Origin of the sequence: uncultured Halopseudomonas sp. (assembly GCF_963977355.1) — a bacterium.
GTDB lineage: Bacteria > Pseudomonadota > Gammaproteobacteria > Pseudomonadales > Pseudomonadaceae > Halopseudomonas.
In genome coordinates, this window is the sequence record NZ_CAXBOV010000001.1 from 1 (window position 1) to 112809 (window position 112809).

General features: G+C 57.3%; 104 protein-coding genes, 1 tRNA gene, 3 pseudogenes and 1 riboswitch (1 of these 109 only partly in view). Of the genes and pseudogenes, 48 read left to right on the forward strand and 60 right to left on the reverse strand.

Features of this window, described 5'->3' with window-relative positions; all coding sequences use genetic code 11:
* Positions 1–67 precede the first annotated feature (67 nt).
* The gene (locus AAC076_RS00005; protein WP_339842287.1) at positions 68–418 is read left to right on the forward strand and encodes a hypothetical protein; all 351 of its coding nucleotides are present in this window, start codon (positions 68–70) and stop codon (positions 416–418) included.
* Between the two features lie 312 nt (positions 419–730).
* On the opposite strand, the gene AAC076_RS00010 is transcribed toward AAC076_RS00005, so the two are convergent.
* Positions 731–1033 (reverse strand): hypothetical protein, encoded by a 303-nt coding sequence (locus AAC076_RS00010; protein ID WP_339842288.1) that lies wholly within the window; start codon positions 1031–1033, stop codon positions 731–733.
* A 153-nt stretch (positions 1034–1186) separates the two neighbouring features.
* Positions 1187–1516, reverse strand: coding sequence for an MFS transporter (locus AAC076_RS00015; RefSeq protein WP_339842480.1), 330 nt, complete (start codon positions 1514–1516; stop codon positions 1187–1189).
* A 105-nt stretch (positions 1517–1621) separates the two neighbouring features.
* Here AAC076_RS00015 and AAC076_RS00020 point away from each other — a divergent pair, with 105 nt between their 5' ends.
* Positions 1622–1786: a hypothetical protein gene (locus AAC076_RS00020; RefSeq protein ID WP_339842289.1), complete on the forward strand. Its 165-nt coding sequence runs from the start codon at positions 1622–1624 to the stop codon at positions 1784–1786.
* Between the two features lie 66 nt (positions 1787–1852).
* Here AAC076_RS00020 and AAC076_RS00025 read toward each other — a convergent pair whose 3' ends face one another.
* Positions 1853–2941, reverse strand: coding sequence for an NADH:flavin oxidoreductase/NADH oxidase (locus AAC076_RS00025; protein ID WP_339842290.1), 1089 nt, complete (start codon positions 2939–2941; stop codon positions 1853–1855).
* 97 nt (positions 2942–3038) lie between these two features.
* On the opposite strand from AAC076_RS00025, the gene AAC076_RS00030 reads away from it, so the two are divergent.
* Together AAC076_RS00030 and AAC076_RS00035 are read left to right on the forward strand one after the other, a co-directional pair.
* A complete protein-coding gene (locus tag AAC076_RS00030) occupies positions 3039–3347 on the forward strand; it encodes a helix-turn-helix domain-containing protein (protein ID WP_339842291.1) in 309 nt (102 codons plus the stop codon).
* A 128-nt stretch (positions 3348–3475) separates the two neighbouring features.
* A complete protein-coding gene (locus AAC076_RS00035) occupies positions 3476–3865 on the forward strand; it encodes a septal ring lytic transglycosylase RlpA family protein (protein WP_339842292.1) in 390 nt (129 codons plus the stop codon).
* Here AAC076_RS00035 and AAC076_RS00040 read toward each other — a convergent pair.
* The 6 genes from AAC076_RS00040 to AAC076_RS00065 all read right to left on the reverse strand — a co-directional run bounded on the left by AAC076_RS00040 (position 3862) and on the right by AAC076_RS00065 (position 9827).
* Positions 3862–5958, reverse strand: a complete 2097-nt coding sequence (locus AAC076_RS00040; RefSeq protein WP_339842293.1) for an LTA synthase family protein — start codon at positions 5956–5958, stop codon at positions 3862–3864. The genes AAC076_RS00035 and AAC076_RS00040 overlap by 4 nt on opposite strands.
* 47 nt (positions 5959–6005) lie before the next feature.
* Entirely contained in the window at positions 6006–6398 is a 393-nt protein-coding gene (locus AAC076_RS00045; protein WP_339842294.1) for a diacylglycerol kinase, read from the reverse strand.
* Positions 6388–7035, reverse strand: coding sequence for a lipopolysaccharide kinase InaA family protein (locus tag AAC076_RS00050; protein WP_339842481.1), 648 nt, complete (start codon positions 7033–7035; stop codon positions 6388–6390). Before AAC076_RS00050 ends, AAC076_RS00045 begins: the two co-directional genes overlap by 11 nt.
* A 71-nt stretch (positions 7036–7106) precedes the next feature.
* Complete coding sequence (locus AAC076_RS00055; RefSeq protein ID WP_339842295.1) at positions 7107–7799, reverse strand: methyltransferase domain-containing protein; 693 nt, start codon at positions 7797–7799, stop codon at positions 7107–7109.
* 92 nt (positions 7800–7891) lie between these two features.
* Complete coding sequence (locus AAC076_RS00060; protein WP_339842296.1) at positions 7892–9154, reverse strand: HAMP domain-containing sensor histidine kinase; 1263 nt, start codon at positions 9152–9154, stop codon at positions 7892–7894.
* A complete protein-coding gene (locus AAC076_RS00065; RefSeq protein ID WP_339842297.1) occupies positions 9144–9827 on the reverse strand; it encodes a response regulator transcription factor in 684 nt (227 codons plus the stop codon). Before AAC076_RS00065 ends, AAC076_RS00060 begins: the two co-directional genes overlap by 11 nt.
* Before the next feature lie 115 nt (positions 9828–9942).
* On the opposite strand from AAC076_RS00065, the gene AAC076_RS00070 reads away from it, so the two are divergent.
* Both AAC076_RS00070 and AAC076_RS00075 read left to right on the forward strand, forming a co-directional pair.
* On the forward strand, positions 9943–11901 hold the full coding sequence (locus AAC076_RS00070) for an LTA synthase family protein (protein ID WP_339842298.1): 1959 nt from the start codon (positions 9943–9945) through the stop codon (positions 11899–11901).
* Positions 11902–12036: 135 nt separating this feature from the next.
* Positions 12037–12792 carry a dual specificity protein phosphatase family protein gene (locus AAC076_RS00075; protein WP_339842299.1) on the forward strand — a complete coding sequence of 252 codons (756 nt, stop codon included), beginning with the start codon at positions 12037–12039 and terminating at the stop codon, positions 12790–12792.
* Here AAC076_RS00075 and AAC076_RS00080 read toward each other — a convergent pair.
* From AAC076_RS00080 to AAC076_RS00110, 7 genes are all read right to left on the reverse strand, one after another.
* Complete coding sequence (locus AAC076_RS00080) at positions 12759–13892, reverse strand: thiolase family protein (RefSeq protein WP_339842300.1); 1134 nt, start codon at positions 13890–13892, stop codon at positions 12759–12761. The two genes, AAC076_RS00075 and AAC076_RS00080, sit on opposite strands and share 34 nt — an antisense overlap.
* A gap of 20 nt (positions 13893–13912) precedes the next feature.
* A complete protein-coding gene (locus AAC076_RS00085) occupies positions 13913–14794 on the reverse strand; it encodes an alpha/beta fold hydrolase (protein ID WP_339842301.1) in 882 nt (293 codons plus the stop codon).
* A 33-nt stretch (positions 14795–14827) separates the two neighbouring features.
* Positions 14828–16141 carry a DUF1302 family protein gene (locus tag AAC076_RS00090; RefSeq protein WP_339842302.1) on the reverse strand — a complete coding sequence of 438 codons (1314 nt, stop codon included), beginning with the start codon at positions 16139–16141 and terminating at the stop codon, positions 14828–14830.
* Position 16142: 1 nt separating this feature from the next.
* Positions 16143–19310, reverse strand: a complete 3168-nt coding sequence (locus AAC076_RS00095; protein ID WP_339842303.1) for an outer membrane lipoprotein-sorting protein — start codon at positions 19308–19310, stop codon at positions 16143–16145.
* Positions 19311–19420: 110 nt separating this feature from the next.
* Positions 19421–19801, reverse strand: coding sequence for a MarR family winged helix-turn-helix transcriptional regulator (locus tag AAC076_RS00100; protein ID WP_339842304.1), 381 nt, complete (start codon positions 19799–19801; stop codon positions 19421–19423).
* Positions 19802–20002: 201 nt separating this feature from the next.
* Positions 20003–20428, reverse strand: coding sequence for a GNAT family N-acetyltransferase (locus AAC076_RS00105; protein WP_339842305.1), 426 nt, complete (start codon positions 20426–20428; stop codon positions 20003–20005).
* A gap of 47 nt (positions 20429–20475) precedes the next feature.
* Complete coding sequence (locus AAC076_RS00110) at positions 20476–22539, reverse strand: PAS domain S-box protein (RefSeq protein ID WP_339842306.1); 2064 nt, start codon at positions 22537–22539, stop codon at positions 20476–20478.
* Between the two features lie 185 nt (positions 22540–22724).
* Here AAC076_RS00110 and AAC076_RS00115 point away from each other — a divergent pair, with 185 nt between their 5' ends.
* Positions 22725–23708: an alpha/beta hydrolase gene (locus AAC076_RS00115; RefSeq protein ID WP_339842307.1), complete on the forward strand. Its 984-nt coding sequence runs from the start codon at positions 22725–22727 to the stop codon at positions 23706–23708.
* Here AAC076_RS00115 and AAC076_RS00120 read toward each other — a convergent pair.
* A complete protein-coding gene (locus AAC076_RS00120) occupies positions 23688–25127 on the reverse strand; it encodes a PLP-dependent aminotransferase family protein (RefSeq protein WP_339842308.1) in 1440 nt (479 codons plus the stop codon). The two genes, AAC076_RS00115 and AAC076_RS00120, sit on opposite strands and share 21 nt — an antisense overlap.
* 99 nt (positions 25128–25226) lie before the next feature.
* On the opposite strand from AAC076_RS00120, the gene AAC076_RS00125 reads away from it, so the two are divergent.
* Positions 25227–25823: a pyridoxamine 5'-phosphate oxidase family protein gene (locus AAC076_RS00125; RefSeq protein ID WP_339842310.1), complete on the forward strand. Its 597-nt coding sequence runs from the start codon at positions 25227–25229 to the stop codon at positions 25821–25823.
* A gap of 50 nt (positions 25824–25873) precedes the next feature.
* On the opposite strand, the gene uraH is transcribed toward AAC076_RS00125, so the two are convergent.
* Both uraH and AAC076_RS00135 read right to left on the reverse strand, forming a co-directional pair.
* A complete protein-coding gene (gene uraH / locus AAC076_RS00130) occupies positions 25874–26284 on the reverse strand; it encodes a hydroxyisourate hydrolase (RefSeq protein WP_339842311.1) in 411 nt (136 codons plus the stop codon).
* A 10-nt stretch (positions 26285–26294) separates the two neighbouring features.
* Positions 26295–26774, reverse strand: a complete 480-nt coding sequence (locus AAC076_RS00135) for a heme-binding protein (protein WP_339842482.1) — start codon at positions 26772–26774, stop codon at positions 26295–26297.
* 171 nt (positions 26775–26945) lie between these two features.
* Here AAC076_RS00135 and AAC076_RS00140 point away from each other — a divergent pair, with 171 nt between their 5' ends.
* Together AAC076_RS00140 and AAC076_RS00145 are read left to right on the forward strand one after the other, a co-directional pair.
* Positions 26946–27617, forward strand: a complete 672-nt coding sequence (locus AAC076_RS00140; RefSeq protein WP_339842312.1) for a heavy metal response regulator transcription factor — start codon at positions 26946–26948, stop codon at positions 27615–27617.
* A complete protein-coding gene (locus tag AAC076_RS00145) occupies positions 27614–28993 on the forward strand; it encodes a heavy metal sensor histidine kinase (RefSeq protein ID WP_339842313.1) in 1380 nt (459 codons plus the stop codon). Before AAC076_RS00140 ends, AAC076_RS00145 begins: the two co-directional genes overlap by 4 nt.
* Positions 28994–29224: 231 nt before the next feature.
* Here the strand turns inward: AAC076_RS00145 and fhuB are convergent, their stop codons facing one another.
* Genes fhuB through AAC076_RS00160 form a run of 3 tightly spaced genes read right to left on the reverse strand, consistent with a single transcriptional unit; the run spans position 29225 to position 32926 of the window.
* Positions 29225–31216: a Fe(3+)-hydroxamate ABC transporter permease FhuB gene (fhuB, locus tag AAC076_RS00150; RefSeq protein WP_339842314.1), complete on the reverse strand. Its 1992-nt coding sequence runs from the start codon at positions 31214–31216 to the stop codon at positions 29225–29227.
* Positions 31206–32099, reverse strand: a complete 894-nt coding sequence (locus tag AAC076_RS00155) for an ABC transporter substrate-binding protein (RefSeq protein WP_339842315.1) — start codon at positions 32097–32099, stop codon at positions 31206–31208. Before AAC076_RS00155 ends, fhuB begins: the two co-directional genes overlap by 11 nt.
* A gap of 59 nt (positions 32100–32158) precedes the next feature.
* Positions 32159–32926: an ATP-binding cassette domain-containing protein gene (locus AAC076_RS00160; protein WP_339842316.1), complete on the reverse strand. Its 768-nt coding sequence runs from the start codon at positions 32924–32926 to the stop codon at positions 32159–32161.
* Between the two features lie 100 nt (positions 32927–33026).
* Here AAC076_RS00160 and AAC076_RS00165 point away from each other — a divergent pair, with 100 nt between their 5' ends.
* Entirely contained in the window at positions 33027–34685 is a 1659-nt protein-coding gene (locus tag AAC076_RS00165; RefSeq protein WP_339842317.1) for a multidrug ABC transporter permease/ATP-binding protein, read from the forward strand.
* 108 nt (positions 34686–34793) lie between these two features.
* Positions 34794–36968 (forward strand): TonB-dependent siderophore receptor, encoded by a 2175-nt coding sequence (locus AAC076_RS00170; RefSeq protein ID WP_339842318.1) that lies wholly within the window; start codon positions 34794–34796, stop codon positions 36966–36968.
* 86 nt (positions 36969–37054) lie between these two features.
* Here AAC076_RS00170 and fhuF read toward each other — a convergent pair whose 3' ends face one another.
* Positions 37055–37786: a siderophore-iron reductase FhuF gene (fhuF, locus tag AAC076_RS00175; protein WP_339842319.1), complete on the reverse strand. Its 732-nt coding sequence runs from the start codon at positions 37784–37786 to the stop codon at positions 37055–37057.
* A 150-nt stretch (positions 37787–37936) separates the two neighbouring features.
* Here fhuF and AAC076_RS00180 point away from each other — a divergent pair, with 150 nt between their 5' ends.
* From AAC076_RS00180 to AAC076_RS00200, 5 genes are all read left to right on the forward strand, one after another.
* The gene (locus AAC076_RS00180; RefSeq protein ID WP_339842320.1) at positions 37937–39142 is read left to right on the forward strand and encodes a YbfB/YjiJ family MFS transporter; all 1206 of its coding nucleotides are present in this window, start codon (positions 37937–37939) and stop codon (positions 39140–39142) included.
* A 16-nt stretch (positions 39143–39158) separates the two neighbouring features.
* On the forward strand, positions 39159–39536 hold the full coding sequence (locus AAC076_RS00185) for a hypothetical protein (protein ID WP_339842321.1): 378 nt from the start codon (positions 39159–39161) through the stop codon (positions 39534–39536).
* A gap of 380 nt (positions 39537–39916) precedes the next feature.
* Positions 39917–40600, forward strand: a complete 684-nt coding sequence (locus AAC076_RS00190) for a hypothetical protein (RefSeq protein ID WP_339842322.1) — start codon at positions 39917–39919, stop codon at positions 40598–40600.
* Between the two features lie 231 nt (positions 40601–40831).
* Entirely contained in the window at positions 40832–42166 is a 1335-nt protein-coding gene (locus tag AAC076_RS00195; protein ID WP_339842323.1) for a serine protease, read from the forward strand.
* The gene (locus AAC076_RS00200; RefSeq protein ID WP_339842324.1) at positions 42163–43131 is read left to right on the forward strand and encodes an FHA domain-containing protein; all 969 of its coding nucleotides are present in this window, start codon (positions 42163–42165) and stop codon (positions 43129–43131) included. Before AAC076_RS00195 ends, AAC076_RS00200 begins: the two co-directional genes overlap by 4 nt.
* Here AAC076_RS00200 and AAC076_RS00205 read toward each other — a convergent pair.
* Positions 43128–43691: a Tar ligand binding domain-containing protein gene (locus AAC076_RS00205; RefSeq protein WP_339842325.1), complete on the reverse strand. Its 564-nt coding sequence runs from the start codon at positions 43689–43691 to the stop codon at positions 43128–43130. The two genes, AAC076_RS00200 and AAC076_RS00205, sit on opposite strands and share 4 nt — an antisense overlap.
* A gap of 316 nt (positions 43692–44007) precedes the next feature.
* Between AAC076_RS00205 and AAC076_RS00210 the strand changes: the two genes are divergently transcribed.
* Positions 44008–45630, forward strand: coding sequence for a methyl-accepting chemotaxis protein (locus AAC076_RS00210; RefSeq protein ID WP_339842326.1), 1623 nt, complete (start codon positions 44008–44010; stop codon positions 45628–45630).
* A 44-nt stretch (positions 45631–45674) separates the two neighbouring features.
* Here the strand turns inward: AAC076_RS00210 and AAC076_RS00215 are convergent, their stop codons facing one another.
* From AAC076_RS00215 to AAC076_RS00225, 3 genes are all read right to left on the reverse strand, one after another.
* Positions 45675–46997 (reverse strand): substrate-binding domain-containing protein, encoded by a 1323-nt coding sequence (locus tag AAC076_RS00215; RefSeq protein WP_339842327.1) that lies wholly within the window; start codon positions 46995–46997, stop codon positions 45675–45677.
* 126 nt (positions 46998–47123) lie between these two features.
* Positions 47124–47666, reverse strand: a complete 543-nt coding sequence (locus tag AAC076_RS00220; RefSeq protein WP_339842328.1) for an ATP-dependent zinc protease — start codon at positions 47664–47666, stop codon at positions 47124–47126.
* 276 nt (positions 47667–47942) lie between these two features.
* Positions 47943–48176 carry an ATP-binding protein gene (locus tag AAC076_RS00225; RefSeq protein WP_339842330.1) on the reverse strand — a complete coding sequence of 78 codons (234 nt, stop codon included), beginning with the start codon at positions 48174–48176 and terminating at the stop codon, positions 47943–47945.
* 48 nt (positions 48177–48224) lie between these two features.
* Here AAC076_RS00225 and AAC076_RS00230 point away from each other — a divergent pair, with 48 nt between their 5' ends.
* Positions 48225–48401, forward strand: coding sequence for a hypothetical protein (locus AAC076_RS00230; RefSeq protein ID WP_339842331.1), 177 nt, complete (start codon positions 48225–48227; stop codon positions 48399–48401).
* A 141-nt stretch (positions 48402–48542) separates the two neighbouring features.
* On the forward strand, positions 48543–49154 hold the full coding sequence (locus AAC076_RS00235; RefSeq protein WP_339842332.1) for a hypothetical protein: 612 nt from the start codon (positions 48543–48545) through the stop codon (positions 49152–49154).
* A 50-nt stretch (positions 49155–49204) separates the two neighbouring features.
* Here the strand turns inward: AAC076_RS00235 and AAC076_RS00240 are convergent, their stop codons facing one another.
* Both AAC076_RS00240 and AAC076_RS00245 read right to left on the reverse strand, forming a co-directional pair.
* Entirely contained in the window at positions 49205–49954 is a 750-nt protein-coding gene (locus AAC076_RS00240; protein ID WP_339842333.1) for an MBL fold metallo-hydrolase, read from the reverse strand.
* A 169-nt stretch (positions 49955–50123) separates the two neighbouring features.
* Positions 50124–50504, reverse strand: a complete 381-nt coding sequence (locus tag AAC076_RS00245) for a helix-turn-helix domain-containing protein (RefSeq protein ID WP_339842334.1) — start codon at positions 50502–50504, stop codon at positions 50124–50126.
* A gap of 87 nt (positions 50505–50591) precedes the next feature.
* Between AAC076_RS00245 and AAC076_RS00250 the strand changes: the two genes are divergently transcribed.
* Positions 50592–51653 carry an SDR family oxidoreductase gene (locus AAC076_RS00250; RefSeq protein WP_339842335.1) on the forward strand — a complete coding sequence of 354 codons (1062 nt, stop codon included), beginning with the start codon at positions 50592–50594 and terminating at the stop codon, positions 51651–51653.
* Between the two features lie 135 nt (positions 51654–51788).
* Here the strand turns inward: AAC076_RS00250 and AAC076_RS00255 are convergent, their stop codons facing one another.
* On the reverse strand, positions 51789–52232 hold the full coding sequence (locus AAC076_RS00255) for a DoxX family protein (protein WP_339842336.1): 444 nt from the start codon (positions 52230–52232) through the stop codon (positions 51789–51791).
* A gap of 112 nt (positions 52233–52344) precedes the next feature.
* Between AAC076_RS00255 and AAC076_RS00260 the strand changes: the two genes are divergently transcribed.
* Positions 52345–53262 (forward strand): LysR family transcriptional regulator, encoded by a 918-nt coding sequence (locus AAC076_RS00260; protein WP_339842337.1) that lies wholly within the window; start codon positions 52345–52347, stop codon positions 53260–53262.
* A gap of 258 nt (positions 53263–53520) precedes the next feature.
* Here the strand turns inward: AAC076_RS00260 and AAC076_RS00265 are convergent.
* The 4 genes from AAC076_RS00265 to rpsU all read right to left on the reverse strand — a co-directional run bounded on the left by AAC076_RS00265 (position 53521) and on the right by rpsU (position 58014).
* Positions 53521–53597, reverse strand: a tRNA-Ile gene (locus tag AAC076_RS00265).
* A 114-nt stretch (positions 53598–53711) separates the two neighbouring features.
* On the reverse strand, positions 53712–55568 hold the full coding sequence (rpoD, locus tag AAC076_RS00270; RefSeq protein ID WP_339842338.1) for an RNA polymerase sigma factor RpoD: 1857 nt from the start codon (positions 55566–55568) through the stop codon (positions 53712–53714).
* A gap of 88 nt (positions 55569–55656) precedes the next feature.
* Positions 55657–57555, reverse strand: coding sequence for a DNA primase (dnaG, locus tag AAC076_RS00275; protein ID WP_339842339.1), 1899 nt, complete (start codon positions 57553–57555; stop codon positions 55657–55659).
* A 243-nt stretch (positions 57556–57798) separates the two neighbouring features.
* Positions 57799–58014 (reverse strand): 30S ribosomal protein S21, encoded by a 216-nt coding sequence (gene rpsU / locus AAC076_RS00280; RefSeq protein ID WP_022961595.1) that lies wholly within the window; start codon positions 58012–58014, stop codon positions 57799–57801.
* Between the two features lie 259 nt (positions 58015–58273).
* On the opposite strand from rpsU, the gene tsaD reads away from it, so the two are divergent.
* A complete protein-coding gene (gene tsaD, locus AAC076_RS00285; protein ID WP_339842340.1) occupies positions 58274–59305 on the forward strand; it encodes a tRNA (adenosine(37)-N6)-threonylcarbamoyltransferase complex transferase subunit TsaD in 1032 nt (343 codons plus the stop codon).
* On the opposite strand, the gene plsY is transcribed toward tsaD, so the two are convergent.
* Entirely contained in the window at positions 59295–59879 is a 585-nt protein-coding gene (plsY, locus tag AAC076_RS00290; RefSeq protein WP_339842341.1) for a glycerol-3-phosphate 1-O-acyltransferase PlsY, read from the reverse strand. The genes tsaD and plsY overlap by 11 nt on opposite strands.
* Before the next feature lie 49 nt (positions 59880–59928).
* On the opposite strand from plsY, the gene folB reads away from it, so the two are divergent.
* On the forward strand, positions 59929–60291 hold the full coding sequence (gene folB / locus AAC076_RS00295) for a dihydroneopterin aldolase (RefSeq protein ID WP_339842342.1): 363 nt from the start codon (positions 59929–59931) through the stop codon (positions 60289–60291).
* Positions 60288–60836, forward strand: coding sequence for a 2-amino-4-hydroxy-6-hydroxymethyldihydropteridine diphosphokinase (folK, locus tag AAC076_RS00300; RefSeq protein WP_339842343.1), 549 nt, complete (start codon positions 60288–60290; stop codon positions 60834–60836). Before folB ends, folK begins: the two co-directional genes overlap by 4 nt.
* A 45-nt stretch (positions 60837–60881) precedes the next feature.
* Here folK and AAC076_RS00305 read toward each other — a convergent pair whose 3' ends face one another.
* From AAC076_RS00305 to lptD, 11 genes are all read right to left on the reverse strand, one after another.
* A complete protein-coding gene (locus tag AAC076_RS00305; RefSeq protein WP_339842344.1) occupies positions 60882–62126 on the reverse strand; it encodes a multifunctional CCA addition/repair protein in 1245 nt (414 codons plus the stop codon).
* A gap of 105 nt (positions 62127–62231) precedes the next feature.
* Entirely contained in the window at positions 62232–63785 is a 1554-nt protein-coding gene (locus tag AAC076_RS00310; protein ID WP_339842345.1) for a SpoVR family protein, read from the reverse strand.
* A complete protein-coding gene (locus AAC076_RS00315) occupies positions 63782–65053 on the reverse strand; it encodes a YeaH/YhbH family protein (protein WP_339842346.1) in 1272 nt (423 codons plus the stop codon). The genes AAC076_RS00310 and AAC076_RS00315 overlap by 4 nt, the downstream gene beginning before the upstream one ends.
* A 153-nt stretch (positions 65054–65206) precedes the next feature.
* Complete coding sequence (locus tag AAC076_RS00320) at positions 65207–67129, reverse strand: PrkA family serine protein kinase (RefSeq protein WP_339842347.1); 1923 nt, start codon at positions 67127–67129, stop codon at positions 65207–65209.
* A gap of 307 nt (positions 67130–67436) precedes the next feature.
* Positions 67437–67769 carry a thiosulfate sulfurtransferase GlpE gene (gene glpE, locus AAC076_RS00325; protein WP_339842348.1) on the reverse strand — a complete coding sequence of 111 codons (333 nt, stop codon included), beginning with the start codon at positions 67767–67769 and terminating at the stop codon, positions 67437–67439.
* Positions 67770–67772: 3 nt separating this feature from the next.
* Positions 67773–68585, reverse strand: coding sequence for a symmetrical bis(5'-nucleosyl)-tetraphosphatase (locus AAC076_RS00330; RefSeq protein ID WP_339842349.1), 813 nt, complete (start codon positions 68583–68585; stop codon positions 67773–67775).
* 31 nt (positions 68586–68616) lie between these two features.
* Positions 68617–68976: a Co2+/Mg2+ efflux protein ApaG gene (gene apaG, locus AAC076_RS00335; protein WP_339842483.1), complete on the reverse strand. Its 360-nt coding sequence runs from the start codon at positions 68974–68976 to the stop codon at positions 68617–68619.
* A gap of 20 nt (positions 68977–68996) precedes the next feature.
* Complete coding sequence (rsmA, locus tag AAC076_RS00340) at positions 68997–69812, reverse strand: 16S rRNA (adenine(1518)-N(6)/adenine(1519)-N(6))-dimethyltransferase RsmA (protein WP_339842350.1); 816 nt, start codon at positions 69810–69812, stop codon at positions 68997–68999.
* Positions 69809–70801: a 4-hydroxythreonine-4-phosphate dehydrogenase PdxA gene (gene pdxA, locus AAC076_RS00345; RefSeq protein ID WP_339842351.1), complete on the reverse strand. Its 993-nt coding sequence runs from the start codon at positions 70799–70801 to the stop codon at positions 69809–69811. The genes rsmA and pdxA overlap by 4 nt, the downstream gene beginning before the upstream one ends.
* Positions 70801–72090, reverse strand: coding sequence for a peptidylprolyl isomerase (locus AAC076_RS00350; protein WP_339842352.1), 1290 nt, complete (start codon positions 72088–72090; stop codon positions 70801–70803). Before AAC076_RS00350 ends, pdxA begins: the two co-directional genes overlap by 1 nt.
* On the reverse strand, positions 72080–74731 hold the full coding sequence (gene lptD / locus AAC076_RS00355; RefSeq protein ID WP_339842353.1) for an LPS assembly protein LptD: 2652 nt from the start codon (positions 74729–74731) through the stop codon (positions 72080–72082). The genes AAC076_RS00350 and lptD overlap by 11 nt, the downstream gene beginning before the upstream one ends.
* Positions 74732–74879: 148 nt before the next feature.
* On the opposite strand from lptD, the gene AAC076_RS00360 reads away from it, so the two are divergent.
* From AAC076_RS00360 to djlA, 3 genes are read left to right on the forward strand one after another with little or no spacing between them, the layout of a single operon-like run.
* Positions 74880–75899 carry a phosphotransferase gene (locus AAC076_RS00360; RefSeq protein WP_339842354.1) on the forward strand — a complete coding sequence of 340 codons (1020 nt, stop codon included), beginning with the start codon at positions 74880–74882 and terminating at the stop codon, positions 75897–75899.
* A complete protein-coding gene (gene murU, locus AAC076_RS00365; RefSeq protein WP_339842355.1) occupies positions 75896–76573 on the forward strand; it encodes an N-acetylmuramate alpha-1-phosphate uridylyltransferase MurU in 678 nt (225 codons plus the stop codon). Before AAC076_RS00360 ends, murU begins: the two co-directional genes overlap by 4 nt.
* Before the next feature lie 5 nt (positions 76574–76578).
* Complete coding sequence (gene djlA / locus AAC076_RS00370) at positions 76579–77394, forward strand: co-chaperone DjlA (protein WP_339842356.1); 816 nt, start codon at positions 76579–76581, stop codon at positions 77392–77394.
* Here the strand turns inward: djlA and AAC076_RS00375 are convergent.
* Positions 77369–78301 (reverse strand): DUF3530 family protein, encoded by a 933-nt coding sequence (locus tag AAC076_RS00375; protein ID WP_339842357.1) that lies wholly within the window; start codon positions 78299–78301, stop codon positions 77369–77371. The two genes, djlA and AAC076_RS00375, sit on opposite strands and share 26 nt — an antisense overlap.
* Positions 78302–78397: 96 nt before the next feature.
* Here AAC076_RS00375 and rpe point away from each other — a divergent pair, with 96 nt between their 5' ends.
* The 8 genes and pseudogenes from rpe to AAC076_RS00415 all read left to right on the forward strand — a co-directional run bounded on the left by rpe (position 78398) and on the right by AAC076_RS00415 (position 85139).
* Positions 78398–79072: a ribulose-phosphate 3-epimerase gene (rpe, locus tag AAC076_RS00380; protein ID WP_339842358.1), complete on the forward strand. Its 675-nt coding sequence runs from the start codon at positions 78398–78400 to the stop codon at positions 79070–79072.
* Between the two features lie 2 nt (positions 79073–79074).
* Positions 79075–79865: pseudogene (locus AAC076_RS00385) on the forward strand (phosphoglycolate phosphatase).
* A gap of 70 nt (positions 79866–79935) precedes the next feature.
* Complete coding sequence (gene trpE / locus AAC076_RS00390; protein ID WP_339842359.1) at positions 79936–81414, forward strand: anthranilate synthase component I; 1479 nt, start codon at positions 79936–79938, stop codon at positions 81412–81414.
* 10 nt (positions 81415–81424) lie between these two features.
* Positions 81425–82021, forward strand: a complete 597-nt coding sequence (locus AAC076_RS00395) for an aminodeoxychorismate/anthranilate synthase component II (protein ID WP_339842360.1) — start codon at positions 81425–81427, stop codon at positions 82019–82021.
* 18 nt (positions 82022–82039) lie between these two features.
* Positions 82040–83086 carry an anthranilate phosphoribosyltransferase gene (trpD, locus tag AAC076_RS00400; RefSeq protein ID WP_339842361.1) on the forward strand — a complete coding sequence of 349 codons (1047 nt, stop codon included), beginning with the start codon at positions 82040–82042 and terminating at the stop codon, positions 83084–83086.
* Positions 83083–83877, forward strand: a complete 795-nt coding sequence (gene trpC, locus AAC076_RS00405; RefSeq protein ID WP_339842362.1) for an indole-3-glycerol phosphate synthase TrpC — start codon at positions 83083–83085, stop codon at positions 83875–83877. The genes trpD and trpC overlap by 4 nt, the downstream gene beginning before the upstream one ends.
* A 114-nt stretch (positions 83878–83991) precedes the next feature.
* Positions 83992–84567, forward strand: a complete 576-nt coding sequence (locus AAC076_RS00410; protein ID WP_339842363.1) for a cytochrome b — start codon at positions 83992–83994, stop codon at positions 84565–84567.
* A complete protein-coding gene (locus tag AAC076_RS00415) occupies positions 84564–85139 on the forward strand; it encodes a YceI family protein (RefSeq protein ID WP_339842364.1) in 576 nt (191 codons plus the stop codon). Before AAC076_RS00410 ends, AAC076_RS00415 begins: the two co-directional genes overlap by 4 nt.
* A 51-nt stretch (positions 85140–85190) precedes the next feature.
* Here AAC076_RS00415 and AAC076_RS00420 read toward each other — a convergent pair whose 3' ends face one another.
* Positions 85191–86087 carry a LysR family transcriptional regulator gene (locus tag AAC076_RS00420; RefSeq protein WP_339842365.1) on the reverse strand — a complete coding sequence of 299 codons (897 nt, stop codon included), beginning with the start codon at positions 86085–86087 and terminating at the stop codon, positions 85191–85193.
* Positions 86088–86325: 238 nt separating this feature from the next.
* Here AAC076_RS00420 and AAC076_RS00425 point away from each other — a divergent pair, with 238 nt between their 5' ends.
* Both AAC076_RS00425 and AAC076_RS00430 read left to right on the forward strand, forming a co-directional pair.
* Positions 86326–87510 carry an acyl-CoA dehydrogenase gene (locus AAC076_RS00425; protein WP_339842366.1) on the forward strand — a complete coding sequence of 395 codons (1185 nt, stop codon included), beginning with the start codon at positions 86326–86328 and terminating at the stop codon, positions 87508–87510.
* A 170-nt stretch (positions 87511–87680) separates the two neighbouring features.
* Positions 87681–88868 (forward strand): CaiB/BaiF CoA-transferase family protein, encoded by a 1188-nt coding sequence (locus AAC076_RS00430; protein WP_339842367.1) that lies wholly within the window; start codon positions 87681–87683, stop codon positions 88866–88868.
* A 9-nt stretch (positions 88869–88877) separates the two neighbouring features.
* Here AAC076_RS00430 and AAC076_RS00435 read toward each other — a convergent pair whose 3' ends face one another.
* The gene (locus AAC076_RS00435; protein ID WP_339842368.1) at positions 88878–89651 is read right to left on the reverse strand and encodes a universal stress protein; all 774 of its coding nucleotides are present in this window, start codon (positions 89649–89651) and stop codon (positions 88878–88880) included.
* Positions 89652–89708: 57 nt separating this feature from the next.
* Positions 89709–90320, reverse strand: a complete 612-nt coding sequence (locus AAC076_RS00440) for a DUF3617 family protein (RefSeq protein ID WP_339842369.1) — start codon at positions 90318–90320, stop codon at positions 89709–89711.
* A gap of 179 nt (positions 90321–90499) precedes the next feature.
* Here AAC076_RS00440 and AAC076_RS00445 point away from each other — a divergent pair, with 179 nt between their 5' ends.
* Positions 90500–90739, forward strand: coding sequence for a hypothetical protein (locus AAC076_RS00445; RefSeq protein ID WP_339842370.1), 240 nt, complete (start codon positions 90500–90502; stop codon positions 90737–90739).
* Positions 90740–90985: 246 nt separating this feature from the next.
* Here AAC076_RS00445 and AAC076_RS00450 read toward each other — a convergent pair.
* The 6 genes and pseudogenes from AAC076_RS00450 to AAC076_RS00475 form a co-directional block, all read right to left on the reverse strand.
* Positions 90986–92341: pseudogene (locus AAC076_RS00450) on the reverse strand (DEAD/DEAH box helicase); the annotation flags it as partial.
* Positions 92342–92480: 139 nt separating this feature from the next.
* The gene (locus AAC076_RS00455; protein WP_339842371.1) at positions 92481–93245 is read right to left on the reverse strand and encodes a transporter substrate-binding domain-containing protein; all 765 of its coding nucleotides are present in this window, start codon (positions 93243–93245) and stop codon (positions 92481–92483) included.
* Between the two features lie 36 nt (positions 93246–93281).
* On the reverse strand, positions 93282–94133 hold the full coding sequence (gene metF, locus AAC076_RS00460) for a methylenetetrahydrofolate reductase [NAD(P)H] (protein WP_339842372.1): 852 nt from the start codon (positions 94131–94133) through the stop codon (positions 93282–93284).
* Positions 94134–94309: 176 nt separating this feature from the next.
* Complete coding sequence (gene ahcY / locus AAC076_RS00465) at positions 94310–95719, reverse strand: adenosylhomocysteinase (protein WP_339842373.1); 1410 nt, start codon at positions 95717–95719, stop codon at positions 94310–94312.
* A gap of 21 nt (positions 95720–95740) precedes the next feature.
* Positions 95741–95835, reverse strand: a riboswitch (S-adenosyl-L-homocysteine riboswitch).
* 13 nt (positions 95836–95848) lie between these two features.
* The gene (gene metK, locus AAC076_RS00470; RefSeq protein WP_339842374.1) at positions 95849–97039 is read right to left on the reverse strand and encodes a methionine adenosyltransferase; all 1191 of its coding nucleotides are present in this window, start codon (positions 97037–97039) and stop codon (positions 95849–95851) included.
* Positions 97039–98049 (reverse strand): metalloregulator ArsR/SmtB family transcription factor, encoded by a 1011-nt coding sequence (locus tag AAC076_RS00475; RefSeq protein WP_339842375.1) that lies wholly within the window; start codon positions 98047–98049, stop codon positions 97039–97041. The genes metK and AAC076_RS00475 overlap by 1 nt, the downstream gene beginning before the upstream one ends.
* A gap of 212 nt (positions 98050–98261) precedes the next feature.
* Here AAC076_RS00475 and tkt point away from each other — a divergent pair, with 212 nt between their 5' ends.
* The 7 genes from tkt to AAC076_RS00510 all read left to right on the forward strand — a co-directional run bounded on the left by tkt (position 98262) and on the right by AAC076_RS00510 (position 105671).
* Positions 98262–100259 (forward strand): transketolase, encoded by a 1998-nt coding sequence (gene tkt / locus AAC076_RS00480; RefSeq protein ID WP_339842376.1) that lies wholly within the window; start codon positions 98262–98264, stop codon positions 100257–100259.
* On the forward strand, positions 100259–101287 hold the full coding sequence (gene epd / locus AAC076_RS00485; RefSeq protein ID WP_339842377.1) for an erythrose-4-phosphate dehydrogenase: 1029 nt from the start codon (positions 100259–100261) through the stop codon (positions 101285–101287). Before tkt ends, epd begins: the two co-directional genes overlap by 1 nt.
* Before the next feature lie 80 nt (positions 101288–101367).
* Entirely contained in the window at positions 101368–102543 is a 1176-nt protein-coding gene (locus tag AAC076_RS00490) for a phosphoglycerate kinase (RefSeq protein WP_339842378.1), read from the forward strand.
* 117 nt (positions 102544–102660) lie between these two features.
* A complete protein-coding gene (gene fba, locus AAC076_RS00495; RefSeq protein WP_339842379.1) occupies positions 102661–103725 on the forward strand; it encodes a class II fructose-bisphosphate aldolase in 1065 nt (354 codons plus the stop codon).
* Between the two features lie 38 nt (positions 103726–103763).
* Positions 103764–104069, forward strand: a complete 306-nt coding sequence (locus tag AAC076_RS00500; protein ID WP_339842380.1) for a hypothetical protein — start codon at positions 103764–103766, stop codon at positions 104067–104069.
* Positions 104070–104072: 3 nt separating this feature from the next.
* The gene (locus tag AAC076_RS00505) at positions 104073–104543 is read left to right on the forward strand and encodes a hypothetical protein (RefSeq protein ID WP_339842381.1); all 471 of its coding nucleotides are present in this window, start codon (positions 104073–104075) and stop codon (positions 104541–104543) included.
* A 24-nt stretch (positions 104544–104567) separates the two neighbouring features.
* Complete coding sequence (locus tag AAC076_RS00510) at positions 104568–105671, forward strand: PQQ-dependent sugar dehydrogenase (RefSeq protein WP_339842382.1); 1104 nt, start codon at positions 104568–104570, stop codon at positions 105669–105671.
* 33 nt (positions 105672–105704) lie between these two features.
* Here the strand turns inward: AAC076_RS00510 and AAC076_RS00515 are convergent, their stop codons facing one another.
* The 3 genes and pseudogenes from AAC076_RS00515 to AAC076_RS00525 form a co-directional block, all read right to left on the reverse strand.
* A complete protein-coding gene (locus AAC076_RS00515) occupies positions 105705–107546 on the reverse strand; it encodes a diguanylate cyclase (RefSeq protein ID WP_339842383.1) in 1842 nt (613 codons plus the stop codon).
* Positions 107543–109426: pseudogene (locus AAC076_RS00520) on the reverse strand (diguanylate cyclase). The gene AAC076_RS00515 and the pseudogene AAC076_RS00520 overlap by 4 nt, the downstream one beginning before the upstream one ends.
* A 118-nt stretch (positions 109427–109544) precedes the next feature.
* On the reverse strand, positions 109545–110606 hold the full coding sequence (locus tag AAC076_RS00525; protein ID WP_339842384.1) for an AraC family transcriptional regulator ligand-binding domain-containing protein: 1062 nt from the start codon (positions 110604–110606) through the stop codon (positions 109545–109547).
* A gap of 138 nt (positions 110607–110744) precedes the next feature.
* Between AAC076_RS00525 and AAC076_RS00530 the strand changes: the two genes are divergently transcribed.
* Both AAC076_RS00530 and AAC076_RS00535 read left to right on the forward strand, forming a co-directional pair.
* Positions 110745–111953, forward strand: a complete 1209-nt coding sequence (locus tag AAC076_RS00530; RefSeq protein WP_339842385.1) for an alkane 1-monooxygenase — start codon at positions 110745–110747, stop codon at positions 111951–111953.
* Entirely contained in the window at positions 111950–112126 is a 177-nt protein-coding gene (locus AAC076_RS00535; protein ID WP_339842387.1) for a rubredoxin, read from the forward strand. The genes AAC076_RS00530 and AAC076_RS00535 overlap by 4 nt, the downstream gene beginning before the upstream one ends.
* Here the strand turns inward: AAC076_RS00535 and AAC076_RS00540 are convergent.
* A protein-coding gene (locus AAC076_RS00540) for an SLC13 family permease (RefSeq protein WP_339842388.1) crosses the window boundary here: on the reverse strand, positions 112123–112809 show its 3' end. It continues 1194 nt past the right edge of the window; only the last 687 of its 1881 coding nucleotides appear in the window; its start codon lies beyond the right edge, outside the window — the gene reads right to left on this strand; its stop codon occupies positions 112123–112125. The two genes, AAC076_RS00535 and AAC076_RS00540, sit on opposite strands and share 4 nt — an antisense overlap.

A 112809-nucleotide genomic window follows, 5' to 3' on the forward strand; every position in this document is an offset into this window, starting at 1 on the left:
GGGTGGGTCAAAATTGTTGGCCAGAGGTGGGTCAGATTAATTGGCCATTAACAACTTTTATCGAGCTATGAGTGAGGAGTTGGCGCAAAACCCCGTGGGTGAGGTGCTCGCTGATATTGCCAATGAGCGGGAGGCATTTGTCGCGCCTTTTGAGCAGGTGGTCAAGCAGCTGGACGAGTTGCCAGCAGAGCCGGATGCGGACAGGGAGTGGTTCGAGGAGCTGGGAGGCAAGATCGCCAAATTTCTTTCCGCCGATTCCAAAGCCGCTGTCCTGAACAAGTGTATCGAAAAGGACGAGGCTCTCTTCGAGCTGCTTGACGGCGCTGAGCAAGATGACAAGTCGCCAGAGCTCACGCGCTTGATTGACTCCCTTGAGGAGCATCTTGCTGATACCAGAACGCGTATTAGCAATTGCTAGAAAATCGGAGTTAGATGAAAACTGTGTCTACCAGTAGACATAGCCCCGAAGCAGGATGCTCCCTCCTCATTGCGGACAGTGGTGAGGTTCATTCATTGGCTGTCGTTTGGAATGGGTGACGTACAGCGAGGTAAGGTCGCCTGGCAAGGTAAGTCAAAGGATGGATGGGACTTGTGACGGAATACGCTACGTAGGGACACAGTGAGGCTCGGTCGAGCCCGAGTCGAACAACCATCGCCTGGTTCTCGATGTTTGCCGAACTCGGACCCAGTTTTGGGACGTAGTACTCTATGGCCTGCAAGGAAAAATAATCTAGCGGCCGTTGGGCTTAAAAAGCCCGCCCCCGTTGTGTTTAAAAATCCCGCCCCCGTGGCGCTTTTGAAGACGTCCAAAGTTTGCAGTACTGTCCTCAATCTGGCTGTCATTAATACTTGATAAAGGAGCTTGATCGGCGGTCTGCTCGACATTGCTCACCGGCGCACTGGCCACGTCGTGAAACTTTCTTAGGCGTTCTGCTCCGTCTTGGGCCATCGCGCTGCCTATCGATGCAGTACCAAAGATGGCCACTATTGCTGTGCTAATAACTACTTTTTTGATAAGACTAAAACTATTCATGGTGTGATTCCTTTAAGAAGCAATTCGTAAGTGATGTTGCGTGTTGACGAGATGCATTGTGCAGTAGCGGTTCATATGAATTTATCCAATTCGTCTCGAAAACATGGCATAACGTATTTAATGGTTGGCAGGCTCGCGGCGTTGCTCAGGCGTTTATTGTGGGCGCTCGCACCCGCCACGCGGTCCGTTATCGGGGTCTATACGCTGTTTGAGATAGCGGCTCAGAGCCCGTGTTATCTGTTGAAGAAAGCGCGCGGCCATCAGCCATTCGACACTGGTCGAGATGGCAGCCAGCACCGATCCAGCGACGAATATTTCAACACCCAGAAGGAGCGGCAGGCGTCTCCCATTCCTGTCAAGCACTGGGCCATATAGCCCTTGACCGATAGCGAGACCTATAAGGAAAACAGCGAGGGTCTGTTGGATGCGTCCGTCCGAAACGCCGAAGTCGCCCGCCATGGATGGCATGCCCGGCAGATACAGAGAAAATCGGGGTCAGATCGAATTTTAACGAGCCGGCAGCTGGCATGATCCTTCCGATAGGCTGAGCAAGAGTTATGTTCATCTGACCCCAATTACCAGGTGGAAATGCACCGGCTTGATGGCCATCCCCAGGCAGCAGATGATCTCAGCGGGCAGATGGAACAGCATCGCCAGGCAATGCTTGAGACGGGGCTGTCGATCGATCAGTATCGATTGGACCCTGCATGGCTGGATCGCCTGAAACAGCGCCACCCAGGCTCCTCGGCCTGAGCAGCTAGCGATAACGACCACCAGTTTTATCCTTGCGTGTTAAACGAGGGATGGGTGGCGTCTGGATCAGTAGCGTTCCAGCCAGTGCGCATAGGGTGCTGGCAAGGTCCATGACGGTTTGTCGATCTTCAGGTCCCGCGCGGCCTGATAGGTCCAGTGCGGATTCGCCAGATGTGCCTTGCCGACCATCACCAGATCAAGTTGCCCATCCTGTATCGCTTTTTCAGCTATATGCGGCTCGCCGAAGCCCCAGGCGGATGATACCGGTACACCTGCCTCTTCACGCACGCGCTGTGCAATCGGCCCCATAAAAGCTGGCGCCCAGGGAATCTTCGCGGTGGGGGTGTCGAAGCCCATGCTGACACTCATCATGTCCATGCCGGCTGCCTTGAATTGACGTGTCAGCTCGATAGATTCTTTCAGGGTCTGCTCATCGCGCCCATCAAACTCGATCACGCCGAAACGGATAGTCAGCGGCAGGTTCTGTGGCCAGACCTCGCGCACAGCTTCCAGAGTTTCCAGCAGAAAGCGGCAACGGTTCTCGAAACTGCCGCCATAGGCGTCGGTGCGCTGATTGGCATGCTCGGAGAAAAAGCTCTGGGCCATATAGCCGTGGGCAAAGTGCAGCTCCAGCCATTCAAACCCAACATTCAGAGCACGTTTGGCGGCGGCGACGAAGTCACTCTTTACCCGAGCAATATCGTCGAGGGTCATGGCGTCAGGCACCTTGGGCAGATTGGCGCCAAAGGGTATGGCGGACGGAGCAATGGTCTGCCAGCCGCGCGGATCATTGTTACCGATGTGATCGTCACCTTCCCAGGGGCGATTGGCACTGGCCTTGCGGCCTGCATGGGCAATCTGGATGCCGGCAACTGCGCCGTGGGCCTTGATGCTCTGCACCACAGGGATGAAAGCTTCGGCGAGCTGATCGCTCCATATGCCTGCACAGCCGGGAGTAATACGGCCTTCCGGCGATACCGCGGTGGCTTCGACGATCACTAGACCAGCGCCGCCGCGAGCCATGCCGGTGTAGTTGGCCATATGCCAGTCGTTGATCAGACCGTCGGTGGCCGAGTATTGGCACATTGGTGGAACCGCAATGCGGTTGCGCAATGTGACGTCTTTCAGACTGAAGGGTTGGAATAATGCAGACATTGAAACTTCCGTTGAGTAGTTGGAGATGGCTTGGTTCAGTTGTTCGATAATATTGGAACTATGGATCATAAGTAAAGCCAAGTGTATGATTCAAAGCATGCGACCTTTCAAACATCCCCCGGTGAGCGACTTCAATCTTGAGCGCGTGCTCTACGCCTTGAGTGATCCGGTGCGCCTGGAAGTCGTGCAGCGCCTTGCCGAGGTCGAAGAGGCCAGCTGTGGCGACCTTGACGGTGGTCGGCCTAAATCCAGTATGTCCCATCACTTCCGAGTACTGCGTGACGCTGGCCTGGTTTGTACCAAGAGCGTCGGCACCACGCACATGAACGCCCTGCGCCGCGCTGAACTGGATGAGCGTTTTCCTGGTTTGCTGACGGCCATACTGGCGCAACATGCGCAGGGCTAGTCACGGCTGACCGACTGCGGACCCACGACAGGTGCGACTTTGTTCTGGGTTTTCGCACGGATAACGTATGCTTAACAGCAGTTCTCGAGCGCAGTTTCTGCGTGAGTGACACCTAATGGAGATGGCGGATGCAAAGGGTAACCAGAACATTCTGGCTTTTATTGCTGGTTTTCGTGGTCAACGGCTGCAGTACCAGCCAGGCCAGTGCGAGCGAAAAATGGATCGGCCATACCGAAACCGGGCAGGCGTCCTACTACGCCGACAGGTACGTTGACAGACATACCGCCAGTGGTGAGCTTTACAATGCCGAAGAGAAAACAGCAGCCCACAGGACCTTGCCATTCGGTTCAATGGTAAGGGTAACCAATATCAAGAGCGGCAAGAGCGTTGTGGTGCGGATAAACGACCGCGGCCCCTTTGTCAGAGGCCGGATCATAGATCTGTCCCGGGTAGCTTTCGAGAGCATCGGGCGCGCCTCCGAGGGGCTGCTACAGGTCCAGATGGAAGTTATTCACTAGGGCGCCGATACCTCGGTTGCGCTTCGGTTTTTCGATACCTCAACCCCTGCTTTATCGTCTAAAAGGGCCTGTGTTGCAGCTTGCACATAGGCCTCAAGCTCCTCTTGCAAGCGCTTTGGCTTTGGCACCGCTGGTTGCAGCATGGCCTTTGGCTCGGCGCCCAACTGATACTGGTAAAGCCTGGGTTCTTCGTCGCGCGGTTGAATCAGTACGTTATCTCCGCGGATGATACCCACGGTCTGGCCTCCACCGGATGGCTTTATCACACCCATACCCTGATCATCTGTTGGCAGGGTAAGCAGGTCGCGTCCCCAGCATTGGTGTCGAACCTCGCCACCCAGTCGGCCCATGATGGTCGGTACGATATCCACTTGGGTACCGACGACGTCATTCTGCTCGCCAAAGCGCTCGATCATGCCCGGAGCGATCAGCAGCAAGGGTACATGGAAGCGCAGCAGATCCAGTTCGGTCAGCTGCTGTGGAGTGCCAAAACCGTGGTCGCCGACGATGACGAACAGCGTCTGGTCGTAGTACGGCTCATCCCTGATCTGTTCGAAGAAGCGGCCCAACGCCCAGTCGGAATAGCGCATAGCACTCAGGTGCTCGTTCGCATAGCTTCCCTGATCGGTGACCTCGTCCACGGGCAGAGTATCGGGCAGAGCATAGGGCGTGTGGTTCGACAGGGTCTGCAGCAATGCGTAAAAGGGGCGATCGGGATCGAGCTGGCGCAGCTCTATGACGGCTCTATCAAACATGTCCTGGTCGGAAACACCCCAGGTAGGGTCAGACACCACCGGGTTTACGTAGTCATTGCGGCCGATGAATCGGGTCATGCCCTGATTACCGAAAAAGCCGCGCTGGTTGTCCCAGGCAAAGTCGCCATTGTAGACGTACAGATCGTTGAAGCCGCGTGCGCCAAGCAGCTGGGGCAAACCTGAAAACTGATTGCCGCCCTCCGGCTCCTGCATCAGATATTCGAACGCAGGCAGGTTGGGAAAGCACGCCATGGTGGCGAACATGCCCTGATGAGTGTGGGTGCCGCTGGAGAAGTGACGGGTAAACAACAACCCTTCCTTGCTGAGTTTGTCGAACTCGGGGGTTATCTGCAGCGAGGAGCGGAGCGCGCCAGTGTAGTAGCCCGCAAAGCTTTCCATCAGAATCACGACCACGTTGCGGATCGGCAGGGTAGCGTCCTCGGGCGGTTGATAGTCGCGGCGCACCGGAGCCAGCTCAGGTTCTACCAACTGGTCGTGTCCGCCGAGCAGCATCTGTCGGGTGATTCCAGTCGCCTGCTCCGCAGGCATCAAGTCGACCCAGGCGTTGTCGCGGTGCTCCGAGTACTGGGCTTTGGCTGCGCCATAGAGGGTCAAGGAGGGTTTCAGTCCCAGCTGGTTGGCGAACATCGAGTCGGTAGTAAAGGCATCACCCCATCGCAGCGGCGGACCCTGGCGCAGCGTGCCTCGGGCCAATACGGTAGCGCTGAGCAGCAATAGCACCAGCACGCCCAGCCGGGCCGTCATCGCTCCTCTTTGGGTCATTCTTATTCTGTTGGCATCTGCTGGCTGGCGGGTGTGACGGTCAAGCCAGCGGAAAAGCCGGTACATCAGTAGCGATACAATCGCCAGGGCCAGCATCAGCCGTACTACAGGAAAACCGTACCAGAGCATGCGCAGCACGGTAGTGGGATCTTCCTGCAGGTATTGAAACACCAGTGCGTTCAGACGCTGATGAAATTCTCGGTAGAAGTTCAGCTCTATTACACCCAACAAACTCAGCAACAGGGCTGCCAGTGTTAGCCAGATACACTGCAATGTCCGCAGTTGCATGAGCCTGGAGCTGAGGAAAGTCAGGATCAACGGTGCGCCTGCAATCATTACCACGCGCATGTCAAAGCGCAGGCCGTTGTAGAAGCCCTCGGCCAGATCCCTCCAGGAGGCGTCTGCGACCAGCTCCCAGTTGAAGGCCAGCAATGCCACACGCAGGCATGTTAGCAACAGGGTGAGCGCAAACAGTGTCGAAAGCACAAAGAGTAATTGGCTACGCAGGCCGACGGTCGACCGAGGCAGCTCAGCGGTACCAGGAAAAGTACGCATGACTTTGGGGATTTCCATTCAGGTGGAGACGCAACAGGTGCTGTCGGCTAGATCAATATCACCAGCCAGACGGTAAGAATCATCAGCAGCGAGAGAAGCTGCGCAGCGCTGCCCATATCCTTGGCCTGCTTGGATAGGGGGTGCAGTTCCAATGAAATACGGTCAACTACAGCCTCTATAGCCGAGTTGAGCAGTTCGACGATCAGCGCCGCAAATATCACCAGCAGCAGTATGGCGCGCTCGATCGCGCTGACGTCCAGGACGACTGCCAGCGGAATCAGTACCGCGCTCAGCGCCAGCAAATGGCGGAACGCCGCCTCTCCAGTGAAGGCCGCCTGCAGACCGGCTATGGAGTAACCCGTTGCCTTGAATACCCGGCCGAAACCGCCACGACTTTTAAACGCCAGTGCGTTACTGCTGGGTGTGGGATCAGGCTTCATCTGTATCTACCTGATATTCCAGTTGTGGGTTGTGATAACACTCCAGCAGATAGTTCCAGTCTGCCTCAGGCATGCCCCCACGATGGCGTCGGAGTTGGGAAAGATCATGGTTTATTGCCTTGCTACGCAGAAGCCTGATACGGCTTTTCTCCAGATCCAGAAGCGCCACTTCCGGCACCTCTGCAGTCAGGCGGATGTAAACATGTTTGCTATACAGGCAGCCGTGTTGTCTGCGCCCGCGATGCAGCCTCTGCAGCACCAGCGCGAGGCGGCGGAGCACAGCTTTACGACCGTGTTCGTCCAGCTTGGGCGCATGCTCGGCATACCATTGGTCCAGGCTGACAAAACCGCGCAGCTCTTCGGTAATCAGCAGTGCCTGCCACCGGCCTTGCTGTTTTCGCGCAGCGCAGAAAACTCGCTTGGGCACAGTGACACCCAACTGCTCGCACGCGATCAGAGCCTGCTCTTCACGTAATACTGTCGGCAGGCCAAAGGGATGGCGTAATGAGCGAAACAGATGACCGACCTGGCGCTTGCTGTAGAGCGGTGGTTGACCGGGCTTGAGCGGTGGCAGCAGCTTGACGCCGCTCTCACCACCGCGCCGCTGGTTCTGCTCTTCGACCCACTCACCTTCCATGCTCCACCAACGTTCAAAGCCGGACTGCCTGAAGCCTGAAAACAGCCCGCTGGGCTGCCAGGATGCGCTACTCACGGGCGCACCTTACGCAGCACGTAGACGCGCCACATGGCGTAACCGGGCAAAAAATCATGGTGATTAATGATATTGAAGCCGGCCTGACGAAATTCGCCCTCGATGGTGTCGCGGCTGACCAGAAAGCGGTTCTGGTTCTCTGAACGATTGCTCCGAGCGGTGCGGCGTGCCTCCAGTCGTTTACGCTTCCAGGCCTTGTAGTTGCCATCGACCCAGAGGGAGATGATCACCGTGTCGCGGGTGACTCGACAAAGTTCATGCAGCATGGCCAGACGGTGTTCGGGGTCGGCAACGTGATGGATCAGGCGCATGCAGAAAATGCTGTCCACCGAATTGTCACCTAGATCGATGTCAAAGGCTGAGGTCTGGAATGTTTTGACCCTTTCAACTATTTCAGGTGGCTGGCCGGCTATCGCTGTTGTCAGCATGTCGGCGGAGTTGTCCGCTGCCAGGATTACGCGATTGGGTGCTTCTGCCAGCAGCGGCCAGAACCTGCCTGCGCCGCAGGGCAGATCAAGCACCAGGTTGGGCTCGCCGGCATCTTTAAGTGCATGCCGCGCCAGCTGCATATCGCGCCAGTTTGAAAGGCGACGAGCCAGCCCTGCCTGGTGCTTCTGCAGATATTGATAGGCATGCTGCTGATCATACTTCTCGGAAAATTCCAGCTTGATCGCTTTGGCTTTGGACATTACAGGGCTCTCGGATAGATTTATCCGGGCCAGAATATGCAAAGGTCGGTCAAGCGATTGTCAAAGGAGTGTCAAAATTTCGTGAAAGCGCGCTAGATCAGTGTCACCTCAAAGCAGCTCCCCTCGGTAGGCAGGGAATACATCCGCACCTCCCAGCCCTGGTACGCGCAGATGCGCTTGACCAGTGAAAGCCCCAGTCCCAATCCTTCGCCCCGTGCTTCTGAGCCGCGCACAAAGGGTTTGAAGATATCGTCCTGCTGCGCGCTGGGTACCCCCTGGCCACTATCTTCTACCCGGAAGCCGTTGGCTGACAGCAGCAGGCGTATCTCGCCTTTTGCGGTGTAATGCAGGGCATTGCGGATCAGATTGGACATGACGGTGTTGAGAAACCCTCCATGGAAAAGCACATCGTTGGGCTCTTCTACAATAAGGCGAAAATCGAGGCCCTGGTCAGCAAAGCGTGGTGCCCAGCGCTTTGCTTGCTCGTGCGCCACCTGCTCCAGTGTGGCGTTGCCGCTCAATGGGTTCTGTTTAGTGTTGGCTCGGGCCAGCAACAGAAAGGTTTCGACCAGCTCGCTTATTTCTGCGCTGGCGCGTTTTATGCGGTTTAACTGGCGTTGCTCGCGCTCATCCAGCTCAGCGGTCTCAAGCAATTCTGCAGAAGAAGCGATGACCATCAGCGGAGTACGAAGCTCGTGGCTGACGTCGCTGGTAAAAAAACGCTCGCGCTCCAGCGAGCTGCGCAGTTGTCCCAGGGTGGCATCAAAGGCTGCGGCAAGATGACCTACCTCATCCTTCGGATAATCCGGTGCGAGATGAGGCGCGAGTGTCAGCAGCTGATCGCGGTGGCGAACCTGGTGAGCCAGACGGGCCAGGGGGGCGATGATGGTGCGCGCCATCATCCAGCCGAGCAGCCAGGCAGCCAGACCGCTCAGAATGAAGCCAGCGAAAACGACTGTGAAAAGCGCAGTTTCCCGTGCCTCGAACTCGGCTTGCTCGCGCACCAGCATGAAACGTTGCTGGGGCGTATCGCGGACAAATAGGTAGTAGGCACCCGTGTCATCGACTATCTCGGCGAAGCCATCATCCAGGCCGATAAAGCTCGCTGGGATCTCGTAGCCTGGTATGTGCGAAGCAAACAGTCGGGTTTTGGCGTCCAGTCTGGGGGGCAGGCCCTGTGCCAGATCCTTGTGGAGAATGCTGTCCAGCTCCTCTGCCATACCCTGGGTAACCAGGTGTTCTTCAATAAAGTGCACAATCGCGACAATGCCCAGGGAGAAACCACCACTGACGATCAGTGTCATCAGGGTAAACGCGATGATGATGCGGCGAACCAGCGGATGCTTAGTCTTCATTGTTGCGCTCGGCAAGACAGTAGCCCATGCCATGCAAGTTGTGCAGCAGGGGCCGGGCAAAGGGTTTATCGATCACCTGGCGTAGTTGATGCACGTGGCTGCGCAGGCTGTCGCTATCGGGGAGTTCTTCGCCCCACAGGGCTTCCTCTAATACCGGGCGACGAACTACTGCCGGACTTTTGCGCATCAACACCTCCAGTAGCTTCAGACCTACCGGGTTGAGTTTGAGCGTTTTGCCCTGACGGGTGACTTGCAGGGTATCCAGGTCGTAACTGAGATCGGCTACCTGCAGTTGATGTTTGGCGCCGCCCTGGCTGCGCCGCAGTACGGCTTCTATGCGTGCTACCAGTTCGGACAGTGCGAAGGGCTTGACCAGATAATCATCAGCACCACTTTTCAGGCCTTTGAGACGGTCTTCCAGTTGGTCGCGCGCGGTCAGCATGATGATCGGGGTGTCGCGCTGGGCATCGTCGCGCAGACGCTGACACAACTGATAACCGTCGATGCCTGGCAGCATGATATCCAGCACGATCAGATCGTAATGCTCGCTCACCGCCAGATGCAGACCTGACAAACCATCCTGGGCGCAGTCCACCGTGTAGCCCTTGCCCTGCAGATAATCCAGCACGTTGGCCAGAATGTCACGATTGTCTTCGATTACCAGGATGCGCATCCATCGGCCTCATCAATTGGAACCTGTTAACTAACACTTTTTTCACAGCGCCTTAACGAGCTGCTGACAGCAGTATGCCCACACTTGCGCCAGTCTCATCAATGCGGATCATACAATGCACCTGTTCAAGTTTGCCCAAGCACGTTATCTCGCCATTATTTCCCTGGTCTGGCTGGCAATATTCATCCTGACTCGCACCCTGTTGCTATCGACTCACTTCGATGAGGCGCAGTTAGGCCTGGTCAGCACTTTGGCGCTTTACGGCCAGGGTGGCGTCTATGATCTGGTTTTTCTGCTGTATGCGCTGGTTCCAATGACCCTTTATCTGTTGCTGTGTCCGAGGAAAGTGTGGCAAAGCCGCTGGAATCAGCGACTGCTGCAGCTTTTACTTACCCTGAGCATTTTCATCATGCTGTTCACGGCGATATCCGAGTGGCTGTTCTGGGATGAGTTCAGCGTGCGGTTCAACTTTATCGCGGTCGATTATCTGGTGTACTCCGATGAAGTGCTCAACAACATTCTCGAATCCTATCCGGTTTACCCGCTGCTGGGTGTATTGGCATTGCTTGCTGTCGCTATCACCTTGAGCCTGCGTGGTGCCATGCGCCGTGTTGCATTGGCGCCCCTGCTGTCGTGGCGCCAGCGGGGCATGTTCCTTAGCAGCTGGGTGTTGTTGTTAGCGCTGAGTGTCGGCATGGTGGGACAGGATTTTCCGCGTAACAGCGGTGGTAACGCCTACCAGCACGAATTATCAGCCAATGGGCCCTATCAGTTTTTTGCAGCCTTCCGTAACAATCAGCTGGATTACGAACAGTTCTATCCTGTGTTGCCACTGAAGCAAGTCGCCGAAGACATGCGCGATGAAGTGCGTGAGCCTAATGCGGTGTTTGTGGACAGCAATCCCCTGAGCATTCGCCGGCTTATCGACAACCCTGGCCAACCCGTGCCCATGAACGTGATTCTGGTGACCATCGAAAGCCTGAGCGCTAAATACCTCGGTAGTGAAGGCGATAGCCGTGGGCTAAGTCCGGAGCTGGACGCGCTGCGCCAGCAGAGTCTGTATTTCAGCAATCTGTACGCGACCGGGACCCGCACCACGCGTGGGCTGGAGGCAATTACTCTGTCGATCCCGCCAACCCCAGGTCGCTCGATCGTCAAGCGCGTTGGCCGCGAAAGCGGTTTCGCCAGCCTGGGACAGCAATTTACCGCTAAGGGTTATGACAGCGTCTTCATGTATGGCGGGCGCGGCTACTTCGACAACATGAACGCTTTCTTTGAGGGTAATGGTTATCGCACTGTCGATCAGGTCAGAGTGCCGGACAGTGAAGTGACCTTTACCAATGCCTGGGGCATGAGTGATGAAGACCTGTATACCCAGGCCCTGAAAGTAGCTGATGCCGACTTTGCCAAGGGCAGCCCGTTCCTGTTGCAGTTGATGACGACCTCCAATCACCGACCTTACAGTTACCCGGAAGGCCGCATCGATATTGCGTCAGGCAGCGGTCGCGAAGGCGCTGTAAAGTATACCGACTACGCTATCGGCGAGTTCCTGCGCGCAGCGCGGCAGAAGCCGTGGTTTGATAACACGCTATTTGTGTTTATTGCGGACCATACGGCGGGCAGTGCCGGCCAGGAAGATCTGCCCGTCAGCAGCTACCACGTTCCGTTATTCATCTATGCGCCGCAGTTGGTAAAGCCAGCTGAGGTGACCACTCTGACCAGCCAGATTGACCTGGCTCCTACGCTGCTCGGTTTGTTGAACATGGATTACACCTCGACCTTCTTTGGCCGCAATGTACTGCGCGAGGATGCAGCGCCAGGGCGCGCCTTGATTGGCAATTATCAGCATCTGGGTCTATTTGATGGCCAGAATCTGGCGATTCTCAGCCCGCGTCAATTGATGCGTCTGCACGACGATGCGCTGGGTGACAGTCTTGAAAGTACGACCGACCAGAGCGATCCGTTGATCGCGAGGAGCATTGCCTACTACGAGGGCTCCAGCTATGCCTTCGGGCATGATTTGCTGACCTGGCATGCCCTGATGGAACCCAAAGCGCGGATCAGCCAGAGATGAGGGCGCAAATACAGGTTTCCAGACCATTCAATTTCCGACTTTGGCTGGCACTACCGCTCAGCTTGATGGCTCTGATGCTGCAACGGCAACCGCCGAGCGTTGATGCCTCCAGAAGCCTTTACGGAGATGTTCAGCATGGCGCTGTTTAAACGTCCGCTACGTTATGCGGCTTGGTTGTTGTTACCGCTGTGCATTTTGGCCATCGTGGCGCTATGGCGTCCGGATGTACTACGCAGTAGCCATGTTGATGTCCCGCCGCCTATGCTGGGCGAACAACAGGCGCGACCGACAACCTGGGCTACTCCGCTGGATGCCGGCTTTCGCTTGTATGCGTTGAGCCCTTCACTCTATCGAAGTGCGGTGCCGCAAACTGACGATCTTGTGCAGTTGCACCAACGGGGCATCCGCACCGTGATCAATCTTCATCAGCAAAGTGATGCGATATGGCTCGGCGACGATGCCATGCGCAGTATTCATATCCCTTTGCGGGGAGACCGCGTCACCGACACACAGGTCATTACTGTCTTGCGCGCCATTCGCGCAGGCGAGCAACAGGGTGGGGTATTGGTGCACTGCAAGCACGGCCAGAATCGCACCGGGCTGATCAGCGCCATGTACCGCATCGTTTATGATGGCTGGAGTCGTGAAGAGGCCATGGCAGAAATGCTTGAGGGTGGCTTTGGCACTGCCGGGCGCATGGACGATGCGGTGGGCTATATGAACCGGGTGGATGTGGATGCGGTTAAACAGGCCATCGAGGCGGGCGAGTGCAGTACCAACCCCTTGGCCTGGTGCCGTCTGACAAGCTGGTTTATGAGTCAGGCTGAGCCGCTAGCCGACTATCCGGAGGCCCTGGTTCAAAGCCGTTCGAGGACAGTGGCAACCCCTTGACCGCCGCCAATACACTGCGTGGCGAGGGCATACTGACCATTGGTCCTCTTCAGCAGGGCTGCGGCCTTTCCGGTAATGCGTGCGCCAGTGGCGCCAAGCGGATGCCCGATCGCGAGGCCACCGCCATCCAGGTTGATAGTCTCCTCGTTCAGCCCTAGCTCACGTACACAGGCCAGGGCCTGTGATGCGAATGCCTCGTTGATCTCTACTACATCCAACAGGTCTGCACTTATGCCGGCACGGGCCAGTGCCTTGCGCGTGGCCGGGACGGGGCCGAGGCCCATCAGGGCGGGATCGACACCTGCCGTGGCCATGCCCATCACACGGGCCAACGGCGCCAGACCGTGACGATATGCGTAGGCTTCGGTGGTCACCAGTACAGCGGCTGCGCCATCGGTTAGCGGGGAGGAGGTCCCGGCGGTCACCAGACCATCGGGTCGGAATGCCGGGCTCAAGCCGGCAAGAGCCTCCAGGGAGGTTGCAGGGCGAATGCAGCCGTCTTCTCTGATCAGATCTCCAGAAGCCAGGCGAATGGGAATGATCTCGTCGCTCAGCCGGCCCTCCCGACGAGCCAACGCGGCCTTGCTATGTGATTGCAGGGCCAGCTTTTCCTGATCAGCACGGGAGATCGGGTACAACGAGGCCACATTTTCGGCCGTCTCACCCATGCTGATATAGGCGTCGGTGTGCTCCAACAGTTCTGGATTGGGTGAAAAGGTCAGTCCCCCCTGGGGCACCTGGCTCATGGATTCCACGCCGAAACACAGATATGCTTCCCCCATGCCGGCCTCGATCTGCGCAGCGGCGATGTGCACTGCAGACATGGACGAGCCGCAGAAGCGGTTGACCGTCATGCCGCTGAGGCTGTTTGGAAAACCTGCCAGCAACGAAGCGATTCGCGCCACGTTGTTGCCTTGCGGCCCTTCAGGGTAGGCGCAGCCAGCTATCACATCCTCAAGGGAGGTTGGATCAATATCCAGTTGTTGGGTAAAGGCCCGAATAAGGTGAGCCGCAAGGGTATCCGGACGCATACCCGCCAAAGCGCCCTTGCGGGCAAAGTGAAAGGGTGTGCGCGCGTAGGCTGAAATCAGTGCTTTCATGGTATCTCCAGAATTATCTGTTATTCACGGACGGTAGTTGTACGAGCTGAGCCGGTTGGCGTTGGCACTGGCCAGTTCAACCATTTCAATACGTCGTTGATCATGCGGCTGTCGGCCAGGATCCGGTTGTGTCCGCCGCTGGTTAACCAGAGCGAATGGGCGGATGAGGCGCGCAGGTTTTCCTGCGCATCCGAGAGCGGCACGATGGCGTCATCTGCGGCATGGACCAGGAGGATCGGTGTCGTCATCGATTGCAGTGCGTGATCCACGCGGTAACGTTCCAGTGGCTCACCCAGCGCCCGGGTAATCTGCCTGACCATCTGTTGCAACGCGCGCTGACTCAGCCCCTGGCGCCTGGCTTGCGCGAGCGCGTAATCCTCCGCGCCGCGCGGAGCACAGATCAGCACTGCACAGTCAGGCTTGAGTCCATAGGCTTCTGCCGCCAGCGCTGTCATTGCTGCGCCAATGGAGTGGGCGATCACCGTGCAGGGTTGCTCGAGAGCTGACGCGGTTTCGGCGATAGACCTGGCCAGCAGGGGAAGCGGTGCGCTTTGACCATCGGCCTCGCCGTGTCCCGGCAGATCCAGGGCGGCTACCCGATAGCCAGCGCTGAGCAGCGGTGCCACGAATCCGCCCATGGCAAAGTGATCCCGTTCCCATCCGTGTACCAGCAGGACCAGAGGGCCTGTTCCCTTGACCCAGAATGGCACCTGATGGCCATCGACGGAGATCTCTCTGCGCTCGAAATCGTCGAATGCCTCTGTCCAGTGCCGTGTGCTGTTGTTCGGGCGAGGAGTCAGAAAGGCGCGTGCTCCCAGTGAGCCAAAGTACCCGGGCAAAAGTGCCGATATAAGTCCTGTGACGGATATTGCTGCTTGAGTTCCCATATTGCGGATAGCCATTTTTGCATCCTCTTGTAAGTTGAAGGTCGTAGATCAGAACGCATAGGTGAGGCCGATATGGACCCGGTTGGCGGTCCTGAACTGACCGAACACGCCGCTGCTGTCGCCGTAGAACAGGTCAGCTCCGACCCGCCCCGACAGAGTGCTGCTGAATTGGTAGCGCGCCTCCAGTTGAAGCAAGCCATCGGCCTCGTTGAGGCTGTGTACGACAAAGGCTTCCAGCGCCAATGCCTCGTTCCAAAGGTTGCGCCGGGCAAGCGCCGTTACCTGGGTGGTTGTTCGGTCCCGGATGATGGCGTCAGTCGATTGGGTGAGGTGGCTCTGGAACACCTGCATACTCAGAAAGGTGTTGCTCAAGCCGCTGTAGTCGAGGCCAACCACGTAGGCGAGCTCCGGGCTGTCTGCCACTGCGGAGGTTATCCGTCCCGGGTCTGCAACCCAGTATCGATCGGTCGAATAGCCCAGCTCGCTGCGTAGCGCGAAATCGCCAAACGCATTGGACAGGGTGGCGCCGAGCAGGTGGGAGCGCTCATAGGTTGGCGCAACTACGACACCGCTCTGTTGCTGTGTCAGGTAGAAAACTGCCTGGTCCTGATAGTGGTAGAGGTAGTTCAGGCTCAGATCCCAGCCATCCACAAAGCCCTTCCAGCGCACGCCGGCATCGGCGTCCCGCACGGGTCGGTCCGGGCGGTCGTGGTCAAGCAGGGTCACCGGCACATTAGCCGGTGCGCCGGGTACCAGCAGAGGCGAGCTGAACGCGAAGGCACCATCAGTTGGCGGCAGCTCATCGTAGGTCTGATCGGGAATCAGAATCAGCTGGAGCATACCGGCAGCCAGGGGTGCTTCGACGTTCAGCATCCACAGTGGAATGCGCCGGTCATCGACCTCAGGCAGGATAAATTCGCGATAATCGATAGGGTTGAGTACGTCCAATACGCGCAAGCCGTCCGCCTGTCCCCACACAACCTGCTGCTTGCCCAGCCGGATATAGGTGTCGTCGATGGCTGCGTCGATATAGGCTTCGCGCACTTCCATATCGCCGTTATCGCCCAGGTAGCCACGGCGATTCCAGTGACTGCGCGTGCGCTGGTTCGGCTGGCCGGGGGAGAGCTTGTCAACGCCATCCATGCGCGCCCTCGCGATCAGGGTCGCACGCGCTGAATGGGGAAGGTCCAGATCCCAACGCGGCGTGAGTACCAGTTCCGACTTTTGCACGCTGCCATCATCGGTCTGCAATGCGATGCCCAGATCGGCGGTGCCCTGCAGCGTGAGTGCCGTGGCGCTGCCACTCACTCCCAGTGACAGCATCAGGGCTAACGTGCTCAGCGGGCATATCTTCGAGTCCATGTCATAACCCCCTTACCAGCGTGCGCTGGCTGAACAGGCGCTCGGGTACGTCACTCTGGTAATCCACACTGGAGCTGGTCAACACGGTGGTATGGCCACTCTTGTGATTACTGGCGCGCACCTGCAATACCGTCCATACGGCATCAATCTGTTCGATCTCCAGGTTCTCGATGGTTTTCAGGTGATTGCCATTAACGTCCCAGTAATCGCTTTTGCGCGAGATCCAGATGCTCGGGTCGATACGCCAAACGGCCTTGCTGTAACCCAGCTCGCTGGCGATTTCGGCATTGGCAGCGGTCCCTTCGACCACGTAGCAGGTGGCGCCATTGACCTCTTCCTGACCGGTAACGCGGAACTGGTAATCCTGCAAACCCACCTTGTTGTCGCTCTTGATTTCCTCATAACTGAAATCGGTGCCAAGAAAGGAGTCGCCGCGGTTGGACGCTGGTATGCGGCGCACCTTGCGCAAGGCCGGGAGGTACAACCATTGGTCGTCCTCTTCGGCCGTGTCCGGATAGTCAAAGGTCAGAAAGCCGGTGCCGCGGACATTCGCCGGAGCTGTATAGAACAGAATGGTGCGCTTTTCGTCGGCGAAATAGCGACGATACGCCTTGATCTCCTGAACACGGGTTTGGCCGCGTCGATCGGTCAGCTCAAGCCGCATGTCACGGGTAACCTGATGTCCTTCATCGCGGGCTGCTACGGAGCGCATGATGTCGATGCCCTCGGGTAGCTCATCGGCCGACAGCTCTGGTGCGTTCAGGGTGCCAGTGACGATCAATGCCAGCATGACCACGCTAGCGAAACCCAGTTTAGTGCTCCTCGGAGCTCCGGCAGGCGCGATGATGCTGGCCGGTTTGAGCAGCAATACCAGGGCGGGCAGCAAGGTGACACTGGCGATGAATGCGGTACTCACTGCGAGCGCAACCAGGCCGCCGAAGCGGATGAGCGGTGGCACATCACTAAAGCACAACACGCCGAAACCCAGTGCGACGGCGGCCAGATTGAACAGCAGCGCGCGGCCAGTGGTCGGGAATAGCTCGGCCAGGGCTTCTGCTGTCGGTCGATGGGTCTGGCGGCCAAGCTCGCGCAGACGTTCGAGGGAGTGTATGGAAAAGTCGACACTGAGCCCGATGGCGATGGCTGCAAACATCGAGGTGCCGATACCCAGCCAGATGCCAAAGAAGCCCATGACGGCGTAAATCAGCAGAATGGACATGCCTACCGGAACAATGGTCAGCAGCCCGGCATAGACCGAGCGGAACAGTAGAGAAGCCATCACCAGCACTGCGAGAAGTGACACTATGACGCTGCTGGTATGGCTTTCGGCGATGCCGTTTATCCAGTGATAGTCCACGTGTACCCGCCCGGTGAGTGTGGCGCTTAAACCCGGTTCGTTGAAATGCTCTGCCAGATACGCTTCAACAATGGGAACCAGCTGGCGATTGTTGCTGAAGGCGTTGGTATCCAGATAGGCACGAACCAGTGCCTGGCGATGCGTGCTATCGATTTCGTTTTCGAAATCAGTCGGACTGCCTGAGGTGGAATACAGAAGAAACAGCTGGGCGATCAGCAGGTTGTCGTCGGGTATGACGTACTTGGCTAGCTGATTCTCGTTGACTGCGCGATTCATCTGTTTGATGTAATCGACCACGGATGTGCTGCCGTTGACATGCGGCTGGCTCTCCAGAAAACGCTGCAGTGCCTCTATCTTGCGCAAGCGTGCAGGGTCATGCAGGCCTTCCTCGTCCGGCGTTTCCACCAGAATGTCCAGGTGGTAGGTCCCATCCATGGCACCGTTGATGCGCTTGTCAGCCTGGTAAAGCGGTTCGGATGGCTTGAAGTTCTCGATACGCTGATCCTCGACCTGAACGCGGGCAAGTCCGAAGGCGCCGATGACCGCCACGGCTGCGCCGACGGTGATGACAATACGAGGGGAGGCCAGGACGCTGGAACCAAGCCGCGCCATCAATCGATAGCTGGCGCTCTGAGTATTGCTACCGGGCGCGGGGAAAGCCTTGTTTGGCCGTGGTTTAAGCAAACTTATCGCAGCGGGTAACACCGAGAGGCTGTATAGCCAGGCCACGCAGACTGCCAGCGCACCGAACAGGCCGAAGGCCTTGATAGGAGGCATATCTGATGTGGCGTAAAGGGCCAGAAAACCGGCCATGGTGGTAAGGGTGGTCATGGTGATCGGCCGTGCCATCGCGCGCATGGTGCGCACTACCAGTTCGCGGGATGAGGCGGAAGGGTCCTCGGCCTGCTCCTGGTAGTACTGGCTGAAAACATGGATCGAGTCGGCTACGGCAATACCGATCATGCAGACGATCAGGCCGTTGGTGATCACATAGAAAGGTGTGGCGCTCGCGGCCATCAGTCCCAGGGTGATGCCCACCGTGGCCAGGATGATCAAGTTCGGCAGCAGTGTGGCACCCAGCCTGCGAAAGGCGAGAAACAGAACCAGTGTAATGATCAGGCCAGCAAACGGATTGAGACGCTGTGCGTCCTGATCTATGTAGCTGGAAAGGTATCCCGCGACAGCACCTTCCCCAGCAACCAGCAGCTCATCCTGGGCGCCTTTGGGTGCATAGGAAAGCAACTGCAGAATCTCATCATAGGTCTGCTGGGCCTGGTCTTCGTCGAGTATTTCCACGACCACCAGGGTGGCCGAGCCGTCGCGAGCCACCAGGCTGCCCTGGTAAAGAGGGAAGTCGGCAATGGCCTGACGTATGGCGTTGGCATCTGCCTGCGTCTGGGGAACAGGATCAAGAAATTCGTCTACCTCCATGCCGGTTATGGTGCCGACCACGTTTGACTCGGTTGACAGGCTCATCACCTGATCAGGGTCGACGTTGTCGAGGGACTTTACCTGACTGGTCAGCCAGTCCACGAGCTGCAGGCTTGCGGGGTTGAAGATGCCGTTGTCGCCTTCGTTCACCACGGCCACAACGATCGGGTCCCGCAGACCGAACAACTGCTCAACCTGCTCCCGATAGAGCAGTGCCGGGTTCTCGGGATGAATGAAGGCACCCGCTGAGGTGTCCTTGCTGAGCGAGGGGATGGCTGTCATCGCGGCCCCGACCAGGATCGCTCCCAGCAACAGAACAAGCCAACGCAGGCTCACGATGAGATGAAAATATCGACCTATTCGGTCCGTCTCGTTTCGCATGGGATTTTCCTATTATAAGTGTATATACACGTTAAAGTTTCTAAAAAAAAGCCCGTGAGGGCTCTGTTGCTTTCAGCAAGGTACGGGTGCTGCAGTTGCCTGGTGCAGGTTTAGCGAGCGATGGTGGTCAGACCCGCCAGCGCATCATGGCTTTCGAGCCATTGCTTTTCCCCCAGCCCTTCCCTGTACTTCTTTTGTACCTCTTGCCACAGGGGATAGGCTTCATCCAGTTTGGCTTTGCCGCTAGCCGTTAATCCGGAAGCGCGTGAACGGTGATGCGCGCCGGCTCGAGTTTCGATAAGTCCCTCCTTCTCCAGCAATTTGAGGTTGCGGGTCAGGGTGGTGCGCTCCATTGCCAACCAGTCGGCCAGCTCGCTGATCGAACCTGGTGCGCCATAACCGATGGCGACCAGCAAGGTGAACTGGGTGATCCGCAACCCGCATGGCCGCAATGCCTCGTCGTAGGCGCGGGTTATCATACGGTCTGCCATGCGAGCCTTGCGGCACAGGCAATCGCGGGCAATGATGGGAAATATCTGTGCGTTTTCATCTGTCATAGTGTGTATATACACGTATGATTTTAGCTCGTCAACTTTCAGGCTGTATTTCTATGGCACGCAGCACTGTCGCAAGCGCCTGCTAATGTGCCTGAACGTCGCTATGGGGTGTGGAGTAAAGGCTTTCGAGGGCCTTCAGATCAGGCGCTTCTGAAAAAAGTAACGCTGATGTCCCGGCGGAAAATCATCAAGCTGACCAAACCGGGTGAAACCATGCTTCGGATAGAACTCGGGCGCCTGAAAGTCGAAGGTGTCGAGCCAGATGCCGACGCAGCCTTTTTCCCTCGCCAGTTCTTCGGCCATGTCGAGTAACTTTGAGCCCGTGCCCTGCCCCCTGGTTTGTTCGGGTACGGCCAATAATTCGATAAACAGCCAACAATAGAAAATGCTGCCATACAGGCCGCCAATAACCTCGTCGGTATGTTCGTCGCGGATCAGCAGTGCCAGGTTCTCTGGTTGGGGATCACCTGCCTGCGCGACGTTGTAATCGTTCAGTGGTCTGAGTACTGCTGCGCGCTCAGCCTCTCCCGGATTTGCAGCAACTTCGATACGGGTGTTCATCAGCCAGGCCTCAGCTTATTGCAAATAGTCTAAAAGTCGCTGGCGATTCACGCCCGCAACAGGGTTCGAATACGCGAAGCCAGAGTGGTCACGGCAAAGGGCTTGGTAAGTACGGCCATCCCCGAATTGGTATCTGAAACGTCGAACAGCGCCTGCTCTGCATATCCGGTGATGAACAGCACGGGGAGGTCAGGGCGCTTGACGCGTCCTGCGTCTGCCAGTTGCCGACCGTTCATGCCGCCCGGCAGACCGACGTCCGTCACCAGCAAGTCAATACGGGCATCTGAGCGCAGCACCTCCAGCCCTGCCGGGCCCGTAGCGACTTCGATGGTCCGATAGCCCAGATCCTGGAGCACATCATTTACCAGCATTCGTATTGTCGGCTCATCATCGACGATGAGCACAGTCTCACCTGTGTGCGCGCCTGCCAGTAGCGGGACGTTTGATACACGGCCTTCAATGCGTGCCTCGCCGAAATGACGGGGCAGATATATCGACACTTCTGTTCCAACGCCCAATGTCGACAGAAGTCTCGCCTGCCCGCCGGATTGCTTGGCGAAGCCGTAAATCATGGAGAGGCCGAGCCCGGTGCCCATGCCCAGGGGTTTGGTCGTGAAGAAGGGATCAAATGCCCGCGCCGCAGTCTCCGCCGACATGCCGCTCCCGGTATCCGTTACGCTCAATTTCAGATAATCGCCTGGGGGCAGGTCAAGTCTTTGCGCGGCTTCCTCATCGAGTTGCTGGCTATCAATGGCAATGTGAATACTGCCGCCATTCGGCATCGCGTCGCGGGCGTTGATACACAGATTAAGCAGGGCATTTTCCAGTTGGGACGGATCAACCAGTGCAATCCATGGTTGCTGGTGGCTCGAGCACTCAACGGAGATTCCCGGTCCAGCGGTGCGACGAACCAGATCGAGCATGCTCTCGATCAACTGATTGGCGTCCGTAGGATGAGGTGCCAGAGTCTGTCTGCGCGAAAATGCCAACAAACGGTGGGTTAATGACGCTGCGCGTGTGGCAGCACCTTGGGCAGCGTCGATGTACTTTTCGGTATCCTGCCCGCGGTCCTGATTGATCCGCAGGCGTATCAGATCCAGGCTTGCCGAGATTGCCATCAGCAGATTGTTGAAGTCATGGGCAAGCCCGCCCGTCAACTGGCCCACCGCCTCCATTTTCTGGGATTGTCGCAGTTGCGCCTGGGCCCGCTGCAATTCTGCGTCGCGCTCTTTCTCCGCGGTAATGTCGCGGCCCGTGGCGTAGGTCAGATTCCCCGCTGGCGCTGCAGCCCAGGAAACCCAGATCACCGAGCCGTTCTTGTGGCGGCAGCGGTTGATTACCAAAGGTTGCTCACCAATGGCGGCCTGTTGGTAAGCTGTTACCGTTTCATCGTGGTCTTCGGGTATCACGAACTCATTGACGTGGTAGCCGACCAGCTCCTGTGGGGTATAACCCAGTACCTTGGTACAGGCTGGGTTAACGCGTCTGAGGAGTCCGTCGAAGTCGACAATCAGCATCAGATCCAGTGCTGTGTCCCACATCAGATCGCGTTCTTCGGTGCGGATGGCAACTTCTTCGGCCAGTCGTTCGTTCAGCTCCTTTAGTTGTTTTTCGGCGGCACTGCGCTCACGCTCGGCGATGATTTGTGACGTAATCTCAAAAGCCTGACTTAACAAGCCTGCTACGTTTCCATCTTCCCCTCGGATTGGACTGGCTGTGATGTTCCAGTAGGTGGTCTCGATCTTGCCCCCACGATTCATCACCAGCTCTACCTGTTCCTGGGCGAAGCCCTCACCGGTTGCCATGGCTTGCTGCAATGGCGGCGCTACCGTCTCCCAGGTATCAACCCATACGTCCGCTACCGGTCGTCCTATAGCCTGCGGATGGCGCTCGGGCATGGCGGGTATGTAGGCGTCGTTATACAGCATGATCAGATCTGGGCCCCAGAGCACGGTACCCAGCACCGGTGAGTTCAGGCAGATGGACACGGCGGTGCGCAGGGATTGCGGCCAGGTGTCGGGCGGGCCAAGCGGTGTCGCAGCCCAATCATGGGCACGCATTCGCTCGCCCATCTCGCCGCCACCAGAAAGAAAAGGGAAATCATGGGGCATGGCTGGGGGCTCCTTCTGGCACGCGTAACGCGTTTCCAGATGGCAACGCTGGTGGATCATGCAAAATGGATCGTCTTCGATGAATCTATATGATGCGATAGGGTGCAAAATAACGTGGCGGGGCTGGCCGAGCAAGCGGCGATTTGTTTAGCCTGTAGCGCACCGAGCCCAGTCAAGGAATGCCCATGTACTCACAAAACGATATCAACCTTGAAACCTTTGCCGTTAACGGCCTGCGCACCCGGGTCGCCAGTATCGGTACGGGACCGGTTGCGCTTTTCATTCATGGTTGGCCCGAATGCTGGTTTACCTGGCGTGAGCAGATGGTGGCTATCGCCAATGCCGGGTACCGCGCCATTGCACCGGATATGCCCGGGTTTGGTGAGACCGATGGCCTTCCTGCCATTGCGGATTACAACGTGGCGCGCATCTGCGAGTTCATGGACGAGCTTGTCACACAGGTTAGCGGTGATGAGCCGGTATTGCTTATTGGTCATGACTGGGGGGCAATTAATTGCTGGCAATTCACGCTGCGCCATCCGCACCGGGTATCTCGACTCGCTAACATGAGCGTCCCGCTGCACCCCGTTGCGGCTCGCCCACCCACGACCCTTTTGCGCGAGCATTTCGGTGATGATTTTTTCTATCAGCTGTATTTTCAGAAGCCAGGTGTAGCCGAAGCGGAGTTCGACGCCGATCCGGAAGGCATACTGCGCGCGCTGTATTGCTCGCCGGATACGCCGCGAGATCAGCCTCGGCTTGGTCGGTCGATAACGGAGGGAGGTGGCTGGATAGGTCGTTTGGGTAAGCCTCGCGAACAACCCGCGTGGCTGACGGAAAAAGCGCTGGCCTACTACCTCAATGCCTACCGGGATAGTGGGTTTGCCGGCGGGATCAATTACTACCGCAACCTGGACGAGAACTGGCGCCTGATGCAGCCCTATCGCGATGCTCGGATAACCTGTCCGGTGCTGTTTCTGGTGGGTAGCGCTGACAGCGTTATACGTGGTGCCAGTGAAGAACAGCTTGTTAAGCGAATGGCAGCGCGCATTCCAGAACTGAAAATTGTCATGCTGCCGGGCATCGGGCACTGGGTGCAAAGTGAAGCCTGTACGCAGGTAAATGAGGCACTGGTGGCATTTGCCGCGTCATCCAGTGGTCGTCCCTGATTCAAGTCGTTGTTTGAGCAGGTTTATGCATGCTTCGATTTCCTGCTCGCTGGCGCTGGCGAAGCCCATTATCAGTCCTGTTCTGCTGCCGTTGCCAAAAAAGTGCGAGCTCAGCGGTGTACTGCCAAATCCCCGAGTTCGCAGCCAGGAGCTCAGCTCCACGTCATTGAAATCGCCTTCCAGAACGACATGCATGCCTGCACTCTCCGCCACGGGTGTTACCAGCCCGCCCAGCTCCTCGGCGATCCGCGACTGAAAGTGCTGCCATTTATCACGGTAGAGCTGGCGCATACGACGCAGATGGCGTGTGAAATGGCCGGTTTCAATGAACTCGGCAATGGTGGCCTGAATCAGTAGTGGGCTCTCCCCGCCGCTCGCCTGCTTGGCCAACACAAAATGTTCTACCAGTGGCTCCGGTACAACCAGGTAGCCTACGCGCAGGGCGGGTAGAAGAGTCTTGCTGAAGCTACCGACATACAGTACCGGCGTGTTCTCGAACATGCCCTGGAGCGCAACGAACGGTTTGTTGTAGAAGTGAAACTCGCTGTCGTAATCGTCCTCGATAATCCACGTCTGGTTCCCTTGCGCCCATCGCAGCAAAGCCATGCGCTGGGAAATATCGAGAATGCCGCCCATTGGATATTGGTGTGTGGGGGTGCAGAACAGCAGTTTGGCCGCTCCCAACGCGGGCAGAGCATCCACGTCCAGTACCTGCTCTTTCAAAGGTACCGGCGTTACCGGGTTGCCCCTTGAGGCGAGGGCATATCGTGCACCACGGTAGCCGGGATTCTCACTGAATACCCGGTCGCCCGGCTCCAACAGCACGTCCATGATCAGTGACAGGGCCTGTTGGGCTCCATTGGTAATAATTACCTGATGCTCCTGGCAGCGCACGCCCCGGGCGGAGCACAGGTATTGGGCTATGGCTCTGCGCAGGGGCGGATAACCCTGGGTACTGTCATAGCCGCGCAGTATTTTGCGACTTTCCTGATGGTGCAGGATGCGGTTCCAGCTGCGAATCGGAAAGGCATCCAGGTCCGGTAAGCCGGGTTGAAAGGCCAGGCTGACATCGCCCGCCGCGTCGTACCTGTTGCCTTTCAGTTCCGGAATAGGAGGTAGCGATGCGCTGGCTTCGGGCTGTAGAAGAGGCCGCTTGCCGTGCTGGAGCTCACCCGAATGGATGTTCTGATGCACGAACACACCCCGGCCAGCTCGGCTTTGTAGAAACCCCTCCGCTTTCAACTGATCGTAAACCGCATTTACCGTATTGCGGCTGATGCGCATATCCAACGCAAGTTGTCGGCTGGAGGGCAGGCGGCTACCCGCCGGGTAGCGACGGTCGATAATACGAGCGGCAAGTTGTTGGTAGAGCTGCTGCTGGAGGGGCTCGGAGCCGTCCAGACGAATATCGTCGATCACGTCAACTGGTCCTGTGGATTTTCACAATCTGGATCTTTTGAGAGTATCAGACAATAGCTTTAATGGTGTCCAGGTCATTTACCTTCCAATGGAGCTCCCATGACAAAGACCAATAATGATGCAGCGTCTCCAGATGCCCTGACATGTTGCCCGCGCAGCAAGGTCCAGCGGGCGGCCAAACGTGCGAGCTACGAGCGGGCGCCGGCATACGCTCTGATTGATCGTTTGAAAACCGCCCATGTGGCCTTCGTTGAGGAGGGTGAGCCCCGCATTATTCCCATTACAGCCTGGCGCATGGGTGATGACCTATATGTGCACACGCTAAACGGGGGCAGGTTGGCAAAGCGCCTGGATGCGCGAATACAGCTTTGCTTGTCGTTCGCGGCGACTGACGAGTGGGTCATGAGCAAGTCGGCTTTTAATCACAGCGCCAACTACCAATCTCTGGTGCTCTTTGGCAGAGCCGAACGGGTACTGGAAGATGCGGAGTTTGATGCTGCATTCAAAAGCATCATCAACGATCTGGAACCGGGCCGCTGGGACAAGGTTCGGGCTCCAAGCGCGAAGGAGCGCAAAGCCACCGCACTGTTTCGCATACCCATAGATGAGGGTGCTTTCAAAAGCCGCACGGGTGGACCCGTTGAGGAGCCCGAGGATCTCGATCTGCCGGTCTGGCATGGCAATCTGAAGGCCTGACAGATTGACTGGTCGAACGCACATGCCCCTCGCATGTGCGTTACTGACTTTCAGTTACCGCGGTAGGTGGAGTAGCCGTAGGGGCTGAGTAGCAATGGAATATGGTAATGATCCACTTCGCCATCCACGTCGAAAATGACGGGCACCTCGGGGAAAAAAGTCTGCTCTTGATGCATGGCAAACCAGTCGCCGGTCTTGAATGTCACCCTGTAGGTCCCGCGCTGCAATGATTTGTCTGCCGGGAACAGTGCAGGAATGCGACCCGCCTGGTTGGTAAAGGCCTCGTTCAGCGATTGCCAGCCGGCAGGCTGGAGCTGCTCCAGAGTGACGCGCACTTCGGGCGAAGGCAGTCCACTTTCCAGATTCAGTACGTGAACGCTGAGCGGATTGTCTGCGGCAAGAGCAATGCCGGCCATGCTGCTCAATAGCAACGCCAGTGTGACGCGGGGGATAAAAGTCATGGTTGTTTCCTTACTTGCTTGGCTGAATGAGTTGTTTGATCGCGCTGTGGGCGCAGCCTTCGTCGATGCTGGAGCCGCCGGCGCCGGCTACCCCCAGGGCACCGATAACCTGGCCATCGACCAGCACCGGGACACCGCCGCCAAGCAGCAATAACTCATCGATGGTGTTGAGGTTTGCCGAGCTGGGGTCGCCCTGGGCGCGAGTTGCGAGTTCGCTGGTGGCGATTTTGGTAGACAGCGCGGTGAATGCCTTGCGTTGGGCTGCCAGGGTGTTATGCGGGCCGATTTCGTCATCGCGCTGCAGCGCTATCAAATGCCCCGAACGGTCTACTACCGCAACGACTGCCTTGCGATCCTGTGCATGGCAGGCGCTCAGGGTGGCTTCTACCAACTGGTTGCCCAGTGCCAGGGTCAGGTCCTTGCGCTCAGCTATGCCGGTAGTACTGGCCTGGGCGACTCCCGCAGCCAGACTGCCGATAAACAATGTCATGAGGGAAATGCGGTGCAGCATAAGATATCTCCATAATTGCAGGTGTGCATGTGACGACGGACGCATGTTGCTGTCCTGTAACCGTCAGCGGCATTGCCGTTTCATTACGTATTTGTAATGGGCATGTCTGGTGTTTGGCTCTAATCTGGCGGCATACCCTGGGAGATAGACATGCGCATTCTGGTTGTTGAGGACGAACGCAAGGCCGCCGAGTATTTGCAGAAGGGGCTCGGGGAGTCCGGCTATCAGGTGGCTGTGGCCCTTGACGGGCTGGACGCTCGGCATCTGATCGAGGAGGACGACTTCGACCTGATCATTCTCGACGTCATGCTGCCTGGCATGGATGGTTGGCAACTGATCAAACTGATCCGTACGCGCGGTCAGACCCCGGTGCTGTTCCTGACTGCGCGCGACAGCGTTGAAGACCGGGTCAGGGGTCTGGAGCTGGGGGCGGATGACTATCTCGTCAAGCCGTTTTCCTATTCAGAGCTGCTCGCGCGCGTGCGCAGCCTATTGCGCCGCGCGCCCCTGCGTGAGGTTGAACATTACAGTCTTGAGGATCTGGACGTGGATGTGCTGCGCCGCCAGGTCAGCCGCGGGGGTAAGCGTATTGTGCTGACCAACAAGGAGTTTGCGCTGCTTCAGCTGCTGATCAGTCATCCGGGTGAAGTGATGTCGCGCAGCCGTATCGCATCGCAGGTCTGGAACATCAACTTTGAAAGCGACACCAACGTAGTCGACGTCGCCATCAGACGGTTGCGCGCCAAGGTGGATGATCCATTTCAGCACAAACTGGTACATACGGTGCGGGGCATGGGCTACAAGCTGGACGGTTCGCCGTGAGGTTTCTGATGCGTTCCTTGAGTCTGCGGCTGGGCCTGGCGTTTGCTTTGGTAGGCACCTTGTTACTGGGCAGCATAGGTTTATACCTGTATCAATCACTGCAGCGTGAAATTGCCTGGCGTGACGATCAGGCGTTGCTCGGACGCCTTGAGCGGGTGCAACTGCTACTGGAAAACAGTCCTGATCTGACCGCGCCAACCGATAGGCCGGAGCTTTACGCCAATATGCTCGGCAATACTCAGCATTTTCTCTGGGTACTCGATGTTGATGATCACAGGCTGGTCAGCATAAACCCCACCGACTTGCCAATGCCTGAACTGTCGGCCACAGTCGAACCGGTTTTTCATCAGGATGAAGACCAGACCTATCGCCTTGTTACCCAGCAGATCAGAGTGAACGATAGGGCTCTGACCCTGATCGCCGGGCACCTGTTATCCGAGCGGCAACTGATGCTCGGTGCATACCGTTCAAACCTGATTAGAGTGCTCAGCGCTGGCAGCTTACTGGCGTTTTTGCTGGGATTCTGGATAAGCCAGCGTGGTCTGAGACCGCTCAGGCGCCTTGCGCTCCAGGCGGGGGCGATTGACAGCCAACATCTGCATCTACGTCTGCACACCGACAGCCGTTATAACGAGCTGGATTCCCTGGTAAGCAGTTTCAATCAGGCTCTGGAAAGACTGGAGGAGGGTTTCGAACAACTGTCGCGCTTCTCCGGTGATCTGGCCCACGAGATGCGTACTCCGCTGAATAATCTTATCGGTCAGACCCAGCAGTCGCTTAGCCTGCCGCGTTCATCCGAGCAGTACGAACAATTGCTGGAGTCCAATCTTGAGGAGTTCGAACGCCTGGCGCGGATGATTGACAGTCTGCTGTTTCTGGCCAGGTGCGTGCAGCCCAAGCAGAATCTGCAGCGATACTCGACGGAGCTTGATGCCGCCGTTGCAAGGCTATGTGACTACTTTGAGGGCATGGCCGATGAGCAGCAGTTGATCCTGGTGAATCAGTGCAATGGCACTGTGATGGTGGACCCGGATATGCTGACTCGGGCACTGGCGAACCTGATCGCCAATGCCATCCGCTATGCCGAGGCGGGAACGGCGATCAGCATCGCCAGCCGAGCGGAGGCGACACACACCATCATCAGCGTGCACAACTGTGGCCCCGGGATTGAACCTGAGCACCTGCCAAGATTGTTCGAGCGGTTTTACCGGGCAGATCCTTCGAGAAGCCAACCAGGCGATAGCGGAGGCCTGGGGTTGGCGATCGTGGAGGCGATCATGGGTCAGCATGGTGGATTTGTCCGGGTATCCAATGTTGACGATGGGGTCTGTTTCGAACTGCATTTTCCGGAAACGGCCACCGCCAAAAGCACATGACAATTTTGTAATCAGCGCGTCATGCTGGCGCTGGGAGCACTTTCATATCCTGTACAGGTCAAGCGGCGGCACTCGCCACCGCTATCAACTGAACAAGGATTATCTCCATGAAAATCGTATTCGCTATTCTGCTTTCCATTTCTGCTCTTACCTGCACCCTGGCACAGGCCGAAGACGGCAGCGAGCGCCTGCGCGAGCTGCATCAGATGCATCAGCAAAGCAACTGACAGCCTAGTGGGTCGCCTGTCGCCTTCTCATACTCCAGATGAAGTAGCCTCCACCAATCACGGAGGCGACCAGCCCAGCTGGAATTTCCTGGGGAAACAGCGCCTGGCGGCCCACCCAGTCTGCAAGAACCATCAGTAGAGCACCTATCAGGGCTGCGCCCAGCAGGTGCTCGCGCGCTCTGCCAAAACCGAGCAGGCGGGCCAGGTGTGGGGCCAACAAGCCTACGAAGGCGAGCGGGCCGACTACCAGCGTCGCGCAGGCTGTCAGCAGAGCGACTATCACCAGTAACAACAATCGGGATCGGTTGAGTCCGATACCCAGCGAACCTGCCGTTGCCGGGCCCAGTGGCAGAATGTCCAGCCAACGGGCCAGAGGAAGGGTGGCGAACACCACCACTAGCGCTAGAAGCGCAATCAACAGACCGCTGTGCAGGTCGACGTAATAGGTCGACCCCGATAACCATGCGATCACCTGTTGGCCCCTGGGATCCCCTCCACTCAGTACAATACTTCGCACTGCATCGAACAGGGCCGTGATGGCTACCCCCGTCAGCAGCAGCCGCTCGGGTAGATATCCGCTGCGTCGATTGAGTATCACCAACACAGACAGGGCGCCCAATGCACCCAGCGTTCCAGCTGTGACCAGGGTCAGGTTACCAGGGGAGGGAACGAGGAAGATCGCCGCCATCAGTGCGATTGCACTACCACCGCTGATACCCAGAAGCTCCGGGCTGGCCATCGGATTGCCCGACATACGCTGGATCATGGTGCCGGCTATCGCTAGCAGAACACCGCTGCCTGCCGCGGCCAGAAGTCTGGGTAACCGCCACTCAAGAACACTCCATTGCATTGACCAGGTCCAGCCCTGTGCGGTCTGGCCGACGAAAGCGGCGAGCATCGCTGTGGCAAGCAAGGCTACAAAAAGCACCATGCACAGTCGTCCGGGCTGAGCGTATCGAAGCGCGGGGACTTGGCCCGTGATATCCGGTTTATTGCCTCCCAGTTTGAGCCGGGGTATTAGCCATAACAGCAGAGGCGCGCCCAGGGCTGCTGTCATTGCACCGGTTGGCAACAAGGCTGATCTGCTGCCGGCAAAATACTGGATCAGCTGGTCGGTGGTGGTCAGCAGCAACGCGCCCAGTATCACCGACCAGAACATCCGCTGACCGAGCCGTCTGGCCCCCGCCATGCGAGCAATGTTGGGAGCTGCCAGACCGATAAAGCCAATGATGCCAACCACGCTTACCACGCAGCCGGCGATGAATACGGCGAGTCCCAGACCGGCCGCTCGCAGTTTGATCAGCGAAACTCCCAGGCTACGCGCGTTGCTCTCATCCAGATCCATGACTGCCATGGGTCGCAGCAACAGATACGCCAGCAATGCACTTATGGCGAGCCGGGGCCAGAGATAGGAGACATCGCTCCAGCCGTTCTGGGTCAACGAACCAGCACCCCAGATCAGCACTCCTTTCAGGGTCTCCTGATTGAATAGCAGCAAGGTTATTGCCAGCGCTCCGACAAAAAGATTGACCACCAGACCGGCTAATACAACCACCATTGGGGTGAGGCCCCGACTCCAGGCCAGCATGAACACCAAGCCCATTGTCAGGCCGCCGCCGGCAAGCGCCACCCACTCGCGCCCGACCGCGAACAGTGCAGGAGCAAAAAGGGTAGCGGCAATCAGTGCCAGGTTCGCTCCGCTGGCAACGCCCAGCGTTGTCGGGGCTGCCAGCGGATTGCGCAAAACCTGTTGCATCAGCACCCCGGCAAGTCCGAGTCCGGCACCGGCGAGCAGGGAGATGCTCAGGCGGGGCCACCAGCTGTAATGCAAAACCACCTCAAGGGGGTTGGAGGTAGCAGGCTGAAACAGGGTATGCAGATTAAATACAAGGCCTCGTTCCACAGGAAGCGCCGCCCAGGCCAGACTGATGACCACCGTCGTCAACAGAGCACACAGGAAGAAGGGCGAAGGAGTCAGAAACGCTCTATTCGTCATGCTTGGCAACCAGGGCAGAGGTCAGCGAGTCGGCGAAGCGGATTGCAGAGGGAAGGGCGCCGAAACTCCAGACCGGTGCGAGGGTAATAACCTTACCCTCGCGTACATCGGGTAATGCCTGCCATAAGCCATTCCCGACAAGTCCCTTTTCAACTCCAAGCGGGGAAGGCTCGACGACTATCAATTGCCCCTCAATGCCCAGGAGCTCCTCCAGCCCCACCAGCGAAAATCCCCAGCTATTGGTTTCGCCTGGCCATGCGTTTTTCAGCCCTAGTTGGTCAAGCACTGCATGATAGAGTCCATTGCGACCAAAAACGCGAACGTGCCGTGCATCCATGAATTGAACGATCAAAACCGGCTCTGACTTTAGGGGTAAACGTTCACGAAATTCGGCCATTGCCGCTTCGGATCTGGTGATAAGCGTCTCGCCTGCCTCGGGATTGCGCGCCAGCGCTGCAGTATCCCGGGTGATGTCGATTATCTGCCTCCAGGCGTCGCTACCCGGGGTATACAGGGCCAGGGTTTTTACCTCGGCAATCCGCGACAGACGCGGACCCAGATTGCTGAACATCGGCGAAATCAGAATAAGATCAGGCTGCAGATCTGCAAGCAGCTCGAGATTGGGCTGGGTTCGCAATCCCAGGTCGATCACTGAATCCGGCAGGCTCGGCTCGGCCACCCACTCGCGGTATGCCGCAATCTGGGCAACCGCCTGCGGCGCAATACCGATGCCCATGAGTGTTTCAGCGATAGTCCAGTCCAGGGTGACTATGCGCGGAGGGTTCTTGGCAGGGAGTTGCGCAAGCACGGACGTTGTCATCAGCGCAAGGGACAGACCCATAAGAGCGGTGCTCAGGGTTGCGGACAGGTGCTTGAGGGTCAAGGAGGGGCTCCGTAACGGCACGAACGATTATGGGTGAATCAAATACTGACTGGCGCGTATCACTGAACGATGGCTACCGGGTGCGTGCTGCCGGTGGGTACCATGATTTGCATGGGTAAACCGTAAATGGCCTCCAGGGTGTCACTCTCCATCATCTCGAGAGGGGAGCCCTGTTCCAGTACTCGCCCGCCATGCAGTGCTGTCAGGCGGTCGCAATACCGCGCTGCCATATTGATATCGTGCAGCACGATGATCACGCCCAGTCCGAGGTCGTGACTCAACCTGCGCACAAGCTTCAAAACCTCTACCTGGTGAGCAATATCCAATGCAGCCAACGGCTCGTCCAACAGCAAAAAGCGGCTTTTCTGCGCCAATAGCATGGCTAGCCATACGCGTTGACGCTCTCCTCCGGAAAGGGAGTTGACCATTCTGCTGACCAGTTTGCTGGTGTCGGTCAAGGCAATGGCCCTGGCAATCTCGGTGCGGTCCAACGCATTCTGGCGACCCAGCAGGCCGTGCCAGGGGTAACGTCCGAACTCCACCAACTCCTGGCCGGTGAGGTTATCCGTGGCCGGAAGATGCTGGGGTAAATAGGCTACCTGGCGGGCATATTCCCGGCTTCCCCAATTTGCCACGGGTCGTCCATTGAACAGTACGTCTCCCGCGGTCGCTTGTTGTTGCCTGGCGAGCAGTTTGAGCAGGGTCGATTTGCCCGAACCATTGTGGCCAATGAGACCGTGAACCTTGCCTTCTTCAAAATTCAGATGGGTGGGCTGTAGCAGTGTTTTACCGTTGACTGCGAATGTCGCGCCCTTGAGCTCAAACATGAATGGATCCTCATTATCGTGAGCCGCTGAGGTGCATAAAGTTAAACGTAATGATAAGCTTTATCAATCAGTTTATTAACTTCTCGCTTTCGGAATATGCATGGATCTGCTTCGTCTGGTGTTTCGTTACTATCGTTTGCCTTTTATCGGCGTGATTCTTTTGAGTATCGCCAGTGCTCTGTTGGGCGTCGGGGTGATTGCTTTCATCAATGCCAGGTTGATGACCACAGATGCTCCGCTTTCGGCCCTGCCCGAGTTTCTTGGCTGGCTAACCGCGCTGCTGGTACTGACGCTTGGGGCCCAGTTGTGCCTTACCCGGCTTGGTCACTTTTTCGTTTTCACGCTGCGTGGCCAATTGATCAAGCGGATACTCGATACCGATCTGGAGCGCATCGAAGAGCTGGGGAGCGCCGATCTCCTGGCCAGCCTGTCCAGCGATGTACGCAACATCACCATTGCTTTCGTACGCTTGCCCGAGCTGGTGCAGGGTGTGGTGCTGTCCCTTGCGGCGCTTGTCTACCTCGCCTGGCTGTCGGTACCCCTGCTCGGCGTGATCCTGCTCTGGTTGTGCGGGGTAATGGGCGTTGGCTGGCTGCTGGTTTCCCGGGTCTATGCACATTTCAACCAGCTTCGCGAAGCGGAGGATCGGCTGCAGCGTGACTTCGAATCCATTCTGGAAGGGCGCAAGGAGTTGCGGCTCAATCGTGACCGCGCCAGACGGTTATTCGAGGAGACTTATGAGACTGATGCAGAAGCCTATCGACACCATATCGTCAGGGCGGATACCTATCACCTGAGTGCCAACAATTGGGCGAACATCATGATGCTTGGGGCTATTGGTGTGACTTTCTTCTTGTCCAATGCCTTGGGTTGGGCGTCGGCCGCGGTAGCGACGACTTTTTCTTTAACGTTGCTGTTCCTGCGCACGCCACTGATCCAGGCGGTTGGTGCCTGGCCAACCCTGGTCAGCGCACAGGTTGCCTTTGATAAACTGGATAGGCTTGCCCTGGCTCCACACCGGCCCGGCTTCGCGCTGGAGGACACTCTGAATGGCTGGCAGTGCATCGAATGGCGGGGCGTAAGCTACCAGTACGGTGCCCGTGGCAATGGCGCGGGTTTTACCGTTGGCCCTTTTGATCTCACATTGCGGCGCGGCGAACAGGTCTTTCTTATCGGCGCCAATGGCAGTGGCAAGTCGACCCTGGCCCGCTTGATATCTGGGCTTTATAGCCCCTTGAGCGGACAGATCCTGGTTGACGGTGTGGTGCTTGATGAGCAGCAACTGTCCGGGCTGCAAGCGCGCTTTTCCAGTGTTTTTACTGACTTTCACCTGTTCGACCTATTGATGGGCCCCGGCGGCGGCGATGTTGACCCCGATCTTCTGGAAACCTGGACCTCCCGACTCGGTCTGCGCGGCAAACTGCAGGTTGAAAGTGGTCGCATCAACGACACCCGGTTGTCCCAGGGGCAGCGTAAACGGCTGGCGCTTCTGGTGGCGCTGCTCGAGCAACGCGATATTTTGCTGCTCGATGAGTGGGCAGCAGATCAGGATCCGCAGTTTCGGCGGGAGTTCTATCGGGTGCTGTTGCCGTACATCCGAGAAATGGGCAAGACCGTATTTGCGATCAGCCATGACGACTCCTATTTCCCCCACGCCGACCGTTTGTTGGAGATGCGTCAGGGTCAGCTGGTCGAGCTCACCGGCGAGCAGCGCACGCTGGCTAGCGAGGATGCCGTAGGTAAAGCTCAAGTAATCTGAGCACCCTCCTTCGCCATTGATAATCTAAATGAGATGCAATATCATCCGCATCCGTCGTTCGGACGTGATGCTCCGGACATTCGTCACCCCGAATATTCTGGAGATACCGTGAAATTGCAGCCATCCCACGTTCTGGACGTAAGTCTTCTCACCTCGGCTATCCGCTTCGCCTTTCGTATGACCGCAGCAGGCAGCCTTTGCCTGCTGGCTCCATCTGTTTTTGCCCAAGCCGCTGCCGGGCACGCGCCAGCGGATCTGGGCAGCATGATCGTGGAAGCTGAGGGGCAAAGTGAGCTTCAGTCATCGGACAGTTATCAGGCGGAGCGCGCGAGCACAGCAATGCGCTTCAGCCTGACTCCCCGGGAAACGCCGCAGTCGTTATCGGTTATTACTCGCGCACAGCTGGAAGACTTCAATCTCACCAGCGCACTGGACGCGCTTGAGAGCACGCCTGGCATCAGCGTGGAGCGGGTCGAGACCGACCGCACCTACTTTACGGCCCGGGGCTTTGACATCACCAACTTCCAGTACGACGGCCTGGGCGCCCCCATGATGTACAAGAACCTGCAGGGTGATATAGACACCGCCATCTATGACCGCGTCGAGGTGCTGCGGGGCGCCAATGGATTGCTCTCTGGTACAGGCAACCCGTCCGCAACAGTGAACTTCATCCGCAAAAGACCCACGCGGGAGTATCAGGCATCCGCCTCGGGTACGCTGGGCTCCTGGGACCAACGCCGGCTGGTGGTTGATGTGTCAGGCCCGCTGGGCTCAGCGGACAGGGTGCGAGGCCGACTGGTTGCCGCGGCTGAGAACACGGACTCCTACCTTGATCGTCTGCAGCGCGAAAGCCGAACTGTTTACGGTGTGGTCGAGTTCGACCTGACTGATCGCACGATGCTTACTGCAGGCCACAGCTGGCAGCAAGTCAATACGGATAGTCCTATGTGGGGTGCATTGCCTTTGTATTACACAGATGGCAGCGCTACGGACTATGACGCATCAACTAGCACGTCCGCTGACTGGGCCTACTGGGATAACACCGACAACCGCACCTTCGTGGAGGTTTCTCACCTGTTTGCCAATGGGTGGGAAGGCAAGGCGGCACTGAATTACCTCGACGTATCCTCTGATTCGGCGTTGTTCTACCAGTACGGTACGCCTGATCGGCAGACAGGACTGGGCCTGTTCGCCTACCCCAGTCTGTATGAGTTTGATGTCGAACAATTGATAGCCGATCTGCACGTAAAGGGCCCCTTCGCAATGGCTGGCCGCGAACACGAGTTGGTGGCCGGCTTGCAATGGTCGCGTTCCACGCTGGAAGATCGCTCGGACTATGGAGTGGGCATCGGCACGCCATTACCGCCGCTTGATCAGTGGAACGGCCAATATCCGTTACCAGCCTTCACTGCCAGCCAGGACGGTAGTGACTGGACTGATCGGCAGACCGGTGTCTACAGTGCCGCACGTTTGTCATTGACCGACAGGCTGACAGGTATTCTTGGTGGGCGCCTCAGCCGCTTTGAAGGTGACGGTGTAACTTACGGAACGTCAAAGGATACCTCCCACAGCGATGTGTTCACGCCATATGCCGGCCTCATCTTCGATCTGAATGATCAGATGTCGCTGTATGCCAGCTATGCGGAGATTTTTCAGCCGCAAACCGAGGTGGATGCCAGTCGTGACCGGCTGGAACCCATTGAGGGTGTGCAGTATGAGCTAGGGATAAAGGCCGAACTTTTCACCGGCCGTGCCGATGCCAGCCTGGCGGTGTTTCGCATCGAACAGGACAACGTAGCCCAACCCAGCGGCACCATCCCCGGCACCATCGATACGGCCTACGTTGGCGCCAAAGGCCTTGTCAGCGAAGGCGTCGAGGCGACCCTCGCCGGTGAGTTGCTGCCGAATCTTCAGGCCAGTTTGGGCTACACCTACGTCGACATCGAAAATCCGGATGGGCAACGGGCCCGCACCTTTATCCCGCGCCACATGGTCCGCGCCATGAGCACTTACCGGTTGCCGTTCCATGACGCCATGAAGGTAGGTGCACGCCTTAGCTGGCAGGAGGCAATCTACCGGGACCAGGGAGCAGGTGTGACGACACGCCAGGACGACTATGCCCTGCTGGACCTGATGGCCAGCTATGACATCAGCCAGAATCTGAGCGCGTCCCTTAACCTTAACAACGTGACGGATGAGAAGTACCTGACCAGCCTCTACTGGGCCCAGGGTTACTACGGCGCACCCCGGCACGCGATGCTCACCCTGGGTTGGAAGTACTGAAACTCAATCATTGTAGGTCGCAGTCAGAAAGGGTCATACGCAATGCGTATGGCCCTTTCTGCTTTAGGTTGCGCGGTTGGGTCTGCTTAGCACTGTGGCTCTGTTCTTTTTCGTTTTGGGCAGGTCAGGGGACAGTTTTCACAGTAGTCGAGCGTCTGCAGCAGATAACGCAGGCAACACAGCTGGCGAATTCGTTGGGTGCCATCAGACGTTGATTGGTAGCGGATGGGTCGATATAGGGGGTTACGTTTGCCATTGGCAAAGGCGCGGGTCTCAAGTAGCTCAAGTGCGGGTGCGTTGGTGTTTGCGTCAGCCAGGGGGTGATTTTGCAAAGCCTTTGCGAAGTGCTCGAAGTAGTTTCCTGCATTGCTCCAGAAAACCCGTGGCGCAGCGCCGGACCATTCACTCAGCGCTGCGACAAGCGGTTCGATGTGGCGCTCAATCAGTCGCTCGAAGCGCGCGTAGGCGCTATTTGTATTCAATACGACGCCATCGTTCAACACATACAATCCGACCGTATGGCCCTCGGGAGACAGCTCGATGCGCGTTTCATGCAGTGCCAGCGGCAAGTCGCGATTAAGCAAAAGGGTGGCCGCCAATCCATGCGCAATGACGTTGCTGAAATGCCACTTGGACCATAGAGACGCAATCGCCCGACGATCTCCATCAGGGTAGCTGGCACCGAATCTGTCCATGATTCGGGTTAGCGTGTGCTGATCAAGAAGATCCTCTGCCAATAATGCCTGGCTGTGTGCGGGGACTGACAGTTTGATCGGGATGATTCCTTCCAGCGGACCGGCATAGACACGGCTGAACATACTGATGTTGGCTCCGGAGGCATGGGCGAGCCGCCAATCTAATACAATCGAGAATCATTAACAAATAAGAATTGCTTTATGGCGGTGAAAAGCAATATCACTTCCATCAATGCGCTGGCGAGCGTGAAGCAGTGCATGCATACTTGCTCAATGACTCTTGCTGCCCAACGCCTGCAAGTGCTTTGCGCCGGTATCTTCAGCCTTATGCTGACGCTGGGCGTAGCGCGCTTTGCCTACACTCCCATGTTGCCCCAAATGCAGGCTCAGGCCGGACTTGGTGTGGCGGATGCCGGTTGGCTTGCAGCCATCAACTATGTCGGATACCTGAGTGGTGCCTTGCTGGCCTCCTTTATCAGTGATCTGCGTTACAAGGACCGACTGTACCGGATCGGCATTGTGCTTGCGGTGCTCAGCACAGTGATGATGGCCATCAGCACCAATCTCTGGATCTGGGGTATATCCCGCTATGTTGCCGGCCTCTCCAGTGCTGCTGGCATGTTGTTGGGTAGCGCCCTGATTCTCAACTGGCTTATGCGTCACGGTCAGCGCAGTGAGCTGGGTATCCAGTTTTCCGGTATCGGAATTGGCATTGCGCTCGGTGCTGCGTTGATCGCACTGCTCAATCAGTGGTTGGACTGGCGTGGGGAGTGGTTGGCGTTTAGCGCGCTGGCCGCGCTGCTCGCCATACCCGCGCTTCGGTGGCTGCCTCCCCCTGATACCAGCGGCAAGACCACCAGTGGCGCCGCCATGTCAGACAGCCCGCCGAGCCGTCTTTACCTTCAGGTTTTCATGGCCGCGTATTTCTGCGCGGGTATTGGCTATGTGGTCAGCGCCACCTTTATTGTAGCCATCGTCGAGCAACTGCCGGGCCTAAGTGGCCGGGGTAATCTGGCCTTTCTATTACTGGGCATCGGCGCTGCCCCGGCTTGTATCATCTGGGATCTGGTTGCTCGCCGCTTTGGTGATCTGAACGCGCTGATCGCTGCCGCGTTGCTGCAGGTGCTGGGCATATTGTTGCCGGTATTGCATCACAGCCTCTGGACCGCGCTGATGGGCGCCTGGTTGTTCGGTGCTACCTTCATCGGCATGGTCAGCCTGGTACTGACGATGGCCGGCCGGTATTACCCCACTCGACCTGCCCGCATGATGGGGCGTATGACGTTGGCTTATGGCCTGGCCCAGATTATCGGCCCGGCGCTCACCGGGGTGCTGGCCACGCGTTTTGGTGGTTATGCGGTCGGGCTTTGGTGCGCTGCAGCCGTGATGTTCCTGGGTGGTGGACTGTTGTACGGCTTGAAGTTCATCGAGCGACGCGATCGCCAGGAGAGTATGCGATCGGAGACGAGCGCTTGTTAAAGTCCTGGAGGCAAGAATGAATAAGGTACTGAGCGTTATAGTCGGGCTGCTTGGCGTACTCTTTTTGGTTATCGGCCTGCGCTGGCTGATAGACCCCACTGCAGCAGCCACCAACCTGGGTATGCCTTTGCTTGACGGTTTGGGACGTAGCACTCAGATCGGTGACATGACCGCGTTCTTTCTGACCCTGGGAACATCTATTCTGATCGCTCTGGCTACGTCTCGGCGCACATGGTATTACCCGGCCTGCATGCTGCTGGGCATTGCTGCTATCGGTCGAATGCTCGCCTGGGCTGCCCACGACGCGGCGTTTGCCTTTGACATGATAGCGGTGGAATTGATCGTCGCCGGTTTTCTGCTCTTTGCCTCACGCAAGCTAGCAGTCCGGAGCTAGTCATTTGCTCGCGTCAGACGTGTCGAATCAAATGACATGCGATTTCTCGCTCTTGTGACGGTGCCTGCTGCGCCAGTCGCAGCCTGTCAGTGCGGAGTACTGAAATACCCTCTTTGTCCAGGCTTGACCAGACATAAGCCGCCGGGCCCACCATCCACGATATCAATGTCGTAGGTGATGCTAGTAATCCGGCCATAGGTATGGCGCTGAGTATTGCTTTATCAGTGTGAAGTACGCCACAGCTGCGTGCCAAGGTCCCAGCCAATTCCCTCCAACAATGCCATGATAAGTATCTGGTCTGTTCCGGCCGGGTTTCATAAAAGGATGTTGCACGGATTATCAGGGCCTGTGTTGGCCTGACAGGACAAGGAGAGCAAGTCATGGGAGATGACTGGAACGATCTAACGGACAGATCAAACAAGGATGGCAAATACAACAGGACCATACACCGGTTGGTTATTCCCGGGCTGCTTGCCGGCAGCTTCGGTCTTTACCTGTTTGATGGGCCGGGAGGATTGGGGCCACGCGGGGTCAGCGCCGAAGAGCAGAGCTTGGTAGCGCAGCCGCTGGCCGACCAGGAATCCGGCCCGTCCCAACCGACGGCGGAGATGATTTTCTGGGAGCAGGTTGAACGAGATCGTGAGCGCGCGAATACGACAAGCCCGCAGCAGCAGGAGCTCAAGGAGGCGGATCGACAAACCCGGTTCAACGACCTGAATTATACACCCCCCAAGCAGGTCAATATTATCCAGTCGGTGCCCGTCAGGTCTCCTGGCAGGTCGGCTGATGGAGGTCGGCAGACGTTAGCGGGTTCCAAGTCCGTTACTGTTCGCTGGGTAGACGCCAGGGGTAATCAGTCCAGTTGGAGAACCCGCTTCGAGTACCGCGATGGCCGTATCGATAACAGCAGCTTTTGTCTGAACATTGGCAAGGGTTCGATACCCTATCGTGAATGCCGCAAGGGAGCGCGCCAATGGCTCAAGGTGCAATGTCGCACTGACCGCAGTATCTCTGATGAGTGGCGGAAAATGTATTGCTGGGCCTATGGTAGCTATCGAACCTGAGAGCTGAGACATGCTTGAAAGCGGGGTCTGGCTCCCTGACTGACTGAACGGGCCGCGGCGCAAAAACCGCTTTTGCTGGCGTGAAGCTTAGGGCTATTATTCAGTGATCCGAGGCTGCAGGTCCTGGATGTTGCGTAGATCATGGAAGTACTTCGTCATCCTGGGGCTTGTCGGCCTGGCAGGTACTCCGCGGCAGTCGGTTAACCCAGCCACGTTTTACCAGGGAGCGGTATGAAGTCATTTCTTGCGGTCGGTCTGACCTGTTTTCTCGCCCTTTTTGCCTCTGGCTTGTACGCGAATACCCCCAGCACTGAAATCAGCACGCCTTCTTCGACGGCCCAGCGGTTATATGCTGAGGCGCGTCAGGATCTGCTGCAGATTCGCGTGCTGATCAATAACGGGCGCAGCCAGTCTTCGGTGGGGTCGGGCTTTCTGTTGGGGGAAACCGATCTTGTGGTCACCAACTATCATGTGGTGTCACAGATAGCCCTTGAACCTGAGTTTTATACGGGTGAGTACCTGGATACTCAGGGCCGGCGCGGAACCGTGCAGCTCTTGGCTGTGGATGTGCTGCGCGATCTTGCCATTGTGCGCATCGACCGAAAGGGCAACGGTTTCTTTCAGTTGTCAGATCGCGGCGTGACGCTGGCTCAGGGCGAATATTTGTATGCCCTGGGTAACCCGCTTGACCTGGGGTTTGCCATATCTGAAGGCACCTATAACGGCGTTATTCAGCGGGATTTCTCCGATTTGCTGTTGTTCAGCGGTGCACTCAATCCAGGTATGAGTGGCGGTCCCAGTATCACCGAGTCCGGCCGCGTTGCCGGTGTTAATGTGGCTCATCGAAGAGATGGTGAGCTGGTCAGCTTTCTAGTGCCGGCTCATTACCTGCATGCCCTGTTGAGCACCATTGGCGAGCAGCCACCCGAAGATTTCAATCCGTTGATCGCGGCTCAGTTGCTGGAACATCAGGGCGTCATGCTCGACCGCTTGTTGGAAACGCCTTTGACCCAAAAGCCACTTGGAAACTACCGAGTCCCGGTCCGTGAATCGGAGCAGTTGCGTTGTTGGGGTAGCGCCGAAACCCAGTCGCGTGCCGGCTATACCAGTGATCTTATCCAGTGTGCGATGGAGTCCGGTATTTTTGTTTCCGGGGAGTTGCGCACGGGGCACGTAAGTCTTAGCCATTCTCTGCTTCAGCGTAAGGGACTCGACCGCTGGCGCTTTGCCCGGGTTGCCAGGCAACACTTTTCCGGCCAGATATTCATGTCGTCCTTCAACGAGCAACTCAGTGGACCGGTTTGTACAGAAGATTTCATTGTCAGTAATGGATTGGCCCTACGTGCGGTGCTCTGCTTCAGCGCGTACAACAAGCTCGACGGACTCTATCTCATGGATCTATACAGTGTGACCACCGATGACCCGGATAATGCCTTGTTGAGCCAGATCAGTATGCGAGGAATATCCTGGGAAAACGGGTTACGGCTGGCCGAAACCTTTCTGAGTGGCATGCAGTCTGGTTCCGGTGCCGAGCAACTAGACGCACTGGGGGAGGTTCAGCCATGAAGTCGCCGATCTTTATTGAAGTGCTGTCACGCGACGGAATAGTGCTGAATCGCCAGCGTTTTCAGCAGCTACCGGTGCGCGTCGGTCGCGCCTATGCCAACGATCTGATCCTGGATGATCCCCATGTTGCTCCATTTCATGCGATTCTCGAAGAGCAAGACGGACGCTGGGTGCTGCGTAGCGAGGAAACCCGTAACGGCATTATCGTCAACAAACGCACCCAGGAACATGTGGATATGCACGGGCATACCGAGGTGCGTCTGGGACATACCCGCCTGCGCGTGCGAGGTGTTGACCACCCGGTTGCAGAGGAGCTGCCTGACACTGTCAGGCACGGGTGGGAAGGTACCGTGCCTGCTGTGTCGGGGCTTGTCATCGCCGCACTCGTCGTTCTAGCCAATGAGTGGCTGGATGGTGATAGCGCCAGTGAGCTTTTTACTCTGCTTCTTGGGGCGTTCTTCGGATTGGTTCTGGTAGTTATATGGGCAGCCTTCTGGTCGTTGCTCAACCGATTGCTCACCGGCTGTGCCCGTTTTGGTCGTCATCTATTCATTGCCGGCATCGCCTTACTGGTTTTCAGCGTTTGGTATCAGGCGCCCGGACTTCTAGCCTATCGGCTGTCCTGGCCGGCACTGGATCGTTACAGCAGCTTGTTCCTTCTGGTTCCGTGGGCGCTGGCGATCTATTTTCATCTGGTCACGATCAATGAGCGTTTATCGCAGCGAATGGCAGCTATCAGCGCAGGATTTTACGTGGTTGCTTCCGGCATGTTGATGGTCATCAATTACGAGGATGCCGGTACATTAGCCAACAAAGCCTACATGGAAGCGCCCTATCCGCCGGGCTTGCGACACAGTCAGCTGAGTACGGTCGAAGCCTTTATCGAGCGCGCCAATGCGAGTGAAGAGCGCTTGCAGTCCTTGCGCGAAAACGCTGATTCTGAGGACTTTCCAGACGGGATCTAGTTCTGTGGCGCCACGTCTGAATAACGCTGCTCCAGTGAATCGATACCGCTGCGATACCGGGCAAAAGCCGGTTCCATCTGGCGGTAAAACACTTCTTTGGCTTCATCAAACTGATCTCGTTCAACAGCCTCAAAGACAGGGATCAGACCCTTTTCCACAAATGTCCGATGGTCTGCGGTGACCCTGTTTATCAAATTCTGATCTTGTACTGTCAGGTTGGACGCCAGAAAGGCCTGTGTGATCTGATCAAGCTCCTCCAGATTTTGCTCAACCTGAGGGCGCAGGGAAGAAAGCGGTTGCGATATTAAATCGTATTCAGAGTTTCGCGGATCATATTGCACTGCAATCAAGGCAAGCTTTCGGTTCTGGCTGGCGAGGTCAAACATCCTGGCAATTTGCACCCGAGGTTCTGGACGCTCCTCCATCGCCGTTTCCGGTGAGTTGGCAGTTGCGCTCCTACCGTTCATTACGGTCAGACTGATGCCTGCTATGCAGACAACCAGAATCAGCATGGACAGCAGAATGCGCTGTTTGATGGAGAAGTTGCCGATCAGAGTCATTTCAGATACCCGAGATAGTGGTTTTAGTGCGCCGGGGAATATCCGTGGGCGCTTTATGCTGTGAAATTCTAAAATGCTGGTCTATAAAGAACAATGTTAGCGGGTTACGTATATGGGTTATTGACGGGTGTCAGGAATCATGGCTCGAATTTCCAGCTCGAAATTTTTCCATTGATACGCCCCCTTCGTCTTGCTCAGTTTCGATGGGGTTTATCGTTTTTCTAAAGTAGCTTTTGTTCCAGCCGATAATTCTTATCTATGACGAGCTAGCACCGAGCCACTTCCGGCGTGGCCTGCCTGCCGCAAGGATCCTCTTATGTTCAGCAAATCAATACGTGCACAGACGGTGGCTTTAGTAGCCGGCAGCCTGTTATTGCTTACCCTTATCGCTCTCTCCAGCCAACGATTTCTTGCGTCCAACGTCAGTTCCTACGAAGCGCTTGTTAACGGACCCGTGCAGGCCATGGTTCTTATTGAGCAGGCCAACGGCGAATTCAAGACGCAGGTGCAGGAGTGGAAGAACGTCCTGTTGCGTGGCAGTGATCCTGCCGCGCGCGAGAAATACTGGACTGCTTTTCAGGAGCAGGAAGGGCAGGTACAGACGATGCTCGCCAGCTTGGCCGAGGTGCCTTCCTTGCCAGATGACACTCGGCAAGGCGTTAAAGCCCTTCGCGAGGAGCATTTGGCCCTTGGACAAGCCTATAGACGGGGTTACGCGGCTTTCGTGGCCGCAGGAAACGACTCCGCAGCCGGTGATCTTGCAGTGAAAGGTGTCGACCGGCCCGCTTCAGAGCAGATGAATACCCTGGTAACCCAACTGCATAAAGCTGCTGACCAGCAATCGGCTGATATTGCCGCCAGCGCGAGCCGGGCAACTTTGCTCGGCATGCTGCTCCTGGTCTTTGCCGGCATTGCTCTCACCTTACTCAGTGTCTGGCGTATAGATCGCAGCTTGGTAGCCCCTATCCGCACATTGATCGATCAGGTAACTGGATTGAGTCAGGGCCGTATTGGTAAAAGAGCCACGTTGCAGCGCAAGGACGAGCTGGGGCAGTTGGCGCAGGCAGCCAATACCCTGAATGACTTCCTCGCAGAGACCTTTGCCCAGCTGCAGTCCAGTACCCGTGAACTCGATCAGGCCAGTGGCGAGCTAAATAGTGTAGCCACCACCATCGCTGGCGGTACCCGCGAGCAGTTCACGCGCACTGACCAGGTTGCCACTGCTATGGAGGAAATGTCGGCCACTGCGCAGCAGGTTGCCTCTTCGGCGGGTACCGCCGCCACTTCAGCGGATGCCGCAGATGCTTCTGCGCAGAAGGGTGAAACGGTCATGCGCTCGACGGTCAAGACGATTACCGAGATGCGTGGTGAAATTACGCATACCGCAGATATTATCAAGAAGCTGGCCAGCGACAGCGATCGTATCGGCAAGGTTCTGGATGTAATACGAGGAGTTGCCGAGCAAACCAATTTGCTGGCGCTCAACGCAGCCATTGAAGCCGCACGCGCCGGTGAAGCAGGTCGTGGTTTTGCTGTAGTAGCCGATGAAGTGCGCACGCTTGCCCAGCGTACATCTGCATCCACCTCTGAGATAAACGAGATTATCGAGGCGGTGCAGCGCGGTGCTTCGGAGGCTGCCAAGGCGATTGAGCAAGGGCAGGAGCGCAGTGGCCAAGGTGTGCAGCTGGTAACTGAGGCAGGCGAAATGCTGCATGAAGTCACGCGTGCAATTGAGGCGATTCGGGATATGAATCGCCAGATCGCTACCGCCGCCGAAGAACAGAACGCGGTGGTTGACGATATATCCCGCAATCTGACGGAGATTACGGCCATTGGTACGACCAACCAGGAGAACGTCGAGCGCACAGCCAAGGCCAGCGAACGCTTGCACACCTTGTCAAATGGACTGAGTGATATTACCAAGCGTATCAGTCAATAGAGTCGCAGCCCGGTGCAGGACTTTAGTGTTCGCTGGTGCTTCTATCAGCGTCGTACCCAGAGTTCTACCCGGCCGTTCCGCTGCTCACCTGCGTCCCCGCCCGCAGAGCCCACGGGCATATAGTGTCCATAGCCTGTATGGCCGGCCACAGGGATGTCCAGGTCCCTCAGTGACTTGCTGACCGAGAGAGCCCGTAACTCTGAGATCATTTGAGCGCGTAGCTCATCAGTTTGCTGGTCGGCAAAGCCGATCAGCATCAGGTCTTTTCCGGTTTTGCCGCTTTGCTGAAGATAATGCTGAATCCGCAGCAGGTCGCGTTTGGCTTTGTTGTCCAGTTGGGTGCGGCCCTCGGCGAAGCGGATGTTCACAGACAGGCGGTTATAGCGCTCGGTCAGACGCTTGAAGCTCTCTGGCACGCCAGCGTCATATGCGGGTTCGACGGCGAAAGGGTTCTGGGAAAAGAATCCTGACTGGGCCACGATATCTTGCCCTGGTTGGCTCTGGACGTACTCGATAAAAGCCTGCACCAGTGGACCCCCGGTCACTCCGGGGGTGTAAAGATAAAGCCTACGTGAAAGCGGGTAGTCTTCAGTTGCTACTGACAATTTGCTGGGCTTGAGAGCTGGGGCATTGCCGTCGGCTATTGCCAGTAACTTGCTGCTACGCACAGAGGAGAATCCGGCGAAGCCGATGGCTGCAGGATCGCTACTGACATCATCCGATAGCTTGTCGTTGGATTCATAGCGCCTGGCGCTGCTCGTCAGCGTATATCGACCCGCGAGGACCAGTTCCTTGAAGGTATCCCAGGTTCCTGAACGTTCATCACGGGCATAGATGGCAATGGGTTGATCGGAACCACCCACTAGTGACCAGTTGGTGATCTCACCAGCAAAGATCCTGGCCAGAGTTTCTATACTCAGCTGCTCTAGCGGATTGGATGGATGAACCAGAATCGCCAGCCCGTCTATGGCAATTACGTGCTCGCTCTGCTCATCGGTCATATCTGCCCGGCTGCTCATCGCGGCGACTTCGCCGGGTTTGATACGGCGTGAAGCAGCCCAGATATCCGCTTGGTTGGCGGCCATGGAGGTGAACCCTGTACTGGTGCCGTGGGCCGCTACCAGAACACTCAAGGGCTCCCCGTCCCGCGTGCCGCTGAGCACAACTTCGTTTTGATCGCCGGTTTCCGTTGCAGTAATCGTCTCTGTCGAGCGTTGCTGGAGAAAGCCGGTCATAAGCATGGGCGCCAGGGTAGCGCCGATAGTGTTTGACCCATGAATTTCCAGGTCGTGGGCAGTTGCCAGGGAAGGAGCAACTGCCAAGATGAGGCATATTTGACTGAATAATCGGCGGTAGGCTGTGTACATCGATGGTCTCGTGGAGTCGGACGGGCAGGTATCGGTCAGCCAGAGTGAGACTCAGAGATTTCATCCAGGTTACAGCGGTCAAAACGGCCGGATGCAGCAGCCGTTCAGAGCTATTTGGAACTCGATTCAGCCCTGATTGGTCGGCCCGGGAGCGCTGCAGGCCGGGCTTCCAACGGCATATTCCAGGCTGGGGTCTACCATCGCGTCAAACTGTTCAAGCGCCGTCGAGCCGATCAGAAAAGGGTAAGAAAACGAGGTGCGATCGGTCAGGTTGACTTCGATGTTCTCCTCCTTGTCCCCCATGCATACGGCCATTTCAATCACGGGTCGGGCTGTATAGTCCTTTGTTTCACCCTCGGGAATATCCGCGGCTCGTCGCTTGATCTTGCTGATACGCACTACCGGTTGCTCCAGCTCTTTACCCTCCTGCGCACCTTCAACAGCAAGCTGGAATCGGACCCAGTCTTCACCATCGCGCTTGAAAAGCTGGATGTTCTGCGCGCTGAGTGATGCGGTCACCGCGCCGGTATCCAGCTTGGCTGGAACCTCCAGGTCGAGCTCGGGGAACAGGGTTTTTTCGCTGAGCCCGTACACATTCGGCTGATTGGCCAGCGCGGCGACCGAAGTAATCAGACACGCAGAACATACCGCCAGTACTTTCAGTTTCATACAAAACCCCTTTAAAAACAGTCTGCTATTTGTGACCCGTTTTTTATAGGCTTGGTTCCCAACAGCTAGAAAGGTGCAATCCGACCATCATCAGGGCGGTATTTTTTATCTGCCTGAAAAAGCCCTTTGTATTGGACTACTGAAAGTCCGGCCATAAAAGATGGATTAGGTTTGAAGCCCGTAGAAAGATCAGGATGTCGCTTGGATCCTGTTACCTATCTGGCCAAACAAAAGCATTTCAGGTAGGCCGGATGAATATGAATCGCTGCTTGACCCTCAGTCCGTTATATCGAGTGCGGCTTCAAAGCCATCCTGCCGACCTGTTGCTGGGGATCGCAAATGCAGTGTCATTCCTGCTCCCTTGGCAATGGCGTCTGCTATGGCCAGGCCCAGACCGGAGCCGGTGGTATCCGTTTTCAGGCGTGCGAACCGGTTTCGCAGTAGGCCGAGCTGCGCTGGAGGGACGACTTCACCGCTGTTGCACACGCTTAGCGTTCCATCGTCGCGCATGCTGAATTCTACCGATCGGATGAACACGCCTACGTTCGGGACAAATTGATGGAGGATCAGGTGGCCGTGCGTCAGATGATAGAGAAGGGTGCACAGATACTGGTTTGTGGTGGCCGAGACATGGCCGCGGGGGTCAGGCAGGTCATTGAGGTTATGCTCAAGCCGCTACGCATCGATGTCGAGACCCTCAGAAGTCGCGGTCAGTATCTGGAAGATGTCTATTGAGCTAAATAATGTCGACAGCATTGGGCGGTTTGGCTAAGCTTTCCGCAGGCAAAGGAATGTGTCAGCAGCCCCTTTCCAGGCGTTATGAATCGCTGCTCAGCGATGAGTCTTGTATGCGCTGCTAATGACAGGAGGTCACCGTTGACCCGTATTACATGGAAGTATTTTGCCTTGCTTGCGATGCTGGCCGTTTCAGGATGCGCGACAAAAAACGCTGATCAGGATCTCGATCCCAGCAAGTTGAGCGAAACAGGTTTGGTGTTCGCGAGTCTCAGTACCGGGCCTGAGGGCGGAAACCGGCCCATTGCAACCTTCGGATTCAATCGCGGTGGTTTTGTTAATTCCCGTGAAGAACAGATTTCCGGTCCACAGCTAAAGCCCAGCGAGTTCGAGGATGACTTCGGTCGACTGATCGCATTGGAGTTGCCTGCCGGCCCCAACAGTTTGACCTACTGGTCACTTACCTATGGCGTCACGCAATATTCACCTGCCAAGTCTGTTCCTGAAATCACCTTCACCGTCGAACCTGGCAAGGTTTTGTATCTGGGCAATCTGCACGTGAATGTCGAGATGGTAGAGGACGAACTCAATCAGCAGGTAATCAGCCGCTTGCTCCCGGAGATCCGAGATCGACGTGAGCGTGATGTTGCCCTGTTCAAAAGTCGCTACCCGCTTGTTGTGGATGCCGACATACTCTTGACCCAGCCCTTTCTCGGAGAGTGGTCACAGGGCATTCCGTTACTTTCCCAATAGATATATTCCTTCAGACCGACTTTCAACAGCCCGAGACAGACGGCACGCCGTCAGCCCTGATGTGTCTCGGCTATTTGCTGGCAGTAATGCAGCAGATTGTCGGGTAGGTCCTCGGGGCATACGCCGCATTGCCTGTTGCCGGGCACGGCGTGATCAATGAACTTGGGGTAGGGCAGGTTGAGGTTATCCATAATGGATTTGAACTCATCCAGTGTCTTGTCGATACCGATCCGCGGGTTGCGTTTCTTCTCCTGGGCTATGGTGGTCACCCTCCGGTCGTTGTAGTCGTGTGCCGGATAGACCAGACAGTCATCGGGAAGTACAAAGAGTTTTTCCCTGACGCTTTTGTACAGCGTCTCGGCATCGCCGTTCTGGAAGTCTGTGCGCCCGCAGCCGTCAATCAGCAGTGCGTCACCGGTAAATAGTCTGTCGCCAAGCAGGTAGGCGAAATGCCCATCGGTATGGCCCGGCGTGTGCAGCGGAGCGATGTTCAGACTGCCTACCTTGAAGGGGCGACCCTCTTCGATGCCGATGTCGGCGCAGGGCAGGTGGTCGAATGCTGGCGCAGCAATCTTACTGCCGACACGCTTCTTGAGTTCCATGGCGGCGGTTATGTGATCAGCATGAATGTGGGTGTCCAGGCTGTAGGCCAGTTTCAGGCCTAGGTTGCTTATCTCCTTGAGATCCCGATCCAGGGTTGCGATCACCGGATCGATCAACACGGCTTCGCCGGTGTTTTCGCAGCCCAGCAGGTAGGTGTAGGTGCTGGAAACGGGCTCGAATAACTGTCGGAATATCATTTGCTTGCTCCTGGGGAATCGTGATCCTAGCCTGGAGTGTAGCTGTTGGTTCCATATCAGAATGCCGGGACTTATCTCAAAAGCAGCCAAGCGGTTCAATTGAACCCGTTAATCGGGAGGAGCCAACGTCCTTGACCGCAGGGCTAAGCGTGCAGATTTCAACCAGCGGTCAACGCCTTCTTGACGTTTTGCGTGGCTGTAACTGATCCAGAGCAGTCGAATTATGTCTTGCCCAGTCGTAGATCATCTCGATCGGTTGGACCATGAGTTTGCCGAGTGGCGATAGGGTATAGGTCACGGCGGGCGGAACGCTCTCCTGGACGTGCCGCTCGACTAGTCCGCTGGTTTCCAGCTCGCGGAGTGTCTGGATCAGCATCTTTTTCGAGATGCCGGGCAAGGATCGGTGCAGTGATCCAGTGCGGGCTGCCCCATTATGGCGTGCATGGAGCGTATGAATAATCATGCTGGTCCACTTCGTGGAGAAGAGCTCGAGTACGCGTCGCGGTGCACAATCTTCCAGCCATTGTTCTTCGTCTGATCCGGTCTGCATAGGGGGGTAGTTACCTTTTGGTGCCGACTAGGATCGGCGTTCGAGAGCGTTTAAGGTGGCCGCCTATACCGTTTTGGAGGTTTGCGCATGAAAAATCAAGCGTTGGTTGTCGGCGCCAGTGGCATTATTGGTAGCGCAATGTCGCATCTGCTGGCAAAGGAAAACTGGGCAGTCGCGGGCCTTTCTCGCCGTCCTGCCGTAATGGCGGGTGTTACTCCGGTCAGCGCCGATTTGCTGGACAAGGACGGCCTGGCAACGGCGTTGCAGGGAATTGAGCCGACCCATGTGTACTTGACGACCTGGGCTCGTCAGGCGAGTGAAGCCGAGAATATCAGGGTCAACGCCGAAATGGTTCGCAATCTGCTGGATGCCCTTCGCCCGAAAGGTTCTGTTCGCCATGTTGCCCTGTCTACCGGTCTCAAGCATTACCTGGGACCGTTTGAGGCCTACGGTAAGGGCACCCTGCCGCAAACGCCTTTTCGTGAAGAGCAGGGCCGGCTGGATGTCGCCAACTTCTATTACGCCCAGGAGGATGAACTCTTCTCCGCCGCTGAACGTGATGGCTTCACCTGGAGCGTCCATCGACCGCATACCGTTACCGGGGTCGCTGTGGGTAACGCGATGAACATGGCGACCACTCTGGCGGTCTACGCGGCTATCTGCCGCTTCACGGGACGCCCCTTTCGCTTTCCTGGGTCCGAAGTTCAATGGCAAAGCCTGACGGACATGACCGACGCCGCGCAACTCTCACGGCATATGCTTTGGGCCTCCACCACGCTTGAGGCGTCAAATGAAGCATTCAATGTGGTGAACGGGGACGTGTTTCGCTGGCAGTGGATGTGGATGCGTATCGCGGACTGGTTCGGCATCGAGGCCGCACCCTTCGACGGTACGCTAATGCCCCTTGAACAGCAGATGGCAGACGACGCGCAGATCTGGGAAAAGATGGTTGGGCAATATGATCTTGCCGAGCCGGATATCAATAAGCTGATCTCGCCCTGGCATACCGATGCGGACCTGGGACGCCCGATTGAGGTCGTGACCGACATGTCGAAAAGCCGAAAGTTGGGTTTTCGCGAATATCAGCCGAGCGATGAGGCGTTCTTCAACGTTTTTGAGCGCTTGCGTGCGGGCAAGCTGATTCCCTGAGGGGCAGAGTGCTGGTCTGGCCGGCTTTGTTGATTCCCCTGAATCACCGGTACGGTTATATGCCTGGCATACCGGGCTTATAACCGTACCCTCGTCATACTGGCAGTCCACGGAAGTCCTTCTACAAGACGCGCTTCATACCCTGCTGCTTAGCTGGCGGTCCAGTGAAAATCTACCGCCGCCGCTAATGACTAGTGCAATTGAGATTGCCAGTAGAGCAAGACCGAACTCATAGCCGTTATTGCTCATGAACAATCCGTTTGCGAAGTGAACAGTGAATATCGCAACGAGCATGGTAACCGCCAGCACGAATGCTGCTGGCCGGGTCAGTAGGCCAATCAGCAGCGCGATACCACCAAAGAACTCTGCGCTGCCAGCCGCAAGGGCCATCAAATATCCTGGCTCAAGCCCGATAGATGCCATCCATTGCCCGGTCCCTTCCAGGCCATAGCCACCAAAACTACCAAAAAGTTTTTGCGCCCCGTGGGCCGCGAAAATGACGCCGGCTGGAATACGGATAACCAAGCTTGCAAGTCCGTTGTCGGTTGAAAGTACAGTATTCAAAAATGCATTTTTCATGGTGATTCCTCCAAGTTAAGTCAATAATCCTGTTTGATGTAGATACTATATTTCAGGAATTAATCTAAAAATAGCGGAACAAATTGACCCAAATGATCAGGAAAACTGAACTATGATCTCGCCCATTACCTTCGATGCATTGCGGACACTGGACGCCATAGAGCGCCGCCATAGTTTCGCTGCGGCTGCTGAAGAGCTGTACCGCGTTCCCTCGGCAGTCTCTTACACCATCAATAAACTGGAGGAAGAGCTTGGCGTCGCGTTATTTGACCGCAGTCGACGGAGGGCAAAACTGACCGCAGTTGGACGCATGATATTGGAGCAGGGTAGACATATTCTCAAAGCCACTGACGAGATGACGGTTCTGGCCAGGCAGGCTGCTGATGGCTGGGAAATGGAGCTGCGGATATGCATTGACAGCGTGCTAACTTGTGATCCGGTTTACGACTTAATTGAAGCATTTCAGAAAATACAGCCGAGGACCGAGATACGACTGATTGAGGAGGTGCTCGGTGGCAGTTGGGATGCGCTGAACGATGGTCGCTGTGATTTGGTAATTGGCGCAGAAGGAATGCCACCCAGCCAGGGATTCGGCCTTCATTCACTGGGAAAAGTGGTCTTTGAATTTGCCGTGGCCGCTGACCATCCTTTGACCGAGTTTGCGATGCCTTTGCTGCCGAAAGCTATCCAGGAGTATCCCACGGTGATAGTGGCTGATAGTTCGCGGCATCTATCGCAGCGCTCTTCCGGATTGCTGGATGGTCGCAGTCGCATTATTGTCCCGACGATCGAACGTAAAATTGAGGCCCAGTGCAAGGGCCTGGGTGTCGGGTTCCTGCCGCGTCACCGGATTGCCCGGGAGTTGGCTGAAGGGAGGCTGAAGATCTTGCCGCTGGACGTGCCTCGCCCTCCGACGGAGATCTCTGTGGCTTGGCCTCGTGGTAATACTGGAAAGGGACTCAATTGGTTCGTCGAGCGCCTCAAGGCGATGCGATTTGACCCTGAGCACGGCGGCCTACTGCAGATCTGATGGTTCCGCATAGTCATCCTGCTGGGAAACGAGTGCTGCGACTTTCAGGCAGTTATATGCAAGCAGATCGCTTTGGAGCTATCCCCCATATTTGCCGGCTTTGGACTTTATGCGCGGATACAGGTTTTGTATTGCGCCAGAGAGGGCTGGCCCTGGAGTTATTTACAGGAAAGGGTTAGTCGGTAGGAGCGTTGGCCAAGAGAGTGGCGGCCAATCTATGGGTGCAAGAACACCATCTATAAAACAGAACAGTAGAAATGGTGGGCCCAGTAGGACTTGAACCTACGACCAAGCGATTATGAGTCGCCTGCTCTGACCAACTGAGCTATGGGCCCACTATAATGCGAACGCCGCGAATTATACGTATTGAGGCGGCCGCTGACCATAGTTATGCGCTATGGAAATAAAAACGCCCGGCATGGCCGGGCGTTTTCGTTGCTGCTGCTCGCTTATTCGTCGAGGAAGCTACGCAGGTGATCGCTGCGGGTGGGGTGCCGCAGCTTGCGCAGCGCCTTCGCCTCGATCTGACGGATCCGCTCACGGGTCACGTCGAACTGCTTGCCGACTTCTTCCAGCGTATGGTCGGTATTCATGTCGATACCGAAACGCATGCGCAGGACCTTGGCTTCACGGGCGGTGAGGCCGGACAGCACGTCGCGTGTGGCTTCCTTGAGGCTTTCCACGGTCGCCATGTCGATCGGCGATTCCATGGTCGAGTCCTCGATGAAGTCGCCCAGGTGCGAATCCTCGTCGTCGCCGATCGGCGTCTCCATGGAGATCGGTTCCTTGGCGATCTTGAGTACCTTGCGGATCTTGTCCTCAGGCATCTCCATGCGCTCGCCCAGCTCTTCCGGGGTCGGTTCGCGGCCCATCTCCTGCAACATCTGGCGGGAGATACGGTTGAGCTTGTTGATCGTCTCGATCATGTGCACCGGAATACGGATGGTGCGTGCCTGGTCGGCGATCGAGCGAGTAATGGCCTGCCGGATCCACCAGGTTGCATAGGTCGAGAACTTGTAACCACGACGATATTCGAACTTGTCCACCGCCTTCATCAGGCCGATGTTACCTTCCTGAATCAGATCCAGGAACTGCAGACCACGGTTGGTGTATTTCTTGGCAATAGAGATAACCAGACGCAGGTTGGCCTCGACCATTTCCTTCTTGGCGCGACGGGCACGGGCTTCACCGATCGACATGCGACGGTTGATGTCCTTGACCTCGGAGATGGTCAGTTCAGCTTCCTGAGCCAATGTCGCCAGTTTCTTCTGGGCGCGGATGATATCCGGCTTGCGTTCTTCCAGGGCCTCGGCATAACGCGGCTTGTCAGCCAGCAGTTGATCGACCCAGTCGGTATTGATTTCATTGCCGGGGAAGCCGCGCAGGAAGTCGGCGCGGGGCATACGCACGTCACGCACGCAAAGCTGCATGATGGCGCGTTCCTGGGCACGGATCTGATCCTGGGCACCGCGTACGCGCTGAACCAGCGCTTCGTATTGCTTGGGCACCAGCTTGATCGGCATGAACAGCAGGGCCAGCTCATCGAGCTCAGCCGTTGCCTGCTTGCTGCCACGGCCATGCTTTTTCAGCGCTTTCTTGGCCTTGGCCAGTTGATCGCCAATGGCTGTGAAGCGCTGACGGGCAACTTCTGGATCCGGGCCGCCATCGCCTTCTTCTTCAGAGCTGTCGTCGTCGTCTTCCTCGTCGTCGTCCTTTTCGTCCTTGTCCGTTTTCGCGGCGGGCGCTGCAGCTTGCTCCGCTGCGGGTCCGCCGGTGGCGGACAAGCCGTCATCATCGGGATCGATATAGCCGCTGAAGATTTCGGTCAGGCGGCCGCTTTCTTCAACTACACGATGGTAGTCGGCAAGAATGCCGTCAACGGTGCCGGGGAACATCGAGATTGCCGCCATGACTTCGCGGATGCCTTCCTCGATGCGCTTGGCGATTTCGATTTCGCCTTCGCGGGTCAGCAGTTCCACAGTACCCATTTCACGCATATACATGCGCACGGGGTCCGTGGTTCGGCCAATGTCGCTTTCGACGGCAGCAAGTGCGGCTGCGGCTTCTTCTGCGGCGGCCTCATCTGCGTCGTTGTCTGCCAGAAGCAGAGCATCGGCATCGGGTGCAGTCTCAAAGACGGTGATTCCCATATCGTTGATCATGCGAATGATGTCTTCGACCTGCTCCGGATCGGAAATATCTTCCGGGAGGTGGTCGTTGACTTCCGCATAGGTCAAGAACCCTTGCTCGCGACCGCGGGCGATGAGCTCTTTGAGACGGGATTGCTGTTGCGCTTTTCCGGACATAACAACCCTTGTGGATGCCGTGGTGTACAAAAAACAAGCTGCGGATTATACCCTCATTGCAAGCTGCAAAGCCAGTTGGGGTGCCGGTTTACTTGTCGCTGATGTGCGTGGAGCTTCGTGTCAGGAGCTCGCGCAGTTCCTGCTTTTCCTCGGAAGTCAGCGGCATTTGCGCTGATTGGTCGAGGAGTTTCTGAATGCGTCTGTCGGTTTGCTGCGATACCAGATTGTTAATGGTGTCGAAAAACTGTTGTTCAAGGTTGGCGCTGGGAATATTCAGCAACCATTCCTTTTCAGCCAGTTGGCCGAGTTGCTCGCCCATCTCAGTGCCGTGCCAGCGCGCCAGCAGCTGAACAGTACTTAGTGTAGGCGTTTTCTGCAGGGCATCAATTAACGCGACCAGTAATTGCGCCTGCTCGCTTTCTTCATTGGCGAACTGATGAGCTTCTTCCACCAGGCCCGCAAGCTGTGGATGGTGCAGCAGGGTGCGGGCCGCAGTCAGCAGAGGGCTTTCTACTTCGCTGCGCTCGACTCCGCGTTTGCGCGCGGAGCGGTTTTGCACGGGCCGCTGTCTGGCCGCTGGTTGCCAGGCTTCAGGAGAATAGTATTCCCCGTCATCGTGCTCGCCCATCATTTCGTCAGGCATATTGCTGTAACTGGCCATTTCATGATGAACCGCTGGAGCCGATTGCCGGGGCACCGTATCCAGGTCCATGCCTGTCAGTTTTTCCAGTTGTTGGCGCAAAAGCCGGCGCAGCATGCTGCCCGGCACCTGCTCAATCAGGGGTAGTGCCAGGGTCGCCAGGTGCGCCTTGCCCTCAAGGCTGTCCGGGTTCGCTTCCTCTGCAAGATGACGAAACAGATAGTCTGTAAGCGGTTGAGCCTGCTGCGCCATGCGCGCGCGGAATGCATCCTGACCTTCGCTGCGTATCAGTGAGTCCGGGTCCTGTCCTTCGGGAAGGAACATGAAGCGGACATGTCGTCCGTCTTCCATCACTGGCAGGCAGGCATTCAGCGCGCGCCAGGCCGCTTGCACACCGGCACGGTCGCCGTCAAAGCAGAACACCACCGCGTTAACAATACGGAATAGTCGCTTGAGGTGCTCTTCGCTGGTCGCGGTGCCTAGCGTGGCCACCGCATTGGTAACACCGTGCTGGGCCAAGGCGATTACGTCCATATAGCCCTCGACCACAAGTACATCATCCAGCTGCCTGTTCGCCTGTCGGGCCTCGTAAAGTCCGTATAGCTCCTGACCCTTGTGATACACCGGCGTTTCGGGGCTGTTCAGGTATTTGGGCTTGTCGTCTCCCAGTACCCGGCCGCCGAATCCGAGAGTGCGGCCGCGGCTGTCGCGAATCGGAAAAATGATCCTGTCGCGAAAACGGTCATAGCGCTTACCGCTGTCAGGATTTTCCACCACAAGACCGGCTTCGATCAGCGCCTTGACCTCGGTTGAGTCCTTGGTCAGATGCCCCATCAGGTTGTCCCATCCGGGGGCAGCAAAACCGATGTCGTAAAGTTTGGCAATCTGGCCGGTCAGTCCGCGCTGCTTGAGATAGCTTACAGCGCGGTCGCGTTTGGGGTGATGGCGCAATTGCTGCCGATAGAACGCGGCTGCCTGCTCAAGCAGGGCGTATAGCGGGTTATCCTGGCGAGGTTTGCGCGATTCGCGGGCGCCTGGGCGAGCTTCTTCGCGTGGGACGTCTACCCCGGCCTGACGTGCAAGCTCCTCAACCGCCTGGGGAAAGTCCAGGCGCTCGAAATCCATCACAAAGCTCAGCGCATTGCCGCCTGCGCCGCAGCCGAAGCAGTAGTAGAACTGCTTGTCCGGACTAACGCTGAACGAAGGAGATTTTTCGTTATGAAAAGGGCAGAGGGCGGAAAAATTCTTGCCGGTTTTCTTCAATTTCAGGCGTGAGCCTACCACCTCGAGGATATCGGTCCGGCCGAGGAGGTCATCAATGAAGCCTTGGGGAATCAATCCCGCCATCGAAGCTGCCCTGCGAAGTCGTCGAGTAGGTTGCCGTGGCGTAACCAGGCATCCTGCGCCCGTCCCGGCTCGAAGCACTATAGAAGTGCATTAAAACCGAGAAACGCAAAAATCCAGCCATTTCCCTGTGCTTCGGAAGGCCGGACAAATGCGCAGTGCCAGATTATTCAGTCCGCTTGAATCGGATCGCCGATGCGATGATTCATTGGGCCGTTCAAGGCCCGCAAGCAGACGGTCCGGAACTTAGTACAGGCGTACGTGGCGACGCTGTTCGCGTTGCAACTTCTTGGCGTGGCGCTTTACAGCAGCCGCAGCCTTACGCTTGCGCTCGGTAGTGGGCTTTTCATAAAACTCGCGGCGGCGGACTTCTGCCAGCACACCAGCTTTCTCGCAGGAGCGCTTGAAGCGGCGCAGAGCTACGTCGAATGGTTCGTTCTCTTTCAGTTTGACGGCAGGCATTTCGTACCTTTTCTCAAAGTTTAACTGTGAGTCATGCCCCCGGCCTTGGCCGGAAGCGATTGCATTTCAAGGGGAGCGGATGTTAACCCCAATAAATAGGAAATGCAAAACAAGATTGGATGAAAGCCACTGCCTGTTGGTCGGTTTCCGGACGAGTGGTGCGCTTGGAGTGAGGTGCCGCCCCGGAAAAACTGGCCTGCAGCCTACAGGAATATTATCATGCGCTGCCATTCCAACAGCTGATTGCAGCAAGGACCCTATGCGCGTTCTGGGTATCGAAACCTCCTGTGATGAAACCGGTATTGCCCTGTATGACAGCGAGCGAGGTTTACTGGCTGATGCTCTGTTCAGCCAGATCGACCTGCATCGCGTATACGGCGGGGTTGTGCCCGAACTGGCATCGCGGGACCACGTAAAACGTCTGATTCCTTTGATGCGAGAAGTATTCGCCAGCGCCGGAGTGGTAGAGGGTGATGTGGACGGCGTGGTCTATACCGCCGGCCCCGGCCTGGTGGGTGCTTTGCTGGTTGGGGGTGCGTGCGCTCGTGCATTAGCCTTTGCCTGGGGCGTGCCCGTACTCGGCGTTCACCATATGGAAGGACATTTACTGGCGCCGATGCTTGAGGAAAATCCGCCGGCGTTTCCGTTCGTCGCTCTGCTGGTATCTGGTGGCCATACCCAGTTAGTGCGAGTCGACGGTATTGGACAGTACCAGTTACTGGGTGAATCTCTGGATGACGCGGCTGGCGAGGCTTTTGACAAGACTGCCAAGCTGATGGGCCTGCCCTATCCCGGTGGTCCGGAGATAGCCAGGCTGGCTGCATCCGGTGTGCCGGGACGATTCACCTTTCCGCGGCCGATGACCGACCGGCCCGGGCTGGATTTCAGTTTCAGTGGGCTCAAGACAGCAACGCTCAACGCGTGGCAGAAGTGCGTGGTTGACGGCGATGACAGTGAGCAGACCCGCTGTGATGTGGCCCTGGCCTTCGAGCAGGCCGTGGTCGATACCCTGACCATTAAATGCAAACGTGCTCTCAAGGCTACCGGCTTGAAAACATTGGTGATCGCCGGTGGTGTGAGTGCCAACCGCCAGTTGCGGCACTCCCTGGAGAAAATGGCCAGCGGAATCAAGGGTGAGCTTTTTTATGCGCGGCCGGCGTTCTGTACTGATAACGGGGCGATGATTGCCTATGCAGGCTGTCAGCGTCTGATGGCGGGACAGCATGACCAGGGGGGCATCGAAGCCCGCGCACGCTGGCCGATGGAAGAACTGCCGCCGCTCAACGCTTGAAGTGATTCTCGCTGCCCTCCAGAAGTCGACCTATATTGACCCGGTGGCGCAGTAGAATCAGCGCGACCATGAGGCCGCAGGGCAATAGCAGTTCCGGTCGCTGCCAGGCAAGCCAGGGCACCAGGCCAATGCAAGCCGCCAGGGAGGCGAGCGAGGCGATCCGGCGCCTGGCGAAAACGCCTAGCCAAAGTACGCTGGCAATCAGTGCGGCTGGCCAGGAGAGTACAAGTAATACGCCGGCGGCAGTGGCGACTCCCTTGCCGCCTTGCAGGCGATGGAATACAGGCAATATGTGCCCGACCACGGCAGCCAGACCAACCCACCCAAGGACAGCCGGGTCAGGGTTCATTAGGCTGCCTAGCCAGACCGCCAGCGCTCCCTTGCCCACGTCGCCAAGCAAGGTCGCAAGCGCCAGTGAGCGACCACCCAGGCGCAGCATGTTGCTGGCCCCGGGATTGCCTGAACCGAAGCTGCGCGGGTCGGGTAGTTTGCCAAGCTTGCTGAGTACCACGGCAAAGGATATCGACCCGAGCAGGTATGAAGTGCACAGTAGCAGTATGAGTTCGATGGACATGGCCTTCGCCGTGATCAAAACCCGATTGTAGTCGACAGTGGAGTTGTGTGTGGACCAGGTATTTATCAAGGGGTTGGCGGTAGACGCTGTGATTGGTGTCTACGACTGGGAGCGCGAAATTCTCCAGCCGCTGGTGCTCGACCTTGATCTGGGTTGGGATATTCGAGCGGCCGCCGCCGGGGATGATCTGAGAGCGACTCTGGATTACGCTGCCGTGAGTCGGCGCGTGCTGGATTTTGTTGCCGGCAGCCAGTTTCTCCTGGTGGAGGCTTTGGCCGAGAATGTTGCTGCGTTGATCATGAGCGAGTTCTCGGTACCCTGGCTGCGTCTGCGGGTAACCAAGCCCGGCGCGGTCAGCGAGGCCTCGGGTGGTGTCGGGGTGTTGATCGAGCGGGGGGTGCGTACGTTATGACCGCGATTTTCCTGGGGCTTGGCAGTAACAGTGATCGAGATCAGCACCTTGTCCGGGGGCTCGACGCGCTGCGGCAACTGCTGGGCCCGTTGGACTTGTCACCGGTTTTTGAAAGTGATGCGGTGGGCGTGTTGGGCCGGCGTTTTTACAATATGGTCGTCGGTGCTGAAACACACCTGGCCGTGGCCGATCTTAATGCGGCGTTGAAAGCAATCGAAGCTGCCTGTGGCCGCCGGGACTCGGCATCTCCGGGCCGCATTACGCTGGATATCGATATTCTCAGCTACGGGGATCTGACAGGTGTACATGCGGGTCAGACGCTGCCGCGCCCGGAGGTTGTGCGTAATGCTTTCGTTCTGTGGCCTCTTGCATTGCTGGCGCCCCATGGGATGTTGCCTGGCAGCGACCAGACCTATGCCGCGCTTTGGGCTGCATGGCAGGGCGACCAGCAGTTGTGGCCAGTGCTGTTTCAATGGCGGGGTCAGACACTGACGTCGCAGGCGCTTCTGGAGGCGCAAGCGCTGCGCTCAAGCATCGGAGGCTAGTTTTCTCTCGGCCGAGAGGTCGCTTCCTAGGGCCGGAAGCCTTATTCAGCCCTGGGGAAAGCTGGCCTTGAATTCGGCAATCGCTTTTTCACGCTCGCGTTCCAGGCCCTTGCCCAACTCGGCCCCTTCCAGCCTCTGGGTCAACAGCGATTCGACACTTACGCCGCGTGCCGCCTGAGCGGCTGCGCGCAAATAGTCTGCCTGGGGGTAAGGCTCATTCTCCAGTCCGGTGCGACCTCGAGCGTCGGCTTCGCAGCTTCCAAGAAATTGCTCAAAACGTTCAGGGCGACGGTAGATATCAAAGGCCTTGAACAACTTGAGCAGGGTGCCTGCTTTGAGTTCCAGTGCCCGATGGCTATGGGTGTGATACTCGCAGGTCAACAGAGCCAGCTCCTGGCAGTCGCGTGGTGCCTTGCAGCGTTTGTTGACTGCTTTAACCGCAGCGAGTCCCTTGGTTTCATGGCCATGATGCTTGGGCCAGTGCGCCGGGTCAGTAAGACCTTTACCCAAGTCATGCAGCAGGCACGCCCAGCGGGCAGGCAGAGTCAGTTGCATTTTGGCAGCGGCTTGTAGCACCAGAAGCAGGTGTTCCCCGGTATCCACCTCCGGATGATGGGCTTTGGGCTGAGGTACACCAAACAGGCGGTCTACTTCGGGCAAAAGCTCGGCTAACGCGCCGCAATCACGCAGTACCCTGATGAAAATCTCCGGGTTGGGTTCCATCAGTGCACGACTGATTTCCTTCCAGCTACGCTCGGCCGTCAGCGCCTTGAGCTCGCCGCTGCGGGCCAGTTCACCCATTAGTGCCATGGTGTCCGGCGCGACTGTAAAGCCCATCCGGTCGTACCGCGCGGCATAACGGGCGATACGAAGCACTCGCATCGGGTCCTCCACAAAGGCGGGAGAAACATGCCGAAGAACGCGAGCGGCCAGATCACGCTGGCCGCCGTAGGGGTCAATCACCTTGCAGTCGTCATCCATGGCCATTGCGTTGATGGTCAGGTCGCGGCGGATCAGGTCCTGCTCAAGCGTGACGTTGGGGCTGGCGTGAAAGGTAAAGCCACCATAACCCTGGCCGCTTTTGCGCTCTGTGCGTGCCAGGGCATATTCTTCGCCAGTTTCAGGGTGCAAGAAAACCGGGAAATCCTGCCCGACCGGCCGAAACCCGGCGTCAATCATCAACTGCGGCGTGGCGCCGACAACAACCCAGTCGTAGTCGTTGAACGGATGCCCAAGCAGCTGATCGCGCACAGCTCCGCCGACCAGGTAGGTTTTGTAAGTGGATGACATGAGTCTCGATTCCTCAGCAGCAAGCGGCAAGCTTCAAGCAAAAAAACCCAAGCCGCAAGCTTCAAACCAAACCTCCGACGTCACCCGAACGGCTTACTACCTGTTCTAGAGCGGTGGAATGTTGAGGTCGAAGCGGGGAAGTCGCTCTTCCCGATTTTCCACGCGTACAGGGATATGCAGTTCCTCGGCCACCTCGTCGCCTTCCAGGCTTTGCAGGTGGATATCGAAGCCCCACAGGCGGTGCAGGTGTCGCAGCATTTCGCCGGTGCTTTCTCCCAGGGGTTTGCCTTCATGACGTTGGTGGCGCAGGGTCAATGAGCGATCGCCGCGGCGGTCGACTTCCCAGACCTGTATGTTGGGTTCCCGGTTACCCAGGTTGTATTGCGCGGCCAGATGCTGCCGCACGGCGCGGTAACCGTCGTCGTCATGAATCGCGGCTATTTCCAGATGGTCGTCGATTTCATCATCGGTAATTGCGAAGAGTTTCATATCCCGCATCACCTTGGGCGACAGGAACTGCAAAATGAAGCTCTCGTCCTTGAAATTGCGCATGGCGAACTGGAGGGTTTCCAACCAGTCGCTGCCCGCGATGTCGGGGAACCAACGACGATCTTCCTCAGTAGGGTTTTCGCAGATGCGGCGGATGTCCGTCATCATGGCAAAGCCCAGCGCATAGGGATTGATGCCGCTGTACCACTTGCTGTCGAAGGGTGGCTGGTAGATCACACTGGTATGCGACTGCAGGAATTCGATAATAAAACCGTCGGTAACCTTGCCCTCATCATAGAGATGGTTAAGCAGGGTGTAGTGCCAGAACGTTGCCCAACCTTCATTCATCACCTGGGTCTGTCGCTGCGGATAGAAATACTGGGCGACCTTGCGCACTATGCGCACGACTTCCCTTTGCCAGGGTTCGAGCAGCGGGGCATTTTTCTCAATGAAATACAGCAGGTTTTCCTGGGGCTCGCTTGGGTAGCGTGGCTCTTCGTGGCGACGCTGTTGCGCTTCGGCAGACACGGGGATGGTGCGCCACAGGTCGTTGACCTGTCTCTGCAGGTGTTCCTCGCGTTCCTGCTGACGTTGACGTTCTTCCTCGGCCGAAATTGGGTAGGGCCGCTTGTAGCGGTCTACGCCATAGTTCATCAGCGCGTGACAGGAATCGAGAATGTCCTCGACCGCATCGATTCCGTGACGCTCCTCGCACTCGTTGATGTAGTGACGGGCAAAGACCAGGTAGTCGATGATTGCGCTGGCATCGGTCCAGCTGCGGAACAGATAATTTCCCTTGAAGAATGAATTATGGCCGTAACAGGCATGCGCAATGACCAGTGCCTGCATGGTCATGGTGTTCTCTTCCATCAGATAGGCAATGCACGGATCGGAGTTGATCACGATCTCATAGGCAAGCCCCGTCTGGCCGCGCTTGTAGTTCTTTTCGGTGTGCAGGAAGTGCTTGCCGTAGGACCAGTGATGGTAGCCCAGTGGCATGCCCACCGAGGCATAGGCATCCATCATCTGTTCGGCAGTGATCACCTCTATCTGGTTCGGGTAGGTGTCCAGTTTGTATACATCGTGGGCGATGCGGCGGATTTCACGGTCGTATTCGCGGATCAGGTCGAAGGTCCATTCCGAGCCCGTCGAGATGGGTTTGCGGATCATGTGGCCATCCTTTTCTGGAATAGTTTGCGGAACACCGGATAGATATCATTGGCATCGACTATTTGCTGTTGGGCGAAACTGTCCGAGAAATACTCCGCGATCTGTTCGTACTCATACCAGAGCGCCTGATGTTCACGCGGTGTTATCTCAACATAGCAGTAATACTGCATGGCCGGCATGATCTTGCGGATCAGTAGTTCCCGGCAGATCGGGGAGTCGTCGTTCCAGTTGTCGCCATCGGAAGCCTGAGCGCAGTAAATGTTCCATTCGTTGGGTGAATAGCGCTGCTCCACAATCTCCTGCATCAGACGCAGGGCGCTGGAGACAATGGTGCCACCGGTCTCGCGGGAGTAGAAAAACTCCTCTTCGTCGACTTCCTTGGCACTGGTGTGATGGCGAATGAAGACCACCTCGATGCGCTCGTAGTTACGCTGCAGGAACATGTACAACAGAATATAGAAACGTTTGGCCAGGTCCTTGGTGGCCTGTGTCATTGATCCGGATACGTCCATCAGACAGAACATTACTGCCTTGGAGCTGGGGTTGGGTTGCTGAGAGATCAGGTTGTAGCGCAGGTCGAAGGTGTCCAGGAATGGAATGCGATCGATACGCTTGCGTAGCTGCTCGATTTCCTCCTCGAGCAAGCGCATGTCGGTGAAGTTATCGGGTTGTTCCAGCTTGAGTTGTTCCAGTTCCCGGGTTGCCTCGCGCAATCGTGCCCGGCTACCACCACTCAGGGCAATACGGCGGGCGTGGGCCGAGCGCATGGAGCGCACGATATTAATGCGTGACGGATTTCCCTGGCTGCTGATACCCGCGCGTATTGGCTTGAAAGTGTCAGTGCCCACCAGATGGCGCTTGACCAGGTTGGGTAGCGCCAGATCCTCGAACATGAAGTCGAGGAATTCCTCCTGGGTGATCTGGAAGACGAACTCGTCCATCCCCTCGCCGCTGTCACCGGCCTGATTGCCGGCGCCTCCACCGCCCTGGCCGTCCGGGCGGGGAATACGGTCACCAGTGCTGAAGTCCCGATTACCCGGATGCACTCCGGTATTTCTACCACCACGGCCGTGGTGAAAAATGGGCTCGTCGATATCGCGACCGGGAATACTGATCTGTTCGCCATGCTCGAGATCGGTGATCGACCGCCGCCCGACCGCTTCTTCCACTGCCTTCTTGATGTGGGTCTTGTAGCGACGCAGGAACCGTTGCCGGTTCACCGTGCTCTTGTTCTTGCCGTTCAGGCGTCGGTCAATCACATAGTTCATGGCCCCCTCCGGGGCAGCTTGAAGCTCGAAGTATTAAGCTTGAAGCTGCTCATGCAGTTTTTAAGGCTTTGTACAGAGCCGGAATGTCGACACACTCTTTTCCAGCTTCCAGCTTCCAGCTTCCAGCTTCCAGCTTCCAGCTTCCAGCTGCTTCTACTGAGCCTTGCGCACCCGCAGATACCATTCCGATAGCAGGCGCACCTGCTTCTCGGTATAGCCGCGCTCTACCATGCGACTTACAAAGTCTCCGTGTTTTTTCTGATCTTCCTTGGAGGCCTTGGCGTTGAAGCTGATCACCGGCAACAGATCTTCGGTGTTGGAGAACATTTTCTTCTCGATCACCATGCGCAGTTTTTCATAGGAGAGCCAGCTCGGATTCTTCCCATTGTTCTGAGCGCGGGCGCGAAGCATGAAGTTGACTATCTCGTTACGGAAATCCTTCGGGTTGCTTATGCCCGCTGGCTTCTCGATTTTCTCCAGCTCTTCGTTCAGTGCCACGCGATCGAGAATTTCACCAGTATCTGGGTCGCGATATTCCTGGTCCTGAATCCAGAAGTCGGCGTACATCACATAGCGATCGAAGATGTTCTGTCCGTACTCACTGTAAGACTCCAGATAGGCGGTCTGGATTTCCTTGCCGATGAAGTCTACGTAACGCGGCGCCAGGTATTCCTTGATAAACCGCAGGTAGCGCTCGCTTACCTCATTGGTAAATTGTTCCTGTTCGATCTGCTGCTCAAGGACGTAGAGAAGATGTACTGGGTTTGCAGCAACCTCGCTGTTGTCATAGTTGAATACCCGAGACAGGATCTTGAACGCAAAGCGCGTAGAATGACCGTTCATGCCCTCATCTACACCTGCATTGTCGCGATACTCCTGGATCGACTTGGCCTTGGGGTCGGTGTCCTTCAGGTTCTCACCGTCGTAGACACGCATTTTGGAATACGCGTTCGAGTTTTCAGGTTCCTTGAGTCGCGACAGCACGGTGAACTGGGCGAGCATCTTCAACGTGTCCGGCGCGCAGTGGGCGTGGGCCAGAGAACTGGTAGTCAAGAGCTTCTGGTAGATCTGGATTTCGTCGCTGACGCGCAGGCAATAAGGCACCTTGACGATGTAGATCCGGTCGATAAAGGCCTCGTTATTCTTGTTATTGCGGAATGTGTGCCATTCCGACTCGTTGGAGTGGGCAAGAATCACGCCGTTGAACGGGATCGCGCCGAGGCCCTCGGTACTGTTGTAATTGCCTTCCTGAGTGGCGGTGAGCAGTGGATGTAGCACCTTGATCGGTGCCTTGAACATTTCCACGAACTCCATGAGCCCCTGGTTAGCGCGGCACAGCGCGCCTGAGTAGCTGTATGCGTCAGGGTCGTTCTGGGGGAACTCCTCGAGTTTGCGTATATCCACCTTGCCGACCAGTGCGGAAATGTCCTGGTTGTTATCATCACCTGGCTCGGTCTTGGCGATGCCGACCTGCTGCAGGATCGAGGGATACAGTTTGACTACCCGGAACTGGCTTATGTCACCGTTGAACTCGTGCAGGCGCTTGACCGCCCAGGGTGACATGATGCTGTTCACGTAGCGGCGCGGTATGCCGTAGTCCTCCTCGAGAATGGCCCCGTCCTCCTCGGGACTGAACAGCCCCAGGGGCGACTCGAATACCGGCGAACCCTTGATCGCGTAGAAAGGGACCTGCTGCATCAGCGCCTTGAGTTTTTCTGCCAGCGATGACTTGCCACCACCCACAGGGCCAAGCAGGTAGAGAATCTGTTTGCGTTCTTCCAGACCCTGGGCCGCGTGACGGAAAAAGGACACGATATGTTCGATCGCGTCTTCCATACCGTGAAAATCGGCAAAAGCCGGATAGCGCTTGATGATCTTGTTGGAAAAGATTCGCGACATGCGAGGGTCGAGTGAGGTATCGATGAGTTCAGGCTCACCGATCGACTTGAGCAATCGCTCCGATGCGGTGGCATAGGTCAGGGGGTCTGACTTGCACAGGTCAAGGTACTCCTGCAGGCTGAACTCTTCCTGCCGGGTAGTTTCAAAGCGGTTCTGGAAATGGCTGAATATGCTCATGACTCGACCTCGCAAGTGCTGGAATGAGGTCTGTGGCTTCCGGGCGGTAGCCAGCCTGACGGCCAGTAAAGGGCGACGGTATAAAGCAAAGCATGAATCCCCCCAACACCAACGCAACAGGCATGGTCAGAGAGTCTGTCGAATCCGCAATCTGGCGAGATGGTTGCCAGATGGAATCCGGCAGGCTCCCGTTTTGACGGAAGCCGGCAGACCGGCTTTCAGTTAATGATTGCCTTGATCACAGAATAGTTGGTTTGTTCGGTACTGGCACCGACTTATTGGAAAAAATTGTAATGCCGTCGAAACATCACTTGTGGGGGTCAGGCTGGGCAATCTGCTCGGGGAATTGCTGGCGCCATAGCTCATAGCCGCCGTCCAGGCTGAAAACCCGGGCGAAGCCCTGATCGGCAAGATAGGCAGCCGCCGGCTGGCTGGAGTTGCCGTGATAGCAGCAGACAATCAGCGGCTGGTCGCGATCTGCGCCGGCCACAAAAGCGGTCAAGGTGTTGTTGTCCAGATGCTGGGCGCCGGTTATATGTCCGTTGGCAAAACTATGCGGATCGCGGATATCGACTACCGTAGCGCCCTGTTCCATCAGCAGTCGGGCCGGCTCGGGCCCGATACGTTCAAATTCGCTCATTGCTCAATCCCCGCATTCGCATTGATGGCGCTCGCCGGTGTCCAGGTTCATCAGCGTCATATGGTGGCCCCACACACAGCCGCTATCCAGGGCGTGCACGTCGGCTGTATTGCTTTTGCCTTCAAGCGCTGCCCAGTGGCCAAACACTACCTGGATATCTGGATCCTTGCGCGGATAGCTGAACCAGGGCGCAAAGCCTGTGGGTGCGTCTTCCTGGCCGTCCTTGGATTTCAGGTCAAGGGTGCCGTCAGCCCGGCAGAAGCGCATCCGGGTTAGATAATTGGTGATGCTGCGCAGCCGATCCAGGCCAGTCAGCGTGTCGGACCAGCGGTCGGGCTGATTGCCATACATGTTGGCAAGGAATGTTTCCCGGCGGTCTGGCGCGCGTAACGTTTCCTCAACCTCATTGGCATACATCATGGTCTGGGCCACGGTCCAGATCGGAGGTATGCCAGCGTGGCTCATGAACAGGCCTCGGCTGGCATCGAAGTGTGCCAGGGGGCGCTGAAGCAAATTGTCGAGCAGGCGAGCGCGGTCGTCAGCCTTGAGGATCGAAAGCAGGGTGTCGGACTTGCGCAGTCGGGTGGCATCCTGCGCTGTAGCCAGCAGGTGCAGGTCATGGTTACCCAGAACGGCTATGCAAGATCCACCGAGACTATCCAGGAAGCGCAGAGTGCCGAGGGAGTCGGGCCCGCGATTGACCAGATCTCCCACGGACCAAAGCGTGTCGCGTGACGGATTGAAATCAACTTTTTGTAGCAGGACTTTCAACGGTCCCAGGCAACCCTGTAGATCGCCGACAGCATATGTCGTCATTAACCAGACCTGTTTGAGGCGCCAGTGGATATCAGTTCAGAGCGTTGGGCTTGGCAAGCCGGAACAACTCGATGGGTGCCTGAAAACTGTGATCATCGGCGGCGCGCATCCCGTAGCTGCCCTCCATCGTGCCAACTGGTGTCTCCAGGAGGCAACCGCTTGTGTAGGTATAGGTTACTGCGGGAGCAATCAATGGTTGCTCGCCGATCACGCCGGGCCCTTTGACTTCCTGCACCTTGCCGTTGCCATCGATTATCTTCCAATGCCGATCCAGCAATTGTGCAGGAATGTCGCCACTATTGAGTATGTGGATAGTGTAGGCAAAGGCATAGCGATTGGCTGAGGGGTCCGATTGCTCGCTCAGATAGCGGGTATCGACGGTAATGGTCATGTCGTAGGTAGGTGAGCCGCTCACGCTTGGGTGTCCTCTTTGGCCTGGCGAGCCAGGCGGTTGGCCAGCCGGACGAAACCCGCCAGGTCCACCTGCTCGGGACGCAGTGTCGGATCCAGATCTTCTGCGACGATGTCTGCCTCGCTAAGCAACGGCTTGAGCGTGTTGCGCAGGGTTTTGCGGCGCTGATTGAATGCTTCTCTTACAACCAGTTCCAGCATGGCAGGGTCTTGTGCAGGATGCGGCAGTTGCGCATGGGGCGTAAGGCGCACGATCGCCGAGTCCACCTTGGGCGCTGGCTTGAATGCACCGGGGCCGACGTCAAACAGATGCTCCACCTGGCAGTGGTACTGCACCATGATCCCCAGACGCCCGTAATGGTTCATTCCAGCGCCAGCGGCAAGCCGTTGAACCACTTCCTTTTGCAGCATGAAATGCATGTCGGCTATGCAGTTGGCTTGCTTGAGCAGATGAAACATCAGAGGCGTGGATATGTTGTAGGGCAGATTGCCAACCACCCGGAGCTTTTCGCCCGCAGGCACTAACTGACTGAAATCGAACTTGAGGGCGTCGCCCTTGTGCAGCTGAAAATGCGCGTTGGCGCCGAAGCGGGCAAGCAGAAGAGGATGCAGGTCGTGGTCAAGTTCCACCACATCAAGCCGGGCACCGCTTTCAAGCAACCCTTCGGTAATTGCACCCTGGCCGGGCCCGATCTCTACCAGGTGCTGCCCCTCGCGCGGTGCTACTGCGCGCAGAATATTGTTTATTACACCCGGGTCATGCAGGAAATTCTGACCGAAGCGCTTTCTGGCCCGGTGGGGAGCAAATTCACTCATGCGCCGTCCCTCGCTTCGAACATGCTGATGGCGGTGTCGAGAGCTACGCGGAGGCTGCCTGGATCGGCCTTGCCAGTGCCGGCGAGGTCCAGGGCCGTACCGTGGTCAACCGAGGTGCGTATGATCGGCATGCCGAGGGTGATGTTCACGGCCTGGCCGAAGCCCTTGTGCTTGAGCACGGGCAAACCTTGGTCGTGGTACATGGCCAGAACTGCATCGGCGTGCGCCAGGTGTTTGGGGGTAAAAAGGGTGTCTGCTGGCAAGGGGCCTTCCAGGTGCATGCCCTGGGCGCGCAAACGCTCCAGAACGGGAATGATGATATCTATCTCTTCACGGCCCATATGACCGCTTTCTCCGGCATGGGGATTGAGCCCGCATATCAGAATACGCGGTTCGGCGATGCCGAACTTGTTCATGAGGTCGGCGTGAAGTATCGCCAGAACGCGCTCGAGCAGTGGCTGATCAATGGCATCCGGCACGGCTCGAAGCGGGAGATGCGTGGTAGCAAGTGCTACCCGCAAGCCTGGGCAGGCGAGCATCATGACAACCTGCGAGCTTTTGGTCTGTTCCGCAAAAAACTCGGTGTGACCAGAAAACCTCACGCCTGCGTCGTTGATGACCCCCTTGTGCACCGGTGCAGTGACTATCGCTGCAAAATGCCCGTCCATGCAGCCCTGTCCTGCCAGCTCCAGCGTGTTCAGCACATATTGTGCATTTGCCGGGTTGAGAGTGCCGGGATGGCAGGGTTGGGACATCTTCACCGGCAGGACGCTCAATTGTCCGGCGGCCTGGGGCTGGGGTAGCGAGTGCGGATCAAATGGACTGATCTGCACGTCGAGACCCAGCATCTGCGCCCGCGTCGCGAGCATGTCCGGATCGCCTATAACCACTCGCTCATGTGCACAGGCGTTTGCGGCCAGCATCAGACATAGATCAGGTCCGATGCCGGCAGGCTCGCCAGGCGTGAGAGCAATTGCTCGGCAAGTCACTAGATAAGGATCTCGACATAGGCTTCATCGCGAATTTCCATCAGCCAGGTCTGCAGTTCCGAGTCATATTTGCGTTCCTGCAACAGGCTGGCAGCCTGCTGCTCACGCATTTCGTCGGTCATATCGACGCTACGCTTACCCTCGACCTGTAGAACATGCCAGCCAAACTGGGACTCGAACGGGCGAGATACCTGGCCCTGTTCGATGGAGGTCATTACTTCACGGAACTCGGTAACCATCGTCTCGGGCATGACCCAGTCCAGGGACCCGCCATTGAGGGCCGACCCCGGATCTTCTGAGAAACCGCGAGCCAGTGTGGCGAAGGACTCGCCTGACTGGATACGCTCGTAGAGGCGTTGCGACAGTTTTGCAGTTTCTTCCGGGCTGCGGATTTCGCTCGGTTTGACCAGGATGTGGCGAACGTTATATTCCTCTACCACTTGCTCGCTGGCGCCGCGCTTGTCCTGGACCTGCAGAATGTGAAAACCCACAGGTGAGCGCAGTGGCTGAGTGACTTCGCCGGGTTCCAGCGTGGCTATGGCATTGGCGAAGGGCACGGGTATTTCACTTGTCTTGCGCCAGCCCAGCTCACCCCCTTCAAGGGCGGTGTCGCCATTGGAGCGGCTGACGGCGAGGGCGCTGAAATCGGCACCTTCGCGCAGCTCCTGGTATATCTCGCCGGCTGTTTCGCCAATCGCCTGGACTTCATCCTGGCTGGCGCCCTCGGATATCGGCAGGACGATCATGGCCAGGCGATACTCGGGGGCAGTCTGGATACGGCCGGCTTCGGAATTAAGGAAGTTGCGCACTTCCTGATCGCTCACCTGAATACGCTCTGCTACCCGGCGTTGACGCACACGGTTGATGATCATTTCACGGCGGATTTGCTCGCGAGCCTGCTCGTAACTGATACCGTCACGTTCCAGGGCTGCACGAAACTCCTCGATGGTGACGCCGTTACGCGCTGCCAGTTGTTGCATGGTCTGGTTGAGGCTGGGGTCATCGATACGAATGCCGGCCCTCTCGCCCATCTGCAGCTGGATGCTCTCCAGTACCAACCGGTCGATCACCTGCTCGCGCAGGACATCCTCCGGTGGCAGCTGGACGCCGCCCTGCTGGAGCTGGTCGCGAACCGCGGCCATGCGCTCGGTTACCTGACTGGCCATCACCACGTCGTTGTCGACAATGGCGGCCACACGATCGAGGGGGACAACCTGGGCTTGCGCTGCGCCGCTGATTAGAAGGCTGGCGCACAGGCCGAGGACTGCTGTATGAAACTTAGAAACCATTGTTATCACGCTCTCTGTAACCAGGTATGCCTTCATCAAGAAGACTTTCAACACGGTTGCCTGTGACGCTGCCGAGCCCTTTGAGCACGATCTGCAGGAATATGCCGGTATTGCCTGTGTCATTGGCAACGGACTCGCGTTCGTTGTAGTCGAGCCAGTAGCGGTTGATGAATCGCAGCTTCCAACAGCAGCTGTCGTATTCAAGACCACCAAAGGCTTCCAGGGTTCTATCGCTGGCAAAATCATGCTGCCAGCGTCCGATCACACTCCATTGTGGATTCAACGGCCACATGAACGACAGATCGGATTGATCGATCCGTTGATCCAGGTCGCTCAGGAAGTTACCGGTTAGGGAGTCAAAGGTATTGATTCGATTGCGGTAGCGGTAGCCTGCGTTGAATATCCTGCCGTTGCCTGGCTGATAGTTCGCGACGAGGCTGCCTGCACCGTTCCTGCTGTTATCCGGATCCCATAAAACGTTGCCGCGCACGCGCCATGCCTGGTTGATGCGGTACATGGCTTCGGCGGCGTAGGCTGATGACGATTCGGTTTCGTCATCTGCCGAAGTACCCTGATTGTCGAGTAGTTGAACACGACGGTCGGCGAAATAAAAGACCTGGCCCAGGCTGGCACGAGCCCGCTCCAGCCCATTGGACTCCAGCGCCCTGCTGGTTACGCCGAGAGCCAGCTGATTGGCGTCGCCGGTGCGGTCGTTGCCGCTGAAGCGGTCGTCGCGGAATAGTGAGTTGTAGCTGAAGGTGTTCGCGTTGGTATCAAACAGCGGCTGATCGCTCTGGTCCTCGTAGGGGGCGTAAAGGTAAAACGCTCGAGGTTCCAGGGTTTGACGCATGCTATTGCCGAACCAGCTCGTATCACGGTCGAAGTACAGCCCCGCATCCAGGCTGGCTACCGGGATGGTGCTGGATGGGCTTGTATCGGCGTTGTCATAGTCAAAGGGGTCGGCGGCGCGCCCATCAAACTCCAGGTCGTAATAAACCGACTGCACGCGAGCGCCGGGGGTTACGAAGGCCCAGCTGTTTCGCCATGGATAACTGATGGCCGGGCTGACACTAACGCGATGGCCGGTGGCACGTTGCAGGCCAACCAGGTTTTCGTCGGGCTCGGCAAAGGTGATCCCATCTTCGCCGGTGATGGTGCCGCTTTCCAGGTTACGATCGAAGTAACTGTATTCGGCGCGGTAGTCGAGCTTGAAGCCGGAGCCGGCAAGATAGTTACTGCCATTCAAGCGCAATTGCGGGAGCCGCTGGTAGGGCGTGAGTGAGGCGATCGTCGCCAGCTCGTAGGCATGCAGCGTGCCCCGCAGGCTCCAGCTGTCGCCGCGGTAGGTAACAGATGCCCGTTGATTGACAAAGGTGCCGCCGCGCGTATCCAGGGAGCTGTTGAGATCCTGGAAGTAGAAGGGGTCGCTGATGTTGGTGTAGTCGACCTCGGTTACGACTCGGCTGGAAAGACCGCCCTCATGATTCAAGCCGTACAGCCAACGATTCTCGTCGTATTCACGGTCATCGAGAAAGCTGGCGCTCAGCACGGTCAGTTCATCCGGACGCATGTAACGGAAGTCACCTTCCATCTGCAGGCCGCGGCGGGACATCAGCCGCGGATAAAGGGTGGCGTCATAGTTGGGCGCCAGATTGAAATAGTAGGGCGTGACCAACTCGGTACCGTTGTCGGTCGAGTTGCTCATGCTGGGGGCGAGCAAGCCCGTCTGGCGTCGGTCATCCAGAGGGAAATACAGGTATGGCGTGTAGAAGACCGGCACGTCCTTGACCCGTAGCGTCACGTGTTTGGCTTCGCCCCAGCCCTTTTCACGGTCCAGCTCTATGTCATCGCTGTGCAGAGCCCAGGTATTTTCCCCTGGCTCGCAGGTGGTGTAGGTGCCTTCGGTCAGCACGATCACGGCATCATCGCGGCGCATCAGCTTGGCGGCGGTGCCCCGGGCGTGGGCGTCGTGTACGACGTAATTCACCTGATCGATGCGTGCTTCACCGCTGTCGATCTTCATGCTTGCCTTGTCACCGGTTACCAGCACGCCCTGGTCGCGCAAGCGAACGTTGCCGTCCAGAAGTATCTGGTTGTTCGGCTGGTCAAAGCTGGCGAGGTTGGATTGTGCCTGCAGGCGACCCTGGCTCAGCAGGACATCACCTTCCAATGTGCCGGTCTGAGTGCCCTGTTCAAAGCGGCTTGAATCAGCGCTGGCATAAATCGGCAGCTGATCGAACGGAGTTGCATCGTCACGCCCTTCTCGTGGAGGCTCCACATAGGCTCCGCCGCAGTAGGAGGCGATCTGGGCTCGTTGCTCGTCATTCAGTTGGTCACGGGGGACCCAGTCCATCTCGCTGGCGGGCAGCGATGCTGAGCGCGCCTGCGTGACCGAAGCTGGTTGCGCGGCCTCTGCCTGCCGCACCTGCTGGGGGGCGGGCTCGACTACGGCAGGCCTGGCGGGCCGTGGCGGCAAGTTGGCCGGTGCGGCCACGGGCTCACAGCTCCAGCCCGCTCCATCGGCGCTGGGCCGGCAATCGACCTGTGTATTGGCCAGGCTGGTCAGCGGCTGGGCTATAAGCAACCCACTGACGAGCAGCAGCGGGAAAGCGGGACGAAACGGAGGAGTTCGGTTGGCCATATTGTAGTTATCCGGGCTTCCAGTCGGTTGTAGCGCGCGACGGCTTGTGCGTGGTGAATGCAATATGCATGCTGCGTGTATCCAGCAAGATGAGGGATAATAAAGCATTGTATGACGCCAGAGCCAGCGTCGGTCGGTACAGGATGGAATGATGGATTCAAGATGGGTGTTGCTCAAGGCCTGGTTGCCTTCGGTATTGGGCCAGGCGTATCAGGCGCAGGGCTGGGGTGAGGTGGGCGAAGGTCGGCTCGAACCGGCGAGCGCGGACGCCAGTTTTCGGCGGTATTTCCGCTGGACGGACGGTGCGCACAGTCTGATCGTGATGGATGCGCCGCCGGATCAGGAAGATTCTCGTCCCTTTGTAAAGATCGCGGGTCTGCTGGACGATGCGGGGGTGCGCACACCACGAATCTTCGCCAGCGATCTCGATCAGGGTTTATTGCTGCTCGAGGATATGGGCGCCAACACTTATCTGCAGACGATTCAGGCGGGTGTTGACGATGCTGAACTGGAGCGTATGTTCGATACAGCAGTCAGTACGCTGGTGCGCTGGCAGCTCAGTAGCCGGCCCGGGGTGCTGCCTGAATATGGCGAGTCGGTACTTCGCCGGGAGTTGCAGCTGTTTCCCGACTGGTTTGTCAGCCGTGTAAAAGGTCGCGAATTATCTGCCAGTGAGCTCGAGGATTGGGACGCCTTATCCCGGCTGTTGCTCAGCAGTATTCTGGGGGAAAACCGGGTTTTCGTGCACCGGGACTACATGCCCCGCAACCTGATGACTGGGCCGGAAGATCCCGGGGTGCTGGATTTCCAGGATGCACTGTACGGCCCTGTTAGTTATGACGTCACATCGTTATTTGCCGATGCGTTTTTCAGTCTGCCATTGCTCAGTCGAGAAGCCTGGCTGCAGCGATACTGGCAGAGGGCATGGGACGCGGGTATTGGCGTGCCGGATGACTTTGCTAGCTTTCTTGATCAGTCGCGATTGATGGGCGTGCAAAGGCATCTCAAGGTGCTGGGTATCTTCGCGCGTATCTGCCATCGTGATGGCAAACCCCATTACCTGGCTGATGCGCCGCGTTTCGTAACCTATCTGCACGAGGCTTGCTCCAGGGACGCGCGTCTTGCGCCGCTGCAGCGCCTGCTGGACAGTCTGGAGATGCACCCATGAAGGCGATGATTCTGGCGGCGGGCAAGGGCGAGCGCATGCGTCCCTTTACGTTACATACCCCCAAGCCACTGCTGCCCGTTGCCGGTAAGCCGCTTATTCTCTGGCATCTGCAGGCACTTTCACGCGCTGGATTCACTGAGCTGGTGATCAATCATGCCTGGCTGGGCGATCAGCTTGTAGCTGCATTGGGCGACGGTAGCGCTCTGGATCTGCAGATCAGCTGGTCTGCCGAAGGCGAACCCCTGGAAACCGGAGGGGGTATACACCGGGCACTTCCCTTGCTCGGTAATGACCCCTTCGTGCTGGTCAATGGTGATATCTGGACCACCTTCAGCTTTGACCATCTGAGCTTGGCACCGGGCAAGCTGGCGCATCTGGTGCTGGTGGATAATCCTGCTCACAAGGTTGTCGGCGATTTCAGTCTGCATGATGGCCAGGTGACCAACCCGCCAAACACAGGTAAGTGTCCGGCTGCGTTGACCTATTCCGGTATTGCGGTGCTCAGTCCTGAGCTTTTTGCCGGGCAAGAGGCTGGCGCATTTGCACTGGCTCCGTTGCTGCGTGAGGCCGCAGAAAAGGGGTTGGTCAGCGGTGAATATTTCACCGGTGTGTGGCTGGATGTGGGCACGCCAGAACGGCTGGGCGAGGCCGAGCGCCTGGCTGGCGGGAGCTAAGCCTTATGCTTTGGCCAGTGACTGTAGTGGGTGCACTCCTTGGAGCCTGGGTGGGCGATGTGGCCGGTGCGATTCTCGGGGCGGTGCTGGGCCACGCGCTGGATCGTCACTGGCGGCTCCAGCGCTGGTCCGAATTGCCGGATCGGGTACGCCAGACTTTTGGTGCGGAGCGAGTAGCCTTCGAGCAGATCCTTTTTTTGTGCCTGGGGCGCATTGCCAAATGCGAAGGTCGGGTGATACCCGAGCATTTGCAGCTGGCGCGGGACCTTATGCAGCAATACCGTCTGGATGAGGAGGGCCGTATTCGGGCGATGCGCTGGTTCAATGAAGGCAAGGAAGCTGGCGACAGGTTGCATCCCCTGGTGCGCAAGCTTCAGCGTCGTGAGCCGGAGCGCAGTGCCGAACTGCTCGATTGTTGCTGGCGAATGGCCCTGGCTGATGGCAACCTGGGTGGCCGCGAACGCGAGCTCCTTGATCAATGGGCCAGCAAGGCCGGTGTGGGCAATGCAGAGCAGCAGCGCATGCATCAGCGGCATCAGAGACAACGCGCGGATGGCACTGGCCGGTCTGATCGCCGCAAGCGGCAGTCGCCGGTCAGCAGTCGGGACAGTCTCCGGGATGCGGCACTGCTGCTTGAGGTCGACCTGGATGCCCGGCCGGAGGAAATCAAGCGCGCTTACCGGCGTCAAATGAGCCGGCATCATCCCGACAAGTTGATGGCCCGGGGTGACGGTGAGAAGGAGCAGAACAGCGCTGGCGAGCGAATTCACCGAATTCAGGATGCCTATGAACGACTCAAGCGATACCGCGGGTTTCGCTAGGGTTGTTGTGGGGGCAGATTCTTTTCCAGCCAGCCCTGAAGTCGCTTGGCGAGCATTTGCTGACCCAGCTCCGATTTACCTGCCGAATCAACACTAATTGCTCGTAATGTGCATTGGCCAGACGCTGGGCATTCAACCTCTGATGTTGGGCACGCTCGCGGCTGACCTGGTCAGTTCCATCAAATATCGCATAGGCCGGCTTTTGCCACTGGGCCAGCAGGTCGTCCAACCTGGCTTGAGGTTCTTTAGCGAGAGCTGGCGCCCTCGACTGCATCAGAATCAGCGCAGAGGCTTCGGTCCGGGCGGTGGTATCGGAGGCAGTTGCATGCAGTGCCCAGAATGCGGCTTCGCCGCGCCCCAGGAGCACCAGGGTTTCAGCTCCCTCCGACTGCAGGGCGCGGGCTGCAATGTTTATGCGTTGTGTGGTCCGCTCTGCGGTTAGATCAAGCACCTCCGCGCGGGCCGCCTCATCCAGCGTTGGATCGAACCGAGGCGTTTCCGGCAGCGTGATAGCCAGCGTATGCCAACCCTGGCTGCTCAGGTGGCGTCGGGCGGGGCCGATCAGTTCGGGCCAGTCCGCATGCTCGTTCCTATCCGCGATCAGTAAAATGCCCCCGCGCGGCTGTGGCTTTGCTGCGGGCAGAAATAATCCCAAAAAAGCATCGTCACCCGACTCCAGCTGACGGAGTTGTGCAGTTGGCAGCCTCCTGTGCAGTGCCTGCTCCTGATTCTGAGCCCGGGAAATCTCCGCAGCCTGATCATCCGGTTGCTTTTCAATCGATTCAGGAGCCGTTTCTGTAGGGGCTTCTGCCGGACTCGCCGGGGGCTCGGTGCCCTGGGAAAGCACTATCGGTGCCGGCAGGACCAGTGCAAGGCAGAGGCTCGCAAGCAGAATCGGATGACGCATCTGGGGGTATCCTTGGGGGATGAAGTGCCAGTATAACAGCGCAGATGCGGCCTGCTGGGGTAAACTAGCGCATCCGTTTTACAGCCGAGGTCCGTTATGTCCGACTATGCGATTGCTCCTTCTATACTCTCTGCCGATTTTGCCCGCCTGGGCGAAGAAGTCGACAAGGTTCTGGCCGCAGGCGCCGATATTGTGCATTTCGATGTAATGGACAATCACTATGTGCCAAATCTGACCATCGGGCCGATGGTCTGCAGTGCACTGCGCAAGTACGGGATCACTGCGCCTATCGATGTGCATCTGATGGTCAAGCCTGTAGATCGCATCATCGGCGACTTTCTCGAAGCGGGCGCGTCCTATATTACCTTTCACCCTGAGGCCAGCGAGCACATTGATCGTTCGCTACAGTTGATTCGCGAAGGTGGTGCCAAGGCAGGCCTGGTGTTCAATCCCGCAACTTCGCTGGACAGCTTGAAGTACGTCATGGACAAGGTCGACATGGTCTTGCTGATGAGTGTGAACCCGGGGTTTGGTGGTCAGAAGTTCATTCCGGGCACGCTGGACAAGCTGCGCGAGGCCCGCGCGCTGATCGATGCCAGTGGCCGCGACATTCGCCTTGAGGTAGATGGTGGCGTCAACGTCAAGAATATTCGCGAAGTCGCCCAGGCCGGTGCGGACACCTTTGTCGCCGGTTCGGCGATTTTCAATCAGCCAGATTACAAGGCCGTGATCGACCAGATGCGCGCCGAGCTGGCTCAGGTAAAACGCTGAGCATGGGCCTGCTGCAAGATCTCTATAGTGGACGGCTGCCAAAGCTGGTGATCTTCGATTTGGACGGCACCCTGCTGGATTCGGTCCCGGACCTGGCCGCTGCGGTCGACAATATGCTCAGTCTGCGTGGCTCCCCGCCTGCGGGGGTTGAACAGGTCAAGGATTGGGTGGGTAACGGCTCGCAGGTGCTGGTGCGCCGCGCACTCGCCGGCGCCCTCGATCATGCGGGTGTGGATGACGCCGAAGCGGCACAGGCGCACCAGGATTTCCTGCGGGCTTATGCTGGCGAGCATCATCTGACTCGGATTTATCCCGGTGTAAAAACCCTTCTTGATTGGTTGCAGCAGCAGGGCGTGTCGATGGCGATTGCAACCAATAAGCCCGAGCGGTTTGTTGCGCCGCTTTTGCAGGAGAAAGCTCTGGATTCGTATTTTTGCTGGCTGGTTGGTGGCGATACGCTGGCTGCGCAAAAGCCTGATCCTGCGGCACTGCACTGGATCATGCAGCAGGCAGGTGTGCCTGCGACTGAAACGCTCTTTGTCGGCGATTCACGCAACGATGTTCTGGCCGCTCGGGCCGCGGGCGTAAAGGTTGTTGCGGTCAGTTATGGCTACAATCACGGCGAGCCCATCGCCACGCAAAACCCGGATTTGCTGGTTGATTCACTGGACGCGCTCATATAGTCTTTCAGCCTTACTTCAGACCCTTTCGAGACGGATCAGCCGTGTTTGTCAGCAACCGCAAACTGATGAGAGTGATCAAGGCGCTCGCCCGCTGGCGTTGGCGCACCTGATTCTGCTTGCCTGCGCCCACCGCAGGTCTTCTCTGTTTGTGTGACAATTACCCGCCCCATGAGGCTGATCATGACCCAAGACGATTTCCTACGCCTGGCTGACCAGGGCTTCAACCGTGTACCTGTGGTACGCGAAGTGCTGGCAGACCTGGACACCCCGCTGTCCACCTATTTGAAACTGGCCGATGCGCCATACTCCTATCTACTCGAATCCGTGCAGGGCGGTGAAAAATGGGGCCGCTATTCCATTCTCGGGCTGCCGGCCCGTACCGTATTACGTGTTTACGGGCATAGCGCCCGTGTGCTGGTCGATGATGTCGAGACCGAGCGTCACGAATGTGAGGATCCGCTGGCCTTCGTTGAAGAGTTCAAGGCCCGCTACAACGTGCCCAGCATTCCTGGCTTGCCCCGTTTCAATGGCGGCCTGGTGGGTTATTTCGGCTATGACTGCGTGCGTTATGTCGAGCCGCGTCTGGCCCATTGTCTCAATCCCGACCCGTTGAATAATCCCGACATCCTGCTAATGGTCTCCGATGAGGTCGTGGTATTCGATAACCTGGCAGGCAAGCTGCACGCTATTGTCCTGGCTGATCCGACGGTTGAGCACGCCTTTGACCAGGCCAATGCCCGTCTTGACGAGCTGCTCGAGCAGCTACGTCAGCCGCTGGCCCCTCGCCGGCCGCTGTCGCTGGACAATCCGCCGGACCGGGACCTTGATTACCGCGCCAGTTTTACCCGTGAGGATTACGAGCGGGCGGTGGATACCGTCAAGGAATACATCCTGGCCGGTGATTGCATGCAGGTGGTGCCCTCGCAGCGCATGAGCATCGATTTTACCGCCGAGCCAATTGATCTCTATCGCGCGTTGCGTAGTCAGAACCCGACACCGTATATGTACTTCTTCAACTTTGGCGATTTCCATGTGGTGGGCAGTTCGCCGGAAGTGCTGGTACGGGTCGAGGACGGCGAAGTAACGGTTCGTCCGATTGCCGGTACACGCCCGCGGGGTATTACTGAAGAAGACGATCTGGCGCTGGAACGCGATTTGCTGGCTGATCACAAGGAAATTGCCGAGCACCTGATGCTGATCGATCTGGGCCGCAACGATGTAGGCCGGGTCGCGAAAGTGGGGCAGGTCAAGGTTACCGAGAAAATGGTGATCGAGCGCTATTCCAACGTCATGCACATCGTGTCCAACGTCAAGGGTCAGCTGCTCGACGACCTCAATGCCATGGATGCCCTGCGCGCGATCCTTCCTGCCGGTACCCTGTCCGGCGCACCGAAGATCCGCGCGATGGAAATCATCGACGAGCTGGAGCCGGTTAAGCGTGGCGTCTACGGCGGTGCGGTGGGTTACTGGGCGTGGAACGGCAATATGGATACTGCGATTGCAATCCGTACTGCGGTGATCAAGAACGGCGAGCTGCACGTGCAGGCCGGTGGCGGGATCGTCGCCGACTCCGTACCGGCACTGGAATGGGAAGAGACGATCAACAAGCGTCGTGCGATGTTCCGGGCAGTTGCCCTGGCTGAACAGTCGGTAGAGTGAGGAGCAAGCTATGTTACTGATGATCGATAATTACGACTCCTTTACCTACAACGTGGTGCAGTATCTGGGCGAGCTCGGTGCCGAGGTCAAGGTTATCCGTAACGACGAGATGAATGTCGGACAGATAGAGGCACTGAAGCCTGAACGCATTGTTGTTTCACCCGGCCCCTGTACCCCGAACGAGGCGGGTGTCTCGGTTGAGGTGCTCAGGCATTTCGCTGGCAAATTGCCGATTCTCGGCATCTGCTTGGGACATCAGGCCATTGGTCAGGCGTTCGGGGGTGATGTGGTGCGCGCCAGGCAGGTCATGCATGGCAAGACCAGTCCGGTTTTTCACGAGTGTCAGGGCGTGTTTGCCGGTTTGGCCAACCCCTTGGTGGTTACCCGCTATCATTCTCTTGTAGTGAGCCGCGATACATTGCCTGATTGTCTGGAAATGACCGCCTGGACTCAGCACGAAGACGGCTCGATCGACGAAATCATGGGTGTGCGTCATCGCGACTACATGATCGAGGGCGTGCAGTTCCACCCCGAGTCGATACTGACCGAGCAGGGGCACGAGCTGCTCGCCAACTTTCTCAAGCAGCAGGGCGGCCAGCGCGGCTAAAAAGAACAGGGAGTACCTATGGATATCAGGACAGCACTGGCCCAGGTGGTTGACCACATTGATCTGAGTACCGAGGATATGCGTGAGGTGATGCACGCTATCATGACCGGTCAATGCACCGATGCGCAGATCGGCGCCTTTCTGGTCGGCCTGCGCATGAAGGGCGAAAGTATTGACGAGATCACCGGCGCTGCGATGGTCATGCGCGAGCTGGCATCCGGCGTCCTCGTGACCGGTGACAGGGTAGTGGATACCTGCGGTACCGGTGGCGATGGCGCCAATATTTTCAATGTATCCACTGCCGCGGCTCTGGTCGTGGCTGCGGCCGGTGGCAAGGTGGCCAAGCACGGCAATCGCGCAGTCTCGGGCAAGAGCGGCAGCGCTGATCTGCTGGAAATCGCCGGAGTGAACCTGAATCTCACCCCAGAGCAGGTCGGACGGTGTGTGGAGGCGGTGGGTGTTGGCTTCATGTTTGCCCCAGCGCACCATAGCGCCATGAAACACGCTGTTGGTCCACGCAAGGAGCTGGGGCTGCGCACCCTGTTCAACATGCTGGGGCCGATGACCAATCCTGCTGGCGTGCGCCATCAGGTGATTGGTGTGTTTACCGACCGCCTCTGCAGGCCTATGGCCGAGGTGCTGAAGCGCCTGGGTAGCGATCATGTTCTGGTGGTCAGCGCCCGGGACGGCCTCGATGAGGTCAGTCTTGCCGCGCCCACCCACGTTGCCGAGCTGAAAAACGGTGAGATACTCGAGTACGATATCAGTCCCGAGGATCTGGGTATTGCCAGTCGCAGCCTGATAGGTCTGAGCGTCGAGGACGCGGCTGGTTCGTTAGCGCTGATCAACGATGCCTTGGGTAAGCGCAAGACCGAAGCAGGCGAGAAAGCTGCAGACCTGATTATCCTTAATGCTGGCGCCGCACTTTACGCTAGTGACCAGGCGTCGACCTTTCTCGAGGGTGTGCAACTGGCTTCCGATGCGCTGCACTCCGGCCTTGCCCGGGAAAAGCTCAACGAGCTGATTGCCTTTACCGATATTTTCCGCGAGGACAACGCCCAGTGACCATTCCCACGATTTTGCAGAACATCATTGCCCGCAAGCACGAGGAAGTGGCCGACCGGAAGGGGCGCTTATCCCTGGCTGATCTGGAGCGTGAGGCCGCCAGTGCTGATGCTCCGCGCGGGTTTACCGCGGCAATGCAGCGAGCTGCGGCCGCGAAGCGACCCGCGGTGATTGCGGAGATCAAGAAGGCTTCGCCGAGCAAGGGCGTATTGCGTGAAAACTTCGTGCCGGCCGAGATTGCTGCAAGCTATGAGCAGGGTGGCGCGGTCTGTCTGTCAGTCCTTACCGATATCGATTTCTTTCAGGGTAGTGACGACTATCTGCGTCAAGCCCGCGCGGCCTGTAGTCTGCCGGTGATCCGCAAGGATTTCCTGATAGATCCTTATCAGGTCGTCGAAGCGCGTGCGATGGGAGCCGACTGTATCCTGTTGATCGCCTCCGTGCTGGATGATGTGCAATTGGCTGATCTGGCTGCAGTGGCCCGCGAGCAGCAGCTTGATGTGCTGGTAGAGGTGCATGACGAGGAAGAATTGACCCGTGCATTGAATCTGGATACAACCCTTATTGGTATCAACAATCGTAACCTGCATACGTTTGAGGTGACTCTGGATACCACGCTTGAGCTGATTACCCAGGTGCCTACGGATAGACTGCTGGTCACTGAAAGCGGCATCCTTAGTCGCGCTGATGTCGAGTTGATGTGGGCCCATGAGGTGTATGGATTTCTGGTCGGAGAGGCTTTCATGCGCGCGTCAAATCCGGGTGGTGAGCTGAAGCGGCTGTTCTTCTGAGCCTGTGATGTGCCGTTGATATCTATTTTACTGATTGTTTCCAACTGATTATTGCGCTTTCAGTTTGCCTGGCTCGATGTGAGAATCATTCCACAGTAACTCGGGGTGGGCAGGATGCAAGTCAGAAACACCAAGGAAACATACGGACTACTAGCCGTCACTCTGCATTGGATTATTGCGCTGGGCGTAATAGGCATCGCGGTCCTTGGTCTGTGGATGACCGGGCTGGATTACTACAGTAATTGGTATCAGCTTGCGCCTTTCTGGCATAAAAGCATCGGTATTACCCTGGCGGTCTTGATTGTCCTGCGACTAATCTGGCGCCTGGCCAACCCCAAGCCTGCGCCCTTGGCGCATCACAAGCGCTGGGAAATCAATCTGGCCAGATTGATACATGGCCTGCTCTACGTCCTTCTGTTCGTCATTATCACCAGTGGATACCTCATCTCTACCGCCAAGGGGCGGGGCGTTAGCGTATTCGGCTGGTTTGAAGTGCCTGCGTTGATTACCGGTCTGCCTTCACAGGCTGACCGTGCCGGGTTCGTGCACTACTGGTTGGGTGTGACCCTGCTTGGATTGGTCGCATTGCATGCCCTGGGCGCGCTCAAGCACCATTTTCTGGACCACGATAGTACCTTGCGGCGCATGTTCGGCATGCGGCCGCGCTCAACTGAGGAGAAAAAACCATGAAGAAACTAATTGCCGGTATGGCCCTGGGTGGGCTTGTTGCCCTGAGTGGTGGATTGCAGGCCGCTGAGTACGCCATCGACAAGGAAGGTCAGCACGCCTTTATCAACTTCAAGATAAGCCACCTGGGCTACAGCTGGCTATATGGCGGTTTCAATGATTTCGATGGATCATTCAACTGGGATGCGGACAAGCCCGAAGAGAGTTCGGTCAATGTGGTGATCAATACTGCCAGTGTCGACTCCAATCACGCCGAGCGGGACAAGCACCTGCGTAGCGATGACTTTTTGAGTGTTGATGAGCATCCCCAGGCCATGTTCAAGTCCAAGTCCGTGGAAATGACTGGCGATGAAACTGCCAATATTACAGGTGACCTGACTCTGAACGGGGTTACTCGTCCGGTTGTGCTTGAAGCGCAGTTCATCGGTGAGGGCCAGGATCCGTGGGGTGGTTACCGTGCGGGCTTCGCGGGCACGACCACGCTGAAGCTGTCGGACTTCGATATCACCAAGGACCTTGGCCCTGCTTCCCAGGAAGTGGAGTTGATCCTCAGTGTGGAAGGTATTCGTCAGTAATCATTCCTGTGTAGCGCTCGGACGCTCACATGGGGCTCCGGGCGAAGTATCTCAAGCCGCCCGGTAACGGGCGGCTTCTTCGACTATCCAGTCCCTGAAAGCCTGCAGCGTAGCTGATTCCGCTTTTCGTTCCGGTATTACCAGATGGTAGGCATGATCGCTGTCAAAGCTGTGCGCGCAGGGGGTAATCAAGCGCCCGCTGTCCAGCTCGTCACGGATCAGGAACGGCGGGATCAGCGCCACGCCCATGCTATGTATGGCCGCCTTGGCCAGCATCGAAAAAAGTTCCAGCCGCGTACCGTTGAGGTCGTGCTCAACCCGCATGTCCAATGATCCGAACCACTGGCGCCAGGCGTAGGGACGAGTTGTCTGCTGCAATAACGGCAGCTCGGCAATTTGCGCGGGCTCCAGGCGAGTCTGGGGCGCGATCAGTCCGGGGCTGCAGACGGGCACGGGTGACTCCTGCATCAGGAAATGCGCTTCCGTACCCGACCAATCACCATCGCCGAAATAGATGGCCGCGTCGAATTCGGTGTCGGCAAACAGGAATGGGCGCGTGCGGTTGGTGAGGTTTACGGATACATGCGGGTGTTTCTGTAGAAAGTTCCCAAGTCGTGGGAGTAACCACTGGGTGCTGAAGGTGGGCACGGCAGCCAGCTCCAGCGTGGCGGTACCCTGATTACCCATGACCGAGAGGGTGTCTCTCTCTACTGCGTCGAGCCGGCTGCTGATCCGCCGGCTATAGGTCAGGCCGGCTTCAGTCAATTTCACCCCGCGTCGGGTACGGCGAAACAATTGCACATCCAGAAACTCTTCCAGATTGGCAATCTGACGGCATACTGCGCTTTGAGTTAGAGATAACTCCTCGGCCGCCTTGGTAAAGCTTTCGTGGCGTGCCGATGATTCAAAGCAGACCAGAGCCTGGGTGGGCGGTATCTTGCGGCGCATGTCGGTTCCTTCAGCGAAGGTGTTGGTCGAACGCTGGCAATTGGAAGCAAAGGCTTTCAAGCCTGGACCTCGGAACAATCGGCCAAAACACCCTGCTGTGCTTCAAGCTTGTTTCGGAGTTCCAAAATAGCACAGATAGCTGAGAAAAACGCGTTTGCTGCCAGAGCCCTTCAGGTCTAGTCTGTATCTATCCAAGGCGCCCTACGCGCCCCTGTTCCACCATTTTTACGGAGTTCACATGGCCGATTCCAAAGCACAATTCAACTGGATTGATCCACTTCTGCTCGAGCAGCAGCTCACAGAAGAGGAGCGTATGGTGCGTGACTCAGCTGCATCCTATTGCCAGGAAAGGCTGATGCCGCGGGTCCTTGAGTCGTTTCGTCATGAGCAGACCGATGCCGCGATCTTCCGTGAAATGGGCGAACTGGGACTGCTTGGCGCGACTATTCCGGAGGAATATGGCGGTAGCGGTCTGAATTACGTTTGCTACGGTCTGATTGCCCGCGAGGTAGAGCGGGTAGATTCCGGCTACCGCTCCATGATGAGTGTGCAGTCTTCCCTGGTGATGGTGCCGATCAACGAGTTCGGTAGCGAAGAGCAGAAGCAGAAGTACTTGCCGAAACTGGCCAGCGGTGAGTTCATCGGTTGCTTCGGTCTGACTGAGCCGGATCACGGTTCTGACCCAGGCTCCATGGTCACCCGCGCGAAGAAAGTCGATGGCGGTTACAAGCTTAATGGCGCCAAGATGTGGATTACCAATAGCCCGATAGCGGATGTGTTCGTTGTCTGGGGTAAGACCGAAGACGACGTTATCCGTGGCTTCATTCTCGAGAAGGGTTGGAAGGGTCTTAGCGCGCCAGCAATCAAGGGCAAGGTTGGCCTGCGTACTTCGATCACCGGCCAGATCGTGATGGAAGATGTATTCGTACCGGAAGAAAACCTCATGCCCGGCGTTACCGGCTTGAAAGGCCCGTTCACCTGTCTGAACTCGGCGCGCTATGGTATTTCCTGGGGCGCGCTCGGAGCTGCTGAGTTCTGCTGGCAGACCGCCCGCCAGTACACCCTCGACCGCAAGCAGTTCGGCCGTCCCCTGGCACAAACGCAGCTGATCCAGAAGAAGCTGGCTGACATGCAGACTGAGATCACCATGGCGCTGCAGGGCTGTTTGCGTCTGGGCCGCATGAAGGACGAGGGCACCGCAGCGGTGGAAATCACCTCGATGATGAAGCGTAACTCCTGCGGCAAGTCCCTGGACATCGCCCGGGTTGCCCGTGACATGCTTGGCGGTAACGGGATTTCGGACGAATATGGTGTTATCCGCCATGTGGTCAACCTTGAAGTGGTCAACACATATGAAGGTACCCACGACGTGCACGCGCTGATTCTGGGACGGGCACAGACCGGTCTGCAGGCATTTTTCTGAGTAACAAGGTCTGCCGTTGTAAGCTGGATGCCAGAAGCCAGGCAGAATTAGATTGATTGGGAATAGGGTGGTTTTGCTTTGTCCGGGTGGTTGACGGACGCAAAGCCGCCCCCGGTTACTTCCGGTCTTCAGCTTCTGACATCTAGCTCTCCCCTCAACGAGTACATCCCATGACCAGTGCGCTTGACGGTCTCAAAGTCCTCGATCTATCTCGTGTGCTGGCTGGCCCCTGGGCCGGGCAAACGCTCGCAGACCTGGGAGCGGATGTGGTCAAGGTAGAAAGACCTGGTTGCGGTGATGATACGCGCGCCTGGGGCCCGCCTTATTTGCGCGACGCAGAGGGTCGAGACACCTCGGAGGCAGCCTATTTCCTGTCGGCCAATCGCAATAAACGCTCAATAGCAATTGATTTCACGCAGCCAGCAGGTCAGGAGACTGTTCGCAGGCTGGTGGCCAGCGCTGACGTATTGATCGAGAACTTCAAGGTGGGCGGGCTGGCAGCCTATGGCCTTGATTATGCTTCTCTGTCTGCTATCAACCCCCGATTGATCTATTGTTCCATTACCGGTTTCGGTCAGGATGGACCCTATGCCGAGCGCGCGGGTTATGACTTCATGATCCAGGCGGTAGGCGGTTTGATGAGTGTGACGGGGCGTGCCGATGACGAAGTCGGTGCAGGGCCGGTCAAGGTTGGAGTGGCTGTTACGGATATCCTGACCGGGCTCTATGCCAGCAATGCCGTTCTCGCCGCCCTGGCGGAGCGCGAGCGCAGTGGTTTGGGTCAGCATATCGATCTGGCGTTACTGGACGTGCAAGTGGCCTGCCTGGCCAATCAGAGTCTCAATTACCTCAGCACAGGCAAGCCGCCGGAGCGCATGGGTAATGCCCATCCCAATATCGTGCCCTATGAGGATTTTCCCACTGCCGATGGCGATTTTATTCTCACTATTGGCAATGATGGCCAGTTTCGGCGCTTCTGCGAGGTGGCTGGGAAGCCGGAGTGGGCGGATGAACCTCGTTTTGCGACCAATGCGCAGCGTGTTGGTAACCGCAAGGTCCTGATACCGCTCATCCGCCAGATAACGGTTTTTCGTACTACCGCACAGTGGGTAAGTGCGCTTGGCGCGGCCGGCGTACCCTGTGGGCCGATCAATAATCTGGGCCAGGTATTTGAGGATCCGCAGGTGGTTTCTCGTGGCCTCAAGGTGAGCATGGCGCATCCCCTGGCCGGACAGGTCGACCTGGTAGCCAACCCTATTCGATTGTCGCGTACGCCAGTGCGCTACCGCAATGCACCTCCATTGCTGGACCAGCATGCTGAAGAGGTGCGACGCGATTGGCTGGGTGACGCTGAATAATCGGTATTCTCAGGGTATCAGCATGACCGGACTGTGGCTCTCTCGAGTCACGTACTCTGCGACGCTCCCCAGGGGAAGTTCACTGATTGGGGTGGCGCCGCGTTTGCCAATGATCAGCAGGGTTGGGTCTTCGTGCTGCGCGGCCTGGACGATGGCCTTGCCAGGGGACCCCTTCAAGCGTTGAACGGACACATTGGCAAACTCGCTACTGAGCGCTTCCAACACCGCATTGGCATCATTTTCACCCTCATCTACCCAGGTAGCCAGGCCGGGATTGCCCTTGCCCAGGAACTCACGGAAGCACTTTTCAGCATTCCGGCTGGACTTGGAGCCGTCAGTGGCAAGCATGACTGTGCCGTCGGGTTCAGCCACTTTGCTGTCCGTGGGAAGGATCAGCACCGGGATACGGGTCATGCGGGCAAGGTTGAGAGCAATGTTGCCGCGAAAAAGGGCATGCCCGGAAGAATGGCAGCGATTGAGTGCGATAACCATATCAGCCCCGACCTTGCGCGCTGCCTCCAGTAATTCAGATGCGGTAAACCCCCGTCCCAGAAGGTAGTCGACCTGCACGTTCAGGTCCGAGGAGAGCTGTTCTTTCAGCTTTTTCAGATGACCCTCAATGGCGCCTGGGCTGTCTTCGATATGCTGGCGCTTGTAGGTTTCCATTACGTGCACCAGGGTCAGCTTCTCCAGCCCCAGTAGTCTGATGGTGGAGGGAAGGTGGTCGAGGGTTTTTTCCCATCCGTCGGAATAGTCCACGCTGATAACACTGTGTTTGAACATAAAGTGGCTCCTTTTCTGGCAGCATAAGATTGCGGCACAGCGAATACGCGATTCGCGCTACTGAGCGGGCTCCAGATCGGCACAATCCGAAGACATCCATGTCGCTACTTGAGTATGTTCAATTGTGACTGGTTGGTTACCCGTCATACCCTGCATTGCCGCAGGTGCCTGTTCCGAGTCCATTTGCATGGTTCCGGTGCCGGTGAAGGTCGAACGCATTTCGCGACTACTCAATATAGTCAGCTCGCCCTGCATCTCACCGTTATAGCCCTCGCTACCTGCGCAGTTGCCAGCGATGGCCATGGTTGAACCGCTAACCTTGTTGATGGCCATCGAGCAATCCGGCATATCTTCACGAGCTCGCTTCAACAGGGCGTCGGGATTGGTCAGGTCCTCTGCCATTTGCGGTGAAATACATTCCATTTCTACGCCGGGATCAGCGTCGGTATTCATCATTTGCTCCATCATCTGCCTTTGCTGGGCAGGCAAGGCCTGGAGCATCTGCTGCTGGGCGTTGCGGATGGCCAATTGGAGATCCTGGCCATTGATCAGGGTCGTGGACTCCTGACGCCATAGTCCTGCCTCTGGCTCGGGTGAAATAGTCGCAGCCTGAACGGTGTTGAGGTAAACAGTAGTGACCATGCCGGCCAGCAAGGTATGCAGTTTCATGGGTGGGTCCTCGGAGCAATCATCATTCAGACTATAGACTCTGAGATCGAGTCCAGCCAAAAAATCAAACTCCGATGGTATATCTGTAACGGCGTACGCCGTCACCACTGTACCGACCATTGGCGGTCTATACTCACCATGGGAAATTCCCCGGATCACCCTTATTAGAGGAGCTGGATATGCGACGTTTATTCCTGTTTGCGGCCGCTTTTGTTATCAGTACACCATTGTTTGCGATGCATTGCCCTGCCGATATGGCCAAAATCGATAAGCAGCTTGAAAGCAACCCGCCCAGTGATCCCGCCGTGCTTCAGCAGGTGCTCACTTTGCGTGGTGAGGGCCAGCAACTGCACGAGGCAGGTAAGCATGCTGAGTCTGTAGAGATTCTTGACCAGGCCCAGGCCTTGCTCGATGGTTGAGCTCCTGTAGCTGCATAAAGGTTGGTCATGACATAAAAAAAGCGGACCTGGTAACAGGTCCGCTTTTTTATGCTTGCCGTGCCGGTATTGCTAGCGACCGAACAGAGCTGGCTTTTCGCGCTGAGGGCGGTTGCCAGCAGGCCTGCGCGGTGCATCAGACGACGGGGTGCTGGGTGCAATCCGGTTGCCCAGAGCCTGATGGCGGCGCTCTTCACTCACGCTGTCCTGCGGCTCACTGTTGGGGCGGGCAGCTCTCGGCGGCTGGTTGCTGCGCGGACGATCAGCGCGGGGTCGGTCACTGCGTGGCTTGTCGCTGCGCGGTTTGTCACCACGTGGCTTGTCGCCGCGGGTCTGCTGACCACGACCAGCGCCATTGGCCGGACGTTGGCCGCGACCGTTGGATGGAGCGCCACGTGCACGTTCTGGGCGGTCACTGTTCAGCTCGGCCTGGGCTGGAGCTTCAAATCCTTCGAGGCTGCCTTCTTCGATCTTCTGCTTGGTCATGCGCTCGATATCACGCAGCAGCTTCTCTTCGTCCTGGCTGACCAATGACACGGCGCCACCACTGCGTCCGGCACGGCCTGTACGGCCGATCCGGTGTACATAGTCTTCAGAGACGTTGGGCAGCTCAAAGTTGACCACGTGGGGCAGCTGGTCGATATCCAGGCCGCGGGCCGCGATATCAGTTGCTACCAGAATGCGCAGTTTGTTGGCCTTGAAATCGGCGAGTGCCTTGGTGCGAGCGCTCTGACTCTTGTTGCCATGAATCGCCGCTGCTGGCAAGCCGTTCTTGTCCAGGTACTCGGCCAGGCGATTGGCGCCGTGCTTGGTGCGGGTGAAGACCAGAACCTGTTCCCAGGCACCCATGGTGATCAGGTGAGCAACCAGAGCACGCTTGTGGCCGGCGGGTACCCGGTACACAGTCTGCGAAATACGCTCGACTGTGGTGTTCGGCGGGGTTACCTGGATGCGCGCCGGGTTGTTCAGCAGCTTGTTCGCCAGGTCGGTAATGTCCTTGGAGAAGGTGGCCGAGAACAGCAGGCTCTGGCGCTGCGTCGGCAGCTTGGCAATGACCTTTTTAACGTCATGTACGAAGCCCATATCGAGCATGCGGTCTGCTTCGTCGAGCACCAGAATCTCAACCTTGGACAGATCTACTGCGCGCTGTCCGACCAGGTCCAGTAAGCGACCTGGGCAGGCAACCAGTACATCCAGACCGGGAGCGATAGCTTTCATCTGCGGGTTGGCGCCAACTCCACCGAATACGCAGGCGGTTTTCATTGGCAGCTCGCCACCATAGGTGCGAAAGCTTTCATGTACCTGGGCTGCCAGTTCGCGGGTGGGAGTCAGCACCAGTACGCGAACCTGCTTGGGAGAGCGGCGTTGGCCCGCATCAGCCTGGCCGGCCGGGTAGAGTTTTTCAATGATCGGCAGTGCAAAGCCTGCAGTTTTGCCGGTACCGGTCTGTGCGGCAACCATCAGGTCGCGGCCTTCGAGTACTGCGGGGATGGCCTGGGCCTGTACGGGGGTGGGAGAGGTATAACCAGTGGCTGCAACGGCGCGCACAAGCACGTCGGACAAGCCGAGAGTAGCAAAGGACATTCAGATAACCCTGTGATGGCCGTTTGCGGAGCTAAATTGCCCGTGCGGCCGATGATGAAAAAAATGGAGGAATGAGATTCTAACAGAAACCGGGCTGTATCGCAGCTAAAACCTTGTAGGCCGCGTTGTCGCAGGCCATTCAGGGCATCAGCGTAAGTTTGCCGTCCTGATTTTCCAGGCGGTATCTGTGCAGGATGCGTTGATACTCTTCCGTCTTTTTGAAGGCTTTAAGTGCCACTGAGAATGTCTGGGCTGGCTCCTGCCACTGCGGCGCCTGGTGAAAAGCGAGATAGAAATCACTCTGACTCAGCGGCTCTGGATGGTAGGCGACCTGTTCGGTGAGACCCAGGGCGTGGCTGGTATAAAGTCCTACCGGGCGACTCATTGCGACCATGTCTACCCGGCCTCGCACCAGTTTTTGCAGGTTGGCTTCGAAGCTGGGCGCAGGTTCGCGATAAAACGCATCAGAGGAAATAAAAGCATCATTGTTGTAAAGGTAACCGGGAGACACGCCAATGACCAATCCGCTCAAATCGGTGAGGCTCTGGAAAGCATGGGGCCGTCGTCTGTCATGAAACAGCACGGTTTCATGGGTCGATAACGGCTCTGCGGTAAACAGATAATTGGCCGTATAGTCTGGATGTGGCGCGATATCCAGTATGGCATCGGCTTCCCCTTTTGCGACATCACGAAGCACGCGTCGCCAGGGTTTGAGCTTCCACTCCACTTCGTAGCCCATCTGCTTGAGCAGATGCTCGGAAATGTCCTTGTCTGCACCTTTGATTACACCGGCTTCGGCATATATGAAGGGCGGCCACTCTTCGGTAACAATCCGCAGGGAGTCGGCCAATGGTGAAGATGCCGCGATTAGCGACGCCAGAAACACACAGGTTTGCAGTCGCATCAGTGGTAGCGCTCCGTAGCAGGAGGGAGCTTTGGTTCAGCTCCCGCGCAAATTGCGCCACACGGCAAGGCTTGGCTCAGCTTGATTCAAGGTATAAAAATGCAGGCTTGGTGCTCCGCCGTCAATAAGCCGTTGGCATAATTGGGTAATTACTTCGTTACCGAAGGCTGCGATGCTCTCACTGTCGTCACCATAGGATTCCAGTTGTTTGCGTATCCAGCGTGGAATTTCTGCACCACAGGCATCGGAGAATCGTGCCAGTTTGCTGTAGTTGGTTATTGGCATGATGCCCGGCACTATGGGTATTTCTACCCCTGCCTTGCGCACACGCTCGACGAAATGAAAGTAGCAGTCGGCCGTGAAGAAATATTGAGTAATAGCGCTGTCCGCACCGGATTTTGCCTTGCGAATGAAGTTCTCAAGGTCCGCTTCAAAATGCCGGGCCTGTGGATGGGCCTCGGGGTAAGCGGCCACTTCAATATGAAAATGATCGCCGGTTTCATTGCGGATGAACTCTACAAGCTCGTTGGCATAGCGCAGTTCGCCGGAGGCTTGCCCCATGCCTGATGGTAGATCGCCACGCAGGGCGACAATACGCTTGATGCCTGACTCCCGATACAGGTTCAGCAGGTTGCGCAGGTCTTCCTTGCTATCCCCGACGCAGGACAAATGTGGTGCGGTCGGCACGCCTACCACCTGATCGAGCTGCAATACGGTCTTGAGAGTGCCGTCGCGCGTTGATCCACCTGCACCATAGGTAACCGAAAAAAACTCTGGGTTTTCGGCAGCCAGTACTTTTCCGGCGGCAATCAGCTTTTCGTGACCGGCCTCGGTCTTGGTCGGGAAGAACTCGAAGCTGACCGGAGCCTTATGGGTAATCTGTGTCATGCGGTTCCTGCCCTTAACAGTGAGGGCTTCTTGAATGGGTTTGTTGGCTTGCAAGCTAATGCTTACAGGCTGAAAAATTGAAGTCATCATGGTTGCTGAGCGGCTTGCCATCAGGCACCGGCAGGTATCTGATGGCAAGCTCTCTAGTACCGCACTTTTTCAGCTTTCAGCTGATTTTAGTAGCGATAATCTTCCGGCTTGTAAGGGCCTTCTACGCTAACGCCAATGTAGTCGGCCTGCTTGCTGGTCAGTTTGGTAATAACACCACCAAATCCTTTGACCATTTCCAGTGCGACTTCTTCGTCCAGCTTCTTGGGCAGTACTTCTACTCTCAGCAGCTCTGCTTTCTCTTCGGCTGACAGCTTGGCATAGCCCTGGCCAAACAAATGGATCTGCGCCAGTACCTGGTTAGCAAAGGAGCCGTCCATGATCCGGCTGGGGTGACCGGTGGCGTTGCCGAGGTTAACCAGACGACCTTCAGCCAGCAGGATCAAGTAGTCATCATTGGCGGCATCGAAGTTGGCCTTGCCGGTACGGTGTAGCTTGTGTACCTGTGGCTTGACCTCTTCCCAGTGCCAGTTGGCGCGGGTGTAGGCGGTGTCAATTTCGTTGTCGAAGTGGCCGATGTTGCAGACGATCGCACGCTTCTTCAGGGCGTTGAGCATATTGGCATCACATACGTTGACATTACCGGTGGTGGTTACCAGCAGGTCGGTACGACCCAGCACGTTGGTGTTGATGCACGCGGGAGTGCCGTCGTTAATGCCGTCATTGAACGGTGAAACCAGCTCGAAGCCATCCATGCAGGCCTGCATCGCACAAATTGGATCGACTTCAGTAACCTTGACGATCATGCCTTCCTGACGCAGTGACTGGGCCGAACCCTTGCCCACATCGCCATAGCCGATAACCAGTGCCTGCTTACCGGACAGCAGGTGGTCGGTGGCGCGCTTGATAGCGTCATTGAGGCTGTGACGGCAGCCATATTTGTTGTCGTTCTTGCTCTTGGTCACCGAGTCATTGACGTTGATGGCCGGGATCTTCAGCGAACCTTTCTTGAGCATCTCCAGCAGGCGGTGCACGCCAGTGGTGGTCTCTTCGGTGACGCCGTGGATCTTTTCGAGCATCTGCGGGTACTTGTCATGCAGGATGCCGGTCAGGTCGCCACCGTCGTCCAGCACCATGTTGGCATCCCAGGGCTTGCCGCCATGCAGGATGGTTTGCTCAATGCACCACTCGTACTCTTCTTCAGTCTCGCCTTTCCAGGCAAACACTGGGATGCCGGCGGCGGCAACTGCTGCTGCGGCGTGATCCTGGGTGGAAAAGATGTTGCAGGATGACCAGCGTACTTCAGCGCCCAGCTCAGTCAGTGTTTCGATCAACACGGCAGTCTGGATGGTCATGTGGATACAGCCAATGATCCTCGCGCCCTTGAGCGGTTGGTCAGCTTTGTATTTGCGGCGCATAGCCATCAGAGCCGGCATTTCCGACTCGGCGATGATGATTTCCCGGCGACCGTAGTCGGCCAGACTGATGTCAGCAACTTTATAGTCGTTGAAGCCTGCAGGTTTGATTACAGCACTCATGCGATTACTCCATTCGTAGTTAGCGAATGGGCGCGGTTACGTGTTTAGTGACACCATCCGAGCCTGACGACCTGTTGGCGATAATGCGCCTGGCCGCTGCAGCGCCCCTCGGATGGGGTCAGAATCGGTTTACAGTCCGGCGTCGGTCCTCAAGGCCTCGGCGCGGTCGGTCTTTTCCCATGGGAAGGTGGTGAAAGTGTCGCCATTCACCGTAATCTCCTCGGGCGTGCGGCCAAAGTGACCATAGGCCGCTGTTGCACGGTACATCGGGTGGAGCAGATCGAGCATGCGCGTGATCGCATAGGGGCGCAGGTCGAAGTGCTCGCGCACCAGCTTGATGATCTTGTCATCGCTGATCTTGCCGGTGCCAAAGGTGTTGATCGACATTGATGTAGGCTGGGCCACACCGATCGCATAGGAGACCTGGATTTCGCAGCGCTCGGCCAAGCCAGCGGCAACGATGTTCTTGGCCACGTAGCGGCCAGCGTAGGCGGCGCTGCGATCGACCTTGGACGGATCCTTGCCGGAAAATGCACCGCCACCGTGGCGGGCCATGCCGCCGTAGGTGTCGACAATGATCTTGCGTCCGGTCAGGCCGCAATCACCCACCGGGCCGCCGATCACGAACTTGCCGGTGGGGTTGATGTGATACTGGGTGTCGGCGTGCAACAGGTCCGCAGGGATTACGTGACGGATGATGTTTTCCATCACTGCCTCACGCAGATCGCCGAGGCTGATTTCTGGGTTGTGTTGCGTCGACAATACAATGGCATCGATGCCCACGACCTTGCCGTTGTCATAACGGCAGGTGACCTGGGATTTCGCATCCGGGCGCAGCCATGCGAGGGTCCCGTTCTTGCGGATTTCTGACTGACGCTCGACCAAACGATGGGCAAAGGTGACAGGTGCAGGCATCAGTACATCGGTTTCGTTGCTGGCATAGCCGAACATGAGACCCTGGTCACCAGCACCTTGATCCTCAGGCTTCTGACGGTCCACGCCCTGGGCGATGTCAGGTGATTGCTTGCCGATGATATTGATAACGCCGCAGGTGTCGCCGTCATACCCGACTTCGGATGAGGTATAGCCAACGTCCTTGATCACGTTGCGTACCAGGTCTTCCAGATCCACCCACGCGCTGGTGGTAACTTCTCCACCAACTATGGCTACACCGGTTTTCACCATGGTCTCGCAGGCAACGCGTGCATGCTTGTCTTCGCTGATGATCGCGTCGAGCACGGCGTCGGATATCTGGTCTGCGAGTTTATCCGGGTGGCCTTCGGAGACCGACTCGGAGGTGAATAGGGAGTAATCGCTCATTATGCGGTGCCTCTTGTTGTCAATTCGGGTTTGGAGTACTGCTGTACCTGGATCTGGAATCCGTTGCGCAAACCGATATACAGGCTGCCTCCAGGAGTCAGTCCGGCATCAACAGCCCAGCGATTCAAATCGTCCTGATCAAAGCCCAGCCAGAGATCGCCGCAGGTGTCACGCACCCAGCTTTGGTCGTGGCTGCAAAGCTCGGTCAGGATAAGACTGCCACCAGGTTCTATCAGGTGGGTAAAGCGTTTGAGGGCTTCCGCCGGCGCAGGCATATGATGCAATACCATGTTGCATACCACGCAATCAGCGAGGGGCAGCGAAGGCTGTGAGGCCAGCGCGTCCGCCAGCAGGCACTCGACATTCCCGAGACCGGCGTCGGTGCACTGTTGGCGGGCTCGATCCAGCATCGAAGGTGCGTTGTCCATGCCGATTACCCGATCAAAGCGACTGGCCAGATCCGGTAGAAAACCACCTTCGCCAGGGCCCACCTCTATTGCCAAGCCTTGGGCTGGCAAGCGCAGGCCATCGATCAGGGCAAGCAACGGCTCGCGATAAAGGCCGAAGTGCGCAATCAGATCCTGCTGTGCAGGGGTGCCATCGGCAAAGCGGGCAAAGAACTGGCGGGACATCTCGGCGCGCTGACCATGGATGATCCCTATTGAATTTTGCAGCGCTGCGCTGAGCGGTAATTCGTCCAGGCCGCCAAGCAGGGCTTCATGCACATTCGACCAATGGCTGGTGGTGTCGGGCAGGCTACGGCGATAAAAAATCGAGTTGCCTTCGCGACGGGTGCTGACCAGGCCGGCGTTAGCCAGGACCTTCAGATGATGGCTCATGCCCGACTGGCGCATGGTGAAAATCTGCGCCAACTCCAGTACACCGAATGAGTCATTGCGCAACGCGCGCAGAATATCCAGACGCAATACGTCACCGGCGGCCTTGCACAGGGCCGCCAGTTGATCAGTCTGGCTGGAATGGAGCGGCGCAAGCTGCGCTATTTGAGTCATGCGGTCAGTGTAGGGGCGTGAATGGAAAGGCGCAAGATCTATATCAAAATAGTTTGATATAGGCGTGGATTTGGCGATTCAAGCGGGGCGCTTCAATCGGGCTAGGGGTTTTCATTGCCCGTCGACGCTGTTTGCGCGAAAATGCCGGGCCTTGTAACTGGCCGGGGATGATCCGCTGGCCAGCCAATCTGTCAGCCTCACAGGAGTTACCCATGCCCAGCCGTCGTGATCGAGCCAATGCCATCCGTGCCTTAAGCATGGATGCCGTGCAGAAAGCCAACAGCGGCCATCCCGGCGCGCCGATGGGCATGGCCGATATTGCCGAAGTATTGTGGCGTGATCACATGAAGCATAATCCGCTGAACCCGCAGTGGGCGGACCGTGATCGCTTCGTGTTGTCCAACGGCCACGGCTCGATGCTGATTTACTCCCTGCTGCACCTGACCGGCTATGACTTGCCGATTGATGAGCTGAAAAACTTCCGCAAGTTGCATAGCAAAACGCCTGGGCATCCCGAGTACGGCTACACCCCTGGAGTCGAGACAACCACTGGTCCGCTGGGGCAGGGGCTGGCCAATGCTGTGGGTTTTGCGTTGGCCGAGAAGGTCATGGCTGCGCAGTTCAACCGTCCCGGTCATGATGTGGTTGATCACCACACCTATGTGTTCATGGGCGATGGCTGCCTGATGGAGGGTATTTCCCATGAGGTTTGCTCGCTGGCGGGCACGCTGGGACTCAACAAGCTGATTGGCTTTTATGACGACAACGGCATCTCGATTGATGGTGAGGTGCATGGCTGGTTCACCGACGACACGCCCAGGCGCTTCGAGTCATACGGCTGGCTGGTGATTCGTAATGTCGATGGTCACGATGCCGACGAGATCAAGATCGCGATCGAAACCGCGCGCAAGAGCGACAAGCCAACACTGATCTGCTGCAAGACCATCATCGGGTTCGGCTCCCCCAACAAGCAGGGCAAGGAAGAATCCCACGGCGCTGCATTGGGTGACGACGAGATAGCCCTGACCCGCGAACAACTGGGCTGGAAGCACGGTCCCTTCGAGATTCCCGACGATATCTATGCTGAATGGGATGCTCGCCAGTCAGGCAGCCAGGCCGAACAACAGTGGAATCAGCGCTTCGCCGCCTACCAGACCGAATTTCCTGAACTGGCTGCTGAATTCCTGCGCCGCATGGCCGGCGAACTGCCGGCTGACTTTGCCGAAAAAGCCTCCGCATTTATCCGCGATGTGGCTGACAAGGGCGAGTCGATTGCCAGTCGCAAGGCGAGCCAGAACAGTCTGAACGCCTTTGGCCCGCTTCTTCCCGAGTTGCTTGGCGGCTCCGCTGACCTTGCCGGTTCCAACCTGACCCTGTGGAAAGGTTGCAAGGGTGTTACCCAGGAAGATGCCTCCGGCAACTATATTTATTACGGCGTGCGCGAGTTCGGCATGAGCGCGATCATGAATGGCGTCGCGCTGCACGGCGGTCTGATCCCCTACGGCGCCACCTTCCTGATGTTCATGGAATATGCCCGCAACGCGGTGCGTATGTCGGCTCTGATGAAAATCCGGGTGCTCTACGTATTTACCCACGACTCGATCGGTCTGGGCGAAGACGGTCCTACCCACCAGCCAGTGGAACAGTTGACCAGCCTGCGCACTACGCCGAACCTGGACACCTGGCGTCCGGCCGACACTGTTGAAGCCGCGGTTGCCTGGAAATGCTCTCTGGAACGCAAGGGTGGCCCCAGCGCGCTGATCTTCTCTCGGCAGAATCTACCCCACCAGTTGCGTGACAACGAGACTGAAGCGGCGATTGCCCGAGGCGGTTACGTGCTCAAGGCCTGTGAAGGCGAGCCGCAGCTGATACTGATTGCCACCGGTTCCGAGGTCGGGCTGGCCATGCAGGCCCACGCGAAATTGACCGAGCAGGGTTATCGTGTGCGGGTAGTATCGATGCCATGCACCAGCGTCTTTGACCAGCAGGATGCAGAGTATCGTCAGGCAGTATTGCCCCTGGAAGTGGGTGCGCGCATTGCCATCGAGGCTGGCCATGCCGACTTCTGGTACAAGTACGTGGGGCTGGACGGCCGTATTATCGGCATGAACAGCTTTGGCGAATCTGCGCCGGCAGCTGCACTGTTTGAAGAGTTTGGCTTTACGGTAGACAATATCCTGGCTGCCGCCGACGAGCTGCTCGAGGAGTGATGCCCCAACGCACTCCTTTTCGCATCGCCCTTAACGGTTACGGCCGGATAGGGCGCTGCGTGCTTCGCGCTCTGCATGAGCGCGGGGGCGAAGGTATGCAGATCGTGGCACTCAACGATCTGGCCGATCATGCCAGTATCGAATATCTGACCCGCTTTGATTCCACGCATGGTCGCTTTCCCGGCAAGGTGTCCTTTGAGGGCCAGCATCTGCAGATCGACAACCAATCCATCCAGGTGCTTCGTCAGTCCGACCCGGAAGGTATTGATTGGCGCGCCCTGGACATAGACGTGCTGCTTGAGTGCTCAGGCGAGTACACGACGCGGGAGGAGGCATTGCGCTTCAGTCACGCGGGTATTCCCCGCGTGCTGTTTTCCCAGCCGATGGCTAACGCCGAAGCAGTAGATGCCACTGTGGTTTTTGGCGTGAACGAGTCGCAGCTACCAGATGACGCGCGACTGGTCTCCAATGCTTCGTGCACCACCAACTGCAGTGTTCCTGTGCTCAAGTTGCTCAATGAGCAGATCGGGCTCGAATATGTATCGATTACCACCATCCACTCGGCGATGAACGACCAGCCGGTTATCGATGCCTATCACCATGACGACCTGCGGCGCACGCGCTCTGCCTTCCAGTCAATGATTCCGGTATCTACCGGATTGGCTCGGGGTATAGAGCGGCTGATGCCGGAACTGTCTGGCCGAATTCAGGCCAAAGCGATAAGGGTGCCGACGGTTAATGTCTCGGCGCTGGACATTACGCTGCAGATGCGCCGCGATACCAGTGCCGAAGAGGTTAATCGCCTGCTCGAAAGCGCGGCGAGTGGAGCGTACTCGGGACTGATTGACTACACCGAGATGCCCCATGCCAGTTGTGATTTCAATCATGACCCGCATTCGGCGGTTGTGGATGGCAGCCAGACCCGGGTTTCCGGTCCACGCATGGTCAATCTGCTGGTGTGGTTCGATAACGAGTGGGGCTTTGCCAACAGGATGATCGATGTGGCGGGCTACTGGCTCAGGAAGTGATTAGGTACCCTGACCGATAGTCCTGCGCGGACTGTCCGGGAAGGATTTGGATTCTGATATTGATAAACAAGGAGTCGGTAATGAGCGTATTGACGATGGGCGAGCTGGATCTGAAAGGACAGCGGGTGCTGATTCGCGAAGATCTCAATGTGCCGGTCAAGGATGGCAATGTGCAGAGCGATGCGCGCATCCTTGCCGCACTTCCGACAATCAGACAGGCCCTGGAAAAGGGTGCTGCTGTTATGGTGTGTTCGCATCTGGGACGGCCTGAGGAGGGTGTATTCAGCGAGGCAGATAGTCTGGCGCCGGTAGCGGCTTACATGAGCAAGGCGCTGGGGCGAGATGTCCCGCTGATCACTGATTATCTGGCCGGTGTGGAAGTAGAGCCGGGTCAGGTTGTTCTGCTTGAAAACGTGCGTTTCAACCGTGGTGAGAAAAAGAACGATGACGAGTTGGCCCAGCAGTATGCCGCGCTATGTGACATTTTCGTCATGGATGCCTTCGGTACTGCCCACCGCGCCCAGGGTTCAACCCACGGTGTGGCCAAATTTGCCCGCGTCGCCTGCGCAGGCCCGCTTCTTGCCGCTGAACTGGATGCTCTGGGCAAGGCGCTGAAACAGCCAGCGCGCCCGATGGCCGCCATTGTCGCCGGCTCAAAGGTCTCGACCAAACTGGATGTACTCAATGCCCTGTCTGAAAAGTGTGACCAGCTGATCGTGGGTGGTGGCATTGCCAATACCTTCCTGGCGGCTGCCGGTTACCCGGTAGGCAAGTCCCTGCATGAGGCTGAACTGCTGGACACTGCCCGTGACATCGCCGCCCGTGTCAGTGTGCCATTGCCAACCGATGTGGTGGTGGCCAAGGCCTTTGCCGAGGATGCCGAAGCGACCGTCAAGCTGATCGATCAGGTGGCCGAAGACGACATGATTCTCGATATCGGCCCGCAGACATCCAAGCACTTCGCCGAATTACTGAAATCAGCGGGGACTATCCTCTGGAATGGCCCGGTGGGCGTATTTGAATTCGATCAGTTCGGCGAAGGCACCAAAGCCCTGGCGCTGGCTATTGCAGATAGCCCGGCATTCTCTATCGCAGGCGGCGGCGACACTCTGGCTGCGATCGACAAATATGGCGTAGCTGATCGTATATCCTATATTTCTACCGGTGGAGGCGCTTTCCTGGAGTTCGTCGAGGGCAAGGTTCTGCCTGCGGTACAGATACTCGAAGACGCCGCTGCCAGCGCCAGCAAGCTCTGATGAACTGACTTTCGCCGAGCCGGCTCCGGAGCCGGTGCGGCTGGTAACTTGCAGCCAACCGCCAGGTGCGGCAGGCTAATATCCAACTTTTGTACCATTTCGTTCAGGAGAACATTCATGGCTCTTATCAGTATGCGCCAGATGCTGGATCACGCGGCCGAGTTCGGCTATGGAGTGCCAGCCTTCAACATCAACAACCTCGAGCAGATGCGCGCCATCATGGAGGCTGCGGACAAGACCGATTCACCGGTTATCGTTCAGGCTTCCGCGGGTGCTCGCAAATACGCCGGGGCACCTTTCCTGCGTCATTTGATTCTGGCCGCTATCGAGGAGTTTCCGCACATCCCCGTGGTCATGCACCAGGACCACGGTACTACGCCGGCGATTTGTCAGCGCTCCATCCAACTGGGATTCTCCTCGGTGATGATGGACGGCTCATTGTGCGAGCTGGGCAAGAATCCAACTGAATACGATTACAACGTCGATGTCACTCGCCGAACGGTTGAAATGGCCCACGCCTGTGGCGTATCCGTCGAGGGTGAGCTCGGTTGTCTGGGTAGTCTGGAGACAGGGCAGGCCGGTGAGGAAGATGGGATCGGTGCGACCGGTATTCTGGATCACAGCCAGATGCTGACTGACCCTGAAGAGGCGGCTGACTTCGTCAAGCGCACCCATGTGGATGCGCTGGCAATCGCGATCGGTACCAGTCATGGCGCCTACAAGTTCACCAAGCCGCCAACGGGGGATACCCTGGCGATTGATCAGATCAAGGCTATTCACGCGCGCATTCCCGACACCCACCTGGTCATGCACGGCTCCTCTTCAGTTCCTCAGGAGTGGCTGGCGATCATCAACCAGTACGGTGGTGACATCAAGGAAACCTATGGCGTTCCGGTCGAGGAAATCGTCGAAGGTATCAAGCACGGCGTACGCAAGGTCAACATCGATACCGACCTGCGTCTGGCATCTACTGGTGCGATGCGTCGACTCATGGCTCAGAATCCGAGCGAGTTTGATCCGCGCAAGTTCTTTGGCGAAACGGTCAAGGCCATGCGTGACATCTGTATTGCCCGCTATGAAGCCTTTGGCGCTGCCGGCAATGCTTCAAAAATCAAGCCGGTCAGTCTTGAAGTCATGTACCAGCGTTACGCCAACGGTGAGCTGGATCCCAAGATTAATTGAGCTTGAGCGTTTCCAGACAGCTGCAGCGAGGAGTACCTATGCGCACGCCAGACGAAGAGCCTGACGAAGCCTTTGCACGGGAAAGGCTGGTCGAGGCAATCGAGAACCAGCTTGCCGCCGACCAGCCGCAGGCCGCTCAGGCAACGCTGAACAAACTCACTCTGGTGGGATACGCGAGGGAGGAGAGCATAGAGCTGATGGCCAGTGTACTGGCCCATAGCGTCGGGGTAATGCTTGATCGGGATGCTCCCTTTGACATGCCTGCTTACGAGCAGGCTTTGCGTAATTTGCCTGAACTACCGGAAACTACCCTCCAAGTGAAAGAACAAGAACAGGAAAAATGATCGATGTTATTGACGGTCCTGCGGGTGATTTTTTTCTATGTGATTGGCGTGTTGCTGGCGACTGTTCTGGGTTCCATTGCACAAACGCAGATTAATCTGTGGGAGCTGCAGCAGTTGGCAGTTTCGTTCCCCTGGGCCGAGCGGCTTGCCGTCACTCTTGGTGATCTCGCTGGTTTCACGCCGTTTTTTGGTGTGATGGTGGCGGTGTCCTTTTTGGTGGCACTACCCGTAGCTCAGGGGCTGGGCAAGATATTCAAGCCCTGGCGCTGGTTGTTGTTTTTTCTCGCTGGCGCGGTGGGCATCTGGGTGGCTTGTCTGGTGGCCAACTATGTGTTGCCGATGCCAACCTTCATTGCCGCCACGCGGGAGACACCCGGACTATTGATACTGATGGCGTCCGTGGGTATTGGAAGCTGGCTTTTTGGCAGGCTGACCCGTCCGCCGGCCAAGCGTGGTTTGCGCGTTCTGGGTTGACACCCAGTCATCGGAGATTGAAGCATGAAGAGCAAGAGCACGTTACTCACTGCGGCCTTGGCAATGGCTTTTGCTGGCGCGGCACAGGCAATTGATTACCAGATTGAGACAGTAGCCGAGGGGCTTCAGTTTCCCTGGTCCCTGGCATTCCTGCCGGATGGCGGGATGCTGGTAACCGAACGGGCCGGGCAGCTGCGGTACATCAGTGCAGAGGGAGAGTTGCAAGATGCACCGATCGAAGGAGTGCCCGAGGCGTTTGTCAGCGGCCAGTCAGGGCTGTTTGAAGTCGCTTTGGATCCTGACTATGCCAGCAACAAGCGCATCTTCCTCAGTTACGCCTGTGGCACTCTGGAGGCCAACCATACGTGCCTGAGCAGCGCCACCCTCGCTGACGGTGTGCTGCAAGGTGTGGAAGAGCTATTTCGGGTTCAGCCTGCCAAGGCGGGCAGCGCCCACTACGGCGGACGCATGGCATTTCTGGCGGATAACTCGCTGCTGCTGACTCTGGGAGACGGTTTCGATTACCGCGAAGAAGCGCAGAAAACGTCCAGCCACATAGGCTCTATAGTGCGCTTGAACCGTGATGGCTCGGTGCCGGAAGACAATCCTTTTATTGGTCAGGAGAATGCGCAGCCGGAGCTTTACAGCATTGGCCATCGCAACGTACAGGCGATTGTCTATGATGCGCAGAACGATCGGGTTCTCGCCCATGAACATGGTCCTCGTGGCGGCGATGAACTGAATCTGGTCGAGCCAGGCAATAACTATGGCTGGCCCAAGATCACTTTCGGCGTGGATTACAACGGAGCTGCCATCAGTCCTTATACATCCCTGCCGGGACTGGAGCAGCCAATAGTGCAATGGACTCCTTCGATCGCTCCATCGGGTATGACCCTATACCGTGGCGAGCAATTTCCTGCCTGGAACAACAGTCTGATGATCTCGACCCTGGCTGCGAGGAATGTACGCAGAGTCGCAATGAGCGGCACTGAAGTCGTTTCGCAGGAAGTCCTTTTTGAAGAGCTGGGTAGCCGCTTCCGTGATGTGCGTACTGGTCCGGACGGTAACTTGTACCTGCTTACCGATGCAGCGGCGGGCAAGGTTCTGAAGGTAGTACCTGCGCAGTGAGCAAGATATCTGATCGACCGCCAGCCTGATCGGTCAGATAGTCGGGTCGGCGGTATGGAAACTGACGCCGGCTCTACCGCTGAGCTTGCGTGAAAAGCGAGCCGAATCTGCCTGGCGCAGCAGCAAAGGTAGATCCAGGTCCGCCGCATGGGTCAGAGTGACGCCGATATTGACACCCACTGAAACACTCTGACCCTCCAGTTCAACGCTGGTTGCAAGGGTATCAAGTAACCTTTCTGCAATCATTCTGGCCTGCTCTGAATCCGAGACGTCATCAGCCACAAGAACGAACTCATCGCCACCAAGACGCGCCACGAAGTCGGTCTCCCTTGCAACGTCTGTCAGCCGCTCCGCCATCACGCACAGAATAGTGTCTGTAGTGGTATCACCTAATTGGTCGTGTAGCTGTTTGAACCCGTCAAGGTCGATCAGCATGACGGCAAGGGGAGTGGGTCGTCGTCTGCTGTGACGCAAGGCATTATTGATATGCTGGTCCAGCGCCGCGCGGTTGGGTATTCCTGTTAGGTGGTCTTCAAAGGCTGCATTCTTTAACTTCAGGTTGGCTTCATCCCGCTCGCGTTTTACTTCCTGAAGCTGCTGTTGAGCTTGCTCATGGGCGCTCGTCAAGTACCCTATTCGAGCTTCTCCCTCGCGTATCTGGTGTTTTTCCTGACAGAAGGTTCGCCAGACCAGCGCGAGGGAGGTCACCAGCATGCTGGCGACACTGCAACTCTGAATCGCCAGGTCGGCAAGTAAATAAGCTGGCATAAGGCCCGTTGCCCTAAATGCGAACAGAGCGATAGCGAAAGCGACAAGTAATGCGCCCAGCAAGAAAAGTCTGGCTGCGGGAAGCTGGAGGCGGACGGCGCGTATCAGGCAGATCGCCGCAAAGGCGGTGCTTATTATGGCCAGCCAGGGTATCGAGCGGCTGACCCAGCCCGCTGAGATAAACAGGCTGGCCAGGGCGAGAATCATGCTGATTATGACCAGCACATCAAATAGCACTCGCCAGGTGCTTGCCTCTATCTTGTCCAGGAAAAGGTTGCGCAAAAGGAGCAAGGCGCAGCCGTTTGCCGCGGTCAGTCCAAAGGGCAGGAGGCGGGTGCCCCATTCGCCAGCCTCGGGCCAGAGATACCGCCCTCCAAGCCCGGAAAACGCAACGATTCCCAGTACAAACAGGATCAAGTGAGAGCCAAAAAGAAAGTAGTTCTGATCGCGAAACAACCATGCTGCGGCCAGATGATACAAACCCATGCCCAGGAGTAATCCGCAGTAGAGCGTAACCATTGCCGTGCTGCTGACGCTATGGCTTGCGAAGGATGCCGGTGACCGAATCTGGCTGGTGACGCCGAGGCTGCCTACAGATTCGGTGCGCAAATACAGAGTTGCCTGTTCTCCCGGCGCCATCTTGAACATGAAAACCGCATTGCGGTGCGGTGAGTCACGCTCGGACAAGGGCACGCCCAGGCCGCTTGTGCGCGCGGGATGGCCGGCGCGGTAAAGGGTGACCTTGCTCAAGGAAGAATACGGAAAATACAGATGCCAAAGTGTCTCGCGCTGCGCAACGGACTGGACATTGATCTTCATCCACAGGGCGTCGGAGCTGTAGCCAAAATGCATGTTGCTGTAATTGGACGCCGCTGCCCAGGCTCCTGATCCAGAAAGAATTTGCTCGAAAGATGTCTGTGCGTCGGTACGTTTCAGCTCAAGCCATGGCTGAAGGTCAAGGGTCTTTTCGTCACCCTCAAGCTTCAGGATTCGCGATTCGGGTTGAGCGACGGTCCAGGATGACCAGCAAAGAACAAGCAGACAGCAAATGACAAGATACTGACACCTGGCCATGCTGTTGGAGATTCTTTTAACCTTATCCCTCATGGCTTGATTCTCGTGGGCTGAGAGTCGGTATGCAATACGACCCCATGACGCCCACTGCGTTTTCGTTGGTACATGGCCTGATCTGCCTGACGCATGAGGGTCTCCACGTCAGGCTCCACGCCGTTGCTCAGACTGATCCCCACACTGGCGCCCACGCTGACGCTGATACCGTCCAGTTCCAATGGCATGCTCAGCGCGTCAAGTAGTCGTTGACCCTGTTGCAATGCGTCGTCCTGATCAGCAATACCTTCGCTGATCAATATAAATTCATCACCGCCCAGCCGGGCGACCAGGTCGGTCTGGCGGGCACATTCGGACAGTCACGAAGCAATACCGACCAGTACCTGATCTCCCACGTCGTGCCCTAGCTCATCATTGATTGTCTTGAAGCCGTCCAGATCAATCAGAATCAATGCGAGCAATTCGCCTCGCCGCGCCGTGCGCTGCATTGCCTGGGGCAAATGCCGGCCAAGTGCGCTGCGGTTGCCCAGTCCGGTCAAGGGGTCCTGCATGGCCAGGAGCTCAAGTCGCTTGTTGGCCGCGGCCAGAGCCTCAGTGCGCTCGGCCACGCGCAGCGCCAGGACTCGCTCTTGATGGACGAGTGCCTGCACAACCTGCTTCTGCGCCGAGAGTGCCTGTAACTGAGCCTGTTCCTTGAGCCGCTTGAGTTCGTTGAAGCGTGCCGCCAGACCCAGCGATAGAAGCAGCATTTCAACCGCCGAGCCGATCTGCATCGCATTGACCGTGACGAAGTTGGAGGGAATCAAGCCGAAATTACGCAGACCCAACAACATGCCGCCTACCAGGAGCATAAGCCACGCAACCACGAAGATCCGTGACCCCGGGACGCCCTTGATGACGCAAACCACGCCAGCTGTGAAAAGCACTACCGTAGTCAGTACACCGGTGACCGACATCAATTGCAAGGCAGGTTGAATAGGAATGAACATGGTTATCAGCGTGGCCAGCATCGCCATCCAGGCAAAGATCGCAAGGAGGGAGTCCAGTGGAGGTGTTCGCCGTGCGGTATCCAGAAACGAACGCGCGAAGAGGACACCTACTGCGGCTGAAAGGCTTAGGCCGACAGGCAGGACACGGTTGCCGTACTCGCCAAGGCCGGGCCAGATGAATTGCGCGCCCAGACCGTTGATTGCCCCTACCCCGGCGCCAAAGGCAATTACAAAGCACACATACAGGACAAAGGAGCGTTCGCGCAGCACGGCAAACAACAGCAGGTTGTAAATGGCCAACGCCAGTAGCATGCCGAAGTAGAGCGCGAGAATCGCATAGCTTGCCTGACTTTCTTCGTAGAAGTGTTCTGCCTGCCATAACTGGGCATCCAGTGTCAGACTGCCCTCTGATTTTGCGGCTATGAGCAACGTGCGGGTTTCGCCGGGCTCCAACCGTACTCTGAATATGGGGTTGCGATGCTTCATGTCCCGTTGTTGGTAGGGTAGCGTATCGCCCTGGTGCTGTATCAGGGTGCCGCCCTTGCCTGCGTCGTAAAGGCTTACCCTGTCCAGCGAGGGATAACGCATTTCGAGAACCCAGTCGGTAGTACGGTCGGCAGCAGACACCACTTTGATTTTTAGCCAGAGACGATCGCGGGTATAACGGAAGTTAAGCCCCTCGCGCTGGGACGCGGGACGAAACAGGGAGGGTTGCTCCATCACCTCGGCGGGCTGAAGCTGGCGCTCCTGATCACGAAAGTAGCTGATATGGGGTTGCAGGTCGGAAATCAACCGCGTCTTGTTGTCGACAACAAGAGGCGTCGAGGCGTGAGCGCCAAGGCCGAGGAGCAATAGCCAGATCAACGCGAAACTACGCATTGCGCAATGGCGCAGGCCCCTGGACGGTCGAACGTGGGTTGATAAGACCATATGTGAAGTGTGACCTGAATCCCTGGTGTTTCATCATCGGCGGCCGGCGTTCTCTGCCGGGCGGGCTGAGGCGTTAATCAGCAGTGTGGGTGATTTGATTGGATTGCTCTAAGCCCGACTATAGGTCTGCGCTGGTGTCGGCGTCAAACCCTGCCGCCGAACGTTGCGCTTGTTGGCGGAAACCGCGGGGTGTGACTCCCAGCCAGCGGCGGAAGGTACGACTGAAGTTGGTCGGATCCAGATAGCCCAGTTGCTCTGCGACGCCCTCGATACTCAAACTGGTCTGTGACAGATACCAGCACGCCAGGTCACAACGTACATCGTCGAGCAGGGTTTGATATCGAACACCCTCATCGCTCAGATGGCGAATCAGCGTGCGCGGGGCCATATGTTCCTGTGCGGCCATCTGTTCAAGCGTCGGATACTGGCTGTCACAACTGAGCAGGCGTTGCTTGATACGCTCACTCAGTGATCCCCCACGCACCAGGCGTTGAAGCTGATTTTCACAGTCGCGCAGGGCCAGTCTTTCAGCCTCGGGGTCGGCGGCCAGGCAGGGGCTGTCCAGATAGCCGGCTGGCACCTCGAGGCGTAACTGATCACTCCCGAACCGAACTGTCCCCGCTACTTGACGATAGGCTTCAGACCAGTCGGTTTCGGGCATGGGCCAGTGCAATATCAGATCCTCATGCATGGGCAATCCGGTGGCGGTTTCAAGCAGACGCAGAACACCAGTGGTGAAATGACCAAGCAGGTATTCGCGCAACTCCGGGAGAATCAGACGCTCGTCCAGGACCAGCATTGTCGACTGTGTGGGGTCGATTCTGAATGCCGCAATGTTCTGCCGCAGACTTGAGTAGCGATTGATAACGCCAACTGCTGCGCGGACATTGCTGGTCAGGATGCTGGCATAGCCGGCAGCGCCATGCGCCGAGACGTCGGTGTGTCGACCCACTTCGATACCCAGCCAAGGGCATTGGCTGAGCGAGAGCGCATGTAGCACCAAACGGTGCATCTGGTCGAAACTCAGGAAGCGGTTGTCGTGATGCAGGTTGTCCCAGTCAAGGCGAGTACCTTCCAGAATGCGAGTATCAGAGAATCCGCGACGCCGCAGCTCGGCACAGATCAGCCGGGCATATACAGGGTGGATCGAGGGGCTGAGCCAGAGCTGCTGGTTGAACATGAATCGGACCGGTGGTGAGGGCAGTTGTCACAATATGACGATTTATTGCCCGTTGCAACGGTAGGCGGCCAGAGGCGCTGGGTAGATGATCAACATGCGGTCGTCGAATCAACCCAATAAAAACAAAAGGTATTCAAGATGAACAGCTCTGCCTCAGCGTCCCCCGCGCCTTCTGCCTACGTCGACAGAAAGCGGCATCTCTGGCTATTTTCCCTGCTAGTGCCCTGTATCGCGCTTATTGGCCCACTGATGTACATGTTCGTATCGCCAAACCTACTGTGGTTATGGCTACCGACTCTGTTCAGTTATCTAGTGATTCCGGTAATGGATGCGGTCATCGGAGAAGACCAGAGCAATCCGCCGGAGGAGGCGGTTCCGGAACTTGAGAAAGACCGTTTTTACCGCTACATCACCTTCGCGCTGGTGCCTGTTTTGTGGGCCAGTTTTCTGGTCAGTGTGATCTTTGTGGGTACCCATGAACTGCCCTGGCACGGTGTTCTGGCAGTTGTCCTCGCGGCAGGCGGCACCCTTGGATATGGTCTGAATCTGGGCCATGAAATGGGCCACAAGAAAACTTCGATTGAGCGCTGGTTAGCCAAGATTACCCTGGCTCTGGGGTTTTATGGCCATTTCTTTGTTGAGCACAACAGAGGGCACCACCGCGACGTGGCAACTCCGATTGATCCGGCCTCATCGCGGATGGGTGAAAGTATTTACCGCTTTATTTTTCGGGAAATGCCAGGCGCTTTCTTTCGCGCCTGGGATCTTGAGGCTGAACGCCTCGATCGCTGCGGTAAATCCGTATGGAGTCTGGAAAATGAGATAATACAGCCGGCCCTGATCAGTCTAGCGCTCTACGGTACCCTGATCGCGTTCCTGGGCGTCGAGATGATACCCGTGCTAATACTGATCGCATTCTGGGGCGCTTTTCAGCTGACTCAGGCTAACTACATTGAACACTACGGGCTGTTGCGCAAGCAGCAGGCAAACGGTCGCTATGAGCGCTGCCAGCCGCACCACTCATGGAACAGCAATCATCTGTTCTCCAACTGGGCTCTGTTCCACCTGCAACGCCATTCCGATCATCACGCTCATCCCACTCGTCGCTATCAGTCGCTGCGCGACTTCCCCGACCTGCCGCGTTTGCCTAATGGATATTTTGGTATGTATGCGATTGCCTACGTGCCTGCGATCTGGTTCAGGGTAATGGATAAGCGCTTGCTTGACGCCGTTGATCGAGATCCGTCGCGGATCAACTTCGAACCTGCCAAACGTGATCGTCTGATGCGCCAATATGGCCTGGGGGATGCGCAGGATGCATCAGTTGGTGCCGGGGTGGCCGCATGAGCCGTTATCTGTGCCCTGAATGTGGTTACATCTACGACGAATCAGCCGGCGACACCCACATGGGTTTCGCCGCCGGGACAAGCTGGGAGCAGTTGCCGGATGATTTCGTCTGTCCCGATTGTGCCATCAGCTACAAGGAGGATTTTACCTGCAGCGATGAGAGTACAGCCTAGAGCGGCCAGACCCAGAGCAGCATGGGAACGCTGATAGTCACAACCAGAATCTCGACCGGCAGACCCAGGCGCCAGTAGTCGCTGAACCGGAAACCGCCTGGCCCGAGAATCAGCGTGTTGTTCTGGTGGCCGATGGGCGTCAGAAAAGCGCAAGAGGCGCCAATGGCAACGGCCATCAGATAGCTGTCGGGGTTCACGCCGAGCAGTTGGGCGATGCTCAGTGCGATAGGGCACATGACGGCTGCCGTGGCAGCATTGTTCATGAAGTCCGACAGTGTCATGGTGATGACCAGCACCAGCGTCAGTCCGACAATCGCATTGCCCTGGGCCACCTGGTCCAGCAGGGTTCTGGCAAGAAGATCCGCGGCTCCGGTCTCGGCCATCGCCGCGGCCAGGGGCATCAGCGCACCGAGCAGGACGATGATCGGCCAGTCAACAGCGTCGTATATCTTGCGTAGCGGAATGACCTTGGTCAGCATGTATCCTAGGACGCCCAGGGTAAATGCAAGCGCAGCAGGTAGCACACCTGTTGCTGCGAGTAGTACGACGGCGAACATGATGGCGACGGCCGTAACGGCTTTTTTCCGGTCCGGAATCAATATGGTTCGCGGCGCCAGAGGGATGCAGCGGTACTCGCTGGCAAAGGTGCTGATGGCTTCGGCGCGGCCCTGCATCAGCAGTAC

Excerpts from the sequence above, each read along its gene's own strand:
- AAC076_RS00005 (WP_339842287.1), top strand. The coding sequence starts at position 68 with ATGAGTGAGGAGTTGGCGCAAAACCCCGTGGGTGAGGTGCTCGCTGAT.
- AAC076_RS00010 (WP_339842288.1), bottom strand. The coding sequence starts at position 1,033 with ATGAATAGTTTTAGTCTTATCAAAAAAGTAGTTATTAGCACAGCAATA.
- AAC076_RS00020 (WP_339842289.1), top strand. The coding sequence starts at position 1,622 with ATGCACCGGCTTGATGGCCATCCCCAGGCAGCAGATGATCTCAGCGGG.
- AAC076_RS00025 (WP_339842290.1), bottom strand. The coding sequence starts at position 2,941 with ATGTCTGCATTATTCCAACCCTTCAGTCTGAAAGACGTCACATTGCGC.
- AAC076_RS00030 (WP_339842291.1), top strand. The coding sequence starts at position 3,039 with ATGCGACCTTTCAAACATCCCCCGGTGAGCGACTTCAATCTTGAGCGC.
- AAC076_RS00035 (WP_339842292.1), top strand. The coding sequence starts at position 3,476 with ATGCAAAGGGTAACCAGAACATTCTGGCTTTTATTGCTGGTTTTCGTG.
- AAC076_RS00040 (WP_339842293.1), bottom strand. The coding sequence starts at position 5,958 with ATGCGTACTTTTCCTGGTACCGCTGAGCTGCCTCGGTCGACCGTCGGC.
- AAC076_RS00045 (WP_339842294.1), bottom strand. The coding sequence starts at position 6,398 with ATGAAGCCTGATCCCACACCCAGCAGTAACGCACTGGCGTTTAAAAGT.
- AAC076_RS00050 (WP_339842481.1), bottom strand. The coding sequence starts at position 7,035 with ATGGAAGGTGAGTGGGTCGAAGAGCAGAACCAGCGGCGCGGTGGTGAG.
- AAC076_RS00055 (WP_339842295.1), bottom strand. The coding sequence starts at position 7,799 with ATGTCCAAAGCCAAAGCGATCAAGCTGGAATTTTCCGAGAAGTATGAT.
- AAC076_RS00060 (WP_339842296.1), bottom strand. The coding sequence starts at position 9,154 with ATGAAGACTAAGCATCCGCTGGTTCGCCGCATCATCATCGCGTTTACC.
- AAC076_RS00065 (WP_339842297.1), bottom strand. The coding sequence starts at position 9,827 with ATGCGCATCCTGGTAATCGAAGACAATCGTGACATTCTGGCCAACGTG.
- AAC076_RS00070 (WP_339842298.1), top strand. The coding sequence starts at position 9,943 with ATGCACCTGTTCAAGTTTGCCCAAGCACGTTATCTCGCCATTATTTCC.
- AAC076_RS00075 (WP_339842299.1), top strand. The coding sequence starts at position 12,037 with ATGGCGCTGTTTAAACGTCCGCTACGTTATGCGGCTTGGTTGTTGTTA.
- AAC076_RS00080 (WP_339842300.1), bottom strand. The coding sequence starts at position 13,892 with ATGAAAGCACTGATTTCAGCCTACGCGCGCACACCCTTTCACTTTGCC.
- AAC076_RS00085 (WP_339842301.1), bottom strand. The coding sequence starts at position 14,794 with ATGGCTATCCGCAATATGGGAACTCAAGCAGCAATATCCGTCACAGGA.
- AAC076_RS00090 (WP_339842302.1), bottom strand. The coding sequence starts at position 16,141 with ATGGACTCGAAGATATGCCCGCTGAGCACGTTAGCCCTGATGCTGTCA.
- AAC076_RS00095 (WP_339842303.1), bottom strand. The coding sequence starts at position 19,310 with ATGCGAAACGAGACGGACCGAATAGGTCGATATTTTCATCTCATCGTG.
- AAC076_RS00100 (WP_339842304.1), bottom strand. The coding sequence starts at position 19,801 with ATGGCAGACCGTATGATAACCCGCGCCTACGACGAGGCATTGCGGCCA.
- AAC076_RS00105 (WP_339842305.1), bottom strand. The coding sequence starts at position 20,428 with ATGAACACCCGTATCGAAGTTGCTGCAAATCCGGGAGAGGCTGAGCGC.
- AAC076_RS00110 (WP_339842306.1), bottom strand. The coding sequence starts at position 22,539 with ATGCCCCATGATTTCCCTTTTCTTTCTGGTGGCGGCGAGATGGGCGAG.
- AAC076_RS00115 (WP_339842307.1), top strand. The coding sequence starts at position 22,725 with ATGTACTCACAAAACGATATCAACCTTGAAACCTTTGCCGTTAACGGC.
- AAC076_RS00125 (WP_339842310.1), top strand. The coding sequence starts at position 25,227 with ATGACAAAGACCAATAATGATGCAGCGTCTCCAGATGCCCTGACATGT.
- uraH (WP_339842311.1), bottom strand. The coding sequence starts at position 26,284 with ATGACTTTTATCCCCCGCGTCACACTGGCGTTGCTATTGAGCAGCATG.
- AAC076_RS00135 (WP_339842482.1), bottom strand. The coding sequence starts at position 26,774 with ATGACATTGTTTATCGGCAGTCTGGCTGCGGGAGTCGCCCAGGCCAGT.
- AAC076_RS00140 (WP_339842312.1), top strand. The coding sequence starts at position 26,946 with ATGCGCATTCTGGTTGTTGAGGACGAACGCAAGGCCGCCGAGTATTTG.
- fhuB (WP_339842314.1), bottom strand. The coding sequence starts at position 31,216 with ATGACGAATAGAGCGTTTCTGACTCCTTCGCCCTTCTTCCTGTGTGCT.
- AAC076_RS00160 (WP_339842316.1), bottom strand. The coding sequence starts at position 32,926 with ATGTTTGAGCTCAAGGGCGCGACATTCGCAGTCAACGGTAAAACACTG.
- AAC076_RS00165 (WP_339842317.1), top strand. The coding sequence starts at position 33,027 with ATGGATCTGCTTCGTCTGGTGTTTCGTTACTATCGTTTGCCTTTTATC.
- fhuF (WP_339842319.1), bottom strand. The coding sequence starts at position 37,786 with ATGTTCAGCCGTGTCTATGCCGGTCCGCTGGAAGGAATCATCCCGATC.
- AAC076_RS00180 (WP_339842320.1), top strand. The coding sequence starts at position 37,937 with ATGACTCTTGCTGCCCAACGCCTGCAAGTGCTTTGCGCCGGTATCTTC.
- AAC076_RS00185 (WP_339842321.1), top strand. The coding sequence starts at position 39,159 with ATGAATAAGGTACTGAGCGTTATAGTCGGGCTGCTTGGCGTACTCTTT.
- AAC076_RS00190 (WP_339842322.1), top strand. The coding sequence starts at position 39,917 with ATGGGAGATGACTGGAACGATCTAACGGACAGATCAAACAAGGATGGC.
- AAC076_RS00195 (WP_339842323.1), top strand. The coding sequence starts at position 40,832 with ATGAAGTCATTTCTTGCGGTCGGTCTGACCTGTTTTCTCGCCCTTTTT.
- AAC076_RS00200 (WP_339842324.1), top strand. The coding sequence starts at position 42,163 with ATGAAGTCGCCGATCTTTATTGAAGTGCTGTCACGCGACGGAATAGTG.
- AAC076_RS00205 (WP_339842325.1), bottom strand. The coding sequence starts at position 43,691 with ATGACTCTGATCGGCAACTTCTCCATCAAACAGCGCATTCTGCTGTCC.
- AAC076_RS00210 (WP_339842326.1), top strand. The coding sequence starts at position 44,008 with ATGTTCAGCAAATCAATACGTGCACAGACGGTGGCTTTAGTAGCCGGC.
- AAC076_RS00215 (WP_339842327.1), bottom strand. The coding sequence starts at position 46,997 with ATGTACACAGCCTACCGCCGATTATTCAGTCAAATATGCCTCATCTTG.
- AAC076_RS00220 (WP_339842328.1), bottom strand. The coding sequence starts at position 47,666 with ATGAAACTGAAAGTACTGGCGGTATGTTCTGCGTGTCTGATTACTTCG.
- AAC076_RS00225 (WP_339842330.1), bottom strand. The coding sequence starts at position 48,176 with ATGCGCGACGATGGAACGCTAAGCGTGTGCAACAGCGGTGAAGTCGTC.
- AAC076_RS00230 (WP_339842331.1), top strand. The coding sequence starts at position 48,225 with ATGGAGGATCAGGTGGCCGTGCGTCAGATGATAGAGAAGGGTGCACAG.
- AAC076_RS00240 (WP_339842333.1), bottom strand. The coding sequence starts at position 49,954 with ATGATATTCCGACAGTTATTCGAGCCCGTTTCCAGCACCTACACCTAC.
- AAC076_RS00245 (WP_339842334.1), bottom strand. The coding sequence starts at position 50,504 with ATGCAGACCGGATCAGACGAAGAACAATGGCTGGAAGATTGTGCACCG.
- AAC076_RS00250 (WP_339842335.1), top strand. The coding sequence starts at position 50,592 with ATGAAAAATCAAGCGTTGGTTGTCGGCGCCAGTGGCATTATTGGTAGC.
- AAC076_RS00255 (WP_339842336.1), bottom strand. The coding sequence starts at position 52,232 with ATGAAAAATGCATTTTTGAATACTGTACTTTCAACCGACAACGGACTT.
- AAC076_RS00260 (WP_339842337.1), top strand. The coding sequence starts at position 52,345 with ATGATCTCGCCCATTACCTTCGATGCATTGCGGACACTGGACGCCATA.
- rpoD (WP_339842338.1), bottom strand. The coding sequence starts at position 55,568 with ATGTCCGGAAAAGCGCAACAGCAATCCCGTCTCAAAGAGCTCATCGCC.
- dnaG (WP_339842339.1), bottom strand. The coding sequence starts at position 57,555 with ATGGCGGGATTGATTCCCCAAGGCTTCATTGATGACCTCCTCGGCCGG.
- rpsU (WP_022961595.1), bottom strand. The coding sequence starts at position 58,014 with ATGCCTGCCGTCAAACTGAAAGAGAACGAACCATTCGACGTAGCTCTG.
- tsaD (WP_339842340.1), top strand. The coding sequence starts at position 58,274 with ATGCGCGTTCTGGGTATCGAAACCTCCTGTGATGAAACCGGTATTGCC.
- plsY (WP_339842341.1), bottom strand. The coding sequence starts at position 59,879 with ATGTCCATCGAACTCATACTGCTACTGTGCACTTCATACCTGCTCGGG.
- folK (WP_339842343.1), top strand. The coding sequence starts at position 60,288 with ATGACCGCGATTTTCCTGGGGCTTGGCAGTAACAGTGATCGAGATCAG.
- AAC076_RS00305 (WP_339842344.1), bottom strand. The coding sequence starts at position 62,126 with ATGTCATCCACTTACAAAACCTACCTGGTCGGCGGAGCTGTGCGCGAT.
- AAC076_RS00310 (WP_339842345.1), bottom strand. The coding sequence starts at position 63,785 with ATGATCCGCAAACCCATCTCGACGGGCTCGGAATGGACCTTCGACCTG.
- AAC076_RS00315 (WP_339842346.1), bottom strand. The coding sequence starts at position 65,053 with ATGAACTATGTGATTGACCGACGCCTGAACGGCAAGAACAAGAGCACG.
- AAC076_RS00320 (WP_339842347.1), bottom strand. The coding sequence starts at position 67,129 with ATGAGCATATTCAGCCATTTCCAGAACCGCTTTGAAACTACCCGGCAG.
- glpE (WP_339842348.1), bottom strand. The coding sequence starts at position 67,769 with ATGAGCGAATTTGAACGTATCGGGCCCGAGCCGGCCCGACTGCTGATG.
- AAC076_RS00330 (WP_339842349.1), bottom strand. The coding sequence starts at position 68,585 with ATGACGACATATGCTGTCGGCGATCTACAGGGTTGCCTGGGACCGTTG.
- apaG (WP_339842483.1), bottom strand. The coding sequence starts at position 68,976 with ATGACCATTACCGTCGATACCCGCTATCTGAGCGAGCAATCGGACCCC.
- rsmA (WP_339842350.1), bottom strand. The coding sequence starts at position 69,812 with ATGAGTGAATTTGCTCCCCACCGGGCCAGAAAGCGCTTCGGTCAGAAT.
- AAC076_RS00350 (WP_339842352.1), bottom strand. The coding sequence starts at position 72,090 with ATGGTTTCTAAGTTTCATACAGCAGTCCTCGGCCTGTGCGCCAGCCTT.
- lptD (WP_339842353.1), bottom strand. The coding sequence starts at position 74,731 with ATGGCCAACCGAACTCCTCCGTTTCGTCCCGCTTTCCCGCTGCTGCTC.
- AAC076_RS00360 (WP_339842354.1), top strand. The coding sequence starts at position 74,880 with ATGATGGATTCAAGATGGGTGTTGCTCAAGGCCTGGTTGCCTTCGGTA.
- murU (WP_339842355.1), top strand. The coding sequence starts at position 75,896 with ATGAAGGCGATGATTCTGGCGGCGGGCAAGGGCGAGCGCATGCGTCCC.
- djlA (WP_339842356.1), top strand. The coding sequence starts at position 76,579 with ATGCTTTGGCCAGTGACTGTAGTGGGTGCACTCCTTGGAGCCTGGGTG.
- AAC076_RS00375 (WP_339842357.1), bottom strand. The coding sequence starts at position 78,301 with ATGCGTCATCCGATTCTGCTTGCGAGCCTCTGCCTTGCACTGGTCCTG.
- rpe (WP_339842358.1), top strand. The coding sequence starts at position 78,398 with ATGTCCGACTATGCGATTGCTCCTTCTATACTCTCTGCCGATTTTGCC.
- trpE (WP_339842359.1), top strand. The coding sequence starts at position 79,936 with ATGACCCAAGACGATTTCCTACGCCTGGCTGACCAGGGCTTCAACCGT.
- AAC076_RS00395 (WP_339842360.1), top strand. The coding sequence starts at position 81,425 with ATGTTACTGATGATCGATAATTACGACTCCTTTACCTACAACGTGGTG.
- trpD (WP_339842361.1), top strand. The coding sequence starts at position 82,040 with ATGGATATCAGGACAGCACTGGCCCAGGTGGTTGACCACATTGATCTG.
- AAC076_RS00410 (WP_339842363.1), top strand. The coding sequence starts at position 83,992 with ATGCAAGTCAGAAACACCAAGGAAACATACGGACTACTAGCCGTCACT.
- AAC076_RS00415 (WP_339842364.1), top strand. The coding sequence starts at position 84,564 with ATGAAGAAACTAATTGCCGGTATGGCCCTGGGTGGGCTTGTTGCCCTG.
- AAC076_RS00420 (WP_339842365.1), bottom strand. The coding sequence starts at position 86,087 with ATGCGCCGCAAGATACCGCCCACCCAGGCTCTGGTCTGCTTTGAATCA.
- AAC076_RS00425 (WP_339842366.1), top strand. The coding sequence starts at position 86,326 with ATGGCCGATTCCAAAGCACAATTCAACTGGATTGATCCACTTCTGCTC.
- AAC076_RS00430 (WP_339842367.1), top strand. The coding sequence starts at position 87,681 with ATGACCAGTGCGCTTGACGGTCTCAAAGTCCTCGATCTATCTCGTGTG.
- AAC076_RS00435 (WP_339842368.1), bottom strand. The coding sequence starts at position 89,651 with ATGTTCAAACACAGTGTTATCAGCGTGGACTATTCCGACGGATGGGAA.
- AAC076_RS00440 (WP_339842369.1), bottom strand. The coding sequence starts at position 90,320 with ATGAAACTGCATACCTTGCTGGCCGGCATGGTCACTACTGTTTACCTC.
- AAC076_RS00445 (WP_339842370.1), top strand. The coding sequence starts at position 90,500 with ATGCGACGTTTATTCCTGTTTGCGGCCGCTTTTGTTATCAGTACACCA.
- AAC076_RS00455 (WP_339842371.1), bottom strand. The coding sequence starts at position 93,245 with ATGCGACTGCAAACCTGTGTGTTTCTGGCGTCGCTAATCGCGGCATCT.
- metF (WP_339842372.1), bottom strand. The coding sequence starts at position 94,133 with ATGACACAGATTACCCATAAGGCTCCGGTCAGCTTCGAGTTCTTCCCG.
- ahcY (WP_339842373.1), bottom strand. The coding sequence starts at position 95,719 with ATGAGTGCTGTAATCAAACCTGCAGGCTTCAACGACTATAAAGTTGCT.
- metK (WP_339842374.1), bottom strand. The coding sequence starts at position 97,039 with ATGAGCGATTACTCCCTATTCACCTCCGAGTCGGTCTCCGAAGGCCAC.
- AAC076_RS00475 (WP_339842375.1), bottom strand. The coding sequence starts at position 98,049 with ATGACTCAAATAGCGCAGCTTGCGCCGCTCCATTCCAGCCAGACTGAT.
- tkt (WP_339842376.1), top strand. The coding sequence starts at position 98,262 with ATGCCCAGCCGTCGTGATCGAGCCAATGCCATCCGTGCCTTAAGCATG.
- epd (WP_339842377.1), top strand. The coding sequence starts at position 100,259 with ATGCCCCAACGCACTCCTTTTCGCATCGCCCTTAACGGTTACGGCCGG.
- AAC076_RS00490 (WP_339842378.1), top strand. The coding sequence starts at position 101,368 with ATGAGCGTATTGACGATGGGCGAGCTGGATCTGAAAGGACAGCGGGTG.
- fba (WP_339842379.1), top strand. The coding sequence starts at position 102,661 with ATGGCTCTTATCAGTATGCGCCAGATGCTGGATCACGCGGCCGAGTTC.
- AAC076_RS00500 (WP_339842380.1), top strand. The coding sequence starts at position 103,764 with ATGCGCACGCCAGACGAAGAGCCTGACGAAGCCTTTGCACGGGAAAGG.
- AAC076_RS00505 (WP_339842381.1), top strand. The coding sequence starts at position 104,073 with ATGTTATTGACGGTCCTGCGGGTGATTTTTTTCTATGTGATTGGCGTG.
- AAC076_RS00510 (WP_339842382.1), top strand. The coding sequence starts at position 104,568 with ATGAAGAGCAAGAGCACGTTACTCACTGCGGCCTTGGCAATGGCTTTT.
- AAC076_RS00515 (WP_339842383.1), bottom strand. The coding sequence starts at position 107,546 with ATGAGGGATAAGGTTAAAAGAATCTCCAACAGCATGGCCAGGTGTCAG.
- AAC076_RS00525 (WP_339842384.1), bottom strand. The coding sequence starts at position 110,606 with ATGTTCAACCAGCAGCTCTGGCTCAGCCCCTCGATCCACCCTGTATAT.
- AAC076_RS00530 (WP_339842385.1), top strand. The coding sequence starts at position 110,745 with ATGAACAGCTCTGCCTCAGCGTCCCCCGCGCCTTCTGCCTACGTCGAC.
- AAC076_RS00535 (WP_339842387.1), top strand. The coding sequence starts at position 111,950 with ATGAGCCGTTATCTGTGCCCTGAATGTGGTTACATCTACGACGAATCA.